A 115,343-nucleotide genomic window follows, 5' to 3' on the forward strand; every position below is an offset into this window, starting at 1 on the left:
GGTGTGTCAGTCGGCATCAATTTGGCTGACACACCATCGCGAGCAGGCTCGCTCCTACAGGGGAAGGCGGTGGTGGCAATAAAAAAGGCGATGCCTGTGAGGGCGTCGCCTTTGTTTTGACTGCCGCTAAAGCTTACTCGGACAGTTTGTACGCGATCACATAGTCACCCATTTTGGTGCCCAGTGAGCCGTGGCCACCGACGACCAGCAGCACGTACTGCTTACCGTCCTTGCCGGTGTAGGTCATCGGCGTAGCCTGACCGCCAGCCGGCAGGCGCGATTTCCAAAGCTCGTTGCCGGTGTTGACGTCATAGGCGCGCAGGTATTGATCCAGCGTGCCGCTGAGGAAGCCGACGCCGCCGGCGGTGACTATCGAGCCGCCCATGCTTGGCACGCCGAGTGGCAGGCCGATAGGCAATGGCGAGCTGTCGCGGCTGGTGCCGTTCTTGCGTTTCCACACGACTTTGTTTGTGGTCAGGTCGATGCCGGCCACGTAGCCCCAGGCCGGAGCCTGGCACGGTACACCGAACGGCGACATGAGCGGGTGCATGATCACCGCGTAAGGTGCGCCCGTGTTCGGTTGCACGCCCGCTGTTTCGCTCTCGCGCTTGCTGCCGGCCGCGACTTCGGCGCGAGGCACCATTTTCGAGACGAAGGCCATGTAGTTCGGGCTGGTGAACAGCATCTGGCGAACCGGGTCGACCGAAACTCCGCCCCAGTTGAAGACGCCGACGTTACCCGGATAGATCAGGCTGCCCTGTTCCGACGGTGGGGTGTACTGACCGTCGTAACGCAGCTCCTTGAACTGGATGCGGCACAGCATCTGGTCAAACGGGCTGGCGCCCCACATGGCTTTTTCGGTCAGTTCCGGGGCCAGCAGGTTCAGGTCCGAACGGGCCTGGGTCGGTGCGGTGTGGTCGCCTTTCACGGCGCCTTGCGGAGCCGGGATTTCCTTGATCGGGATGATCGGCGTGCCGTCGCGACGGTCGAGGACGTACAGGCTGCCTTGCTTGGTCGGCTGGATCACAGCCGGCTTGATGCCGTCGGCGGTTTTCATGTCCAGCAGGGTTGGCTGGCTGCCGACGTCCATGTCCCACAGGTCGTGGTGAGTGAACTGGTAGTTCCAGCGCACCTTGCCGGTGGCCAGGTCCAGCGCGACCAGGCCGGCACTGAACTTCTCGGCGCCCGGGGTGCGGTCTGCGCCCCACTGGTCAGGGGTCTGGTTACCCAGTGGCAGGTAGACCATGCCGAGTTTTTCGTCGACGCTGGCCAGCGACCACATGTTCGCCGAGTTGCGGCTGTAGTGTTCGCCCTCTGGCAGCGGTTCGGTCGCGTCGGGATTGTTGCTGTCCCAGTTCCACACCAGATGACCGTCGTGTACGTCAAAGGCACGAATCACGCCGGATGGCTCGTTGGTCGACTCGTTGTCGGTGACGTGGCCGCCCATGATCACCAGGTCACGAGTGATCGCTGCTGGCGAGGTGGAGTAGTAGCCGCCGGGGGTGAACGGTCCGATGCCTTGAGTCAGGTCAACCGCACCGTTTTTACCGAAACCTTCGCAAACCTTGCCGGTGTCGGCGTTGAGTGCGATCAGGCGTGCATCGGCGGTTGGCAGGTACAGACGACGCGGGCATGCCTGGGCGACGGCCTTGCCGGCTTCAGAGATGACGGCGGACGCAGCATTTTCAGCTTTTGCATTCGCCGCTTCGTCGTAGTACGACACGCCACGGCAGGTCATGTGGGCGAAGCCCTTGAAGCCTGACGGGCTCTTGATCTGCGGGTCGAAACGCCACAGTTCCTTGCCGGTGTCCGGGTCCAGCGCCAGCACCCTGCTATGGGCGGTGCAGGCATAGAGCATGCCGTTGGCCTTGAGCGGGGTGTTTTCGTTGGTCAGTTCCACCGGGTCACCGGCGGTTGGTAGATCGCCGGTCTGGATACGCCAGGCTTCTTGCAGCTTGCCGACGTTGGCCGGGGTGATCTGCTTGAGCGGCGAGTAGCGGTCACCGAATTCGCTGCGGCCATAGGCCTGCCAGTCGCCTTCGGGCATTTGTGGCGCAGTGCTGGTCATGTCAGCCGAGTCACGACCCAACTCGCCGAAGGTCTCGCCCGGATGGGTGAACTGGCTGGCCACGGCAGTGACACCGGCCAGGGCCACGGCCACGCTCAAGGCGCCAGTGCCCATAGGGGCAGGGCCGTTGATCAGCAATGGACGACGGAACCACGGCAGCAACATCACCACACCGAGGGCGAACCACAGCGCCAGGCGCGGCACCAGTTGCCACCAGTCCAGGCCGACTTCCCACAGCGCCCAAACGGTACTGGCGAACAGCACCAGTGCGTACAGGCCTAGCGCCGCGCGGCGGGCGGCGATCAGCAACACGCCGCTCAGCGCGATGCCGATACCGGCCAGCAGGTAATACAGCGAGCCGCCGAGCATGCTCAGCTTGATCCCCCCGGCCAGCATGGCCAGGCCCATCAGTAGAAGCAGAATGCCGAGCAGGGTCGGCAACAGACGGCTTCGACTCAAGGCACCATCAGTGCTCATAGTGTGATTCTCCGTGACGTTTCAAGTAGTCCCGCGCCAGTTCACTGTAGATGACGATCCGGCGCGGGCAGGGTTCAGATAAAACTGGTTCAGCTGATGCAGTCCCTGTAGGAGCGAGCTTGCTCGCGAGAAACCTGAGAACGCCACGGGGTGTCAGGCTCGAAGCGTTATCGTTGGCGTCCATCGCGAGCAAGCTCGCTCCTACGGGTTTTTGTGGTGTTTTTCAGAACGAGGACTGGACCTTGATCCCGCCGATCAGCGCGTCATCGACCTCGTTCACGCCACCGGGATGGCGGATGTATTGCAGGTTCGGGCGCACGGTCAGCCAGTTGGTCACGTGCACGCCGTAATAGAGTTCGGCGCTGTATTCGGTGTCCTGAGGCGGCAGGAAGGTCGGATTGTCGAAATCGAAGACTGCGTTGGCCTGGTTGGTCGCCTCGGCATTCTTGCGAAAGGCCGGGTTGACGTGGACGCGGGCCAGGGCGAAACCGATGTCGTCCCGGGCGCGCGCGTCGAACGGGCCTTTGTAGACGAGGCCGGCCTGGACGTAGTTGTCGATGGCGTTGGTCTTCTTGTCGTGCATGGTGCCGTTGGCGAACAGGCTCAGGCCCCGGGAGTGATCGCTGGCGAGGCTGGTGACCTGCTGCTGAAGGCCCAGCCACATACCGTGTTTGCTCGAGGCGCTGCGGTAGGCTTCGCCAGTCAGGGCAGCAGGCTGGCCATTGCTGTCCTTATAGACGTCGGTGGCGTTGGCGCTGCTGTAGTAGTAACCGGCGCGGTATTCGCCCGGCAGGCCGTTGAGCTTCGGCGTCCACACCAGTTCCACCGGCAGGACCGCGCCCTGGGTACCGCTGCCGCTCAGCTTGAAGCCATTGCCGCGATCCAGGTTCGACGTGTTCTGCTCAAACGCGCCGATCTGCGCGTACAACTGCGGCGTCAGGTGATATTTGACCCGCATCGCCCACTGGCTGACCGGCCAGTTGTACCAGATGTCACCCGCCCAGTTGCCGACCTGGGATCCGCAGAACGCCAGGTTCTGGAAGTCGCAGGGGAAGCTGTTGAAGTCTTCGCCCTCACCGAAACGGCCGACCTTGATGTCGAGTTTTTCATCGAGGAATTTCTGCTGATACCACATCTGCGTCAGGCGCCAGGTCTGGCCGCGGCCCCAGACTTCCTGGGCCGAGGTGAAGCCGCCGACACGCGGGTCGTTGATGCGGTCGTTGCTGATGTTGTTGCCGCTGCGTTCTGTGATGGTCAACTGGAACTCGGCGTCATCCCAGCCGAGGATCTTCTGCAAGTCCAGGTGGGTACCCAGGGCGAACTGGTCGCTGTAGCGCGCGGTGCGGTCGTGGTCGTAGCCGCCGTGCAGATTGCTGCCCATTTCACCGGTGTAATCGACTTTGAAGTCGTAGCCTTTTTCCGCGAGTTCTGTACGAGTGCCGTTCCAGTCACCGAGCATCCACGGCGAATCGCTGTCGAAGGCAGGCGCCGCCTGAACGCAGGAGGCAAGGCCCAGCGCGGTGAGGCCACCAATCAGGGGCAGGATGTTTCGGTGGGCAGCAGTTGCAAAGACAGCGCTGTCTCGAAAAGTTTTAAAGTCAGGCATAGAGACGGAGTTCTTGATCTTTTTCTGGGGGATAAACGGAAAGCAGCAGGCGTGAAGCGAAAGCAGAAGCGTTTCAGCAGGCAGCGGGCGCAAGGATAATGTTCCGTTACAAATAGAGAAAGGGCTTTTACTGACATGCATCCTTTCGGATTCGGTAACAGTGACAAAAGATCGCAGCCTGCGGCAGCTCCTACAGGATACGGATTCCAACGCAGGAGCTGCCGCAGGCCGCGATCTTTTCCGTTTCACCTACATTTAACGTAAGGTGCGCGGCTTCCAATTCCCATTCTGCTCGAAGGCCCGGCATGACCGAACACAACCCTGACCCGCTGCACGGCGTGACGCTGGAACAGATCCTCAACGCGCTGGTTGAACACTACGAGTGGTCGGGGCTGGCCGAACGCATCGATATCCGCTGCTTCAAGAGCGACCCGAGCATCAAGTCGAGCCTGACGTTCCTGCGTAAAACCCCATGGGCGCGAGAAAAGGTCGAACGCCTGTATGTGAAGTTGATGCGCACCAAACGACCGCTGTGAACAGGGTCAATCCGTCCGGGTTTCGCCGCCGTTTTGTGGCTGTGGCTGCCACGCTCGGCTGGGCGGGATTGAGCATCCAGATGTACCTGATTTTCCATTCACGCTGGACGCTGGGCGCCAGCCTTATCGGCGGGCTGATGAGTTTTTTCAGCTATTTCACCGTGCTGAGCAACACCCTGGTGGCGACCGTGCTGTCCTGTGAATGGACAACCCGCGAGTCAGCCGCGCGTCGCTGGTTCCTGCAGCCTTGGGTCAGCAGTGCGATTGCCGTGAGCATCGCCGTGGTGAGCCTGGCCTACAACCTGCTGCTGCGCCACTTGTGGCATCCCGAGGGCTGGCAATGGCTGGCCGATGAGTTGTTGCATGACATCATGCCAGTGCTGTTTCTGGGGTATTGGTGGCGTTATGTGCCCAAGGGCACATTGCGCGTGTGGCACATCGCGCTGTGGGTGATTTATCCGCTGGTTTATTTTGGCTATGCACTGCTGCGCGGGCATCTGCTGGCGGTTTATCCGTATCCGTTCATCGATGTCGAGAAGCTGGGTTATCCACAGGTGTTCATCAATGCCGGCGGGTTGTTGGCGGGGTTTGTAGTGATTGCGTTGCTGGTGATCGGGCTGGATCGGTGGCGGGCTCGAAGGTGAGCGCGGATATGGCGATGTGGAATGCTTTATGTGGTGAGGGGGCTTGCCCCCTCACCACATTGTGACGTTCGTCACTCCTCGTCGCTGTCCCCCAATTTCCAATACCCCACCGCCTTGACGAATTGCTCATCCAGCCCATGCTCATCGAGCAACACCCGACGAATCTGTCGCGACACCTTGCTCTCGGTCGCCACCCACGCGTACAGGCTGCCGGTTGGCACCTGGATCTGGCGCACGGTGGTCAGCAGATTGTCCTTGCCACCTTCACGCAGCACCCAGATCACATTGACCTCGGCCGCGCTGTGCAGCACTTGCTGTTCCTTGCCGTTTTCCACTTCCACGATCACCAACGCACGACGGTTGGCCGCCAGGCCTTCCAGGCGTCGGGCGATGGCGGGCAGGGCGGTTTCGTCGCCGATCAGCAGGTAACTGTCGAAGATGTCCGGCACGATCATCGAACCCCGCGGCCCTGCGATGTGCAGGAATTGGCCGGGTTTGGCCTGCTCGGCCCAGGTCGAGGCAGGGCCGTCGCCGTGCAGCACGAAGTCGATGTCCAGCTCCAGGGTGTTCAGGTCGTAGCGACGCGGCGTGTAGTCGCGCATTTCAGGCTGCGGACCGTTGTCCTTGCCGGCGCCCGGCACCAGGGTTTCCAGGGCCGCAGCTTGCTCGGCGTTTTGCGGGAACAGCAGTTTGACGTGGTCGTCCGTACCCAGGCTGACGAAACCTGCCAGCTCAGGGCCACCCAGGGTAATCCGGCGCATGCGCGGGGTCAGGTCGACCACGCGCAACACTTCCAGACGACGGCGTTTGATGTCGTGCATGACACGGGCAATGGCGGTGATCACTTCAGTCATTCGGCGTTCTCCTGAACCGGTTCAACGGCAGGGCCGTCGACGATGGCTTTGGCGGTGTTGTTGAGCAAGTCGCGTACCCGCAGGATTTCTTCGGGGCTCCAGCGGCCATGATGCATTTGCAGGGCGTGGCGCAGGTTGTGCACCGCTTCGTGAATTTCGGCGGGACGGTCATGGCCGCGCAATGAGCGCTTGCTGACTTCGATGCGCATGCGCACGCCGTCCAGGGCAATCGCTTGTTCACTTAAAGACAGACGTCCGGCGTCGGTGATTGTGTAGCGTTTTTTTCCGCCTTCGGCGTCACCCTGGATCAGTTCGCTTTCTTCAAGGAACGTCAGCGTCGGGTAAATCACACCGGGACTGGGACTGTAGGCGCCATCGAACATCCCTTCGATCTGGCGGATCAGGTCGTAGCCGTGGCACGGCTGTTCGGCAATCAGCGCCAGTAGCAGCAGTTTCAGATCGCCGGGGGCAAATACCCGTGGGCCGCGGCCACCGCGTTCGCGGCCGGGGCGCTTCTCGAAGCCGTCGCGGCCGTCACCGTGTTCGCGATGGGGGGAATGATGGTCTCTCATTTTCTCTTCTCTCGTCGTGTTTAGATACAACTTAAGATATATCTTTAGCGTCGTTCAAGACATTTTCCGTGCGAGGCGACCTCATGCCGACGAGCGGTGACGCAGTAGAATGTGTGGAATCCATCGAAAAAACCTGCCGCCAGCCTCTCTTTCTACAAACAGCCGACTATTCAAGAATATTAAAGTTATTACTCTAAAATTTTTTGAGCTTATATTTTAAAGTCGTAAAAGTCCCCATGTTCATTGGCTAGAACTGCTGTCTGGTTTTTTCAATAAAACTGTATGTAGGTCGCAACTTACAGTCACCGTCTTATATTTTGATTTTTTGCGGTTTTGTCTTTCTGGTCATGAGGTAGTTTAACTACGAGCTCATAGGAAGTTGCCTGCTTACTTTCCAGAGCGATAAGTCGATCATGCCCCGGCGTTGAAAGCTTACAGCCACCGGATTTTACGGCTATGAGCTGTGTGAACTTTCAATGGACCAATCCTTTAAAAGAAAACAGGTACTGAATGATGTTCAAGAAATTTGCAATCGCTGCCCCACTGGCTGTTCTGGCTCTCCAATCCTCCATGGCTTTCGCTGCGGGCGAGGCTGCTCACTCGATCAATCTCATCGCTCACGTGCCAACCAATGGCTTCTACGTAGTGCCAACCGACCCTGATCTGGTCAACAAGGATCAGGACATGAGCTTCCAGCCAGCCACTGGCAAGATGGGAGAAGTCAATGGATTCTTCGACGTGCGCAACAATAACGGCTCGGTTCACGCCAGTCTGGAAAGTGCACCTAAATTGATCTCTGGTGCTCAGTCGATCGATTTGAAAGTCGAGTTCAATAACAAGGAACTGACGCTCACTCCACAACTGGTCGTGGGTGAATCCGAGTCCGACGCGAACTACCGCGCGCCGCTGAAGATCACGGCCAAGGGTACAACCTTCCAGCCGGGCGACTACACCGGTGTGGTCGCAATGACCTTCGACGCCGTTGCTCCGGTCGCCACGCGTTGATCGAACTTCAAGGCAACAAACGCTAACTGCTCAAGTGGCGTTAACCGGCGGACAAGCCAACCAGCCTGTCCGCCGGATTCCAACCCGTTCGTAACCAGAGTAAGAGTTCATGTTCCCGATGACACCCATCGCGGCTGCGCTTGCGCTGTTGTTTTGTGCCAGTGCTGCGGCGGCTCCCGTTTCTTCCGTCGGTACGACACCGCGAAGTCTGTTGGCTCAGGCCAAAGGCCTGCCGGCAGATTTCGAGGAGCATTTCTTTGATGTGCCTCTGGCTGTTCGGGTGGAGCTCGATCAGCAACCGCTGGGGGAGGCCATGGTGGTGTTGTCTCGTGATGATCGCATCACATTGCTTGAGTTTACCGACACCAGCGAAAACCGCTTCGGCCCCGCCGAGCGGGAAAAGTGGGCCAGTTATCTCAAGCCAGGCGTGCCGCTGGGCACATGCACCGGTTCGTGTCCGGATCAGGTGCTGGCCGTGCATTACAACCTGGAGAACTCCCTCGTCTCGATCCTCACCGAAAACGCTGAGCGCGACGTCGAGGCCAAGCGTTATTACGAGCAGCCCGATGGCGGCAGCAGCGGTCTGATGGTACGCAACCAGCTCAATCTCAATGGAGGGCAGCAACAGGATCTGGGCGGACGCTTCGGTCTTGAAGCCAGCGCCAGCCTGGGCAACTGGAGCCAGACATTCAACACACAGCTGGCCCGCCTTGGCGGTCCGGATGACAAGCTTTATCACGCAGTCCATGAGCTTTACACCCAGCGCGAATTGCAAGGCAGCTTCTTTCGTCTGGGCTATTTCACTCCCAATTCCGAAGGACTGACCCGCCAGCCGCGCACGTTCGGCACCAGTCCCGACACGGCTGTCGGCGTCATGTATGGCAGCTCCGACAGCCTCGCCATCAACAGTCCGATGCCCAGCGTCTATCCGATCTATGTCACGGCCAACCGCCAGGGCTCGGTGGAAATCTATCGCGACGGTCTGTTGATCAATACCCAGTCGGTGCCCGCCGGCTTGCAGACCCTCGACACCCGACCGCTGCCGGGAGGCATCTATGAAGTCGAAGTGCGCCTGATCGAGGACGGTCAGATCACCTCGAGCACTCAAGAGTTGGTGTACAAGCCCAACAACTGGCGCAACCTCGACGAGCGCTGGCGCTACAACCTGTTTGCCGGGGAAGAAAGCAAACTGTGGAGCAACTGGAATCAGCAGTCCAGCGGCAGCGCCACGGCCGGGGCCTCGGTCAATTACCTGGCGCACCCACGGGTCATTCTGGGGCTGTCGGCGCGGCAGGTTCGCGAAAAACTGCAATACGGCAGTTCCGTCGACTGGACCCTGGCCAATCACATCAGCCTGTACGCCAACGTCTATCAGACGCAGGACCACGGCACCGGTCTGGACCTGCAAAGCCTCTATAACTATGGCGCCGGCAGCGTGGTGATCAGCCACAACCGCAGCTGGCTGGACACCACCAACCTTTACGAAACCCTGCCGGATGGCACCCGTGTGCGCCAACGCAATGTGTTCGTCGGTGAGACCAGCAACTCCTCACTGGCACTCAATCATCGACTCAGCAGCAAAAGCACGATCAATGCCCGGGTATCCCACAGCGAGGGCAACGTCGAAGGCGTCGGCGTCGATCTGGGCTGGAACCAGCGCACCAATCTGTTTGGCAGCGACGGCAACTGGCGGCTGTCGCTGTTCGATCGCCCGGGCAGTTTCAGCAGTGGCAACGATCGCAATCGCGGCGTCGACCTTAGCGTCAACCTGGCACTCGGCGCACCTGGACAGCAGATCAGCGGCAGCATCGGTTCGCGCACGGCCCGGGACGGCGGTCGCGACAATAACGCCTCCATTGGCTGGCGCAAAGACCTGAAAGATCACGTACTGCAAAACGTCTCGGTGACGGCGCTCACCGATACCTACGGCGTCGGCGTTTCCAGCCTCGCCAACTTTCGTACCGACGCGATCAATGGTGATGGTTTCGTTCAGCGTTCGTCCTTCAACGGCAATTTTACCGGCGGCCTCAACCTGGACAGTACCCTGGTCCTCGGCGGCCAGCAGATGGTGTTGACCAGCCAGCATGAGATGCGCGGTGCCGGGCTGATTGTCGATGTCGAGTCGGACATCGACGACATTGCCCTGCGCGCCGACGATTACAGCGGCGGCAGCGCGGCGCTGAAGCCGGGACGCAACTTCATTCCCATCACCGCGTACCAGAACAGCTCGGTGAGTTTCGATTTCGAAGGCAACCATGTACCGGCGGCCACCATCGAACCGGCACGCACCCGTTATCACCTGAACAAGGGAGGGGTCGAATACCGCAAGGTGCGGGTGATGAAAACCCTGACCGTGCTGGGCCGGCTGGTCGATTCGCAAGGGCAGCCGCTCAAGGGTCATCACGTGATCAACCACGCCAGTCGTGGCGTGACAGAGGTCGATGGTTTCTTCTCGATGGAAATGAACGCCGGTTCGCCAACGCTGGAAGTGCGTCAAGGCAACCAGTTGCTGTGCCAGTTCCGTCTCGAGGCCGACCGCCATCGCAGCGAAAACAACGTGCTGATGATCGGTGACCTGCGGTGTACGCCGGACACCCTGGCCGATATCACCTTTACCGAGCAGAAGGCGGGTTGAGTGATGAAAAGGTCAGTACGTTCGCTGGGGGGCCTGACGGTATTACTGATGTTGAGCCTGGCAGGTGAATCGGCGTCGGGCGCAACCATGGATATCCGTGCGGTGTTTCGCCCCGACCCGGCAAAACCGATGCACAACGAATTTATCAACGTGACCCCCGTCACTGGGCATTGCCAGAGTCAACCTGCGTTCTGCAAGGAGAGAGACCTGTTTTCTCTGCTGATACCAATCGGCTTCCAGTCTGTCAGTGCGATCGAGGCCGGGCATAACGACCCGCGTCGGGCGCCGATGTTTCGGGTCCCAGGCGACTGGCGAAGACTGAGCGTGCGGCATGCCGACACGCAGGAGGAGGCCGAGGTGGAAGTGCGGATCGTCTCGATCGGTGGCCGCTACATTCTTTCCGATACGGCGGAAAACCTGGTGGGCGAAGGTGAGCCCACGACATGGCCCGGCTGGCACACACGCCTGTTGGGCGACTGGACCTGGGCACCGCCATCGCCGTGCAGAAGTACCGGAGGCATGTATGCGTGGCCAGACGCCAGAACGTTCTTCTGGCTGACGTCCGGAACGAACGTGTGCGCCGCTCAGGCCAATTACCGCATCCCGGGTTTTACCTATGAACGGATGCAGATTGGCTACGAACTGCGTACACCCGACCCGCTGAAAATGTCTTCGGGCCAGTACTACGGTGATTTGACCTACACCGTCGGGCCCGGAATGGACTTTGACATGGGGGACATCATGCAGCCGGATGACTCGGTACTGACGCTCAGTTTCAACCTGGATGTAGAACACACCCTGAAAGTCGACCTGCCACCGGGTGGGAACAAGGTGGCGCTGGAGCCCGAAGGCGGCTGGAACCGCTGGATCGAAAGCGGTCGCCAGCCGACGCGGGTTTACCGCGATCAGGCCTTTTTCATCTCAGCGTCTTCGCGCTTCAGCGTGATGATGCAGTGCGAATCGCCGGGCGGTACTCGATGCGATCTGCGCGGCGAGAACGGCAGCAGCACACAGGTGGAGACCCGGCTCAGCCTGCCCGCGGGCATCACCGGCCCCGGCAATGGCCCGATCAATCATGTCTCGCTGACGAATAACGTTTGGGTAGGCCCGTTTCAGCCTGGTCATTATCTGGATCGCAAGCCAGGTTCGCTGCGTTTCGAGATGCCTCGGGACGCGATCGATTTTCTGCTGCGTCCCGGCTTCAGCGGCACGCTCAAGGGCAATATCACCGTCATCTGGGACTCGGAAGTTTGAGCGTCCGGCCCCTCCATTTTTTTAATTTTTGGGATTGAAAACATGACACGTCTGTTTTTGCTGTCGATGCTCAGTGTGTTTTGCATGGCGGCCAACGCCGGGCCGCAAATCAATGTCGGCACTGTTTATGACTATCTGGATGGCGACAAGAGTACTTACCTGAAGCGGGTCTTCAACAGCGGTGACAGCACCGCGTTCGTCAAGGTCAACGTATTGGAGATCGTTTATGAGGCTGACGGCACGTCTCGGGAAATCCCGGTCGAAACCGCGGCTGACAAGGCGTCGCGCAATGGCCTGATGGCAAGCCCCGCGCGACTGATCGTGCCGGCGCAGGGTATGCAGGGCACTCGCCTGCTGTACATGGGCGAACGTGACCACGAACGTTATTTCCGTGTGCGTTTCGTGCCGGTGGTGCCGGAGAAGGAGGACGAATTCGTGGTCAGCGGCGAAGAGCGCGAGGACTACAAAAAGACCCTGAGCGCCGGCGTCAACGTCATGACCGGATTCGGCACGATTTTCTTCGTGCGACCCAAAGACGTCCGTTTCGAGACAGCCATCACTGAAACCGACAGCCGTTACGAGCTGCGCAACAACGGCAACTCGGTGCTCGTCGTCGATGAGTTCAAAAGCTGTTCATTGAGCAAGGAGAGCGATTGTGGAGCCACCCTCAAACACCATGTTCTGGCGGGCAAGTCATTCGGCTTCGACAAGGAAAAGGGCCGTGAATACCGTTTCAAGTTGATCGAAGGCGAACGTAAACAGGACTTGAAGGTAGTGAGCCGTTAACGGCTGCTTCCATGGGGGGTAGGTAATGAATATGAGCAAGCAATGCGCCGTCGTCGTATTGATGGCAATCACTGGACTGATGAGCACCATGAGTTGGGCCGCTCGCGAGGAGCACACCTTCGAAGTATCGCTGACGGTTCCGAGTCGGGCTTTCTACATCATTCCGTCCGAACCGAACTGGATTCACCGGCCACAGCCACTGCTCTGGAGCTACCCCACATCAACCTTGGGCAGCCTGCGCAAGAACTTCGACGTGCGCCACGACACCAGCGCGATTGAAGCGCGCCTGGAAAGTACGCCCTACCTGTCGAACGGCAGGCCGGACGATGACATCGCGCTACGGGTCAGATTCAACGGCGTTGAACTGAGTTCTGTCATGCGCCAGGTCGTGTCTCGGGAAGAAGCCGCGACGGGCAAGCGGGTGGCGCTGGAGATCGACCCGGTAAAACCGGTCGGGGGATACCGCGCGGGTGATTACGCCGGCAACGTCTTGCTGTTGTTCAACGCCAGGGCGCCGGGAGAATGAAATATCGAGCGACGAATCTATCGGGGATGACACTAATGGGCTTTTTGAAAAAACTGACCGGCAAACTGGCGTTGCTGATGACGCTGTGCGTGCCTTCGGCAGAGGCGGCGAATCAAGAGATCCGCGCATTGTTCACGCCCGATCCAGCGCAACCGAACAGGAATGTGTTTATCAACAAGACGCCCAACAGTGGTTATTGCGCGATCTATCCTTCCGAATGTGCGGCCAACCAAACGTTCAGCATTCAGGTGCCGATTCGTTTCAATTCCACTCGCGCCGTCGTGCCCGGCGGTGGTGGTGTGGGGGTGAAAGCGCCCGCCAATTGGCGGCAGCTGACCGTCACCAATCGCGACACCCAGGAAACGGAGACCGTTGAAATACGCATCATTGGCATGGGTTCAAGATATGTGCTGAGCGATACAGCCGCCAACCTGGTGGGGGTAACAGACATGCTCGAAGGCCATCAAAAGCTTTGGACCGACCGTAGTTGGGTTTACGCAGCACCGCCTTGTCTATACAGCGGTGTGGGAGGCTACAACGATTCGGCTTATCGTTTTTTCTGGAAGACGCCCGTGCAAGCGGCGTGTACCAAGTTGCCCGCCTTTACCATCCCGAGCATGTCGTTCGAGAATATGGATTTTGCCTATGAGCTGCGCACCCCCAATCCCTTGGGTATGTCATCCGGGCTTTACACCGGATCGATGGTTTATTCCGTCGGGCCAGCCGCGGATTTCGACATGGGGCCGATGATGGTGCCGGACGATAGTTTGCTGAGCCTCGATTTTGTACTGGATGTTCAGCACACGCTCAAGGTCGACCTGCCACCGGGTGGGAACAAGGTGACGCTGGAGCCGGAGGGCGGCTGGCGACCCTGGATCGAGAGTGGTCGCAAGCCGACCCGCATCTACCGTGACCAATTGTTTTACATCTCGGCGTCGTCGCGCTTCAGAGTCATGATGCAGTGCAGTCAGCCGAGCGGGAACAGTTGCCCTTTGTGGGGAAGGACGAAATTCGCCCTTGTGGACACAAGACTCAGTCTGCCCGACGGAATCGAGGGCAACAACGGGCCGGTCAAGGACCTCTGGCTGAAAAACGGCGTTTGGTATGGACCCTTTCAGCCAGGGTTTTATGTGGATCGAAAAGCGGGGAAATTGCATTTCGAGGTCTATAAGCCCTCCATCGATGTAGTAGTGGGTACCGGATTCAATGACACGTTCAGCGGCAACATCACCGTTATCTGGGACTCGGATGTGTGACGCTCCGGTAAAAATTGCAGCAAGACTCCTGAAGTCAAGGCGACGCCTGGACTCCAGGAGTTGGTTACTCGTTTACAACGCGTGTTTGTCCAGCAGCATCCGGGTCAGGCTTCGTCCCAGTTGCAGTTTTTCATCGGCCAGCGTGTTGAGGCTGTCCGAGTAGGCCTGCTCATTGATTTCGCCAGCCTCCCTGCGTTGCTCGAGAAGTCGTAACTTCTCATCGAACGCCCGATCATTCGAACGGAATCTCAGGTCATGGGTCTCGCGCAGGTACTGGTCCCAGAACGGCTGTGCGAGCATGACGTCAAGCAAGCCGTCCCCTTGCTCCAGCGCTAGAACGGTGACGTACGCCTGCTCGATGGCGTTGTCGCTCACGGCGGCGATCTGCCGGTAAAGCATGCCCTCCGATTGCCAGGGCAACTCAAGGCGCGATGCCAGACGGGTCTGATACGCCAGGTAGATTTCCACTTCTTCGACCCTGCTCGGGCGTGACAGCGCATCGGCCCGGGCGATGTCATTGACCCGTTGCAAGCGCGCGGCACCCTTGCTCAAGCTCACCATCCGGGTTTCCAGTTCGGCGGCATTGGTCGAATAGGCATACGCCTGGGACGCAAGCGCCTGCACGCCCATGTTGTTGAAAACTTCGGAGCTGGCGTCGGCACAGGTGGTGGGTTGCTCGGCGGTCTGAAACAGTTTTTCGCGCAGTGGCGTATCCAGATCCACCGCGTCGATCAGTTCCCAGACGCGACGGGACAGGGCTTTGCGGGTAGCGCCACCGGCTCTGAAATCGGCCGAATGGGTCAGGTTGTCGATGATTCTGAAGAAGCCTTCGCTGTTCGGCTCGTTCATCAGGTTGTCCCAGGCCTCTGCTCGGTAAGTCCCCAGTCCAGGCGAGTTCGCCCCCCAGAGCGATGAGTCATCATCGACCGGCCATTTGGCGCGCGCATTGGCGGCCAGAGGGGCGTAGGTGTTCTGGCGCGGCAAGCCTGATGAATCGCGGTATTGGAACAGGAGCTGGCGTTGGGTATCGTGCAATGAGTCGATGTCCAGCCGCGTGCGTGCTACCACCAATGCTTGCCTTGACCCGTTGACGACAGTGGGTACGGTCTTGATCGGGTTATCCCGCAGGTCAAGGAAGAATCCCTTGGGACGATGCCTGTTCAGCAATCCGTCTTTACTCAGCAATCCATCTGGCCAGGTATCGATCCCGGTGTTTGAAAGGTTGAGCACTTTCAGGCGTGGCATGCGCTCGACATTGGGGGGGCGGCGCAGCGGGTTGTGATCGAGCCGCAGGGTCTGCAGGCGTGTCAGGTGCTTCAATCGCTCGAGCGCCTCTGTATCCAGCGTAAAAAGGTTGTGGCTCAGACGCAGGGTTTCGAGCAGGTGCATGCTTGCCACGTTTTCCGGCAAACGGGTCAGGTGACAGCGACGTGCACTGAGGTGGCGTAGTCGGGCAAAGTCTTTCAAAAGCCCCATGGCGCCCGGCGAGAACTCCAGCCCATCCAGACTCAAAGTGCTGATTTGCTCAAGATACGGTCGGATGTCCGGCAGAATTTTCCACCAGGGCTCCAGGTTGAAACTCAGGAGTTCAGTGGATAAGTCCAGTGCATAACCCTTGTCGAAGTGCGTACTGCGTTCGCCAAACAAAAGGGGTTTGCGCTGGAAGCATTCCATCAGGCGATCAGCGATGAACGTGATTTCCCTGGGCGCAAGGAGCGTATTGTCGGGCTCGAATGGCGTGTTTTTTTTCTTCCAGGTATCAAGGATGTTTTCCAGTTCTGTGAGTTCTTGCTTCAGTTTGTTCAGCAACTGAACAGGATCGCTGCCCGAAGGCATGGAACGAATGAAGTTGTCGACTTCATGTTCACGCAGGTGCGGATACAGATTTTTCACCCGTTGCTCGAGGGTGACTGGCTGTCTGGAGAAAGCAGGGCCGCGTAAAAGCAGGCTCGTGTCCAACTCCGCCACCGGCCGGATGGAAGGCTCCAGCAAGAGCGTGCGGCGTTCGGCCGGTGCCATGGTCTTGACCATTATCCATTGCTTGAGGGCTTGTCCCTGGCCCAATCCATAACCTATTGACCGGCGTGCCTGCTCCGGCAAGGCACGCAGCAGCGCTTCATGAAAGTCGACAGCATCGGAAAGCGGACGATGTTGACCGTCGACAACTTCATAACGATCGTCTCCCACCCGTAAGAGCAGTCGTACTTGAGTGGCATCGTCAGGACCGACGCCGCAACGCAAAGAACCATCGGCGGTGCTGTCACGTATTTCCACGCGCAGATCGCCCAAGGCATCGCTGTTGAGTCGCAGCGCGTTGAGCGCCAGGCGCTCGGTATCGGCGGTCAGTCGTTCGTTCTGGTAGAAGCCTTCACTGGACCGTGTCGCGCGGGTTTCAAAGGCACACTCACGGGCGTGGCTCTTGAGATCCAGTGGGAGGCGCTGCTGTGTGTCGACGATGCGCAGATCGTCTTGCCGGGCATGGGCCACCAGGCGTTCGGCGATGATCGTCGGCAGTTCAGGGTATTGCCGCTGCAAGACTTGAACGCGTCGATCGGTACTGCGTGTGCGAGAGCGATAGATGTAATCCGCGATGTCGATCTTGCGCCCTTCGACCTGCTCGGCCAGGCGATCACGCAGGCGCTGTACCTTCGCTTGCCTGGACAATCCCGGTCCGACCAACGCTTCCAGTTGTTGCTCATCGAGAAACCTGACGACCCGCTCCGGCAACCTGCCGGCCATCACGTCCGTCAGCCCGATCTCTAGCGTCCGTTCCGGCCGGGCACTGGCGTTGCCGTACAGGCGGGAGGCGCCGAGCAGGTCGGAGCGTTCATACACCCTCAAGGCATGGTCGGACGGCCAGCCCGGCAGTTCGGTGATCAGTTGCTCGAACCAGTGCGATGACGGGTCTATCGGGCTTCCCGAACGAATCTGCGTCGTCGTGGCGGCAACATCTTCCATCGCCCTGAAGCGGTTCACCGTGTCTTCCAGCAACAGTGGCGGCTCGGCGTTTTCGACGTGCATGCGCCGCAGTGCGTCTTCTTCGGTGCCGCTGATCAAGCGGATGTTTTCCAGTTGCCGTGAGTTTAAGCCATCGGTCATGTGCCCCAGCCGTTGCATCAGCTTCGGGTGCTCCCAGGTCAAGGGGTTTTCACCTTCATGGCGCCAGGCGCCGCGACCGTTATGGGCCAATTTCGGTGCATAGGCTTCGGGACGGGTGGGGTGTTCAAGTCGATACTGCGCGGTTTGCGGATCCTTTCGAGTCACATAGTGGCGGCCCTCCAAAGGAAGAATGTCCCGGCCTTGATGGCGATGCAGGCCCAGTCGGTCGGGGCTGGAATCTGTTGGCAGCGACAGGTCTGGATGGGCGTAGGGCTCGATGTCCGGGTGCCACAAGCGGGTTTCACCGGTGGGCAAGCTCACCGGTTGCAGGCCCTCGACCCATGTAGAAACCTTGAGCCGGAACGCGTCGGCGATGCTCGCCCCGGCGGCAAACGCGGCCAGTTGAACCACGTCCGTCACGACCCCCACAACGTGATCCGCCGCTTCTGCCCATAGTCCCTCGGCCAGGTCCACGGCGCCTTCAATGACATCATTGGTCAGTTGATACGCCGTGTAGGTCAGCATGAGTTCGCCCAGCCCCGGAGCGAACGGGGTGGCGATCAACAGCGCGACATTAAAAATATCGGAGACTATTTTCTTGAAATTGTCCCACCAGGCCCACCGCGCCTTGCGATCGGAATCGGCGGTCGACACGGCGATGTCCCGAGCGTCATTGAGAATCTTGTTCAGTTTGTTTTGATAAAGATGTACCCAGAGGTCGCCTGTGATCGGCGCAATGTCGAAACTCAATCGCGGGTTATCGATCGGCACATCCCGCCAGCTCGGGCGTGGATCCAAGGCTTCCTTTCGACGCCATTTGACCTCGAACAGGCGTTGTTGCAGCCCTCCGAAGAAATGCCCGCGTTGCGAATGGTCGATGAACCGGCTGAAGAACTGGCGGTACGTTATCCCGGTGGAAGCGATAAGCGCGTCGTCGCGCAACTGCCGCGTCAATTCGTTCATGAACGCGACAGTCGAGGGGTATTGCTTGATCGGGTGCTGCGGATCCTGCGGCACATAGGCGATCACCGGCATCACCTCGTGCGATGGCCCCAGGTCCGCAGTGATCAGCACGATCCCGGTCAAGCGGTTGTCGAGAATGGACAGGTCGGCAAATTGCACAGGCTTGCCTTTCCAGGTGGTGTTGCGCTGGCCTTCCAGCATTTCAATGACCATGTCGCGGGCATCGGCGTCGATCTCGCCGGCCATCGTCGCCTGTTCCGCGGCGGCTCTGAAAGCGGCTTTCTCGCTTTCAACGATACGGCTTTGGAGCCAATATTTTGCGACGCCATCGCGGGGCAGTAACTGTTCTTCCAGGTATCGGGTGTAGCGGGCGCCGATGTCCAGCTCACGGCACAAGGCCTGAAACCTTGCGATGGAGAGCTTGTGTTTGATGGGCAAGACATCGAAATGATCACGATCATCGGGCTGACTGATGAAGTCCGAGTCCGGTTCGCAGGATTCACTTAGCGCGAAGTTGTGCAGTGCGGCGTCGATCAGCGAAACAGTACGGGTGACGACCCCCCTGGACGTATCGATGACATACCAGGGCTGCTCTTTGGGCAGGTAAAGATGCAGATACGTTTTTTTAACGTCGACATCGATATCCAGTTTTTTCAGTGCATCGGTGAGTAGGGGCTCGGCAAATTCATAAACGTTTTGCAACCGGTCGAGAAAACGATCCACCTTGTTGCGGGAAGACCAGAGTTCGAGGCCGGCTTTTTGTAAGCGGGATTGATCAAGTGCGGTGGCTGTCCTGATCCAGGGCGCGGGCGCTTTTTCGGCGCGGCCCAGTTCCCGGACATTTCGCAATGAAGTGCTTTGAAAGACTGGATGAATCCGGTTTTTGATCAGTTCGTAGTGCCGGCCTTTATGATCGGTAGTCGACGTACTTCCTTGTAAGTCAGGCATGTTGTTAATAAACCTTGAGTGTTGATGGGAGTCATCAGCCTAACGCCCAAGGCTCAAAGTAAAAGCCTGAATTATTGTTGCTTGAACAGTGTTCTTGCTCCCAACGCATTGGAATTATCCATGCCGAAAATAATTAATTACCACCGCACAACGTAATGGTTCCGTTAACGCCGCGCGACATCAGTCGGCAAGCAACCTGTTTTGCTGCCGGGTTGCAGGTACGGCATGAGAATCGGTGCCATGCCTTTGAGCACCTGCACCGGCAACGCCGAGGTGAACTTGTAGGCTTCGGCTGTTTGCCCGGGCACGAATGCGGTCAAGGTGCCGAAGTGTGAATCGCCAATGTAGAAGACAAACGTCGCCGTCCGGTTGATGGATTTGGAGCTCAGAATCCTCCCGCCTGAACCAATCGCTTCAATGCGGTTGTCCCCTGTACCCGTTTTGCCGCCCATGGCCAACGGTTTGCCATCCGGGGTTACAAAACTGCCGGACACCCGTTTCGCCGTACCGGCATCCACCACTTGCGACAAGGCTTCGCGCATGGCCGTGGCGACTTCGGACGGCATGACTCGTTTGCCGACGTCCGGATCATTGATCAATTTGGTTTCATACGGTGTGTTGGCCGCGAAGTGCAGGCTGTCGATACGCAGGGTCGGCATGCGCACACCGTCGTTGAGGATGGTGCCGATCAGTTCCGCCAATGCAGCCGGACGGTCGCCGGAACTGCCGATGGCGGTGGCCAGTGAGGGCACCAGGTGATCGAACGGATAGCCGACTTTCTGCCAGCGCTGGTGAATGTCGAGGAATGCCTCGATCTCCAGCATGGTGCGGATGCGACTGTCGCGGGCACCCTTGTGTCTGCTTTTGAACAGCCAGCTGTAGACTTCCTGGCGTTCGAACTGGCTGGCTTTGACAATGTCGCCCCACTTGGCGTCGGGGTGATTGAGCAGGTAGCCCATCAGCCACAGGTCCAGCGGGTGAACCTTGGCGATGAAGCCCTGGTCCGGCAAGTCGTAGGAGCCGGGAGCGTAGGCCTCGTAGAGCCGCACGAGACGCTCGTCAGTGAGCTTTTCAGTGAGCTTGGCACCGGTGAGGTGCGAGCGCACGAAGGCGTTGAAGCTTGCCTGACTGGCCTGTGGCAGCAGGTAGCGGTGCACGGCGGCCAGGCGGATCGGGGTCGGGCGCATGCTGTCGAGGAAGGTCTCGAGCCGGTCCTGGGTGTCTTTGTTCTTGTACTTCTTCCAGAACTTGAGCAGGAAGGAAGTGCCCTCGCGGTCGGCGAATTCGGCCAGGTATTCCTGGCGCCGCGGGTCGCGGTCGTCCTTGAGCATTACGGCACTGCTGTTCGGGCCGGAGTAGGTGGTGTAGCGCACCAGGTCACGCATCAGGCGAATGAACGGCAGGTTGATCGACTCGCGCAGGGCATCGCGCAGGGTCGGTATGCGGTCGTTGTCTTCCTTGCGGAAGTTGTTGAACACGTGCAGGCCGCCACCGGTGAAGAACGCCTCGCCGGGGCTGGCGGAGTATTTGCGGTCCAGGGCTGCGCCGAGCATTTTTTTCAGGTCGCGGTCCTTGTTCTCGATCAGGTAATCGACCGCCCAGCGGCTCAGGCGGTCTTGCTCCGGCACGTCGACTTTCTTCAGTTCCGGGACGGCCATGCCGGCGTATTTGTCGTGCAGCTCGGAGATGATTTGCAGGTAGGTGGTCAGCACGCGCATTTTTGCGGTGGAGCCCAGCTCCAGTTTGCTGCCTTCGTTGATGTCGAATGGCTGGTCGGTGCTGTCGGTCTGCACCCGTACCCGCGAGCCGTCCGGGGTCAGTTCGAACAGGGTGAAGCTGTAACGAACCTGGGTGGTGCTGGTGGGGGTCAGAAGGCGTTCGCCGATCAGGCCGATTTGCGTGGCAAAAGCGGGGTCGGCCAGTTTTTTCAGGTACTCGGTGGCCTCGGCTTGCAACTCGCCTTGCAGGGTGCTGGTGGCGGACAGGTCGAGGCGGTCGAGGTCATACAGCGGGCGATTGAGCATGCCGGCCAGGCGGCTGCGCGCGACACTGATGCCCTTGTTGGCTTCGATCGGTTGAATGGTCGGCTGGGTGGCCCAGTCGCGGTAGGTCAATTTGCTGGCCAGGGCGGCGGCGGCGAACTGAGCGTCGATCACATTGTTTTGCGCCAGCAGGCGAATATGGCTGTCGGTGAGGTCGGCGAGTTCATCGTGACCCTTGGTCAGGTAATGCGACGGGCGGCGCTGGGCAATCATCAGCGACAGCATTTCACGCAGGGCCAGGCCTTTTTCCGCCATGGTTTTTGGGTCCGTTGCTGTGCTGGTCAGGACTTCGTTGGCCTTGTTGAAGTCGGAGCCATACCACACACGCAAGCCCTCAGCCATGCCATGCACTTCGCCGTGGCCCGGTACGGCCGACAGCGGTACGCTGTTGAGGTAGTCGCGAACCACGTTCTGCCTGGCTTCGAGGGTTTGTGGCCCGGCCTGATAGGCGCGTACGGTGGCGGAGATCATCTGGCGAATTTTTTCCGCGCCATTGACCGTCAAGCCATCGGGGGAGTGCCGGTACTTTTCCAGTTGCGTGGCCAGGGTACTGCCGCCGGCGGATTGGCCGGGTACGTGAAACAGCTTGGCCACCTGTGACCACGCCGCCATGCCGAACCGCGGCCAGTCCACCGCCGGGTTGGCCAGCGGTTGCCTGGGGTCCAGCAGAAAGCGGTTCTCGATGAACAGCAGGCTATTGACCACTACCGGCGGGATCGCGGCAAAGGTTGAATAAAGCTGTTGCGGATAGTTGTACTGGTACAGCGGCGCTGCGCGGCAATCGGTGATCGACAGCCCGGCCTGGATTTTCTCGGCATAAGGCACGAACAGGCCTTTGTCGCTGTACTTCAACAGCGCCGGAGAAAAGCGGGTTTGCGCCTCAACGACGAAATTGCGCTTGATCAGGCGCGGCAGGAATTCATCCAGCGAGCTGTAGCCCAGACGCCGATCGAACGGACCGTCGCCCGGATAGCGAATCGCATCGCTAGGGCCGGGCTTGAGCTCAAAGCTCAGGGACGCTGCGTATTTGCTGACTTCCCGGGCCTGGAATTTCGAGGTACGCATTTCCCTCGCAGCCGCCAGCCCCACGACAATCGCGATGATCAGCAGCAATAGCCAGAACGCTCCCCATCCGTGTTTGGAACGGCGGGGTTTTTCAGGTGGCGGCGCTTCATCCTCACGTTCAGTCGGAACCACGGTTTTACTCGAATCGGTTTGCCACAAAGCGCCCATAGTCGACTGATCCATTTACGCAGATTGATCGGACTTGACTCAAGCTTAGACGGTGGTTGGCGAGGGTGAAAAAAAATCTGAAGGGTAAAATGTCGGGCAATGGCCTAATGCCAGTCAGCTAAGGGGGCGACCAGCGCTGATTAGCCTGTGGCGAGGGAGCTTGCTCCCGCTGGGCTGCGTAACGGCCCCAATACCGGTAATTGCGCTTCGTCTGATAAATGGGATCAGCCGGATTGCGCCTGCTACGCAGGCGAGCGGGAGCAAGCACCCTCGCCACAAAAGCAGTCGGCTGGAATGCTTGTTTTAGACATGTCGAAGGGGGAAATACGGCTTTGGCAGGGGCATGACGATGCACCATTGTTGTGCAATACTCCGCGCCGTTTAAATGGCGAAAATTCCTACAATATCCAGGTGATGCCTCTCCAAAAGTCGCGTTATTGCCGGGGTTTATGGCTGAATTTAGTGGTTTATATAGTGAATGTCTCTGTCGTCAGCTTTTTATACTGCCCGACCCGCTGATCTTGCAGGTTTTGTCCTACAGGATGGTTCTGCTTACAAGGCAGGCCCGGTTACTCGAAGCAACTGGCTTATCGGTCGGGGGCTTCAACGCTCGGTGGTCATATCCAACAACAAGATGAGGTGCCCCTTATGCCCGTAGGCAATCACCAGCCTAACGGCGAGACCGCTCAGGGCGGTCCGCTTAAACGTGAACTCGGCGAGCGGCATATTCGCCTGATGGCACTCGGTGCCTGTATCGGCGTCGGTCTGTTCCTCGGTTCAGCCAAGGCCATCCAAATGGCCGGCCCCGCGATCATGCTGTCCTACATCATCGGCGGTCTGGCGATCCTGGTGATCATGCGTGCCCTCGGCGAAATGGCCGTGCACAACCCGGTCGCCGGCTCGTTCAGCCGTTACGCCCAGGACTACCTCGGCCCGCTGGCGGGCTTCCTGACCGGCTGGAACTACTGGTTCCTGTGGCTGGTGACCTGCGTCGCGGAAATCACTGCCGTGGCGGTGTACATGGGCATCTGGTTCCCCGACGTGCCGCGCTGGATCTGGGCGCTTGCGGCGTTGATCAGCATGGGCTCGATCAACCTGATCGCAGTCAAGGCCTTCGGTGAGTTCGAGTTCTGGTTTGCCCTGATCAAGATCGTCACTATCGTTGCGATGGTGTTCGGAGGCATCGGCATCATCGCCTTCGGTTTCGGCAACGATGGCGTGGCCCTGGGCATCTCCAATCTGTGGAGCCACGGCGGTTTCATGCCCAACGGTGTAACTGGCGTGCTGATGTCGCTGCAGATGGTGATGTTCGCCTACCTGGGTGTGGAGATGATCGGCCTGACCGCCGGTGAAGCGAAGAACCCGCAGAAAACCATCCCCAATGCGATCGGCTCGGTGTTCTGGCGGATTCTGCTGTTCTATGTCGGTGCGTTGTTCGTGATCCTGTCGATCTACCCGTGGAACGAAATCGGTACCCAGGGCAGTCCGTTCGTAATGACCTTCGAGCGTCTGGGCATCAAGACCGCAGCCGGCATCATCAATTTCGTGGTGATCACCGCGGCACTGTCGTCCTGCAACGGCGGCATCTTCAGCACCGGGCGCATGCTCTACAGCCTGGCGCAGAACGGCCAGGCCCCGGCGGGTTTCGCCAAGACCTCGAACAACGGCGTACCGCGGCGTGCGCTGCTGCTGTCGATCTTCGCCTTGCTGCTGGGCGTGCTGCTGAACTACCTGGTACCGGAGAAGGTCTTTGTCTGGGTGACGTCCATCGCCACCTTCGGCGCGATCTGGACCTGGGTGATGATCCTGTTGGCCCAGCTCAAATTCCGCAAAGGCCTGAGCGCCAACGAAGCGGCCGGCCTGAAATACCGTATGTGGCTGTACCCCGTCAGCTCTTATCTGGCGCTGGCGTTCCTGGTGCTGGTGGTCAGCCTGATGGCGTACTTCCCGGACACCCGCGTGGCGTTGTATGTGGGACCTGCGTTCCTGGTGCTGCTGACGGTGCTGTTCTATATGTTCAAGCTGCAACCGACGAATGTTTCGCAAGGTGCGGTGCGTTCGGCTTCGTAAGTCGTAACCGTTGTAGGAGCGAGTTCGCTCCGGGCGGCGTTCCGACGATGGTTTTTAACGAAGACGCGTGTTTACTGACAAAGCGCGGCGTTCTTGAGTCCATCGCGAGCAAGCTCGCTCCTACAATATTGCGGTCGATCCTTGGGCTGCCTGAGCAGTACGGTTCAAACGCTTATTGAACTCAAGCCAGGTCGCCAGCAACGCCATCAACCCGGCCCCCACCAGGGCCGTGAAGATCTGCATGGCAACAGCATCGTCGGTCAACGCATTGACCATGTCCGCCAAGGGCGCCAGCAACACGCCCAGGCAGAAAATCTCCAGGGAGAAACGGCCCATTCGGCAACTTTGTTGCGCGAGCCAGTTTTGCGTCCATCCGCTGTCGGGAATCAGCTTCGCCGTGACGTAGGCCAATGCGAGGAAATGCAGCAGGCGCACGGGGGACAGGTCGGTCTTGCTGATGGGATACAGCAGGTTCTTCAGGTTCGCCGGCACCACGGCATCGTGTAGATCTGGCCAGCGCCACAGGACGGTCATCACGCCCGCGGCCACTGCATACAGCGCCGCACTGACAAACAACGGCTGGCGTAGCAATGGGCGAGTGTCGGGCAGGCGCGGGCGCTGGCTGTGAATCGCAGCGGCACCGCCGAGTACGAACAGCAACTGCCAGGCAACCGGGTTGAAATACCACACGCCGTCCTTGATGGCCGCCAGGTTCCAGCCCGCCAGTGGCACCATCAGATACAGCGCCAATGACATCGCGACCACCACCCAGGCCTTGCGCACCAGTACGGGCAGCACCAGGGGCAAACCCGCCAACAGCACGATGTACAGGGGCAACGGGTCCATCAGGTTCGGCTTGAAGCGCAACAGCAGTTCATCGATCAGGGCCTGCTGCGGGTTGCTGATGAAGTGATGCATGCCCATTTCCTCCACCAGGTCCCGTGTTTCCACATGGCTGTTGGCGAAAAACACAATGCCCATCAGCATCGCCAGCAGGAAGATATGCACCACGTAGAGCACCCACACCCGACGCAGGATTTTCACGCAGGTGATCAGAACGCCTTCGCGCGCCAGGACTTTGCCGTATGCCAGCACGGCCGCGAAACCTGCAAGAAACACGAAAACCTCGGCGGCATCGCTGAAACCGAAGTTACGCAGGGTGATTTGCCCCAACGGGTTGTGGGGCACGTGATCCCAGAAGATGAAGATCAGTGCCAGACCACGAAAAAAGTCGATCCGGTGATCGCGCGCTAACGTCATGACAGCAGGCTCGTAACAGCAGGTAAAAATGGGATCGGCCGTGGGCGCAAAAGGCCCCGCGCCCAAGCGGCGGCGCGCAGGGTGGACTGATTCACGAGCAATTGCAAAACCGGGATATTACCGGATGTCTCGGGCATTGCCCCGAGGCTCAACCGCTGGTCTGAAAGGTCCGTTAACCTGCGCTTTCTGACAGTAGACAGGCTCCAATATTAATGAGCGCAACGCTCTTAAAACGGGAGCCTCACATGAGACTGTTGTGGAAGGGGCTGTCCAGTTACACGGTGATCGGGGTCGCCAACACCCTGATTCACTGGCAGGTATTTTTCCTGTTGAGCGTGGCAGCCGGCCTCAGTCAGGCGCTCAGCAACCTGGCAGCCTTCTGCGTGGCTGCCTCGTTTTCCTTCTACATGAACGCGCAATTTACCTTCGCCGCCAGTGCCACGGTCGCAGGTTATCTGCTATTTCTTTTCGGTATGGGGGCGTTGAGTCTGGGTGTCGGCCATCTGGGCGACGTCTGGCGATTGCACGGTTTGCTCACCGTGACCCTGTTTTCGGCGTTGAGCCTGGTGTTCGGCTTCCTGTATTCCAAATACGTGGTGTTTCGTGAGCGTGATCGATGAAAATCTCGCTCATTGTCCCGGTGTTCAATGAAGAGCAGGCGATCAACCTGTTTTATCAGGCGGTGAGACGCGAGTTGCACCTGCGCGATGCCGAGGTCGAAATCGTGTTCATCAACGATGGCAGCTGCGACCGCACGGCCGAACAGGCTACGGCACTGGCCCAGGCGGATGATCAGGTCATGCTGATCAATTTTTCGCGCAACTTCGGTAAGGAACCGGCACTGTTTGCCGGTCTGGAACATGCCGGCGGCGATGCCGTGATTCCCATGGATGTCGACCTGCAGGACCCGATCAGTGTCATCCCGTTGTTGGTCGAACAATGGCAAAAGGGCGCCGATGTGGTACTCGCCAAGCGCCGTAATCGCGACGTCGACGGCTACCTCAGGCGCCACAGCGCGTCGATTTTCTACCATGTGCTCAATCGCATCGCCTACACCCGAATCGAGGAAAATGTCGGGGACTTCCGGCTGATGGATCGCAAGGTGGTCGACGTGATCCGTTCCTTGCCCGAGCACCAGTTGTTCATGAAAGGCGTGTTGTCGTGGGCCGGGTTCAACACGGCGGTGGTGGAGTATGAGCGGGCCGGGCGGGTGGCGGGGAGCAGCAAGTTCAATGGCTGGAAGCTGTGGAACCTGGCGCTGGAAGGCGTGACCTCGTTCAGCACCGTGCCGCTGCGCTTGTGGACTTACGTCGGTGGCGGCATTTCCATTTTCGCGGTGCTTTACGCGGTGTACATGGTGCTGGACAAGATTCTCTTCGGCAACAGCGTCCCCGGTTATCCGTCGCTGATGACGGCGATCCTGTTTCTCGGCGGCGTGCAACTGATCGGCATCGGCATCCTCGGCGAATACATCGGTCGCATCTATATCGAGGCCAAGCACCGGCCGCGCTACGTGATCAAGGACATCGTCGGCGGTAAAGACAGGGGCGGGCGTTAGCATGGGGCGGTTCAACGACTTCCTCGTTCGCGAGCTCAGCCGGCATCAGGTCTGGCGGTTTTTTCTGTTCGCAACCTTCTTATATGTCCTGCCGTTGATCCTCGCGGACTTCCCCTACATCGATGACAACTGGCGCTCGCTGGCGGCGGGCATGGCCTGGGCTGAACAGGGGCGACTGTTCGCCCAGTTGTTCTACAACGCCCTGACTTTCAGCCATGCCGCGCCGAACATCTTTCCCTTGCCCTTGCTGATCGCCACGCTGGCCATGGCGTCGGCGCTGACCAGCCTGACGTTCCATTACTTCCGCCAACCCACCGTCGCTTGTTGCCTGGTGCTGTTGCCGCTCTGGTACAACCCGTTCTTCCTGCAGAACCTGTCTTATCAATACGACGGTCCCACCACGTCCCTGAGCCTGGTGGCGGTGATCTACGCGATCACCTTTCGTCACCCTTTGCGCAGCGTGCAATGGCTGGTGCCGTCGTTCCTGATAGCACTGGCGCTGGGGTTGTACCAGGTCAGCCTGAATGTGTTCCTGGGCCTGTGTTGCCTGGAGTTGCTCAGGGCCGCCAACGATAAAACCGCCCCGGTGCCATGGGGCGAACTGCTGGGCTGGAAAGCCGCCCAGCTCATCCTCGGCGGGTTGATCTACAGCGTCAGTGCTGGTCCGTTCATGGACTCCAATCGCACAGCGTTGCTCGATTGGACGGCGCATCCTCTATTGCAGATCCAGATCAACATTGCCCGGGTCCTGGAAAAAGTCGTGCTGCTGTTCAATGGTGGATGGCTCTGGGTATTCGGTGGGTTGTTGCTGTTGGCGATGGCAGGGGCGGTGCGGCTGGGACTGAACGTAGCGGCGCGTCAGGACGGCGGACCGAAGAAGCTGTTGATCGGCGTGATGTGTTTGCTGACATTGCCGGTGGTGACGCTGCTGGTGTCCGGTGTCGCGTTGTTTTTCCGCGACTTCAACGAGGGCGCCCGCACCTTGATGGGCTTCGCCGTGCTGCTGGTGTTGCTGTGCTATTTGAGCCATCTGGCGCTGGCATCGACCCATGAACGACTGCCACTGTTGTTGATCATTCCGCTGCTGGCGATGTTGTCGCTGTCGTTCGCCTATGGTCGGGTGCTTACCGTGCAGAAAACCTTTGCGTCCACGGCGCTGGCCAGCCTTGATTACGACATCGTCAGCCATCGGGCACTGCGCGAGGCCAAGCGGATCTATATGTCGGTGACTTATTCCGACTACTGGTTGACGGCGGCGGCAGGCTCATTCAAGCAGATGCCGGTGCTGCACTACCTGCTCAATACCGACTTTTACATGCTGGCCGAGAATCTGCCGAAAGCGGGTATCACCAACGTGGTGGCGGAGCGGGAGCGGCGCAACGCGACGCGGGTTGGCTATCAGGGCTATGTGCCGCTGGTGGATAGCCAGTTCTACCGGATTTACCTGATCGGTGATTACGGTTTTATCGTGATGAAGGAGCCGGCCCCGAGCAAAACGCTGCGTTGGTGACGTGCGATTTCGACCGGGGCGGCGAGGTCATGCAGCTTCTATTTCATGAGGCTCGAAACTGTCCGCCCGCGCCATCTGCCACATCCGCGAATAAAACTCGCCATTCACCTCACCGGTCAGCAACTCGCCTGGCTTGAGGAACACATGCAACTGCGAGAACAGCTTGATCTCGGTCGCCGACATGCGTCGCACCAGGTGCTTGGCGGACAACTGCGACGGGTGTTCGAGGCCGGCGGCGGCGAGCATTTCCGCCAGGGCCTTGAGGGTGTTGCGGTGGAAGTTGTAAACCCGCTGGGCCTTGTCCGGCACCACCAGCGCGCGCTGGCGCAAGGTGTCCTGGGTGGCGACGCCGGTCGGGCATTTATTGGTGTGGCAGCTCTGCGACTGGATGCAACCGATGGCGAACATGAAGCCGCGCGCCGAGTTGGCCCAGTCGGCACCGATAGCCAGCACACTGGCGATGTCGAAGGCGCTGACGATCTTGCCGCTGGCGCCGAGTTTGATCTTGTCCCGCAGGTTCAGGCCCACCAGGGTGTTGTGCACAAACAGCAGGCCTTCGCGCATCGGCACGCCGATGTGATCGGTGAACTCCACGGGCGCGGCGCCGGTGCCGCCTTCCTTGCCATCGACCACGATGAAGTCCGGGAGGATGCCAGTCTCCAGCATGGCTTTGGCGATGCCCATGAACTCCCATGGATGGCCGAGGCAGAACTTGAAGCCCACCGGTTTGCCGCCGGACAGTTCACGCAGTTGTGCGATGAAATGCATCATTTCGATGGGGGTGGAAAACGCGCTGTGGCGTGACGGTGACACGCAGTCTTCGCCCATCAGGATGCCGCGGGTTTCGGCGATTTCTCTGGTGACCTTGTGCTTGGGCAGGATGCCGCCATGGCCGGGCTTGGCGCCCTGGCTCATCTTGATTTCGATCATCCGCACCTGCGGCGTCCGGGCTTGCGCCGCGAAGCGTTCCGGGTCGAAACGGCCGTCGCTGGTGCGGCAGCCAAAGTAACCGCTGCCCAGTTCCCAGGTCAGGTCGCCACCGTTTTCCCGGTGATAGGGGCTGATGCTGCCTTCGCCGGTGTCATGGGCGAAGTTGCCGAGCCTGGCGCCCTGGTTCAACGCGCGGATGGCGTTGGCGCTGAGGGAGCCGAAACTCATGGCCGAGATATTGAACACCGACGCCGAATACGGCTGGGTGCACTGCGGGCCGCCGACGGTGACGCGGAAACTGCTCGGGTCGCTCAAGGGCGCGGGGCGCATGGAGTGGCCGATGAATTCGAAACCCGACTGGTACACGTCAATCAGCGTACCGAAGGGTTTGTCGGCGGTTTCGTTCTTGGCCCGGGAGTAGACCAGCGAGCGCTGGGCCCGGGAGAAGGGCAGGGCGTCGCTGTCGGATTCGAGCAGGTACTGGCGGATTTCCGGGCGGATGCCTTCGACCAGGTAGCGGATATTGCCGAGGATCGGGTAATTGCGGCGCACTGCGTGGGGACTTTGCAGCAGATCGAACAGGCCGATCAGGCTGAGGACGGCGGTGACGGCGGTAATCGGCCAGAGCCAGTCGTACTCAAGAAACGGCAGGCTGGCGAGGGTGAAGATCACGCAGACGGCAAAGAAGGCGTAGCGGCTCAGGAGTGACAGGCTCATACGGTTTCCTTGGGTTTGGACTCAATAAATTTGGCTAAACACAAAACACTGTGGGAGCGAGCCTGCTCGCGAAGGCGGCAGTTCAGTCGACATTAATGTTGAATGAAAAATCGCTTTCGCGAGCAGGCTCGCTCCCACATGAAAAGCAAAGCGTTCCACAGTTGGCATTCAGGCAGTTTGTGCCTGCAGAAAAATCGAAAACAGCTCGGACTGGGACTTGATCCCCAGCTTGCTGTACATGTGTTTCTTGTGGACCTTCACGGTTTCGACCGAGATTTCCAGCTTACGGGCGATTTCTTTACTGGAGCAACCGCTGAGCATCAAACGCCCGACATCCAGTTCCCGGGCCGTCAACTGCGCGCCTTTGAGTTGCTGCACCGAGGCCTCCAGCTGTACCCGCCAATCGGCTTGCGGTGGTGCGGGGGCCAGGGCCACGACTTCGTTGATTTCATAGGGTAGACGCTGGCGCAACAGGCCGAGCACCCACGGCTGGATCAACGACAACAAGGCGATCTGCTGGCCGCTGAAGCGCTGCGTGCTACCCAGCGACAGGCACAGCGTGCGCTCGCCCTCGAGCTGACAATTGAACTGGATTTCATCGGCCACCACATTCAGACGAAAGTAGCGCTGGTAATACTCGGTCAGCTCGAAGTGCTCCGGAGCCACTTCGGACAGGCGATACAGCCCGGTGCGCGATTGCTCGCGGCAGGCGATGTAGAACGGGTCGAGCAGGTACAGCCCGCGCAGGTAATCCTGGAACAACTGGTCGGGGCTGCCATCCTCGCCGGGGCACTCGGCGAACACCTGCGGGCGCTGGTCGGCGCTGAAAAGCAGGGCCACCCAGCTGTCGAAGGACACGTACTGGTCCAGCAACCGGACGAGCTGGGTCCAGAAATTGGGCTTGTCCAGAGCGTCGATCAGTTGCCCCACCGAGCGGTGCCAGGCGATGTCGTCCAACGAGAGTGCCATGCATCTACCCCTATCGTGTTACCCCAGCGGCGTAATTCCCCGCCCGGTTGCTTGCTGCGCATACTGGCGCACAGACACCGACCGGGCAATCTTTCTGCCGCCCGGCCCATGACAAGGAATACCCATGAAGGTCGAACTCGCCCAATTGGCAGGCCGTGACAACGACACGGCCTACAACCTCGAACGCACCCTGGCGGCGATGGCTGCGTGCGCTGCCGATACGCAACTGATCCTGTTCCCTGAAGGCCACTTGATGGGCTTCCCTTCGGCGCAGTCCGTAGACGAGGTGGCCGAGGCGCTGGACGGACCGTCCGTCAGTGCGGTGATCGCCGCCGCCCGCCAGCGCAATATCGCCGTGGCCATCGGCATGGCCGAGAACGACAACGGCCGTTTCTACAACACCACGCTGTTGATCACTCCCGAAGGCATCGCGCTGAAATACCGCAAGACGCACTTGTGGGCTTCGGATCGCGGGGTCTACGAGGCGGGCGATCGCTACGCCACCTGCCTGTTCAACGGCGTGCGCGTGGGCCTGCTGATTTGCTACGACATCGAATTCCCCGAAAGCGCCCGCGCCCTGGCGCAACTGGGGGCCGAACTGTTGATCGTCACCAACGGCAACATGGACCCGTACGGCCCGACCCACCGCACCGCGATCATGGCCCGCGCCCAGGAAAACCAGGCGTTTGCGCTGATGGTCAACCGGGTGCAAGAGGGGGACGGTGGTTTGTTGTTTGCCGGTGGCAGCGCATTGGTCGATCCGTTGGGCACATTGTTGTTCGAAGCCGGGCGCGAGGAAGGGCAGTTTGCGGTTGAACTGGATCTGAACCAGTTGACGGCGGCGCGCCAGGATTATCGGTATCTGGATGATCAGCGGCTGAAGTTGCCGGGGGAGAGGGTTGAGCATGCGTCCGGGTTACGGGAGCTGATGATTCCCAAGGGCTGAAGATCAAAAGATCGCAGCCTGCGGCAGCTCCTACATTGATCGCGGTCCCCTGTAGGAGCTGCCGCAGGCTGCGATCTTTTTACGATTTATCTGACTCAACGTCGAAGAACAACAACACAACACCCGTAATTTGCGCCGAACTCGGCTCTGCCATAAATCCAATAAAATTCGGAGTAGTCGCTCATGGCTCGTTTGCAACGCACCCTGTCACTGGGGTCGGTGGTGCTGTTTGGCATCGCCTACATGACGCCGATCATTGTACTCGGCACCTTTGGCATCCTCGCCCAATCCACCGCCGGCATGGTGCCGGCCGCGTACCTCGCGGCGCTGGTGGCGATGTTCTTCACCGCCATGAGCTACGGGCGCATGGCCTCGGCGTTCCCGGTGGCCGGCTCGGCCTACAGCTATGTGCGCAAGGCCATCAGCCCGAAACTCGGGTTCATTGCCGGTTGGGCGGTGCTGCTCGATTACCTGTTCCTGCCCATGGCGATCTGGCTGATCGGCGCGGCCTACCTCAACTCCGCATTCCCGGCCGTGCCGCAGTGGATCTGGGTGCTGGCGTTCATCGGCATCACCAGCGCGATCAATATCGTCGGCCTGAAACTGGCCAACGGCATCAACGCCTTGCTGATGCTGGTGCAGTTCCTGGTGCTGATCGCCTTCGTCGCGTTGTGCGTGCATTACGTCGGCGGTGATGCGAGCACGCCGTTGTGGTCGATCAAACCGTTTTTCAACGGCGACATGCAGATGCCGCTGATCATGAGCGGCGCGGCCATCGCCTGTTACTCGTTCCTCGGTTTCGACGCGGTCAGCACCCTGACCGAAGAAACCCGCGATCCACGCCGTACCATTCCCCGGGCGATCATGCTGATCACCCTGATCGGCGGGCTGACTTTCGTCGGCGTGTCGTACTTCGTGCAGATCGCCCATCCGTCGTTCCAGTTCGACAGCGTCGACTCGGCGGCCTACGAAATTGCCCGCAACATCGGTGGCGACCTGTTCGTCTCGATCTTCCTGATCGGCCTGATCGTCGGCCAGTTCGCCTCGGGGCTGTCGGCCCAGGCCAGCGGTTCACGGCTGCTGTATGCCATGGGGCGCGACGGCGTGTTGCCGAAAGCGTTTTTCGGCACCTTGCACGAACGCTTCGGCACGCCGATCAACAGCATCCTGCTGTGCGCGGTGGTGGCGTTGCTGGCACTGAAATTGGACGTCACCACCTCGACCTCGTTCATCAATTTCGGCGCGTTCCTGGCGTTCAGCCTGGTCAACCTGTCGGTGATCTTCCATTACTGGATCGGTGGCGAGAAAAAAGGCCCGCGCGAATTCGTGCTGTTCCTGCTGTTCCCGTTCATCGGCCTGGCGGCGGACTTGTGGCTGATGGTCAGCCTCGATCACCTGGCGGTTTACCTGGGCCTGAGCTGGCTGGCGATTGGCGTGGTGTACCTGGCGGTGTTGACCGGTGGTTTCCGTCGGCAGCCACCGGAGATGGATTTCCAGGAAGCGCTCTGAGGCGTCGTCAGGCGGCCGGCCGGGATTGGCGTAGCGGCAGTTGTACGCGAAATGTAGTACCGGCCCCCGCTTATGCGTTCTCCGTTACGGTGATCAGCGGTATCTGCAAGGTAAACAGCGCGCCCAGGCCCGGACCGTCGCTGTGGGCGGTGAGGTGGCCGTTCATCTCGATGGCCGCCAGCGCGCAGCTGTGCAGGCCGAAACCATGACCTTCCTTGCGGGTGGTGAAACCGTGGGCAAAAATCCGCGTCATGTTTTCCGCAGCGATACCTTCGCCGTCATCCTTGACGCTGATTTCCAGGAAAGTGTCGTCGATGATTCGCACACCGAGGGTCATTTCCCTGGGCCGGTTGTTGAGGTCGGACATTGCGTATTTGGCATTGCTGATCAGGTTGATCAGGATTAGCAGCAAGCGGTGTTTGTCAACCATCACCTGAGGCACCTCGCTGTATTCCCTGATCACTGTGACGTGGTGCCGGGTCAGCGCGCCGGCATTCATGTGCAGGGCGTCCTCGAGCAGTTCGCTGATGTACAGCGGTTCGGTGATGCTGTGGGCCCCGGTATAGGATTGTTGGGTGGCAACGATGTCCTTGATGTGGTCGACGCTCTTGCTCATCTGCCCCAGTTCGTCGGCCACTTCCTGCTGTTCGTGAGCGATGGCGTCGACCAGTTTATTGAGATAACCGGGCAGCAGCTTGCCCTTGTCGTCCTGAGTCAGGAAATGCCCAAGGTCTTGCGGGTGTTCGTTAATCAGTTGCATTGCCTTGCCCAGGCCCTGGGTCTTGCTGCTGCGAAGCTTTCGCGCAATCAGGTCGGAAGAAATATTCACGCTATTGAGCACGTTGCCGACGTTGTGCAGCACATTGGTCGCGATTTCGGCCATGCCGGCCTGGCGTGCGGCGTCGAGCAGTGCGCTCTGGGCATTCCTGAGCTCGCGGGTACGCTCCTCGACCCGTTGTTCGAGCACGTCATTGGCGGTCTGCAAGGCCGTATTGACCCGATTGATCTCGGCGAAGCTGCGGATCAGGCGGATGGTCAGCCAGATCAATACCAGCACCAGCAAGACGGAAAGCAGCAATAGGTAGAAATGGTACTTCTTGTCGGTCTTCTCGGCTTGTTGCTGATCACGGTCGAGCATGCTGGTGATGTTGTCCAGACGATCGGCCACAGGGACCGCTTCGATCTCTTCGAGCAAGCTGTTGACGATCGGCTGCTCACGCAAAATCAAGGTAACGTGGTTGCTCAGGATCCTGATCGGGGCATGAAACTTCATGGGCAGGCGTTGCATGTTCACCGCCAGTTTGCTCAGCCCCACCTGGATGTCGGCGGCTTTGTCGGCGGAGGTGACCTGGGCGAACTCCAGGGCACTGAGCAACAGGTCATAGGTGTCGGTGGCGATGCTCTGCACTTGCAGCTTGTCGAGGTCAGGCAGGTTGGACAGTTGCGCCTGGATGTCGTCCTCGGCGGTGGGCAGGAAGGCCAGGGAGTTGCGCAACAAGGCATTGTGCGACTTGAACCGCTCCACCAGACGGGTCTTTTCCTGCATCGCCTGCAGAAAACCTTCGTGGGCATCGTCCCATTGCCGTGAGTTGTTGCGGCCATGACCGGACTCCATGGTGTCGAAGCGTTCCCATAGCCGGTTCATCTCGTTCATGGGTGAAACCAGAGGGTCGTAGTTATGCGAAATCGCCACCCTGGATTTGAGGATCTCGGTTTCCCACCGCGAGTCCTGCTGTTTGATCTGGCGTACCAGATCCCGGGACTCGGTGTATGCCACGGTCCGTGCCGAGCTGGATTTGAGGTAGAGAAAGACCAGTGCGGAAGCCAGGGTCACGGCGATGATCCCGAGAAACAGCAGGCTGGCGCGACGAGAAATTTTTCTCATGGCTGCCCCTCCCTTTTTCCGCTCAGGGTCTTGAGGAACTTGATGATCAACGCTTTGTCTTCCACGCTCGGCATGCGCCCCAACTGATACTGGAACATGACGTCCACGGCTTTTTCGAGGGTGGGCGCCGAGCCGTCGTGAAAGTAGGGGGCGGTCAGCGCGACATTGCGCAGGCTCGGGACCTTGAACACCGAGCGGTCCGCTTCGTCACCAGTGATGTTGAACCGTCCCTGGTCGGTCACGGTCGGGTTGCCGCGATCGGCGATGTAATCACCGAACACCCCGAACTTCTGGAACATGTTGCCACCGATGTTCACGCCCTGATGACAGGCAATGCAGCCGTAGTCCTTGAAACGCTGATAGCCGTATTTCTCCTCGAGGGTCAGGATGTCCGTATTGCCCAGCAGGTATTGATCGAAACGGGATCCGGGCGTGAGCAAGGTGCGCTCGTAGGCGGCCAGGGCGCTCTGTATGTTGGCCTTGGTCACTGCATTCGGGTACGCCGCGCTGAAGCCTGCGCGGTAGTCTGCATCCTCATTGATCCGCTGGACGATGGTGTTCCAGTCGCTGCCCATTTCGTGGGGACTGGTAATGACGACGTTGCTCTGCGCCTCGAGTGTTTCGACGCGACCGTCCCAGAACTGGCGAAAGTTGAGGCTGGCGTTGAACACCGTCGGCGTGTTGATCGATACCGGTCGTCCATCGAAGCCGAGGGAAAACGCGCGGGTGTCGGCCCCGCTCTTGTCCAGTTGATGACAACTGGCGCAGGACAGGGTGTTGTTGACCGACAGGCGCGGATCACTGAAGAGCCTGCGACCGAGTTCGACCTGATTGGGGTTCTGTTTCGGTATCTCGGGCAACGGTTTGAGCGGTTCGTCCAGCGGCGCGGCACCGGCGACTGCACAGAACCCGTAAAGCAGGAGCGCAAACGCTCGATGCGCAAGGGGCACTGGCGATTGCCTGGCGAACTCGACGCCGGGCTGCAGTTTCCGGCTGTTCATGAGTCGTCTCGTTGTTCTGCCCACCCGAAGGCCAGCAGCTGCGCAAAAGCGTCTGCCGGCAAGGCCTTGCTAAAGTAGTGACCTTGGCCTTCCTCACATTGATGGGCCTTGAGAAACGCCAGTTGTTCCTCGGTCTCGATGCCTTCGGCGACGACATTCAGTTCCAGGCTCCGGCCCAGGCTGATGATCGCGCCGACCAGGGCGGCGTCGTTGCTGTCATTGCTCAGGCCACGAATGAACGACTGATCGATTTTCAGCACATCGATGGGGAACCGGCGCAGATAGCTCAAGCTGGAATAGCCGGTGCCGAAGTCATCGATGGCCAGCCACACTCCCAGCGTCTTGAGCCGGTGCAACGCGGTCATGGTCGCCTCGACGTTCTGCATCAGTACACCTTCGGTGATCTCCAGTTCCAGCAGGTAGGGGGGCATTCCCGTCTGTTGGAGTATCTGTTCGATGCCTTCGACGAAATCACGTTGACGAAAGTCGATGGCCGATGTGTTGACCGACATGCGGATCTCCGGCAATCCGGCTGCTTGCCAGCGTCGAGTCTGGCGACAGGCTTCGGCCAATACCCACTTGCTCAGTGGCACGATCAGGCCGCTGTCTTCGGCCACGGGGATGAATTCGGAAGGATAGATCCAGCCATTCCCGGGTTTTTGCCAGCGCACCAGCGCCTCGGCACCAACCACCCGTCCGCTGTGCAGTTCGATTTTCGGTTGGTAGTGCAGGACGAATTCGTGCTTTTGCAGGGCCTGACGAATGCCCGATTCGATGCTCTGCTGCTCCCGGGCACGCTGGTTCATGGCTTCGATGAAGAAACCGATGTCGTTCGGGCCGCTTTCCTTGATGTTACGCATGGCGGATTCGGCTTTTTTGATCAGGTCAATGGCCTCTAACCCGTCATCGGGATAAATGCTGATGCCCAGGCTGGCGGTGATGCTGATCTCCTTGCCGGCGATCGACTGTGGGCTGCGCACGGCACTCAGCAGTTTTTCGGCGATGCCACGGGTCTGCTGGGGGTGGTTGATGTCGCTGAGGATCACCACGAATTCGTCGGCGCCATAGCGAAAGACCGAGTCGGTCTCTCGCACGTACTTGAGCAGTTGTTGCCCGACCCGTTTGAGCATTTCGTCCCCGGCCGGGTGGCCCAGAGCGTTGTTGATGCGCTTGAACCGGTCCAGCCCGAGAAACATCACCACCAGATGCTTGTCATGGCGTCGGCAAGTGGCCAGCGACTGGCTCAGTCGATCACCCAGCAATGTGCTGTTGGGCAGCCCTGTGAGGGCGTCGTACTGTAGCAGGTGCGACACCTTGAGCAGTTCGTGGACCCGTGCCTCGATAGTCTGCTCAAGGCTCAACAACTTCAGCGCCGCGTCCTGTGCCAGCTGCCATTTCCAGGTCAGGGCATTGGCCATCTGGCGGATTTCCAGGGTGTCGAAAGGCTTTTTCAGAATCAGTAACTGGTCACCGAACTCCAGTCGTTCGGCCATGGCCTCCCAGCTGTAGTCGGTATAGGCGGTGCACAAGGCAATTTGCAGGTTCGGGTCGGCATTCCACAGGTGTTCAATGGTTTCCAGGCCGTCCCAGCCGGGCGGCATACGCATGTCGATAAATGCCAGGGCATAGGGGCGGCTATCGGCCAGTGCACGTTCGACCAGCTCCAGGGCTTCCTTGCCCTGGTAGGCAGAGTCGAGCTGGAAGGTGAGACGTGGTGATTGCCGAGTCCCGAACAGTGAGTGTTCGAGACTGTCCAGATCCACCTCGTCGCCGGTGCCCGGGGTGAGGATCTTGCGAAAATCGGCATGGATCGCCGGTGCATCGTCAATGATGAGAATACGTCGGTTGGTCTGGGGGAAAAGTGTTTTCATCCCTCATCCTCCCTGGAGGACGGGGGACCTATGCTCCCGTCCTTGAGCAGTCGGGTCGCTTGTTCAGGATTCACGGCCTCGCTGAAGTAGAGGCCTTGCGCGCTTGATAGCGGGGCGGCTGACTCTGGCGTGCGGGGCCGATCCGATGGCTGGACGCCTTCGGTAATGATGCCGATACCCAGGTCCCGGGCGAAGTTGACGATTGCCCGCAGGCCGTTGGCGCCAGCCGCATCCTGGGTCGCGCCGTCGATAAAGGATTGGTTGAGCTTCAGGTGATTGACCCGGTAGGTTTTCAGGTAATCGAATGATGAATATTCGGTGCCGAAATCATCGATGGCGATTTTTACCCCCAGCTCACGCAGGCGTGGCAGTACATCGTTTTGGGTCCACTTGGTTTGTGCCAGAGTCGCTTCGGTCACGTCAAAACGCAGGTCCCAGGGGGCGAGCTCCCATCGTGCAGTGGTGCGCAGCACGTCGTAAATGAGTTCCGGACCACTCTTTAGCTGCGCCAGGGACAGTTTGATCGCCATCACTGGGGGTGCCATTCCCTCGTTACGCCACAGGCTCATCTGCCGGCAGGCCTGATCCAGCACCCAGCGTCCGAGAGGGATGATGGCACCGGTCTTTTCCGCCGCGGGCACGAAAGCCGAGGCCGGCAGCTCGCCGCGCCGGGGATGGCACCAGCGCACTTGCGCTTCCATGCCCAGGATCCTGCCGCTGTGCATATCCACTTCCGGAACGTAATGCAGCGCCAGTTCATCGCTTTCGATGGCCGTCATCAAGTCCTTGGCGATGGCCATGCGTTCGGCCACCTCCTGAGTGATCTCCTGCGAGTGGAAGTGATATTGGTTGCGGCCCATTTCCTTGGAACGGTACAGCGCCATGTCCGCCTGGCTCAGCAGGCTGTCGGCGTCGAGGCAGGCGACGCTGTAGGTACTGATGCCGATGCTGACTGAAAGGTGCAGGGCATTGCCGGCGAGGTTGTACGGCGTCAGCAGCGCATCACGGATATTGGCCGCCATGGCGGCGGACTGGGTTGGATCGCTGACGTCCAGTTGCAGGATCGCGAACTCGTCTCCGCCCAGGCGTGCCACCACATCGTTTTCCCGCACGCCGTATTTGATGCGCCGGGCCACTTCCTGCAACAGCAGATCGCCCACCGGGTGGCCGAAGGTGTCGTTGATCCGTTTGAAGTGATCCAGGTCCAGATAAAAAACCGCGAATGCCTCTGCGCCTCGACGTGCGGCAGCAAAGGCCTGATGCAGGCGTTCGATCAGGGTGGCGCGGTTGGCCAGGCCGGTGAGCCCGTCCGTGCGGGCAAGCAAGGCCATTTTTTCTTCGGCCAACCGGCGTTCGGTAATGTCGAGAATGATCCCCTCGACTTCCAGCAGGCGACCGTCAAGGTCGCGTACGGGAATGTAGCGGTTCTCCACCCAGCGCCATGCACCCTGGCCGGTGCGCAGGCGAAATTCAATCGAGGCGCCCAACGCATGGCGGTCCAGCACCCGGGCCATGGCCGCATCGACACTGGCCTGATCTTCCGGGTGGATCAACTGCTGGGCCCAGTTGGCCGAGCTCACCAGATCGGCGGCGAGGTGACCGTAGCGGGTGATGTTATGGGAAATGTACATCAGCGGAAACGACGGCTCGCCACGTAACCGGTAAAGGATGGTCGGGCTGTTCTGCACGATGATATTGGCATCGGACAGTTCCCGGGTGCGTTCCTGGACCGCTTGTTCCAGCAGGTTCATCTTGAGCGCGGCGTCTTCGGTCATCTGCCATTTGACCGTGAGGGCGCTGGCCATCTGGCGTATTTCAATCGCGTCGAAGGGTTTCTTCAGAATCAGCAGGCGGTCGTTCAGCGCCAGTCGTTGGTCGATGTCCTCCCAGGAGTAGTCGGAGTAGGCGGTGCACAGCGCCACCTGCAGTTTGGGATCGACCTGCCACAACCGTTCGATGGTCTCCAGGCCATCCCAGCCTGGCGGCATTCGCATGTCGATGAAAGCCATGGCGTAGGGGCGATCGTTCGCGAGGGCGGCTTCGAGTTTGTCCAGGGCTTCGCGACCCTGGAACGCCGAGTCCAGCTCAAAGTGTTGAGTCGGCGTGGTGGACTGAGTGCCGAACAGGAGGTTTTCGGTTTGGCCCAGACTGTCATCCTCGACAGTGGTGGGGCTGAGTATTTTGGCGAAATCGGCATGAATCGACGCGGTGTCGTCGACGATGAGTATGCGGCGATTGATTTGCGGTAGCCGGAAAATCATTGATCGGCACCCACCGGGGTGCGCACGTTCAACTTCGGGAGCATCCTTTTCCCCTCCACAGACCTGCTTGCGGGCCGGTTGTATCATCCAGTGTGTGAGCATAGTTGTCAGTTCGTCACTTCGCCTGTCGGGTTCAAGGCGATGATTTGCGCCCGTGGCGGAAGATTCATCCAGCCTGTCATTCAGGCATGGGCAAGAAAGGACGTAGGCCCGCGCCCGCTATCGTGGCTATCCGAAGCAGAGCGAATCGCTACTGATGACCCTGGCCCTGATGAAGGCCCCGATGAAGGATGCGGCGCGGTTGATCCTGCACCACCAGGAACGCTGCGACGGCAGCGGTTTCCCCGACCGGCCCCGCAGCTGCTTCAGGCCAAGGCATGACGGCGGACGGTCGGACATGGGATCCTTGTGATTTCCATCAGGGTCCATGGCTGACACATGACATCTGCATCCGCTGTTTCACCGCGTATTATCCATATCGCCGCCGCCCTGCTGATCGGCCCTGATGGCCGCACACTGTTGGTACGCAAGCGCGGCACCACCGCGTTCATGCAGCCGGGTGGCAAGATCGAGCCCCATGAATTGCCGGTTCACGCCCTGGCTCGTGAGCTGGAAGAAGAGCTGGGTCTGGACATCGACCCGGCGCAGGCCGTTTACCTCGGTCACTTCTCGGCACCGGCCGCCAACGAGCCGGGTTTTGTCGTCCACGCCGAGCTATTTCAGCTGAATATTGATTCAAACGTAACCCCGGAGGCGGAGATCGAAGAAGTGATCTGGATCGACCCGGCCACCGATGGCGGTATCAGTCTGGCGCCATTGACACGGGACCTGATCCTGCCGTTTTATCGGGCATCGCTGACCGCGATCGCCTGATCATTACGCAAAGGACCTCGTCCATGATCCTGCCTTCAGGACCTGCTGATTTTTGCCGCTGCCGCGTTGCATCCTGGTTCGTCAACAACCCGACCTGGCTGGCGATGCAGCGCTATTTCATGGGCTTCGTGTTGTCCGGGCTGGCACTGCGGCTGATGCTTGAGCAAAAACGGATGGCTTGAACATGTGGATCGAACGACTGGATGCCAGCCACGCCCTGGACTATCGGGCATTGATGCTCGAAGCCTACGACCTGCATCCGCAGGCCTTCACTTCGAGCGTGCGCGAACGGGCGGCGATGCCGCTGGACTGGTGGGAGTTGCGCCTGACGGGCAAGCTGGACCTGGTGCTCGGGGCGTTCGAAGAAGGCAAATTGGCGGGCATCGTCGGCCTCGCTCTCGAGGCTCGGGAAAAGGCCCGGCACAAGGTGACGCTGTTTGGCATGTATGTTTCACCGACAGTCCGCCAGCGTGGGCTCGGCTATCAGCTGGTTCAGGCGGCCTTGGCCGAGGCGCAGAGCCATGCGGGTTTGCGCCTGATCCAGTTGACCGTCACAGCTGGCAACGATGCCGCGTTCAACCTCTACCAGCGCTGCGGTTTCATCCAGTTCGGCCTGGAACCGATGGCTGTGCGGGTAGGGGAGGATTATTTCGACAAGATCCACATGTGGCGCGAACTCTGAAGCCACCACAATTCCTTGTAGGAGCGAGCTTGCTCGCGATGGTGTGTCAGTTGATGCAGCAGTGCCTGACACTCCATCGCGAGCAAGCTCGCTCCTACAGGGGATGTGTTTCTACCGAACGGCACTCACACCGTCGAGCGTCGAAAACGACGTGTCCTTGGCCGTCAGCAGGAAGTCGCGCATGTACGGCGCATCCAGCATGTCGGTGCGGATCGCCGCATACAACGTTGCGAACAAACCCTTCTCCCCCAGCCGCTTGGCCTTCACATAACCCCGTGAGCTGTATTCATGCAGAGCCCAATGGGGCATGCCGCATACGCCACGACCGCTGGCCACCAGTTGCATCATCATCACCGTCAGTTCCGAGGTGCGGACCTGGGCCGGTTCGATGTCGGCGGGTTCGAGGAAGCGGGTGAAGATGTCCAGCCGGTCCCGTTCCACCGGGTAGGTGATCAAGGTTTCCGGGAGCAAGTCTTCCGGGACGATGTAGGCCTTGCTGGCCAGGCGGTGCTGGTTGGCCACCGCGAGCATCGCTTCATAAGTGAACAGCGGTACATAGGTGATCCCCGCCAGATCCACCGGGTCGGAGGTCACCACCAGGTCCAGATCGCCACGGGCCAGGGCCGGGAGCGGAGCGAAGGAGAAGCCAGAGGCCAGGTCCAGCTCGACTTCCGGCCAGGCGTCGCGGAACTGGTCGATGGTCGGCATCAGCCACTGGAAGCAACTGTGGCATTCGATGGCCATGTGCAAGCGACCGGCGGTGCCACCGGCCAGGCGACTGATGTCTCGTTCGGCGGCGCGCAGCAGCGGCAGGGTGGCGTCGGCCAATTGCAGCAGGCGCAGACCGGCGCTGGTGAAACGCACCGGTTTGGTCTTGCGCACGAACAGTGGCATGCCCATGCGCTCTTCCAGTTCTTTGAACTGGTGAGACAGGGCCGACTGGGTCAGGTGCAGGCGGTCGGCCGCATCCACCAGGCTGTCGGCTTCGCGCAAGGCGTGCAGGGTCTTGAGGTGACGGATTTCAAGCACCGGGGGGGCTCCATGAGGAAAACTTGTCGATAAATCGAAAAGGTTGAGTTTGTCTCATGTTGGGTTGGCTGTCGACAGGAGTGCCCTCTTTTACACAGGAGCCTGCTCGCGGTGAACGATAACGCGGTCCTGAAGACGACCGCCCGGCACTCTTCATCAAACTGTCATGGAACTGTGGCAGCGCGCTTGAACAAACTTCATCAGACTCGCGCTCTACTGGGGTTCTGCGTTTTGGTGTTTTTCATGGGTGCTTCATTCTTTTCACGAATCGTATTGTTGGCCGCGCTGTTGTTCGGCCTGCCGTCCCTGGCGGCTTCGCGTTGTGACGTCGATGTTGCGACCGAACGGGTGGATCTGGCCCAGGTAAGCCTGGCGTACCAGAGCATCGGCCGTGCGTCGGACCCGGCCTTGCTGCTGGTGATGGGCCTGGGCGGGCAGTTGATTCACTGGCCGGACGAGGTGGTGGTCGCCCTGTGCCAGCAGGGGTTCCGGGTGATCCGTTATGACAATCGCGATGTCGGCCTGTCGACCTGGCGACAAGCACCGGCCGAAGCCAACCTGACCTTCGAAGTGCTGCGCTACAAACTCGGATTGCCGGTGTCGTCGCCGTATTCGCTGACCGACATGGCCGATGATGGCCTGGGGCTGATGGACGCCTTGCACATCGATCAATTCCACGTGTTGGGCGCCAGCATGGGCGGGATGATCGCCCAGCACATGGCGGCCATGGCACCGCAACGGATCGAGAGCCTGACCCTGATCATGACCACCTCCGGCGCCGAAGGCTTGCCAGCACCGAGTGCGGCGCTGGTGCAGTTGTTGTCCCGGCGCGGTGCACCGAGCCGCGAAGTGGCCCTGGAGCAACAGGCCGACTTGCTGGCGGCGCTGGGCAGCCCGATGGTCACTGATGATCGCCAGGTGCTGCTGCATCAGGCGGCGCTGTCCTATGACCGGGCGTTCAATCCCGAGGGCGTGAAACGCCAGATCATGGCCATTCTCGCCGAACCGAGCCGGGTGACCCTGCTCAATCAGTTGCGGGTGCCGGCGCTGGTGGTGCATGGCACGGCCGACCCGTTGTTGCCGGTGATGCACGGGGTGCATCTGGCGGCGCATCTGCGAGGCAGCCAATTGATCCTGATTCCGGGCCTGGCCCATCGCTTCCAGGAGGCGTTCAAGGCGCCGTTGCTGGCGGCGGTGTTGCCGTATTTGCGCGAGCACCGTGAGGACACTTCGCACTGGGCGCAGATTGATCCGGCGCTGGCGCCGAATCTTTTGTAACACCCGGGGCCCCTGTAGGAGCTGGCTTGCCAGCGAAGGCGTCCTTAAGGGCGATACATAATTCAAGGGCCCCTTCGCTGGCAAGCCAGCTCCTACATGAATGCTACCGCCGCCTTCAGGACCCTCAATGGCTTAGCCCGTATTTTTTCACTTTGTCGAACAGCGTGGTCTTGGCCATGCCCAGTTCCTGGCTGGCCTGGGTCAGGTTGCCGCCGCTGCGTTGCAAGGCATCGCTGAGCAGGTTGCGCTCGAACGCTTCCACCGCTTCGGCAAAGGCCAGGCCCTGATTGCCACCGCCGGCACCGGTTTTCTTGAACGCCGGCAGGCCCAGGGCAAAGCGCTCGGCAACGTTGCGCAGTTCACGCACGTTGCCCGGCCAGTCGTGGCTCATCAAGTTCGAAACGGTCTGGTTGTCCAGCTCCGGCACCGCGCGGTCGAAGCGCAGGGACGACAGCTGCAAAAAGTGCTCGAACAGTTGCAGGATGTCCTCACGGCGTTCGCGCAGCGGCGGCAATTCCAGGGTCACCACGTTGAGGCGGTAGTACAGGTCGCTGCGGAATTCGCCAGCCTTGCTCGACTCGACGAGGTCGGATTTGGTCGCCGCGATCACCCGGCAATCCACCGCCACGCTCTGGTTCGAACCGAGGCGTTCGAGGGTGCGTTCCTGCAACACCCGCAGCAGTTTGATCTGCAAGGGCAGAGGCATGCTTTCCACTTCGTCGAGGAACAGCGTGCCGCCGTCAGCGTGTTCGATCTTGCCGATCCGCCGTTTGCCCGCGCCGGTAAAGGCGTTGGCTTCGTGGCCGAAGATTTCGCTTTCGAAGAGGTTCTCCGGCAGGCCGCCGCAGTTCAAGGCGACGAACTGCTTGGTGTGCCGTCGGCTGAAATCATGCAGGCAGCGTGCGACCAACTCCTTGCCGGTGCCGGTCTCGCCTTCGATCAGCACATTGGCCGAGGTATCGGCGACGTTGGCAATCAGTTCCCGCAGGTTCTGCATGGCCGGCGAGCGTCCGATGATCCGCCCTTCGAGGGAGTCGCGCTCGGCCAGTTGCCGGCGCAGCGACGACACTTCCCGTGCCAGGCTGCGTTGCTCCAGGGCGCGGCGGGCCACGTCCACCAGGCGCTCCGGAGAGAACGGCTTTTCCATGAAGTCGTAGGCGCCTTTCTGCATCGCGCCGACGGCCATGGAGATGTCGCCGTGCCCGGTGATCAGCACCACCGGCAGGCTGCGGTCGCGGGCCTTGAGCCGGGTCAGCAATTCCAGGCCATCGATACCCGGCAGGCGAATGTCGCTGACGACGATGCCGGCGAAATCGTCGCCGACCCGCTCCAGGGCTTCTTCGGCGCTGCCCACGCCAATGCAGGGAATGTCTTCCAGGGTCAGCGCCTGTTGGCAGCCGAGCAGCACATGGGGGTCGTCTTCGACGATCAATACACTAAGGTCGTTGTTCATATTGGCTCGGCGGGAGTGGGGCTTACCAACGGTAAACTGAGGACGAATGCGGTACCACCGCTGGACGGGTGCTCGACACCCAGGTGACCGCCGGTGGCGGCGGCCAGGCTGGCGGAAAGGGTCAGGCCAAGGCCCAGGCCCTGTTCGCCGGGTTTTGTGGTGAAGAAGGGTTCGAACAGGTGCTTGCGCGCTTCGGCGTCGATGCCATGGCCGTTGTCGCGCACGCGCAGGCGGTATTTACCATCGAACGCTTCGCCTTCGAGCCACAGCTCGGGTTGCGGCTGCGCTTGCATGGCGTCGAGGGCGTTGCCGATGAGGTTGACCAGAATCTGCTCCAGGCGGGTCTGGTCGATCTGCACCTGCACAGCTTCGAAATGGCGGTGCAATTGCAGAGGGGTGTTTTCCACCCGTGCACCGTGCAATTGCAGGGCCGCGTCCACCGCTTTGCCGAGACAGGCCTGGCCCTTGTCGTCACCGCGCCGGGCGAACGAGCGCAGGCTGGCGGTGATGCGGCCCATGCGGTCGATCAGTTCGTTGATGGTCTTGAGGTTGGTGCTGGCCACATCGAGCTGGCCACGTTCGAGGAAGCGCACGGTATTGCCGGACAAGGTGCGCAGCGCCGCCAGCGGCTGGTTCAGTTCGTGGGCGATGCTGGTGGACATCTGGCCGATGGCCGCGAGTTTTCCGGCCTGCACCAGTTCATCCTGGGCACGGCGCAAGGTCTCTTCGGCGAGCCGGCGCTCGCGGATCTGGCCCTTGAGCCGTTCGTTGCTGGCGCGCAGGTCGGTGGTGCGTTCGGTAATCCGACGCTCCAGCTGATTGTTGGCTTCCTGCAAGGCTTCCCGAGCCGCCAGACGTGTGGCGATCACCTTGCGCCGCTCGTTCCAGGCAATCAACAGAAAGGCACAGAGGGCAAACGCCACGGCCACCAGAATCCCCTGATTGATCGCTTCGCGGCGCAGGTCCTGGAGCGGCGTGAGCAGGGTGAAATTCCACGGCGTATCGCCGAGCGGCCGGGTTTGCGCCAGGTAACTGATGTTTTCATCGTCGGACGCCAGTTCGCTGTTGGCCGGGAACGTGAGTTTTTCCACGCCTTCGGACAGAATTTCCCGGGCCAGCGGTTGCAGTTCGTTGAGCGGGAACCAGTAGTACTGCAGGCTGCGGGCGAGTTTTTCCTTGGTTTCTTCGCTCAGCGGCACCACCGATTTCAAACGCCGAGCCGGATCGCTGGAGAGAATGATGATGCCGTTCTCGTCGCTGACGAAGGCTTCCAGGCGTGCCCGCTGCCAGCGTTCTTCCATGGCTTCCAGGCGTACCTTGACCACCGCGACGCCGATGATCTTGCCGTGTTCTTCCAGGCCATGGGCCAGGTAGTAGCCGGGTTCGCCGTTGGTACTGCCGATGCCGTAGAAGCGCCCGGGCTGACCACGCACGGCGTTCTGGAAATAGGCGCGAAAGGACAGGTCTTCACCCAGGTAACTGTCGACATCGCGCCAGTTGCTGGTAGCCATGACGCGGCCGGTGGTGTCCATCACGTAGATGGCCCGACTGCGGCTGCGCCGGTTCAGGCCTTCGAGGTAATCGTTGACCGTTTGCCGGTGTTCCGGGGTCGGGTCGGCCAGCAACTGCGAAACGCTGGTTTCGAGCTCCAGCAGGCTGGGCAGGTAGGTGTATTTGCTGATTTCGCTTTCGACGGCACGGGCGTGCAGTTCCAGCTGTCGCTGGCCGTTCTCGCCAAGGCTGTGAATACCATAGTGCTCACTGACCCAGAAGCCGATATAGCCCAGGCCGATCATCATGGCGATGATCAGCGGTGGCAGGAACAAATGGCGAATCAGACGGGGTTTCACGGCGAGTGATGGCATTGCTGCGCGATAAAGATTGGAGTCGCATTTCATCACAGATGCCTTGGGTCAACCAGCGATTGCCTGCCTACTCCAACTGTAGGAGCGAGCTTGCTCGCGAAGAACTCAAGGACAACGCGTGCATTCAGGATGAACGCGTCATCGTTAACGACCATCGCGAGCAAGCTCGCTCCTACAGGGTAGGGGCGAGCTACGTTGGTATTAGTGCTGCAGAATCTTGTTCAGGAAGTGCTGCGTACGATCCGCACGGGCGTTGATGTCGCCGAAGAACTCCTCTTTCTTGCAGTCTTCGATGATCTTGCCGGCGTCCATGAAGATCACCCGGTCCGCCACTTTACGGGCGAAGCCCATTTCGTGGGTCACGCACATCATGGTCATGCCTTCGTGGGCCAGTTGCACCATCACGTCGAGCACTTCGTTGACCATTTCCGGGTCCAGCGCCGAGGTCGGTTCGTCGAACAGCATGACGATCGGGTCCATCGCCAGCGCACGGGCAATCGCCACACGCTGCTGCTGACCGCCGGAGAGCTGGCCCGGGTGTTTGTGGGCGTGAGCCGACAGGCCGACGCGCTCGAGCAATTGCAGGCCTTTCTTGGTGGCTTCTTCCTTGCTGCGGCCCAGCACCTTGATCTGCGCGATGGTCAGGTTTTCGGTGATGGTCAGGTGCGGGAACAGCTCGAAGTGCTGGAACACCATGCCCACGCGCGAACGCAGTTTCGGCAGGTTGGTCTTCGGGTCGGCGATGGAGGTGCCGTCGACCACGATGTCGCCTTTCTGGAACGGTTCCAGGGCGTTGACGCACTTGATCAGGGTCGATTTGCCGGAACCGGATGGCCCGCACACCACGATCACTTCGCCTTTTTTGACCTCGGTGCTGCAATCAGTCAGTACCTGGAAGTCCCCATACCACTTGTTGATGCTTTTGATAGAGATCATACGGCGAACCTTTTTTGCAGACGCTTGACCAGCCGCGAGGCGGCAAAGCTGATGATGAAGTACACGAGACCGGCGAAAACCAGGAACTCATTGGAGCGGCCAATGATGTCGCCACTGGCGCGCGAAGCATTGAGGAAGTCCACCAGGCCGACGGCGTAGACCAGCGAGGTGTCCTGAAACAGGATGATGCTCTGTTGTAGCAACAGTGGGGTCATCTTGCGGAATGCCTGCGGCAGGATGATCAGGCGCATCATCTGGCCATAAGTCATGCCCAACGCCTGGGCAGCGCCCATCTGGCCCTTGGGAATCGACTGCACACCGGCGCGGACGATTTCGCAGAAGTATGCCGCTTCGAACATCATGAAGGCCACGATGCAGGAGGCGAACGCGCCGATCGGCGTGTCTTCGCCGGTGATCCAGCGCAGCACGAACGGCACCGCCAGGTAGAACCAGGTGATGACCAGCAGCAACGGGATCGAACGGAAATAGTTGACGTAGGCGCCCGCGATGTTCGACAGCACTTTGCTGTGGGACAGACGCATCAATGCCAGGATGGTGCCGAGGATGATCCCGCCGACCACGCCCATGGCCATCAGCTTGAGGGTCATGATCATGCCGTTCCACAGGCCCGGCAGGGACGGGATGATGCCCGAGAAGTCGAATTCCATCATTTACCCCCTACGGAAATCAGGCCCGGCACGGCGACTTTCTTCTCGACCATGCGCATCAGCAGCATCAGGCTCATGTTCAGGGTGAAGTAGATCAGCGTTGCCAGGGTAAAGGCTTCGAACAGGTTGGCAGAGAACTCGGCGGTCTGTTTGGTCTGCGCGAGCAATTCCATCAAGCCGATCAGCGAGGCCACGGAAGTGTTCTTGAAGACGTTCAAGAATTCCGAGGTGAGCGGCGGAATGATGATCCGGTAGGCCTGGGGCAGCAGCACGTTCCAGTAGATCTGCGGCAGCTTGAAACCCATGGCGCGGGCCGCGGATTCCTGGCCTTTTGGCAGGGCCTGGATACCGGTGCGCACCTGTTCGCAAACGCGAGCCGTGGTGAACAGGCCCAGGCACACGACGACGCTGAGGAACGCCGAGGTGGTCGGGTTCAGATCCTGCTTGTACCACTCTTGCAGGTCCGGCGGCAGCAGGTCGGGTACCAGGAAGTACCAGATGAACAGCTGCACCAGCAGCGGCACGTTACGGAAGAGTTCGACGTAGCAGGTGGCGATGCCCGATACGATGCGGTTCGGCACGGTACGCATGACGCCCAGGATCGAGCCCAGTGTCAGGGCAATGATCCAGGCCGCGATGGCGATGCCGATGGTCCAGCCCAAACCGGTCACGTACCAGTCGAAATAGGTCTCGCTGCCCACGCCGGTGGACTTGAAGAACACGCCCCAGTCCCAGTTGTAATTCATTAGGGTCTCCCCTCAGTTCGATCGATGTGCAAGTGCCCGCTTGGGGGAAGCTCCGTTCCCGCCTGTCCTTGAGGGACAGGCACACGCGTCCGGCTCGACAGCCACCGGTTCGAGTGTTTCCAGAAAATGCCAGCAGGAAGTGACCACCTCCTGAAAGGGCATGCGCCCTGTCAGGAGATAAGGTTAGTCAGAAATCAGGATTTCTTGTCGTCAGCCGCTTTATCGGTCGGATTGGCGATCAGGGCCTTGAGCTCGTTGCTCATCGGGAAATTCAGGTTCAGGCCTTTTGGCGGGATTGGCTGCATGAACCATTTTTCGTAGATCTTGTTGATCTCGCCCGATGCGTAGGTGGCCTTGATGGCGTCATCCACAGCCTTTTTGAACGGCTCGTCGCCTTTGCGCACCATGCAACCGTAGATTTCGTAGGACTGCGGAGTACCGGTCACTGCCCAGTCTTTCGCATTCTTGGCCTTGGCTGCTTCACCTGCCAGCAGGGCGTCGTCCATCATGAAAGCCACGGCACGGCCGGTTTCCAGCATCTGGAAGGACTCGCCATGGTCTTTGGCGGAGATGACGTTCATGCCCATCTGCTTGTCGGCGTTCATCGACTTGAGGATGCGCTCGGACGTGGTGCCGGCGGTGGTCACGACGTTTTTGCCGGCCAGGTCAGGGAAATCCTTGTACTTGGAGTCTGCCTTGGACAGCAGGCGAGTACCGATTTCGAAGATGCCAACGGAGAAGTCAACTTGCTGCTGACGCTCGACGTTGTTGGTGGTGGAGCCGCACTCCAGGTCCACGGTGCCGTTCTGCACCAGCGGGATACGGGTTTGCGAAGTCACCAGGTTGTACTTGACCTGGAGGTTGGGCATGTCGAGGTCTTTTTTCAGCGCTTCGACGACTTTCAGCTGGATGTCGTGGGAGTAGCCGACCGGTTTGCCGGAAGCATCCGCGATGTAGGAGAACGGAATGGAAGCGTCACGATGCCCGAGGGTGATGACACCGGACTCTTTGATCTTCTTCAGGGTGCCGGTGAGTTCGGCGGCGAAAACTGGCGTGCTGATCAGAGCGGCAGCAATGGCTGCGCCCAGGATGTGGGGAACGATGCGCATCAAATTTTCCTCGACATTGTTTTTTTTATGGAGCCAGTTCATCGGCCCTTTTGTGCTGCAAATCACCTGAGCGCTACTGAGAGAGGGCGCAAAGGACATTCGTCGAAGAAGTGTAGAGCATGACTCGTGCCAGACCAGTGCCAATAGGTCATGTTATTGATTTATAAGGAAATTAAATATTTATGGCGCGAATATTGAGGCTGGATGATCCGGTTAACCGAACTGACCCGCAGGTCGCGTTCGGAAAACCGAATGGCGGTCGGGTGCTACTTGGTCGTCACGGATATTTGCGCTTGTCCGGGGCTGGCGGGAAGTACTGATACAACCAGGTTTCGCTCAGCGTGCGGTCGTTGGTGCGGATGAACAGGCGCAGCTCGACAGGTTCCACGCTGTCATTGGTCGGGTACCAGTCAAACAGGATGCGGTAGCCCTTGATGTCATCGAGCTTGAGCACGCTGAAATCCTTGACCTCGCCGTTCGAGCAAGTCACCACCGGCTCGATGCCCGCACCTTCAGGCAAGCGGTCCAGGCCGCCGCCGGTGAAGTCCACGGCAAAACGACGGGCCCAGACTGGCGGGTAATGCTCGCCCGGCGCCCAGCCTTCGGTGAATCCGCCCATGCCTGAACGGGTCGCATTGACTCGCGCCAGCGGAGTGCCGACCGGTGGCAGTGCGCTCCAGTAGAGTTTGTAGCCGTAGTTCAACGAGTCCCCCGCAGCCACTGGTTTCTTCGGGGTCCAGAAGGCGACGATGTTGTCCATGGTTTCGCCGGTGGTCGGGATTTCCAGCAGATCGATCGAGCCTTCGCCCCATGGGGTGGTCGGCTCGACCCACAGGCTCGGGCGGCGGCTGTACCAGTCTACGGTGTCCTGATAGCTGGCGAACTCGTGGTCGGTCTGTACCAGGCCGAAACCTTTCGGGTCCTTGTCGGCGAAGGCATTGAATTGCAAGGTCGCCGGGTTATTCAGCGGGCGGCAGATCCACTCGCCGTTGCCGCGCCACATGGCCAGGCGATCGGAGTCGTGGATTTGCGGGTGAATGGTGTCGCACATCCGGCGTTCGTGGGTGCCGCAACTGAACATGCTGGTCATCGGCGCGATGCCCAGTTGGTCGATGGCGGTGCGTGCGTTGACGTAGGCATCGATCTCCATCACCACGCGCTCGGCCTGGCAGTCGATATCGAAGCGGTAGGCACCGGTGGCACTCGGCGAGTCGAGCAGGGCGTAGACCACGAAGCGGGTGCTGTCCTTGTCCGGCGTCTCGAACCAGAACTTGGTGAAGTCGGGGAATTCTTCGCGCTTTTTGGCGTAGGTGTCGATGGCCAGCCCGCGGGCCGACAAACCGTACTGGCCGGTGGCGTCCACCGCACGGAAGTAACTGGCGCCGAGGAAAGACACGACGTCGTGTTTGTCCAGTTCCGGGGCCTTGAACAACTTGAAGCCGGAGAAACCCAAATCGGCCTTGAGCTGTGCGGTGTCGACCGTGGTGTTTTCATAGTTGAACAGCGACGGGCGGAAATGCACCTCACGCGCCTGACGGGTCTTGGGGTCGACGCTGTACATGCGCACCGGCTGCTTGAACCCCATGCCGACGTGGAAAAACTGCACATCCAGCTGACCGTTCAGGTCATTCCACAAAGAGTGCCTGGCGTCGTAGCGGATCGCATTGAAGTTCTGCGGCGTCATGCTCGCCAGGGTCGGCGGCAATTGTTGCTTGGTGTCCTGGTAGCGACGGCTGGCGAGCTGTTTGGCCTGGAGTTTCAGCGCTTCGAAATCGAACGCGGTGGCCTCGCCATCAGCGGTGCCGCCGCTGGCGGCCCAGGCCTGGGCCGCCATCAGGCCCGTGGCGGACAAACCAGTGTAGGCCGCGATGGCCATGGAGGCTTTGAGCAAGTTCCTGCGGTGCATAAATACAACCTGTCGTGAACAATCCCGCGCCGTTCCTGGCACGTGCTGGATCAGAAATATCGGTTCGGACATGCCTTCGGCCAAACGCAACGGACTTTTACACAGATGCCCGATAGCTTAAAGCGTTCGATTGAAGAGCAAAATTGATTGATGGCACTGCGCTGGCCCAGCAATGAAACAAGACATGTCGGGAAACAATTCCGACAGTGGTTTCTGATTTAAAGGGCATTTCTGCTTTTTTCGACTAGTTACTCTAAAAATTGCTTTTCAGCGCCCGGAATATTTCTATTCTGTGCACATGACCGGTTTATGCCCTTCGGACCGGTGCGGTTCAGTGGGCACCCAGCGGCTGCTGAAAAAGGGATAGGGCGATGCGGTTTTTTGCAGTTTCTTTGACGTCTAGAGAAGGACATCGTCCATGTCGAAAGTACAGAACATCACTGAATTGTTGGGAATCTTTCCTTGCCTGGCCACCGGGCGGCGAAGACGCCGGCTCAACAGCGAGGAAATGAAACTGGTGGAACGCTATCGGGAGCTGTCGGAGAGCGACAGGATCGCGATGAGGTATCTGGTGGATGCGATGAGGAGTGTTTCGAGGTTTTGAGCAGGGCTGGTTACCGTGAGAGCCATTTGGCCTTCACGGTGGCCAGGCTGGTTAACCTGCCTGCATCAGCGTCGGCTATGCCAGCGTCTATTGCTTGCTGTCGGACAGATTGCTGGTCGTGCTTATGGAGATACGCCTCTGCAAACGAGCTATCACATGGAATCATTTCGATGAGGGTTCGTTTGACGCTGTGAGTCTTGTTCATGTGGAAATAACTCATTCAGCAGGACAATTAATTGAGAGGACTCAAACCAAAGGGACGGACCGTGAAGTCTGTCCCTTTTTTCAGCTCGATTTATCCCTTCAACGGCAAGTGCCAGCGATTGGGAAGGGTCGCTGCACCTGCATCAACTCAGGCATGTCTCGCCACTTGATCCAGGCGTGATGTTGGTAATGCAGCAAGGGCACGGAGATTCCAGCCCAATTCAAGGAACTCAGGCTTGGCAGGTTTTCCACAGGCTCTGATTTCGCATCACGCAGCGAGGGTATGACTTCGTTGCTCAACCATTGGCGCAGGTTGCGGTTTTCCGGGACGAAATGATGAACCAGCAAGGCGTACATGCCTGATTCGCTGACCATCAGGGTTTCGACTGTTTTGCCGTCCTTGAGCAGCCAGACAGTGCGACGTTGGTCGGGGTCGAGTTTCAGGGTCAGGCGTTCGTTGAGTGGTTTGCCCATCAGACGACCCAGATCCTGTGCGCAGAACCAGGCTTGGTTGTCTTGCATGAAGGCATGGAGGAAGCGGTTGTGGCGGGTGAAGACTTTAGGGATGAAGCAGGAAGGAATTTCAGTCGGATGGGTTGTGTGCTTATGCATTTTTCGACTCCATGTTGAAGAAAGGAGCCGCCAATAATCCTTCGACAGATTTGGGTGGCGGACCGTGGGGCGTTCGAAGTCGGAACATTCTCGATCAACATGGAAGCCGAGAGGCCCGCGCCACACGGCCCGCCATAACGCGAAACTGAAAGGCAAAAAAATGCCCCAGCTCATATGGGGGCGCGGATGCGCCATGTTGATATGTTCCGGCTTCGACTCCGGGCCGCTGATTTGGCAGCGACGGAACAAAGCCTATCGGTCAGGCGCTCGCGGCGCCAAGTCTACTCTGGCGACGCGTGTTGTAGGAATCGAGGGTTTTTCAGGAAGGCTGTATCTGTAGGAATTTTCTGTTTTTGCATCTACCGAGGTGACATAGCGTGCGCCCCTGATTTTTCCTATAACTTTTCCGGGTTCAAGATTGGACTGCAGATTTTTCTGCATTGATCGAGTTTCCAGCTAGTGCTTCTTCTATAAATCGCTTGTGGGAGGCGCGAGTTTTTTCAGAAGAGTCCAGCGAAAAAAACGTTCTTTCTACAAGTCAGGGAAGCAAATGCAGACGATCGTTGTCCGTTATCTCGAAACGGTGATCAATAAAACTACCGGCGGATCCAGCCAAGTCGTTCTGGGAACGGAAATTTACGAAGATATCCGTGAAACACTGATTCCAGGGATGCCGCGCTCCAAGCCGGGGACAGCCCCACACCCGGTTTTCCTGACCAAATGCTTCATCAATGACAGCAATCACCTTTGGCGACTCGAATCGATAAAGTCGACCGCCGCCACGGCTACGCGGCCCGCTGTTTTTTCGGTGCTGATTCAAAGACAGGATGTTTCTAAAGAGATTTTTCTGAATCAGACGCTGAAAAAAGACAAAAGCTTGAAGCTACAGAAACTTCTGGGGCGCCAAGGGAAACTGGTCGAAGTGGACTATGGGTTCGTGCAGCGAAGCGCACGCACAGATGCGTCGAGCAAGTCCAACAAGCGGTACATGGACACGCTGCTTGAGGCCGAGATGCATAAGCGCAGGCTTGCTGTCGTTGTGAAGGTGATATCAAAAAATCTTGTTCAGGTTGCCCCTGTGACATCAAGAGCTATTGCCGTCGAAGACAGGTCAGCCTTCAAGCTGGAACAGGCTACCTTGGACAAAATGCCTCGCTACCAAAACAGCGGAAAAGAAAGCTATGTGCTTTGCAGCATGCTTGAGTGCGTTTCGACCCAACGAATTTTGCCTCCAATCAGCTATTTCGGCGACGGGAGGGATACAGGGAGGAGCGTTAAGTACCCTGTTGCGCTGAGTGTCACCGAGAGCAAGTTGCTGAGGTCAGCGCTGATTCACGCCGTGGGAGCCTCCGGTTATGTTCCGTACAACGATTTACTTCAGGCTCAGCTTAAAGCTCAAAAGCTGCAGGAGGTCGTCGACCAACTCAATACAGAGTTGGACATTCGCAATACCGCATTGAGGCAGCTTGTTGCTGTCCAGAAGCTAGCCAAAAGGTGGGCGGCGGAAATGGGGCTTGAGTATGAGGATGAGCTCGAATTTCAACGAAATCTGGATGCTGAAAATGAAGTCGCGGCCACTGTTTTTTAACAAGCAAAACGAATTGACACCGCCTTCATCGGTTAATACCATTGGCTCACATGGTCTGGCAAAGAGAGCAGAACTCTACCCAGGCGACAGGGTTAATACCCTCTTCTGTGAAAGTAAAACCGCCTTTAGGGGCGGTTTTTTTATGTCTGTTCAAATGCTCAATATGTTTTAGCAACCTCAATCCTGCCCGCATCGCTGCGGGCAGCGCGTCCGATCAAAGAACTATTACCGACCAACCTTCCACGCATCCCCCGCAGGCGCCTTCCCGTGGTCATACGGCTTGGCGATCCACATGTAGAGCAGGCCCAGACCAATCACGATGGCGGTACTCAGCACCATCGCGTAATTGATGTACCAGGCGGCGTCCGGCGTACGTGGCCAGGCCATGTTGATGATGGCGCCGACGCCGTAGACCAGCGCGCCGATGTTCACCGCCCAGCCCCAGGCGCCGAGGGTGAATTTGCCGCTCGGTTTCCAGCCCTTCATGCGGGCGTACAGGGCCGCGAGCACGATCATCTGAAACGCCAGGTAGATGCCAATGGCCGCGAAGCTGACGATGGTGGCCACCGCGTCTTGCAGGAAGAAGCCGAGGATGATGATCAGTGCCGGCAGGACGCCGGACACGAACAGTGCGGCAACGGGTACCTGAGTCGTAGGGGAAATCTTTTTCAGCAGTCGGCTGCCGATGACCATTTCATCACGGGCGTAGGAATACAGCAGACGACTGGCTGCCGCTTGCAGGCTGATCACGCAGGAGATGAAGGAAATCATCACCACGCCCATCACCACTTTCGAACCCACCGGGCCGAATGCGTTGTTGAGGATGGTGGTGACCGGGTCCTTGTCGGTACCGTTGATCACGGCCTGCATGTCCGGCACGGCCAGGATCAGCGCCAGGCAGGCGAACATCGCCGCGATGCCGCCGATGTAGATGGTCATGCGCATGGCCACCGGGATCTGCTTGCTCGGGTTCGGGGTTTCTTCGGCCACGTCGCCGCAGGCCTCGAAGCCGTAGTACAGGAACATCCCCGCCAGCGAAGCGGTGAGGAACGCCGGCAGGTACGAGCCGTCGACACTGATATCAAAGGTGTTGAACAGCACGCTGATCGGTTGATGACGTTCGAAAATCAGCAGGTAAACGCCAACGATGACTGCGCCGACCAGCTCGCAGAGGAAGCCGAACATGGCGATCCGTGCCAGCACTTTGGTGCCGCTGAGGTTGACCAGGGTGGCGAACAGCGTCAGGAACAGGGCGATGATGATGTTGGTGTTGTTGCTCGGTTCAAAGCCCATCATGGCGGCGAGGTACGGACCGGCACCCACCGCCACGGCAGCGATGGTCACGCACAGGGCGATGGAGTAGATCCAGCCGACCATCCACGCCCAGCGCTTGCCCACCAGACGACGGGCCCATGGGTACACGCCGCCGGAAATCGGGAACTGCGAAACCACTTCGCCGAAGATCAGGCACACCAGCAACTGGCCGCAACCGACCAGCAAGTAAGCCCAGAACATCGGTGGCCCGCCCGCGGCCAGGCACAGGCCGAACAGGGTATAGACCCCGACGACCGGGGACAGGTAGGTGAAGCCCAGGGCGAAGTTTTCCCACAGGCTCATGCTGCGATTGAAGTTGGAGGTGTAACCCAGTTTGCGTAGTTGCTCGGCATCGCTGTCGGCAAGGGCTGCAGAGAGTTCGGGTAATGCACTCATGTGTGTTTGCTCCGGAAAATCGGCAGATTTCGGATGTCCGAAACCGTGACGGGGCCTTGAGGGCACCGCCCGGTTCGGTGGTTATTGTTTTGTCTTCTTTGGGGTGGAGCCTGGTGGTGTTGGTGCCGGTTTCTTCCTTGAGTGTTGTGGTGACGCCATCGCGAGCAGGCTCGCTCCTACAGGGGAATGCGATCAACTGTAGGAGCGAGCCTGCTCGCGATGCTTTTCTTAATGCTTGAACATCACATGCCGTACGACGGTGTAGTCCTCCAGCCCGTACATGGACATGTCCTTGCCATAGCCGGACAGTTTCTGACCGCCGTGGGGCATTTCGCTGACCAGCATGAAGTGCGTGTTGACCCAGGTGCAGCCGTACTGCAAGCGGGCCGACAGGCGATGGGCGCGGCCGACGTCGGCGGTCCACACGGAAGAGGCGAGGCCGTAGTCCGAATCGTTGGCCCAGCCCAGCACCTGTGCTTCATCGCTGAATCTGGTCACCGACACCACTGGCCCGAACACTTCGCGACGCACGATTTCGTCGTCCTGTTGTGCATCGGCCAGCACGGTCGGTTCGAAGAAGTAACCGTCGCCTTCGACAGCTTTACCACCAGTGATCAAACGAATGTGTGGCTGGGCGATGGCGCGCTCGACGAAACCGGTCACGCGGTCGCGGTGTTGCGCGGTGATCAGCGGGCCGAGTTCGGTCGACGGATCGTCCTGCAAGCCATACTTGATGCTGCTGACTGCCGCGCCGAGTTTCTCCACGAACTTGTCGTAGATGCCTGCCTGGGCATAGATGCGGCAGGCGGCGGTGCAGTCTTGCCCTGCGTTGTAGAAACCGAAGGTACGGATGCCTTCGACGGCGGCGTCGATATCGGCATCGTCGAAGATGATCACCGGGGCCTTGCCGCCCAGTTCCATGTGCATGCGTTTGACGCTGTCGGCGGTGCTGGAAATGATGTTCGAGCCGGTGGCGATCGAACCGGTCAGCGACACCATGCGCACTTTCGGGTGGGTCACCAGCGGGCTGCCAACGGTAGGACCACGGCCAAATACCAGGTTGAGCACGCCGGCCGGGAAGATATCCGACGCCAGTTCGGCCAGGCGCAGGGCCGTCAGTGGAGTCTGTTCCGACGGCTTGAGCACCACGGTATTGCCGGCGGCCAGGGCCGGGGCGATTTTCCAGGCGACCATCATCAGCGGGTAGTTCCACGGCGCGATGGAGGCGATCACGCCCACCGGGTCGCGGCGGATCATCGAGGTGTGACCCGGCAGGTACTCGCCACCGGCCGATCCGCTCATGCAGCGGCTGGCACCGGCGAAGAAACGGAACACGTCGGCAATTGCCGGGATCTCGTCGTTCAGCGCGGCGCTGTAGGGCTTGCCGCAGTTGTCCGATTCCAGTTTGGCCAGCTCTTCGCCATGGGCCTCGATGGCATCGGCGAGTTTGAGCAGCAGCAGCGAACGCGCTTTCGGCGGGGTTTGCGACCAGCTGTCGAACGCGGCGTCGGCAGCGCGTACGGCGGCATCGACCTGGGCTTCGCTGGCTTCGTTGATTTCCACCAGCACGCGCCCCAGCGCCGGGTTGAACACCGGTTGGGCGGGGCCTTCGCCGTCGAGCAGTTGGCCGTTGATCAGTAATTTGGTTTGCATGTTCATGTCCTCTTTGGCGCTTTTATTGTTCTGTAGAAACCGGATCACTGTAGGAGCGAGCTTGCTCGCGAAGAACGTCAGAGCGCCGCGCTTATCCAGGCTGCCCTCGTCATCGTTAACGTTTTTCTCGAGCAGGCTCGCTCCTACAGGAGATGTTGGTTGTCAGTTACTTACCGCCACTGCCCGCAACGCTCTCACCACCCCGCGTCAGGTAATAGGCACCAAGAATCGGCAGCATGGTCACGATCATCACCAGCATCGCCACGACGTTGGTTACCGGCACGTCCCGTGGGCGGCTGAGCTGGTTGAGCAGCCACAACGGCAGGGTGCGTTCATGGCCGGCGGTGAAGGTGGTGACGATGATTTCGTCGAACGACAGGGCAAATGCCAGCATGCCGCCGGCCAGTAACGCCGAGCCGAGGTTCGGCAGGATGATGTAGCGGAAGGTCTGCCAGCCGTCGGCGCCAAGGTCCATCGAGGCTTCGATCAAGCTGTGGGAGGTACGACGCAAGCGGGCGATGACGTTGTTGTAGACGATCACCACACAGAAGGTCGCGTGGCCGACGATGATGGTGAACATCCCCGGTTCGATTCCCAGCGTCTTGAAGGTCGCCAGCAGCGCGATCCCGGTGATGATCCCCGGCAGGGCAATCGGCAGTATCAGCATCAGCGAGATGCCTTGCTTGCCGAAGAAATCCCGGCGGTACAGCGCGGCCGAGGCCAATGTGCCGAGGACCATGGCGATCAGAGTGGCAATCGAGGCGATCTGCAACGACAGCTTGATCGCTTCCAGCACGTCCGGCCGCGAGAACGCCACGCCGATCCACTTCCAGGTGAAACCCTTGGGCGGAAAGCTGAACGCCGCGTCTTCGGTGTTGAAGGCGTACAGGAAGATGATCAGGATCGGGAAGTGCAGGAACAGCAACCCGCCCCATGCGGCAATGCGCAGGCCGAGAGAGGCTTTGTCCCCCTGCTTTTCTGAATTAGAGTGCATCGAAGGCCCCCAGTCGTTTGACGATGGACAGGTAGATGGCGATCAGCACGATCGGCACCAGGGTGAAGGCGGCGGCCATCGGCATGTTGCCGATCGCGCCTTGCTGGGCATACACCATGCTGCCGACGAAGTAGCCGGGCGGGCCCACCAGTTGCGGCACGATGAAGTCGCCCAGGGTCAGCGAGAAGGTGAAGATGGAACCTGCGGCAATGCCCGGGATCGACAGCGGCAGGATCACTTGCATGAAGGTCTGGCTTGGCCTGGCGCCCAGGTCGGCGGAGGCTTGCAGCAGCGACGGCGGCAGGCGCTCCAGCGAGGCCTGGATCGGCAGGATCATGAACGGCAGCCAGATGTAGACGAACACCATGAAGCGCCCCAGGTGCGAGGTCGACAAGGTACTGCCGCCAACCCCCGGAATACCCAGCACGAACTGCAGGACCGGTTCCAGCCCCAGGTGCTGCACGAACCACTGCGCCACGCCACCCTTGGCCAGCAGCAGCGTCCAGGCGTAGGCCTTGACGATGTAACTGGCCCACATCGGCATCATCACCGCGATGTAGAAAAACGCCTTGGTCTTGCCCGTGGTGTAGCGCGCCATGTAGTAGGCAATCGGGAACGCGACGATGGCGCTGGCCATCGACACGACGACGGCCATGCCCAGAGTGCGCAGGATGATGTCGAAGTTCGATGGCTGGAACAGCGCGGTGAAGTTGGCCAGGGTCAGGTCGGGGGTAACCGCCATGGTGAAGTCATCGAAGGTGTAGAAACCCTGCCACAGCAGCACCAGCAATGAGCCCAGGTAGATCGCGCCGAACCACAGCAGCGGTGGCACCAGCAGCATCGACAGGTACAGGTTTGGCCGGCGATACAGCAGGCTTGAGAACCGGCGCAACGGCGAGCTGCCCGACCGGGTTTGGGAGATAGCCAGGGTGTTCATCTCACACCCCGCCCGCAACGGTGTCGTGCAATGTGATCATGGCTTCACGCGCCCAACGAGCACTGATGCGCTGGCCGGTCTGGTGTTGTGCGCTGGTGTCCAGCCATTGGTTGTTGGCCTTGCTGATGTTCAGGGTCTGGCCGTTTTCCAGTTTCAGTTCGTAGCGGGTGGCACTGCCCTGGTACTGGATATCGTGGAGCAAGCCAGTGACTTCGATTTCGTGGCTGGCCAGCGGGCCTTCGGCGAAACGCACATGCTCCGGGCGAATCGAAAACGGCTGCGGGTTGCCACTCAACTGCCTGGCCAGGTCGCCGCGAATCACGTTGGAGGTGCCAACGAATTCCGCCACGAAGGTGGTGACCGGTTTCATGTACAGGTTGCGCGGGCTGTCGACTTGTTCGATGCGGCCTTTGTTGAACACGGCCACGCGGTCGGACATCGACAGTGCTTCGGTCTGGTCGTGGGTGACGAAAATGAACGTGATGCCGAGCTGGCGTTGCAGCTTCTTCAGCTCGCCCTGCATTTGCTCGCGCAGTTTCAGGTCGAGGGCACCGAGGGGTTCGTCGAGCAGCAGCACCCGTGGACGGTTGACCAGGGCGCGGGCCAGGGCCACACGCTGGCGCTGGCCACCGGAGAGCTGCACCGGCTTGCGGTCGCCGTAGCCGCCGAGGGCGACCATCTCCAGGGATTCTTCGGCGCGCCTGAGGCGCTCGGCCTTGCCGATGCCTTTGACTTTCAAGCCGTAGGCGACGTTGTCGCGCACGTTCATGTGCGGGAACAGCGCGTAATCCTGGAACACGGTGTTCACGTCGCGCTGGTACGGCGGCAGGCCGGCGGCCTCTTCGCCATGAATGCGGATGGAACCTGCGCTCGGTTGTTCAAAACCGGCGATCAGGCGCAAACAGGTGGTCTTGCCCGAGCCGGAAGGCCCCAGCATGGAGAAGAACTCGCCGTCCTGGATGTCGATGGAAACCCGGTCTACGGCTTTCACTTCGCCGAACTGACGGGAGACGTTGGTGAACTGGACTGCAAGCGTCATGGTGCGGTGCTCCAAAAAGGCGACGGCCGTCGCAGCGGCCCTGCCTGGACTTCTGAAAAACGGGGATTCTGTTGTAGGAGCGAGCTTGCTCGCGAAAAACGCCTGGTCGACACGTTCATTCAGGATGCCCGCGTGATCGTTAACGACCTTCGCGAGCAAGCTCGCTCCTACAGGGAGGTCTGCTTTAACGACCGCCCATGATCGCGATGTAATCCTGGGTCCAGCGGCTGTACGGCACGAACTTGCCGCCTTCAGCCTGCGGGGTTTTCCAGAAGGCGATCTTGTCGAACTGATCGAAACCGTTGGTCTTGCAGCCTTCGGCGCCGAGCAGTTCACTGCCCTGGCACGCCGCCGGAACCGCTGGCAGCGAGCCGAACCACGCCGCTACGTCGCCCTGGACTTTCGGTTGCAGCGACCAGTCCATCCACTTGTAGGCGCAGTTCGGGTGCTTGGCCTCGGCATGCATCATGGTGGTGTCGGCCCAACCGGTGGCGCCTTCTTTCGGGATGGTCGAGGCGATCGGCTGCTTCTCGTTCATCAGACCGTTGACCTGATACGGCCACGCGCCGGAGGCGACCACGCCTTCGTTCTTGAAGTCGCTCATCTGTACCGTGGTGTCGTGCCAGTAGCGGTGTATCAACGGCTGCTGGGCGCGCAGCAGGTCGAGCACGGCTTTGTACTGGGCCTCGGTCAGTTCGTAGGGGTTCTGGATACCCAGTTCCGGCTTGGCGGTCTTCAGGTACAGCGCCGCGTCGGCGATGTAGATCGGGCCGTCATAGGCCTGCACGCGGCCCTTGTTCGGCTTGCCGTCCGGCAGGTCTTGCGCATTGAACAGCACGCCCCAGCTGGTGGGCGCGGTCTTGAATACGTTGGTGTTGTACATCAACACGTTCGGGCCCCACTGATACGGGGCGCCGTAGGTCTGCTTGTTGACCACGTACCAGGGGCCATCCTTGAGGCGCGGGTCGAGGTTTTTCCAGTTCGGGATCAACGCGGTGTTGATCGGCTGCACACGCTTGCCGACGATCAGGCGCAGGGAGGCATCTCCGGACGCCGTCACCAGGTCGTAACCGCCCTTGGCCATCAGGCTGACCATTTCATCGGAGGTGGCGGCGGTCTTGACGTTGACCTTGCAGCCGGTTTCCTTCTCGAAACCGGTGACCCAGTCGTAGGCCTTGTCGCTCTCGCCACGTTCGATGTAGCCAGGCCAGGCCACAATATCCAGTTGGCCTTCGCCCGCCCCGACAGCTTTGAGCGGCTCGGCGGCCTGGACGCTGGCGCTGGCGAGCAGTGCGGTGGTGATTGCACTGAACAGTGCGGTCTTGTGCACGAACATGGGAATTCCCTCTTCTTTAATTATGGTCGGGGCAGTTTTTGAACGTGGTTTCAACGTTGTAAACACAGTCCTGTAGGAGCCGTGCGGTGCCTTCACTGGCGCCTTCGCTGGCAAGCCAGCTCCTACAAGGGGCACGGTGTTGTGACGTTTCAACATCAATGCCTTTACGGCTAATTGTTAGCGTAGTGCTCTTTTATAAATGCTCGCCATGGCGGGCCATGATGTGCCGCACCACGCTGTAGTCCTGAAGCGAATCGCTGGACAGGTCCTTGCCATAGCCCGAACGCTTCAGGCCGCCATGGGGCATTTCGCTGACCAGCATGAAATGGCTGTTGATCCAGGTGCAGCCGTACTGCAAGCGCGCCGCGACCTGCATGGCCTTGTCGAGGTTCTGGGTCCAGACCGACGAAGCCAGGCCGTATTCCGAATCGTTGGCCCAGTCCACCGCTTGTTCCAGTTCATCGAAGCGAGTCACGGTAACTACCGGCCCGAACACCTCGCGCTGGACGATTTCATCGCCTTGTTTGCAGCCGGCCAACAGGGTCGGCTGGTAATAGAATCCGGCGCCGGAATGCACGGCTGCGCCGGTCACCCGCTCGATGTGCTGCTGGCCGAGTGCGCGCTCGACAAAACTGGCCACGCGGTCGCGCTGGCGGGTGCTGATCAGCGGGCCGATCTCGTTGTCGGCGTCGCGTTTGCCGGCGAAGCGCAGGCTGCTGACGGCCGCGCCGAGCTCGGCCACCAAACGGTCATGAATCCCGGCCTGGGCGTAAATCCGGCAAGCGGCGGTGCAATCCTGGCCAGCGTTGTAATAGCCGTAAGTGCGCACGCCTTCGACCACGGCCTGAATGTCGGCATCGTTGCAGACGATCACCGGGGCCTTGCCGCCGAGTTCGAGATGGGTGCGTTTGAGGGTTTTGGCGGCGGCTTGAAGAATTTTCTGGCCAGTGACGATATCGCCGGTCAGCGACACCATGCGCACTTTAGGGTGGCTCACCAGGTGGCTGCCGACGCCTTCACCACCACCACAAACGATGTTGATCACACCCCGTGGCAGGATCTCGGCCAGCGCTGGCGCCAGGGCCAGGATCGACAGCGGCGTGTGCTCCGACGGCTTGAACACCAGGGTGTTGCCGGCGGCGAGGGCCGGGGCGATTTTCCACGCGGCCATCATGATCGGGTAGTTCCACGGCGCAATCGACGCCACGACCCCGATAGGATCGCGACGGACCATGCTGGTGTAGCCCGGCAGGTATTCGCCGCTGAGCTGGCCGGTCTGGCAACGCACGGCACCGGCGAAGAAGCGGAAAACGTCGACCGTGGCATTCAGGTCATCCTGACGGGCCAGGTGCAACGGTTTGCCGCAGTTCATGGATTCGAGGCGGGCCAGCAGGTCGGCGTTTTTTTCGATGGCGTTGGCGATTTCCAGCAGCAGGTTCGAGCGTTGCTGTGGCGTGGTGCGCGACCACCCGGCAAAGGCTCGGTGGGCAGCGAGGATGGCGGCTTCGACTTGCTCGGTGCTGGCTTCGGCGATCCGGGTCAGGACTTCCCCGGTGGCAGGGTTGAGAATCGGCTCGACGCAGCCTTGACCGGCGACTAATTCACCATCGATCAATAATGCGGTGAACAACGGGGTCTGCGCGCCAGCCATTTTTCGTGTTCTCGTTCTTTGTGTGGCTTGTTGTGTAGACATGGCAGCGCTCCCTGTGACTGGGGCCCGGCCGTCTTTATTGGATGCAACAAGACTAGAGCGCGGACCCGAGGTCGACAAATTCTAAATACTGAAGGTGGCGTTCGATTAAATAGATGGCTTGCGCCCGCCGTGGGGTTGTTCGCGGGCGACTGTGAGGAACGGGTCGACCAGCGCTGGCCGCGCGGTGCCGCGACGCCAGGCCAGGCCGACATCCAGGGTCTGGCTGAGGTCGGCAATCGGGCGGGCTTCAATGATGTCGCCCTCCAGTGACCACGGGCGATACGTCATGTCGGGCTGGATCGAAACGCCCAGCCCGGCGGCCACCAGGCTGCGCACCGCTTCGGTCGAGGCCGTGCGCAGGGTGATGCGTGGCTGCAGTGAGGCGGCGGACCACATGCGCTGGGCGTTGTGGTCCATTTCATCGACGTTCAGCTGAATCAATGGCTCGCGGGCCACGTCGGCGAGGTTGATGCTGTCGTGCTCCAGCAACGGGTGCTGGGCCGGCAGCCATAGACGGTGCGGCGAGTGGGTCAGCACTTCGGTCTGCAGGGCATGGCGGTCTTCGAGGTTGGACAGGACCAGCACGCCGACATCGATCTCGCCGCTGACCAGCAAATGCTCGATATACGGGCGTTCGTCCTCCATCACGCGGATTTCCACGTTGGGGTAGGCACGCTGGAAACGGGTGAGCAAATCCGCCAGGTAATAACCGGCGACCAGACTGGTCACTCCGACGATCAACTGCCCGGCGACCTGGTCGGTGCTCTGTTGCAGGCTGCGCTTGGCGTTATCCACGGTGGCCAGGATCAAGTGCGCCTGACGCAGGAATTGATGCCCCTGGTGGGTCAGGGTCATGCCCTTGGCGTGCCGACTGAACAGGCTGACGCCGATTTCCTCTTCCAGTTGCTGGATCGCCAGGGTCAGGGTCGACTGGGAAATGAACGCGGTTTGCGCGGCGGCCGAGATCGAACCGGTCTCGGCCACGGCGATGAAATGACGGATCTGACGCAAGGTCATCATGGGAAAGCACCCGGTGGGCTGTTTTTATCGATTGGCCAGAGTGTATATCTTTTTTTCTGATGGGCCGGGCCAGGCGGCAATGCGCGGATCGAGGCAATGCAACATCTGGAAGCACTCTCGCCCCCGGGGCGTGGGCACTTTCATTTTAGGCTGGTGGCCTTGGTTTCAGGTTAAACGTCTTGTGGAGGTGGCAAATGAACACCCGTGGATTGCTCGATCAACTACTCAAGTCCGGCCAGGACCTGTTGCAGAACAAGGCCGGTAGCTCACCGCAAAAGGGCGCGAGCGGTGGCACCGGTGCCCTCGGCGGTTTGCTCAGCGGCGCGAGTGGCGGGGCATTGGCGGCAGGCGCCATGGGTTTGCTGCTCGGCAGCAAAAAGGCCCGTAAAGTCGGGGGCAAGGTCGCGGTCTACGGCGGTCTCGCCGCGTTGGGCGTGCTGGCCTATAAAGCCTACGGCAACTGGCAGGCGCAGCAGGGCGTTGCGGCCGGTACGGAGCCGCAAACCCTGAACCGCGTACCGGCCGCGCAAGTGGAGTCGCACAGTCAGGCGATTCTCAAGGCGCTGGTGGCTGCGGCCAAGGCTGACGGTCATGTCGATGAGCGTGAGCGAGCCTTGATCGAAGGCGAGTTCAGCCGGCTCGACAGCGACCAGGAACTGCAACGCTGGCTGCACGCCGAGCTCAACAAGCCGCTGGACCCGAGCGATGTCGCCCGCGCCGCCCACTCCCCGGAAATCGCCGCCGAAATGTACATCGCCAGCGTGATGATGGTGGACGAGGAAAACTTCATGGAGAAGGCCTACCTCGATGAGCTGGCGCGGCAGCTCGAGCTGGAGCCGGGGTTGAAAGCCGAGCTTGAGAAGCAGGTTCGCCAGGCTTCCCGGTAAGCACATAAATATCGTAGGAGCTGGCTTGCCAGCGAAAGCGGTCATTCAGTCAGTAATCGGTTGCCTGACACGACGCTTTCGCTGGCAAGCCAGCTCCTACAGGTTTACTCGACTCGCCAATCTCGGGATTTGTGTACGACGCTGGTCATTGCAGCCACCCGACACCTCGCACGGCCAATCCACGGTCGGCTTCTGCACTTATGTCACTGGCTACTTCTACCCGATCTGATAGAGAGTCCCTGACCCGATCCGGGCAGGGGTGCGTAACCGTCTTATTAATGAAACACCGCCCTCAGCTATACTCCCCCGCATTTCGTATCAGCCCCGAGGAATGACTGTGAAGAACTGGACGTTGCGCCAACGCATTTTGGCGAGCTTTGCGGTAATTATCACCATCATGTTGCTGATGGTGGTCGTCTCGTATTCCCGGCTGTTGACGATCGAAAACAGCGAGGCCAGCGTGCGTGAGGACGCTCTGCCAGGGGTGTATTACAGTTCGATGATTCGTGGCGCGTGGTCCGACAGTTATGTACGCATTCAGGCCATGCTCGGCCTGGAGGAAGGGCAGGGCTTCACTGCCGAGGATGCCGCGAACTTCAAGGGCTTCGCCGAGCGGTTGAAGGAGCAGATGGACCTCTACCGTGCAACGATGGCCGACGAAGAAGACAGGGTCGATTACGCAGCGTTCGAAAAACTTCATGAGGACTACCACCGGATTCTGGCCGCGGTGATCGAGTTGCATAAACGTAACCAGAACGCTGAGGCCGTCAACATGTTCCACAGTGAGCTGACCCCGACCTGGATAGCGGGTCGAATGAAGGTCAATGACATCCTGCAGCATAACAAGACCGTGGCGGACACAGAGATCGCGGCCATTGATGATGCGGTGGTCACCGCCAAAGCCATCATGGGCATTTCCCTGGTGATCGCGGTATTGGCCGCCGCCCTCTGCGGCCTGTTGTTGATGCGCGCCATCATGGCGCCGATGAACCGCATCGTGAAAATCCTCGAAATCATGCGCACTGGCGACCTCAGCAGCCGCCTGAATCTGGAGCGCAAGGACGAGTTCGGCGCGGTAGAGACCGGCTTCAACGACATGATGACCGAGCTCACATCTTTGGTGTCCCAGGCCCAGCGTTCGTCGGTGCAGGTGACCACGTCGGTCACTGAAATTGCCGCCACCTCCAAGCAGCAGCAAGCGACCGCCACTGAAACCGCCGCCACCACCACGGAAATCGGTGCGACCTCCCGTGAGATCGCCGCCACTTCCCGGGATCTGGTGCGCACCATGACCGAGGTCTCCACCGCCGCCGATCAGGCTTCCGTGGCCGCCGGCTCCGGGCAACAGGGCCTGGCGCGCATGGAGGAAACCATGCACTCGGTGATGGGCGCGGCCGATCTGGTCAACGCCAAACTGGCGATCCTCAACGAGAAGGCCGGCAACATCAATCAGGTGGTGGTGACCATCGTCAAGGTCGCCGACCAGACCAACCTGTTGTCGCTCAACGCCGCCATCGAGGCCGAGAAGGCCGGGGAGTACGGGCGCGGGTTTGCCGTGGTCGCCACCGAAGTGCGGCGCCTGGCGGACCAGACGGCGGTGGCCACTTACGACATCGAACAAATGGTGCGCGAGATCCAGTCGGCGGTATCGGCCGGGGTCATGGGCATGGACAAGTTCTCCGAGGAAGTGCGTCGCGGCATGTCCGAGGTGCAGCAGGTCGGCGAGCAGTTGTCGCAGATCATCCATCAGGTTCAGGCGCTGGCGCCGCGGGTGCTGATGGTCAACGAAGGCATGCAGGCCCAGGCTACCGGCGCCGAGCAGATCAACCATGCGCTGGTGCAGTTGGGCGATGCCAGCAGCCAGACCGTCGAGTCTCTGCGTCAGGCCAGTTTCGCCATCGATGAGCTGAGCCAGGTGGCCGTCGGGCTGCGCAGCGGCGTTTCGCGATTCAAAGTCTGATGAGCGAAATCACGGCCAAACGCTCTGCCGTGAAACGGGCGCTGCATGCATTGTTTCTGGTGTTCCGCATCGGCAGCGAGCGCTATGCGTTGCAAGCCGTCGAGGTGGCGGAAGTGCTGCCGCGCCTGCCCTTGAAGCCCATTCCCCATGTCCCTGCCTGGGTCGCCGGGGTGTTCGCCTATCGGGGCGCCGTGGTGCCGGTGATCGACTTGAGCGCACTGACGTTCGGTACGCCTGCACAGGCCCGTACCAGCACGCGACTGGTGCTGGTCAACTATCGCCCGGATGAAACTACCGAAGCACAGTTGCTCGGATTGATTCTGGAACAGGCGACCGACACCTTGCGCTGCGATCCTGCGGATTTTCAGCCCTACGGCCTGGAAAATCGGCACGCGCCTTACCTGGGGCCGGTGCGCAAGGACGAGCAGGGCTTGCTGCAATGGGTACGGGTCAGCGATCTACTGGACGAACAGGTCCGCGCCTTGCTGTTTCCCTCGCCGCCACTGGATCCGGCACTGCTGGAGGAGCGGTCATGAGCAGCGATCAGCGCTTTTTCGACTTCCTCAAAGAGCGTATCGGACTCGACGTGACCTCGGTGGGTCCGGCAATCATCGAACGAGCGGTACGCCAGCGCAGCATTGCGGCGCAAGCACCCTCGGCCGATGAATACTGGCGCATCTTGCAGGACTCGCGGGACGAACAGCAGGCGTTGATCGAAGCGGTGATCGTTCCGGAAACCTGGTTCTTCCGTTATCCGGAATCCTTCGCCACCCTGGCGAAGCTGGCGAGCAAACGTCTGGCCGAGATCAATAACTTGCGCGCACTGCGGATTCTCAGTCTGCCGTGCTCTACCGGTGAAGAACCCTATTCCATCGCCATGGCGTTGCTCGATGCCGGGCTCAAGCCACACCAGTTCAAGGTCGACGGCATGGACGTCAGCCCATTGTCAGTGGAAAAAGCCCGGCGGGCTTTGTATGGCAAGAACTCCTTTCGGGGTGATGACATTGCGTTTCGTGACCGTCATTTCATCGATGAAGGCGAGAGCTATCGCCTCGATCAGAGGGTGCTTGAGCAAGTGCGTTTGCAGGTCGGCAATCTGCTGGATCCGGCCTTGCTGGCCGGTGAGCCGCCATTCGATTTCGTGTTTTGTCGCAACCTGCTGATCTATTTCGACCAGCCGACCCAGAAGCAAGTCTTCGAAGTGCTCAAGCGCCTGACCCACGTTGACGGCGTGCTGTTTATCGGTCCGGCCGAAGGCGGTCTGCTGGGGCGTTTGGGAATGCGCTCGATCGGTATCGCGCAGTCCTTCGCGTTCAGTCGACAGGGGACGCCGGACCCTGATCCCTTGCCGGCATTCGTTCCAGCGCCATTGCCAGTGCTGCAACCGTTGCGCAATCCATCGCCTGTGCCAATGCCAGTGCGCAGCCGTCCATTCGCCAGTGTTGTGCCGCTGGCTTCTGCGCCGAAAACGTCTGGCACCGATACGGCCGTGCTGCTGGCGAACATCGCCGCGCAGGCCAATGCAGGCAAAAGTGCCGAGGCGAGGGCTGCTTGTGAAAGCTATTTGCGCAGTCATGAGCCGGTAGCCCAGGTGTTCTATTGGCTGGGACTGCTCAGCGATGTAGCCGGAAACGTCCTCGAAGCCCAGGGCTTTTATCGCAAGGCGTTGTACCTCGAACCGCAACATCCCGAAGCGTTGATGCACCTGGCTGCATTGCTGCAGGCCCAGGGCGACGTGGCGGGAGCCAGGCGATTGCAGGTACGTGCCGCCCGTAGCGCACGCACCACCGACAGTGAGCGTAAACGATGATCGCCTCCGACACCTTTAGCGTCACACGGGATGCCCAGGCCATCGACGACTGCTGGAACCGCATCGGTATCCACGGTGACAAGTCCTGCCCATTGCTGGTCGAGCATATTCATTGCCGCAATTGTGCGGTGTATTCGGCGGCCGCCACACGCTTGCTCGATCGCTATGCGTTGCAGCAGGAGGATCGCGGGCCAGTGTCCGTCACGGTCGAGAGCGAGGTGAAAACCCGCTCGTTGTTGATGTTCCGTCTGGGTGAAGAATGGCTGGGCCTGGTCACGCGCAGTCTGGTCGAGGTGGCGCCGCTGCAGGCGATTCACTCCTTGCCGCACCAGCGCTCCCGAGCCTTGCTCGGCGTGGCGAATGTGCGCGGCGCGCTGGTCGCCTGCCTGTCACTGGTGGAACTGCTCGGCCTCGACGGCACCAGCAACGTCGCACCCGGCACGCGGGTCATGCCGCGCATGCTGATCATCGCGGCCCACGGCGGACCAGTGGTGGTGCCGGTGGACGAAGTCGACGGGATTCACGCCATCGACGAGCACGTCCTCGATACCGCATCGCGTTCGGGTGCGCAAGCCAGCGCCAAATACACCCGTGGCGTCTTGCAATTCAAAGGTCGCAGCCTGCGTTGGCTGGATGAAGAACAGCTGCTGTCCGCCGTGACCCGGAGCCTCTCATGACCCCCGAGCAAATGCGCGACGCCTCTTTGCTGGAGCTGTTCAGCCTGGAGGCCGAAGCCCAGACCCTGGTCTTGAGTGTCGGCCTGCTGGCGCTTGAGCGCGACCCGACCCTGGCCGATCAACTTGAATCGTGCATGCGCGCGGCGCACTCGCTCAAGGGAGCGGCGCGGATCGTTGGCGTCGATGCCGGGGTCAGCGTTGCCCATGTGATGGAAGATTGCCTGGTCAGTGCCCAGGAAGGGCGCCTGGTGCTGCGTCCGGGGCACATCGATGCGTTGTTGCAAGGCACCGATTTGCTGATGCGCATTGCCACGCCAGGCAGCACGCCGGGGGACGCGGACATCGACGCCTATGTGGCATTGATGGCGCGGTTACTGGACCCGACGGCGCCGTTGATCGCGCCAGCAGAACCGCTGATGGCCGAACTTCAACTCGAAGCACCCGCGCCCAAGGTCGAGTCGCCGGCGTCTGCCGACGAGCCGCCATCGGCGCCAGCCCCGCGCAAGACCACACGCACCACCGAAAACGGCGAACGTGTGCTGCGTGTCACCGCCGAGCGCCTGAACAGCCTGCTCGATCTGTCGAGCAAATCCCTGGTGGAAACCCTGCGGCTCAAACCGCACCTTGCGACCATGCAGCGCCTCAAGCGCATTCAGAGCAACAGCCTGCGTGCACTGGAAAGTCTCAACGTTCATCTCAAGGATCACGCCTTGAGCCTGGAGGCCCGGGAAGCCCTTGAGGATGCGCGCCGCTTGCTCGCGCAATCCCAGCAATTGCTCATGGAAAAGAACACCGAACTCGATGAGTTCGCTTGGCATGCCAGCCAGCGGGCACAGGTGTTATACGACACGGCGCTGGCCTGTCGCATGCGGCCGTTTGCCGATGTGCTGACCGGTCAGGTGCGTATGGTCCGTGATCTGGGGCGCGATCTGGGCAAGCAGGTGCGACTGGAGATTGAGGGTGAGAAGACTCAGGTTGATCGCGACGTGCTGGAAAAACTTGAAGCGCCGCTGACTCACTTGTTGCGCAATGCGGTCGACCACGGCATCGAAACCCCGGAACAACGCCTGCTGGCGGGCAAGCCGGCTGAAGGTTTGATTCGCCTGCGTGCGTCCCATCAGGCCGGTTTGCTGGTGCTTGAATTGAGCGATGACGGCAATGGCGTGGACCTGGAAAAGGTCCGTCGCAGCATCGTTGAACGAAGTTTGTCGCCCGCGCAAACCGCTGCTCAGTTGAGCGAAGAGGAGTTGCTGACATTCCTGTTCCTGCCCGGTTTCAGTCTGCGCGACACGGTCACCGAGGTGTCCGGTCGCGGCGTTGGCCTGGATGCGGTGCAGCACATGGTCCGGCAGTTGCGCGGCGCGGTGGTGCTGGAGCAGACGGCGGGCGAGGGCAGTCGTTTCCACCTCGAGGTGCCGCTGACCCTGTCGGTGGTGCGCAGCCTCGTGGTGGAAGTCGGCGACGAAGCCTATGCCTTTCCGCTGGCGCATATCGAGCGCATGTGCGACCTGGAGCCGGCGGATATCGTGCAGGTCGAAGGTCGCCAGCATTTCTGGCACGAAGGCCGGCATGTCGGCCTGGTGGCGGCCAGCCAATTGTTGCAACGCCCGGCCAGCCAGAACAACGGGCAAACCCTGAGCGTCGTGGTGATTCGCGAGCGCGATGCGATCTACGGCGTGGCAGTGGAGCGGTTTATCGGTGAGCGGACATTGGTGGTGTTGCCGCTGGATGAGCGTCTGGGCAAGGTGCAGGACATTTCCGCCGGGGCCTTGCTCGACGACGGTTCGGTGGTGCTGATCATCGATGTCGAAGACATGCTGCGTTCAGTGGATAAATTGCTCAACACCGGGCGTCTGGAGCGCATTGCCCGTCGCAGCGATCAGGTGGTCGAGGCGGCCCGCAAACGAATTCTGGTGGTGGATGATTCCCTGACCGTGCGAGAGTTGCAGCGCAAGCTGTTGCTCAATCGCGGCTACGACGTGACGGTTGCGGTGGACGGCATGGACGGCTGGAACGCGCTGCGTTCGGAGGATTTCGATCTGCTGATCACCGACATCGATATGCCGCGCATGGACGGCATCGAACTGGTCACGCTGCTGCGTCGGGACAATCGCCTGCAATCGGTGCCGGTGATGGTGGTGTCCTACAAGGATCGTGAAGAGGACCGGCGCCGTGGACTGGATGCCGGGGCCGACTATTATCTAGCCAAGGCCAGTTTTCATGACGACGCCTTGCTCGATGCAGTGGTCGAGCTCATCGGAGGAGCACGAGCATGAGGATCGCAATCGTCAATGACATGCCCATGGCGGTGGAGGCCCTGCGTCGCGCCCTGGCATTCGAGCCGGCCCACGAGGTGGTCTGGGTCGCCGGCAATGGTGCCGAGGCGGTGCGCCAGTGTGCGCAGGACACGCCGGACCTGATTCTCATGGACCTGATCATGCCGGTGATGGATGGCGTCGAGGCCACGCGGCGGATCATGGCCGAGACCCCGTGTGCCATCGTCATCGTCACCGTGGATCGCCAGCAGAACGTGCACCGTGTGTTCGAGGCCATGGGCCACGGTGCGCTGGACGTGGTCGACACCCCGGCCATCGGCACCGGCAATGCCCAGGAAGCGGCCGCGCCGTTGTTGCGCAAGATCCTCAACATCAGCTGGCTGATCGGCGACAAGGGCAACCTTCCGCGACCGACGCCGGCACCGTTGCGCAGTTCGGGCTCACGCCAGCGCCTGATCGCCATTGGCTCATCCGCCGGTGGGCCGGCAGCGCTGGAAGTCTTGCTCAAAGGGCTGCCGCGTGATTTCTCTCCGGCCATCGTGCTGGTGCAGCACGTTGACCAGGTGTTTGCCGCCGGTATGGCTGAATGGCTCAGCAGCGCCAGCGGCCTCAATGTGCGCCTGGCCGAGAACGGCGAGCCGCCGCAAAGCGGCACGGTAATGCTGGCCGGCACCAATCACCATATTCGCTTGCTGAAAAACGGCACGCTGGCCTACACCGCCGAGCCGGTCAACGAGATCTACCGGCCCTCCATCGATGTGTTCTTCGAGAGCGTGGCCAGTTACTGGAACGGTGACGCCATAGGGGTTTTGCTCACCGGCATGGGGCGTGATGGCGCCCAGGGGCTTAAACTCATGCGCCAACAGGGCTTCCTGACCATCGCACAAGACCAAGGCAGCAGTGCGGTGTACGGCATGCCGAAGGCGGCCGCGGCCATCGACGCTGCCGTGGAGATTCGCCCGCTGGACAAGATAGCGCCACGATTGCTGGAGATTTTCGCCAAATGAGCACTTTTGCCCTCATTCCTGGCTCAGGTAGTACTCAGGTGACCGCACATGACTGAATTACAGCTCGACGACTTCAAGACCGACGAAAACGCCGCCATGGTGTTGCTGGTGGACGATCAGGCCATGATCGGCGAAGCCGTGCGCCGCGGTTTGGCGAACGAAGAGAATATCGATTTCCACTTCTGCGCCGACCCGCACCAGGCCATCGCCCACGCGGTGCGCATCAAGCCGACGGTGATTCTTCAAGACCTGGTGATGCCGGGGCTGGACGGTCTGAGCCTGGTACGTGAATACCGCAATCACCCGGCGACCAAGGACATTCCGATCATCGTCCTGTCGACCAAGGAAGACCCGTTGATCAAGAGCGCGGCTTTCGCGGCCGGGGCCAACGATTACCTGGTCAAGCTGCCGGACAACATCGAGCTGGTTGCGCGCATCCGCTATCACTCGCGCTCCTACATGACCCTGCTGCAACGGGACGCGGCGTACCGCGCGTTGCGGGTCAGCCAGCAGCAACTGCTCGACACCAACCTGGTGCTGCAACGCCTGATGAACTCCGATGGCCTGACCGGGTTGTCGAACCGTCGGCATTTCGATGAATACATGGAACTGGAATGGCGCCGTTCGCTGCGTGAGCAGAGCCAGTTGTCGTTGCTGATGATCGATGTGGATTACTTCAAGGCTTATAACGACAGCTTCGGCCACCTGGAAGGCGATGAAGCCCTGCGCAAGGTCGCCGCGGCGATCAAGGACGCCAGTGCCCGGCCTTCGGACCTGCCGGCCCGCTACGGCGGCGAAGAGTTCGCCCTGGTGCTGCCCAACACCTCCCAGGGCGGTGCACGGCTGGTGGCGGAAAAGCTGCGCATGACCGTGGCTGCCCTGAAGATCCCGCATAACTCACCCACCGAAGGTTCGAGCCTGACCATCAGCATCGGCCTGTCGACCATCACGCCGAAAGCGGGCAGCAATTGCCGCGACCTGATCCTGGCGGCGGACAAGGGGCTGTATTCGGCGAAGAACAATGGGCGTAATCAGGTGGGGGTCGAATAAACCGTATCCCCCTGTAGGAGCGAGCCTGCTCGCGAAAAAACCAAAGGCGCCGCCGGGCATCTGGTTTTACGCGTCATCGTTAACGACCATCGCGAGCAGGGCTCGCTCCTACAGGACGTGCCTTTTCAGCCAAGCGGACTGCCGTTGCCGACCGTTTCCCGGTATACTCGCCGGCTTTCAAAAGTTCGCCAACGAGTGCTGCCCGTCATGGAAATCAACCCGATCCTGAACACCATCAAGGACCTGTCCGAGCGCTCCGAAACTATTCGGGGGTATCTTTGACTACGATCAAAAGCATGAGCGTCTGACCGAAGTCAATCGCGAGCTTGAAGATCCGGCTGTCTGGAACAAACCTGAATACGCCCAGGAACTGGGCCGCGAGCGCGCTGCGCTGGCGCAGATCGTCGATACCCTGGACGAATTGAACACCGGTCTGGCCGATTGCCGTGACCTGCTGGACATGGCCGTTGAAGAGAACGACGAAGGCGCAGTGGGCGATGTCGTCGCCGAGCTGGCCCGTCTCGAGGAAAACCTCGCCAAGCTTGAATTCCGCCGCATGTTCAGCCATGAAATGGATCCGAACAACGCCTACCTGGACATCCAGGCCGGTTCCGGCGGCACCGAAGCCCAGGACTGGGCCAACATCCTGCTGCGCATGTACCTGCGCTGGGCCGACAAGCGCGGTTTCGACGCGACCATCATGGAGCTGTCGGCCGGTGAAGTCGCCGGGATCAAGGGCGCGGCCGTGCACATCAAGGGCGAATACGCGTTTGGCTGGTTGCGGACCGAGATCGGCGTGCACCGTCTGGTGCGCAAGAGCCCGTTCGACTCCGGCAACCGTCGCCACACATCTTTCTCTGCGGTGTTCGTTTCCCCAGAGATCGATGACAAGGTGGAAATCGAAATCAACCCGGCAGACCTGCGGATCGACACCTATCGCTCCTCCGGTGCCGGTGGTCAGCACGTAAACACCACCGATTCGGCTGTACGTATCACCCACGTACCGACCAATACCGTGGTCAGCTGCCAGAACGAACGTTCCCAGCACGCCAACAAAGACACCGCGATGAAAATGTTGCGGGCGCGCTTGTACGAGCAGGAAATACAGAAACGCAACGCGGCGTCCCAGGCGCTGGAAGACACCAAGTCCGATATCGGCTGGGGTCACCAGATCCGTTCGTACGTGCTCGATGCCTCGCGGATCAAGGATCTGCGCACCAACATCGAACGCAGCGACTGTGACAAGGTGCTCGATGGCGACATCGACGAATACCTGGAAGCCAGCCTGAAATCAGGGCTGTAAAAGACGCAATACAGGATCGGCTGATTCAACTCGATCCCTGTAGGAGCCAGCCCTGCTGGCGATTCCCGGGCCGAAGGGCCCGGGGGCAACGAACCTGTGATGGAATTTTTAAAGACATGAGCGACCTAGAACTCGACCCGCAAGCCCTGCAACAGGAAGAAAACTCCCTGATCGCCCTGCGCAAGGAAAAGCTTGCTGCCGAGCGCGCCAAGGGCAATGCCTTCCCCAACGACTTCCGCCGCGAAAACTACTGCGAGCAACTGCAGAAACAGTACGCGGACAAGACCAAGGAAGAGCTGGCAGAAGCGGCGATCCCGGTCAAGGTTGCCGGTCGTATCATGCTCAACCGTGGCTCGTTCATGGTGATCCAGGACATGACCGGGCGAATCCAGGTCTACGTCAACCGCAAGACCCTGTCCGAAGAAACCCTGGCCGCGGTGAAAACCTGGGACATGGGCGACATCATCGCAGCCGAAGGCACCCTGGCCCGTTCCGGCAAGGGCGACCTGTACGTTGAAATGACCAGCGTGCGCCTGCTGACCAAATCCCTGCGTCCGCTGCCGGACAAGCACCACGGCCTGACCGACACCGAACAGCGCTATCGCCAGCGCTACGTAGACCTGATCGTCAACGAAGACGTGCGCCAGACGTTCCGCGTGCGTTCGCAAGTCATCGCCCACATCCGCAGCTTCCTGATGAAGCGTGACTTCCTGGAAGTGGAAACGCCGATGCTGCAGACCATTCCTGGCGGCGCGGCAGCCAAGCCGTTCGAAACCCACCACAATGCGCTGGACATGGGCATGTTCCTGCGTATCGCGCCGGAGCTGTACCTCAAGCGCCTGGTTGTTGGCGGGTTCGAGAAAGTGTTCGAGATCAACCGCAACTTCCGTAACGAAGGCGTTTCGACTCGTCACAACCCTGAATTCACCATGTTGGAGTTCTACCAGGCCTACGCCGACTACGAAGACAACATGGACCTGACCGAAGAACTGTTCCGCGAACTGGCTCAGCTGGTTCTGGGCAGCACCGACGTGCCGTACGGCGACAAGGTGTTCCACTTCGGCGAGCCGTTCGTGCGTCTGTCGGTGTTCGACTCGATCCTCAAGTACAACCCTGAGCTGACCGCTGACGACCTGAACGACATCGACAAGGCTCGCGCCATCGCCAAGAAAGCCGGGGCCAAGGTGCTGGGCTTCGAAGGTCTGGGCAAGCTGCAAGTGATGATTTTCGAAGAACTGGTCGAGCACAAGCTGGAGCAGCCGCACTTCATTACCCAGTACCCGTTCGAAGTGTCGCCGCTGGCCCGTCGTAACGACGAGAACCCGAACGTCACCGACCGTTTCGAGCTGTTCATCGGTGGTCGTGAAATCGCCAACGCCTACTCCGAGTTGAACGACGCGGAAGACCAGGCCGAGCGCTTCATGGCACAGGTGGCCGACAAGGACGCCGGCGACGACGAAGCCATGCACTACGACGCCGACTTCGTTCGTGCGCTGGAGTACGGCATGCCGCCAACGGCGGGTGAAGGTATCGGTATCGACCGTCTGGTGATGTTGCTGACCAACTCCCCATCGATCCGCGACGTGATCCTGTTCCCGCACATGCGGCCGCAAGCGTAAGTGTTTCAATTAAAAAACCGCCTTTTCAGGCGGTTTTTTATTGCCTGTCTGGTACAAACGTATCAACTTGTTACTTTCATCTGAGAGGAAATACCTGTCGTGATTCGTGCAATAGCTCAAGAAGGTGCAGCGGGTGTCGCCACTGCGGTCGCTGAAAGTGTTCAGTACCAGGGCCGCAAGGCCAGCCGACAGGGCAGCGAGCAGCGACGACAGGAAATCCTGGATGCTGCCATGCGCATTGTCGTGCGCGATGGCGTGCGCGCCGTACGACACCGCGCGGTGGCCGCCGAGGCGCAAGTGCCGTTGTCGGCGACCACTTACTATTTCAAGGATATCGATGACTTGCTCACCGATACCTTCGCCCAATACGTGGAACGCAGTGCGGCGTACATGGGCAAGCTGTGGGTGAACAACGAAGGCCTGCTGCGCGACATGATCGCCAGTGGCGATGGTAGCCCGCAGGCGCGTTCGAAACTGGCGGACGATATTGCCCGGCTGATGACCGATTACGTTCATCGGCAACTGGTCAATCGCCGTGAACATTTGATGGCCGAGCAGGCGTTTCGCCAGGAAGCATTGCTCAACCCGCGTCTGGCCGAGCTGGTGCGCTCGCATCAGCAAATCCTGTTGCAGGGCTCTTGCCAGCTGTTCCAGGTGCTGGGCTCGCGCGAGCCGCATCAGGATGCCAAGGTGTTGACGGCGATTATCGGCCGGATGGAATATCAAGGGCTGCTCAATGTAGACGAGCCTGCCGCCGAACAGGAAATGCTCGGTATTCTGACGCGCTACATGCACCTGGTGCTGGCGTCGGTGTGACGCGATCCCCTGTAGGTCAGCGGTGTGTTCATAGGGAGTTTTGAATGAAAGCCTGGCGTGTCGTTGTGATCGCCTTGTCGTTCCTGCTGCTCGGTGGCTGTCTGGTGACCTTCAAGGAACCGCTGCCCACAAGCGAACCCGCGCCCAAAGGATTACTCGGCAAATGGACCAGCACCAATGCCTGGGGCGAGCCGCTCAACCTCGAACTGACCCGCATCGGCGACAACCGTTATCAGGCCGTCAGCTACTACCGGGCCAGGCCCAGGGAACGTGAAGCCTACCCGTTCACCCTGTCGCGCCATGGCAACCGCTGGTATCTGTCGGCGAAGGTGCCGGCGCAATTCGGCGGGCATTTCACCATTGGCGGGTTTGAACTGACCGACAAGCATGAGCTGGTGGTGTACAACCTCGACCTCGACCAGATCAACCAGGCCATGAAGCAAAAAGCCCTGAACGGCGAACGCTTGCAGACCGACGACGGCGATGGCGTATTGATCGACAGCAACATGGATCAAGTCGCCGCCTACCTCGACGACCCGGCCAATACCGATGTGTTCGTCGAAGCGGTGCGCTATCAGCGTCAGGCCAAAGCCAAATAACCGGCACCAACGGGTTTCTACAGGAGTTTCGCGTGGACGATTACCAACAGTCGATACGCATTTTGTCCGATCGCATCGTGTTGGCGCAGACGCCGATCCGCGTCCTCGATGCGGTCAAATGGGACGACAACATTCGCAAGGGCTTCCTCAAGGCCGATGGCAAGGAAATGCCGGCGGTGGACCGCGACTACTACCTCAACCGGCCGCTGGCGTTCGATTCCAGCAAAGTGAAGCTGGAGTTCCAGAACATCGAGCGCGACATCACCCGCCAGCTCGGCCAGTTCAACCCGGTCGGCCAGATCATGCGGCGCATGTGCAAGGAATACCGCATGGTGGTGCGCATGCTCGAAGCGCGTGGCACCGAGGATTTCGGCCTGATTTCCCAGGAGTTGTACGGCGCCGCGTCCGACGCGTTCCACGCCGGCGACCCGACGCTGTCCGACCTGGGCATGATGCTGTCCGAATACCTGAATAACATCGATGGCCGCGGCGATCTGAAGGATGAACCGAAGACGCTGACTGCCAAGGATGCGGTCGACCTGTTGCAGCATCGCTTGAACAAGGTGTTTGGCGAGGCCGAGGAAACCATCCGGGTGTTCGAGTCCGACGGCATCGTCGCCGATGCGGCGGCGGGCGCCGACTACATCAAGATCCGCGCCGACGCGATGTTCAACGACCGCGATGTGCGTGCACTGGAAGTCCACGAAGGGCTGGTGCACGTCGGCACTACGCTCAACGGCCTGAACCAGCCGATCTGCACCTTCCTCTCCAAGGGACCGCCCTCGTCGACGGTGACCCAGGAAGGCCTGGCGATCCTGATGGAAATCATCACTTTCGCCTCGTACCCGAGTCGCCTGCGCAAACTCACCAACCGCACCCGTGCGATTCACATGGTGGAGGAGGGCGCGGACTTCCTGCAGGTGTTCGAGTTCTTCCGCGAGCAAGGTTTCGAAATGCCCGAGAGCTACAGCAACGCCAGTCGCGTGTTCCGCGGCTCGGTGCCGACAGGTCTGCCATTTACCAAAGACTTGTCCTACCTCAAGGGCTTCATCATGATTTACAACTACATTCAACTGGCCGTGCGCAAAGGCAAGCTGGAGCAGATACCGCTGTTGTTCTGCGGCAAGACCACGCTGGAAGACATGCGCACCTTGCGCCAGTTGGTGGACGAAGGCCTGGTAGTGCCGCCCAAGTACCTGCCGGAACAGTTCCGCGACATGAACGCACTATCGGCGTGGATGTGCTTCTCCAACTTCCTCAACCACCTGAGCCTGGACCGGATCGAGGCGGATTACTCCAACATCCTGTAACGATGACGCGGACCATTGTAGGAGCGAGCCTGCTCGCGATAGCGAACTAACATTCAACAATTATGTTGTCTGATACGCCGCCATCGCGAGCAGGCTCGCTCCTACATGAGCTCCGTGTTTCAACTCCATACTGCGAGGTTTCACCGGATGAGAACCCTCGGCATCCTCTGCCTTCTCCTGGTCTTGAACGGCTGCAGTTCACTGCTGTTCTACCCCGAACCCGGCCAGTTGTTCACTCCGGAAAAGGCCGGGCTTGAATACCGCACCGTCACCCTGATCACCGCCGATGGCCTCAAGCTGAACGCCTGGTGGCTGCCGGCGAAGAAGGGTGTCGAGGTCAAAGGCACGGTGCTGCACCTGCACGGCAACGGCGGAAACCTGCCCATGCACCTCGGCGGGAGCTTTTGGTTGCCGAAAAATGGTTACCAGGTGTTGCTTGTGGACTATCGCGGATATGGCTTGTCCGAAGGTGAGCCAAGCCTGCCGGCGATGTATCAGGACATCGACGCCGCATTCGCCTGGCTGGACAAGGCGCCGGAGGTCAAGGGCAAGCCGTTGATCCTGCTCGGCCAGAGCCTTGGTGGCTCGATGGCCGTGCATTACCTGGTGCAGCACCCGCAACGGCAGAAACAACTCAAGGCCATCGTCCTCGATGGTGCCCCCGCCAGTTACCGCAGCGTGGGCCGGTTTGCCCTGAGCAACTCGTGGTTGACCTGGCCATTCCAGGTGCCGTTGTCCTGGCTGGTACCGGATGGTGACAGCGCGATCAACTCCATGGCGCAACTCAAGGATGTGCCGAAACTGCTCTACCACAGCATCGACGATCCGATCGTGCCACTTTCCAATGGCATCCGGTTGTATCAAGCTGCGCCGCCGCCGCGGGTGCTGCAACTGACCCGTGGCGGTCATGTGCAGACGTTCGCCAACCCGGTCTGGCGTAAAGTCATGCTGCGTTTTCTCGATGACCCGCAGCATTTCAACGGCCTGCGCCGCCTGGGTGAAATCCCCAATTACCCGGCACCCCCGAATTCCGAAGATGAACCACCAGAGAGTCCGCAATGAGTGAAGAACGTAACGCCATCCCGCTGATCATCACCGGTATCTGCAGCATCCTCGGCACCGTCGGTGCCCTGTGGTGGTACGGCTACCTGCACTTCGCCAAGCCCGAGGATGCGTTGCTGCTCAACGAATTCACCATGCTCAAGACCATTCCGGGCGAAGACTACAAAGTCTCTCTGGAACCGGCCGCGCAAGTCGCGCAGTGCATCGATGGCGTGCTGGTGCTGTTCGACATGGAACAGAAAGGCCTGACCGGCGTGCTGGTCGACAGCAAGAAAAAAGCCGTGCGCTGCATGGGGCAGGAAACCCCGCAGAAGCTGGAGCCGTAACTCAATTTTCGCAGGCAACACAGAACCAATGTGGGAGCCAGCCTGCTGGCGATAGCGATTGTGCATTCAACATTGATGTTGACTGACACACCGCTATCGCTAGCAGGCTGGCTCCCACAGGTTTTTGTGTGATGTCGACTTATTGCGTGTTGGCACTGATGGCCGAACGCGGCATCACCGGCTGATTGTCATTGGAAATGGTCACCTCCACCCGGCGGTTCATCGCCCGGCCCGAGGTGCTGCTGTTATCTGCCACCGGATACTCCTTGCCGTAACCCTGGGTGACGATACGCGCCGGATCAACGCCCATCTTCACCAGTGCAGCACGTACGGAACCCGCGCGACGCTCCGACAGCGACTGATTGTGCGACGCCGTACCGGTGCTGTCGGTATAGCCCTCGACGATCACTTTGCGCTCGGGGTTTTCCTGGAGGTACTGCGCCAGTTTATTGATGTTCGCCAGGCCGTTGGCTTTCAGCTCGGCCTTGTCGGTGGCGAACAGCACATCCCCGAAGGTCACCAGCGTCCCGCGATCGGTCTGCCTGGCGTTGAGGCTGTCCTTCAACTGTTTTATCTGCTGATCACGGGCGTCGAGGCGGGCCTGAGCCCGTTGCGCCGAGGCATCTTTCAGACTGGCCTCGGCGGTGCGCAGGGCGATGGTCTGCTTGGCCACTTCGACGCGTTGATTGGTCAAATAGGCAAGCTGGTCGACCTTGGCCGCGTCCTCCTTGTCCATGTAGGCCTTATCGGCCATGTCCAGGTAATCGCTGGCCTCCTTGGTTTCCAGGGCCGCAACCTTGGCCGCTTGCGGATCGGTTTGCAGGCCGGTGTAGTTGCTGCGGGCCTGTTCGAGGTTGGCGTTGGGTGGTGTGGAGCAGGCTGTCAGGGCGACGGTGACAGCCAGCAGGGCAGGGATCATCAATTGATCAGGTTTCATGATTTCGTCCTTTTAGTCGAGTGGGAATGCGGGGGTGCCGCGCCGCTTACTGAACGCTGCGCTGGCTTTCCTGACGCAATTCCTGGACGCCTTTCTGCGCGTCCTTCACTGATTGTTCGGCCTTCATCGCCTGGGCCTTGCGCTCGGCCACGCGAGCGTCCCACTCGGCCTGTTCAGCGAGCATCCGCGCCTGGTCGTATTTCTTGTCGTGCATGGCGATTTCGGCTTGCTTGAGCTTGTCCTGGGCCGACTTCATTTCCACGGCGGCGAACTCGGTGCCGCCGGCGCTCACGGCATCGTTGACGGCCGATTGGGTGACTGCGTACTGCTCGGTCGGCGGGTTACCGGCGCAGCCGGCCAGGACCAGGCAGCTGCCCAGGGCCAACGCCGCCAGTCTGAGGTTTTGCGAACAGGTAAATGAGGACGTGCTGGTTCGGGTTTTCATGGTCTTCAACTCCATTGGGCCAATTCCTGAAAAACGTCGAAGTCCACCCTGGGCATGCGCTGAAACCATCAATTGAGGGGCGTTTCGAAACACTCGTCCCAGGCGTGGTTACTTGGGTTGACCCGAGGCTTTTTTTGAAAGTTCAGAGAATTTAGTCAGCTATTGAAAATAGCCATGATCGAATCGACCGGGCTCTGGGACGGGGATTTGCGCCATGCACAGCCGTGTTTTCAGGCCTTTGGTCGGTCCGATGAGGCGTGGTTTTTGAAGGGAAATACAGGTCAATGTGGGAGCGAGCCTGCTCGCAAAAGCGTCGTGTCAGTCAACATTCATTCCAACTGACAAAACGCCTTCGCGAGCAGGCCCGCTCCCACAGGTTCTACGGAAAATCAGTGTTTCTGTTTGTCGTCAGGCATCGACAAATCGTGCAAATGCCGACGGGACAGCGCCAGAAAGCGCGGGGTCGGCCCGATGTCTTCGTACAGCGGATCGCCTTCTTCATCGGTGGCGACCACGGTCGAACCTTTGACATACGGGAAGCTTCTTTCCAGCTCTTCCAGCGCGGCACCGATCAGGTCGCCGAGCAGTTCTTCGGGATGCCGCTTGGGGTACATCTCGACGAGCGCGGCCAGCCGTGCGGCAGACTCCAGGTCCAGATGAATCGAGTAGCCGGTGTCGGTCAGGCGACCCTTGGCGTTTTCTTCCCAGTGGTGGGCAAGCTCGCGGATTTTCATATTGACCTCATTGCGCTCCCGCTCGTGGCAGGCAGGGTGAGTGTCCGGCATTGGCCGGCGACAGCCATTGTGCGGCTTATCTTCAGACTAGCTTCAACAGGCAAGGTTTAAAGGCCCTTCGTCGTCTTGCTTGTAAGAACCCGTCTGGGGCGGCACTCTCTAGGTTCCTAGCCGCCCGGATTTTTTGCTGGAGACCTGCTGATGACCGATATTGATGCACGCTTGCGCGAGGACGTTCACCTGCTGGGTGAGCTGTTGGGCAACACCATTCGTGAGCAATATGGCGATGGTTTTCTCGACAAGATCGAGCAGATCCGCAAGGGCGCCAAGGCTGACCGGCGCGGCTCCATGGACGCCGAACTCAGTGCCAGCCTCAACCAGTTGACCGAAGACGAGTTGCTGCCGGTGGCGCGGGCGTTCAACCAGTTTCTCAACCTGGCCAATATCGCCGAGCAATATCAGTTGATTCACCGCCGCGAGGAATCCCAGGAGGCGCCGTTCGAAGCCCGGGTGCTGCCGGAGTTGCTTGCGCGCCTGCGCGCCGAGGGGCATGGCGCCGACGCGCTGGCCCGGCAACTGGGCCGGCTGGAGATCGAGCTGGTACTCACCGCGCATCCCACCGAAGTAGCACGCCGCACGCTGATCCAGAAGTACGACGCCATCGCCGCGCAACTGGCGGCTCAGGATCACCGTGACCTGACCAGTGCCGAGCGCGAGCAGATCAAGACCACCTTGCAGCGTCTGATCGCCGAAGCCTGGCACACCGAAGAAATTCGCCGCACGCGTCCGACGCCGGTGGATGAAGCCAAGTGGGGCTTCGCGGTGATCGAGCATTCACTGTGGCAGGCCATTCCCAATTATCTGCGCAAGGCCGATCAGGCCCTGCACACCGCCACCGGCTTGCACTTGCCACTGGAGGCGGCACCGATTCGTTTCGCCTCGTGGATGGGCGGCGACCGCGACGGCAACCCCAACGTGACCGCTGCGGTCACCCGTGAGGTTTTACTGTTGGCGCGCTGGATGGCGGCCGATTTGTACCTTCGGGATGTCGATCGCCTCGCCGCTGAACTATCGATGCAGCAGGCCAACGATGAATTGAGGGCCAAGGCCGGTGACAGCGCCGAACCTTACCGGGCCGTGCTCAAACAGCTACGCGAACGTCTGCGGGCGACGCGCAACTGGGCACACGCCGCCTTGTCGACGCCAACGCCGGCACCGGCCGAAGTGCTGCAAAACAACCGCGAACTGCTCGATCCGCTGGAACTTTGCTACCACTCTTTGCACGAGTGCGGCATGGGCGTGATCGCCGACGGGCCGTTGCTCGATTGCCTGCGTCGGGCCGTGACGTTCGGACTGTTCCTTGTTCGTCTGGATGTGCGCCAGGACTCGTCACGGCACACCGCGGCGATGACCGAAATCACCGACTACCTTGGCCTGGGAAGCTACGAGGACTGGAGCGAGGAAGAGCGCATCGCCTTTCTGATGCGCGAATTGAGCAATCGTCGTCCCTTGTTGTCGGCGTACTTCAAGCCTTCGGCAGACACCGCCGAGGTGCTGGCGACCTGCCGGGAAATCGCCGCTGCGCCTGAGGCATCCCTCGGTTCCTATGTGATTTCCATGGCCGGTGCGGCTTCCGATGTACTCGCCGTGCAGTTGTTGCTCAAAGAGTCCGGCGTGTTGCGGCCGATGCGCGTGGTGCCGCTGTTTGAAACTCTCGCCGACCTCGACAATGCCGGCCCGGTGATCGAAAAGCTGCTGCTGTTGCCGGGCTATCGCGCGCGCCTGCAAGGGCCGCAGGAAGTGATGATCGGCTACTCCGACTCGGCCAAGGACGCCGGCACCACGGCGGCGGCCTGGGCGCAGTACCGGGCACAGGAGCGTTTGGTGGACATCTGTCGTGCGCAGCAAGTGGAACTGCTGTTGTTCCACGGTCGTGGCGGCACCGTGGGGCGAGGCGGCGGCCCGGCCCACGCGGCGATCCTGTCGCAGCCACCGGGTTCGGTGGCGGGTCGTTTCCGCACCACTGAACAGGGCGAAATGATTCGATTCAAATTCGGCCTGCCGGACATCGCCGAACAGAACCTCAACCTGTACCTGGCCGCCGTGCTCGAGGCGACCTTGCTGCCTCCGCCGCCACCTACGCCCGAGTGGCGCCATCTGATGGACGAACTGGCCGCAGACGGTGTCAGCGCTTACCGCGCCGTGGTGCGGGAAAATCCGCAGTTCGTGGAGTATTTCCGCCAGTCCACGCCGGAACAGGAGCTCGGTCGTTTGCCACTGGGCAGTCGTCCGGCCAAGCGTCGCGCCGGGGGGATCGAAAGCCTGCGGGCGATTCCGTGGATTTTCGGCTGGACCCAAACGCGCCTGATGCTGCCGGCCTGGCTGGGTTGGGAAGCGGCCCTGAGCAAGGCCCTGGAGCGCGGCGAAGGCGAACTGCTGGGGCAGATGCGTGAGCAGTGGCCGTTCTTCCGCACCCGCATCGACATGCTGGAAATGGTCCTGGCCAAGGCAGATGCCGACATTGCCCAGTCCTACGATGAGCGTCTGGTGGAGCCGAATCTGTTGCCATTGGGTGCGCATTTACGCGACCTATTGTCGCAGGCGTGCACCATCGTTCTCGGCCTGACCGGGCAGTCGCAGCTGCTGGCACATAGCCCGGCGACCCTTGAGTTCATCCGCTTGCGCAACACTTACCTCGACCCGCTTCATCTATTGCAGGCCGAGTTGCTGGCCCGTTCAAGAGTGCAGGACGTGGCGCAGGGCAGCCCGGTAGAACAGGCTTTGCTGGTGTCTGTGGCGGGGATTGCCGCCGGTTTGCGTAACACCGGCTAAGATTTTTGCCGTGGGGTCAGGCATTCGGCAGGTGAGCCGGATGCCGCCGTATGACGGGTTGAAAAGTGCTGTCAGGCGACAGTTAATGATGGGGTTGCGACTTGGCAAACCGCGCGCAATGGTCGCAAGAGGCAGCGGTTTCTCCGACTTTTGGCGTCTTGTGTGGGCGCACCCTGCTGTGTATCTTGAGCAGCCTTTGGCCGTTTGGGCGGTCACGACCCTATTTTTGAGATTGGCCCAATGAGGCGAATCTGACGTTATCCATATAAAAAATTGAGGAGCACATCGATGCGCGTCATTCTGCTGGGAGCTCCCGGGGCCGGTAAAGGTACTCAGGCTAAGTTCATCACCGAAAAATTCGGCATTCCACAAATCTCCACCGGCGACATGCTGCGTGCAGCGGTCAAGGCCGGCACCGAGTTGGGCATCAAGGCTAAAAGCATCATGGATGCCGGTGGCCTGGTGTCCGATGACCTGATCATCGCACTGGTCAAGGACCGCATCGCCCAGTCCGACTGCGCCAACGGTTTCCTGTTCGACGGCTTCCCGCGCACCATTCCCCAGGCTGAAGCCCTGGTGACGGCCGGCGTCGAGCTGGATGCAGTGGTTGAAATCGCCGTCGAAGACGAAGAAATCGTCCAGCGTATCGCCGGTCGCCGTGTTCACGAGGCCAGCGGCCGCGTGTACCACATCGTCTACAACCCGCCGAAAGTGGCTGGCAAAGACGACGTCACCGGTGAAGAGCTGGTACAGCGCAAGGACGACACCGAAGAAACCGTGCGTCATCGCCTGTCGGTCTACCACTCCCAGACCAAGCCGCTGGTGGATTTCTACCAGAAGCTGGCGGCTGCCAATGGCAAGCCGCAGTACAGCCATATCGAAGGCGTCGGTTCGGTTGAAGCGATCACCGCCAAGGTGCTTGCAGCCCTGAGCTGAAAAACCTGATCCGCTGCATCATCCACGGCCCGCTTGCGGGCCGTAGTTGTTTATACTGACGCACTTTTTTCTGACCTCTTTTACGGAAACATCGATGAGCACCTTGCTGGCCCTGGACACCGCGACTGAAGCTTGCTCCGTTGCCTTGCTGCATGACGGCAAGGTCACGAGCCATTACGAGGTGATCCCGCGCCTGCACGCGCAGAAGCTGTTGCCGATGATCCAGCAGTTACTGGCCGATGCCGGGACCACACTGCAAGCGGTCGATGCCATCGCGTTTGGCCGTGGCCCGGGCGCCTTCACGGGCGTACGCATCGCCATCGGCGTGGTGCAAGGCCTGGCGTTTGCCCTGGATCGCCCGGTGTTGCCGGTGTCGAACCTGGCCGTGCTGGCGCAACGTGCGTTGCGCGAACACGGCGCCAGCCAGGTGGCTGCTGCCATCGATGCACGCATGGATGAAGTGTATTGGGGTTGCTACCGCGAAACGGCCGGGGAGATGCGCCTGGTGGGTGCTGAAGCGGTACTGTCGCCGGAGTCTGCTGCATTGCCGGCCGATGCCAGCGGCGAATGGTTCGGCGCGGGCACTGGTTGGGGATATGCCGAGCGTATCGCTGTCAGCCTGAGCGGGCAGGACGCGGGCATGTTGCCCCACGCCGAAGACCTGCTGACCCTGGCGCGATTTTCCTGGGAGCGCGGCGAGGCGATCGTGGCTGATGAGGCGCAGCCGGTTTATCTGCGCGATAAAGTGGCGACGCCCAAGGCGCGTTAAGCCTTAACAGATCGCAGCCTGCGGCAGCTCCTACAGACGCTCGCATTTCCCTGTAGGCGCTGCCGCAGGCTGCGATTTTTTCCAGGCACCACCAATCGTCATTTTTAGCCTCGGCTTTTAAACCTTTTGCCTTTTATGTGTTCTAGTTATCACTCGGCGGTTTGCGATGTGGGAAATGCGCCACTAAACTGCCATCACTGATTCCGAGTATGCACGCATGCGTATAGACGGCGCCTCCTCTCAGTCCTACCCCATCAAGCGCAAACCTCGCCAAGGCCGCGTGCTGGAAGATGACGCCATTGATATCGAAGGCGAGCTGGAGTTCCCGACTGAAGAGCAATTGGCTGCCCGCGCTGCCAAAGCCTCTGCGCAAAAACTGAGCAATCTCCCCGCCCGTCAGCAAGACCTGATTTACCACCGTGCCATGAGCAAAAGCGTGGCGATGGCCCTGGCCAGCTACCTGAGCACCGCCGGTTTCGTCGATTGGGAAGCGGATGTGCTGGGTCTCGACCTGTACATCTGATGTTGCTGCCGTATTACCTTGGTTGTCCGTCCTGGAGCGAGAACGCCTGGCGCGATTACCTGTATCCGCCGGACGCCAAACCCGCCAATTTTCTTGATCTCTATTCCCAGGTATTCAATGCCGTAGAAGGCAACACGACTTTCTACGCGAGCCCGGCTGCCAGCACCGTGCAGCGTTGGGCCGACAACATGCCCGAGCACTTTCGCTTCACCGCCAAGTTTCCCGGCGAGATCAGCCACGGTGGAGACCTGCGCGAGCAGCTGACCGACGCCGAAACCTTCGTGCAATTGCTCAGCCCTCTCGGTGAGCGGGTGTCGCCACTGTGGTTGCAGCTGCCGAAAAGCTTCACGCCCCAACGATTGCCCGAACTGGCCGGATTTATCGATGCCCTGCAGCGGCCGCTGGCCGTGGAAGTGCGGCATGACGAGTTTTTTGCCAAGGGTGACAGCGAGCGAATGCTCAACCGTCTGCTGCTGGATCGTGGAGTCGAACGCATCTGTCTCGATCCCCGTGCGCTGTTCAGTTGCACCTCGACCGAACCTTCGGTGCTCCACGCTCAATCGAAGAAACCCCGTGTGCCACCGCGTCCGGCGGCATTCACGCAATGCCCGCAGGTGCGTTTTATTGGCCATCCGACGCTTGAGGCCAACGATACGTTCCTGGAACCGTGGGTCGAAAAGATCGCGGTGTGGATCGAAGAAGGTCGCACGCCGTACATCTTCCTGCACACCGCCGACAACGTACTGGCGGCGAAGCTGGCGCAGCGCTTTCACGCCAGGCTGATGCTGCGTTTGCCTGGCTTGCCGGCGCTACCTGAGCTATACAGAGAGCCCGCCATCGAGCAACTTGGCCTGCTCTGAGGCGGATTCTTTCCCCCTTCAGGAGCCTGACCAATGGACGCGCAAACCCTTCGAGCCCAAGCGTTCAAAGCCCTTCATGAACGCCCCGGGGCTTTTGTGATTCCCAATCCGTGGGATGCCGGCTCGGCGAAAATGCTCGCCAGCCTCGGCTTCGAGGCGCTGGCGACCACCAGTGCCGGTTATGCCTTTTCCCAGGGCCGTGCCGATGGCGGATTGACCCTCGACGATACCCTGCTGAACGTTAAGGCGATTGTCGCCGCCACCGACCTGCCGGTTGCCGTGGACCTGGAAAACGGCTTTGCCGACAACCCGGCCGACTGCGCGAAAAGTATCTTGCGCGCAGCAGGGGCCGGAGCCGTCGGTGGTTCAATCGAAGATGCCACCGGCCGCGAAGAAGGCCCGATCTACTGTTTCGAACATGCCGTGGCGCGAATCGAGGCCGCTGTGGCTGCCGCTCGCAGTCTGCCGTTCCACTTTACGTTGACTGCCCGGGCGGAAAACTTCCTGCACGGCAATCCCGATCTGGCCGACACCATCCGCCGCTTGCAGGCATTCGCCGAGGCCGGTGCCGATGTGCTCTACGCACCGGGTCTGCGCAGCGCCGAGGATGTGCTGGCGGTGGTGCGCGCCGTGGCGCCGAAACCGGTGAATGTGTTGATGTCGGGGGGCTTGAAGCTGACGGTCGCGCAGTTGGGTGAGATGGGCGTCAAACGCATCAGCGTCGGTTCGGCGCTCGCACTGGCGGCCTATGGCGAATTCTTTCGCGCCGCCGAAGAGATCCAGACGTCAGGTACGTTCGGTTTCACGTCCCGGTCGATGCCGTACCAGAAGGCCAATCAGTTTTTTAAAGGCTGAGGATCAGGCGGCGATACGCAGGTTCTGCAAGATGATCGGGCGGGCCCAGCCATTATCGAAATCGAGCTGTTTCTGCTGCTCCACCCGTTCTTGCGGTGAGAACGGCGGGAACGGCTTGTCGAGAAGGTCGAGTTCGAATTCGGCAATAGGCAAGTGCAGCGGGCGCGGTTGCGGGGCAGGGCCTGCTTCGTATATCGGTTGACCGGCTTTCAGCACGATCGGGCGAACCCAGCCGCTTTCGAAGTCCTGCTGTTTTTGCTGGGCGACGATTTCATCCGCCGGGAACGGTGGGCGTGGTTTGTCGGCCAGGTCCATTTCGAATTCGGCAATCGGCAGGAACAGTGGCTCGGGCGGGCGGATTACCTTGTCTTTCACCTCGCATTCGCGCTGGGCCACGATGTGCTCCAGCAGCTCGCTGCCGACGGTCGGCTCGACGGGACTTTGGAGATCGACCGGTGGAAAGTTCAGCGATTGCGGCAGCACTTCACCCGACTGTTCGGCCAGCGCCCGGGCAAAGAAATCCTGCCAGATGTGGCTGACGCCGCTCAGTGCCTGGGTGTTTCGCAGGTTGTAGTCGCCGTAGGGCGAGATAAAACCTGTGATTGTGGGTTGAATGTCTGACATTTCTCTCGGTCGACGCTCAGCTCTGGCAAAATGCTCGATAGTTTTGTTATCGGCCGTTTTTGCCGATCATTAATTTTTTGAGCGTGTTTTCCGATGATTGATCAACCTGCGGCCTGCCGCATCCATGTCCAGGCCCTGGACGCGGCTTTCGAGCCACAAGCCGAGCAATGGGCCGAGCGCCTGGGCTTGCCAATGCAAGTGGCGGATGGCGAGTTTGCCTTGCAGGTGGGCGACCAGGGCTTGCAGCTGCAACAGCTGGGGCCGGATGCACCGGGGCCGGTGCGGGTGGACTTCGTCGAGGGCGGTGCGGCCCATCGCCGGCTGTACGGCGGCGGCAGCGGGCAGATGATCGCCAAGGCCGTTGGCGTCGCCCAAGGCGTGCGTCCGCGGGTGCTGGATGCCACGGCGGGGCTGGGTAAAGACGCGTTCGTGCTGGCCAGTCTCGGTTGCGAGATGAGCCTGATCGAGCGTCAGCCGCTGATCGGCGCCTTGCTGGAAGACGGCCTGGCCCGTGGCGCGGAAGATTTCGATGTGGCGCCGATCGTGGCGCGTATGCGCTTGCTCAAGGGCAACTCGATCGAAGTGATGCGCAACTGGGAAGGCGAGCCGCCGCAGGTGATCTATCTCGACCCGATGTTCCCGCATCGTGAGAAAACTGCGCTGGTGAAGAAGGAAATGCGCCTGTTCCGGCCATTGGTGGGCGATGACCCGGATGCGCCGGCATTGCTCGAAGCCGCCTTGGCCCTGGCCAGCCACCGGGTGGTGGTCAAGCGCCCGCGCAAGGCACCGTGCATCGACGGGCCGAAGCCGAGCCATGCGCTGGATGGCAAGTCCAGTCGGTATGACATTTATCCGAAGAAGGCGCTCAAACCCTGAGACCGAGTCGCCTCCATCGCGAGCAGGCTCGCTCCTACAGGGATCTACGGTGTTGCATAGAGCCAGTGTAGGAGCGAGCCTGCTCGCGATAGCTTTACCCCTGACACCGCAAATCCATCAGGCCTGCTCAGGCCGATAAGCCCGCATAAACAACCCCACCACCTCCCGCACATGGCTCTCCGCCGCCTCGCCAACCAGCGGCTCGCCGCAGCCATACAGCAAGCGGAAATTCCCGGCGCCCTTGAGCAGGCAGAAGAAGTGCTCGGCGGCGTTGTGCGGCTTGTCGATGCGCAGCACACCGCTTTCATCGATCTTGCTCAGCAGGCGCTCCATGCCATGCAGCATGCGCTCCGGCCCGGCTTCGAAGAATATCTGTGACAGCTTTGGGTCCTGGCTGCCCAGGGTCATCATCAAGCGATGCAGGTTCACTGATTCATCACTGTTGATCAGTTGATGAAAACCGCGCGCGATGTTCAGCAACACGGTTTCCACCGCCACGCCTTCCGGCAATTCGAAAAACAGCGGTGGCAACTGCTCCTCGCACTTGGCCATCACGGCGGCGGAGAACAGCGTCTCCTTGTCGTTGAAGTGGCTGTAGACCGTCAGCTTCGACACACCGGCCTCGGCTGCGACGGCATCCATGCTGGTATTGGCATAACCCTTACTCAGAAACAGCGCTTTGGCTGCATCGAGAATCGCCTGGCGCTTGACCATGTCCTTGGGTCTGCCTGGGCCATTGGGTGCTGAAAGATTGTTTGGCATATTCGTTTTTATTACTGGACTCGTGAGTTTGCTATTAATAACATACTGCTCAGTATAATTATTCAAAGTACCATTAGCGAAAGGTCCTTTACCATGTTCCGCTATGCCTTGCCCCTCGCGTTGCCAGTCACCCTGGCTTTTTTATTGTCTGCGTGTGGTCACGAAGAGGCACCGACAGTCAGCGTGCGCCCGGCCATGGTGGTCCAGCCAGAGCCTTCGGCGCAGTCCATGGAAAGCTATCCCGGTGAAGTTCGCGCGCGTTATGAGCCGGACCTGGCGTTCCGAATCGGCGGCAAGGTAAGCCGACGACTGGTAGAAGAGGGGCAGCGGGTCAAGGCCGATCAGCCCTTGGCGGAGCTCGACCCTCAGGACGTGCGCCTGCAACTGGAGGCCACTCGCGCCCAGGTTGCCGCCGCCGAGGCCAACCTGAACCTGGTGCGTTCCGAGCGTGATCGCTACAAGACCCTGATGGAGCGCCAACTGGTCAGCCGCTCGCAGTACGACAACGCCGAAAACCTCTACCGTTCCGGCGAAGCGCGCCTCAAGCAAATCAAAGCCGAATTCAACGTCTCCAATAACCAGGCCAGTTACGCCGTGTTGCGTGCGCCGCAGGACGGTGTCGTGGCCAAGCGTCTGGTGGAAGTCGGGCAAGTCGTGGCCGCCGGGCAAACGGTGTTCACACTGGCCACCGATGGCGAGCGTGAAGTCTTGATCAGCCTGCCGGAGCAGAACTTCGGTCGCTTCAAGGTCGGTGAGCCGGTGTCGGTGGAACTCTGGACCCAGCCCGATCAGCGATTCGAAGGGCGTATCCGTGAACTGTCGCCGTCGGCTGATCCAAAATCGCGCACCTTCGCGGCCCGCATTGCCTTCAGTTCCGGCAAGGTTCCTGTCGAACTGGGCCAGAGCGCCCGAGTGTTTGTGCAGGCCGCAGACGTGGTTCCTCTGTCCGTTCCGCTGTCTGCGCTGACGGCGGAAAACGGCGTGACCTATGTCTGGGTCGTCAGCGCCAACAATACTTTGAAAAAAGCCCCGGTGCGGGTCGGTGCCTTCGGCGAGAAAACCGTACCGGTGTTTGAGGGACTCAACGCCAGCGACTGGGTCGTGGCCGCCGGTGTTCATGTGCTTCTCGAAGGGCAGCAGGTACGCCCGGTGGATCGCTCCAATCGTGTGGTCAATCTGGCGGACAAGGAGTAAGCCCCGATGCGCTTCAACGTTTCCGAATGGGCGCTGCGTAATCGCCAGATCGTCCTGTTCCTGATGCTGTTGCTGGCCATCGTCGGCGCACTTTCCTACACCAAGCTCGGCCAGAGTGAAGACCCGCCGTTCACCTTCAAGGCCATGGTGATTCGCACCAACTGGCCGGGAGCGACCGCTGAGGAAGTCTCGCGCCAGGTCACCGAACGCATCGAAAAGAAACTGATGGAAACCGGCGAGTACGAGCGCATTGTGTCGTTCTCCCGTCCGGGCGAATCCCAGGTCACCTTCATCGCTCGCGACTCCATGCATTCGGTGGAGATCCCGGAGCTCTGGTATCAGGTGCGCAAGAAGATCAGTGACATCCGTCATACCCTGCCGCCGGGGATTCAGGGGCCGTTTTTCAACGATGAATTCGGCACCACGTTCGGCAATATCTACGCCCTGACCGGCGAGGGCTTCGACTACGCCGTGCTCAAGGATTACGCCGACCGCATCCAGATCCAGCTGCAACGGGTCAAGGATGTGGGCAAGGTCGAACTGCTGGGCTTGCAGGACGAGAAAATCTGGATCGAACTCTCCAACGTCAAGCTCGCCACCCTCGGCTTGCCGCTGGCAGCTGTCCAGCAAGCCCTTGAAGAACAGAACGCGGTGTCCACGGCAGGTTTCTTCGAGACCAGCAGCGAGCGATTGCAACTACGGGTAACGGGGAATTTTCAGACGGTCGACGAGATCAAGAACTTCCCGATCCGCGTCGGTGATCGCACCTTCCACATCTCCGATGTGGCCAATGTGCGGCGTGGTTTCAATGATCCACCGGCACCGCGCATGCGCTTTATGGCACAAGACGCCATCGGCCTTGCGGTGGCAATGAAGGACGGCGGTGACATTCTGGTGTTGGGCAAGGCGCTGGAAATCGAGTTCGCCCGTATCCAGAAAAACCTCCCGGCCGGTATGGAGCTGCGCAAAGTCTCCGACCAACCGGCCGCGGTGAAAACCGGTGTCGGCGAGTTCGTGCAAGTACTGGTCGAGGCGCTGGCCATTGTGTTGCTGGTGAGCTTCTTCTCCCTGGGTGTGCGCACCGGCATGGTGGTGGCCCTGGCGATTCCGCTGGTGCTGGCGATGACGTTCGCGTGCATGTATTACCTCGGCATCGGCCTGCACAAGATTTCCCTCGGCGCGCTGGTACTGGCCCTGGGTTTGCTGGTGGACGATGCGATCATCGCCGTGGAAATGATGGCGATCAAAATGGAGCAGGGTTTCGACCGGGTCAAAGCGGCGAGTTATGCCTGGACCAGTACCGCATTCCCGATGCTCACCGGTACGCTGATCACCGCGGCCGGCTTCCTGCCGATCGCCACGGCTCAATCGGGCACGGGCGAATACACCCGTTCGATCTTCGAGGTGGTCACGATCGCGCTGTTGGCGTCGTGGGTGGCTGCGGTGGTCTTCGTGCCGTATCTGGGGGAAAAACTCCTGCCGGACCTGGCGAAGATTCACGCCGCCAAGCACGGTGCCGGCCAGCCGGATCCGTATGCCACGCCGTTTTATCAGCGCGTCCGGCGTCTGGTGGAGTGGTGCGTGCGCTGGCGTAAAACCGTGATCACAGCGACCGTGATGCTGTTCATCGTCTCCATCGTGCTGTTCAAGTTTGTGCCGCAGCAGTTCTTCCCGGCATCGGGTCGCCTGGAGTTGATGGTCGACCTGAAACTGGCCGAAGGCGCTTCGCTGAGCAACACCGCCGACGAGGTCAAGCGCCTCGAGGCGCTGCTCAAGGACAAGGCGGGGATCGACAATTACGTGGCCTACGTCGGCACCGGTTCGCCGCGTTTTTACCTGCCGCTGGATCAGCAACTGCCGGCGGCGAGCTTCGCCCAGTTTGTCGTCCTGGCGAAAACCATCGAGGAACGAGAAACCCTGCGTACCTGGTTGATCGCAACACTCAATGAGCAATTCCCGGCCTTGCGCTCACGGGTTACGCGCCTGGAAAACGGTCCGCCGGTTGGTTACCCGGTGCAGTTCCGTGTGACCGGGGAGCACATCGAGGAGGTGCGGGCGCTGGCGCGCAAAGTCGCGGCCAAGGTTCGCGAGAACCCGCATGTGGTCAACGTCCACCTGGACTGGGAAGAACCGAGCAAGGTGGTGTACCTGAACATCGATCAGGACCGCGCACGGGCGCTGGGCGTGAGCACGGCGAACCTGTCCGGGTTCCTGCAAAGCTCCCTGACCGGTTCCAGCGTCAGCCAGTACCGCGAAGACAACGAGTTGATCGAGATCCTGCTGCGCGGCACCTTGCGTGAGCGCACCGAACTGTCGTTGCTGCCGAGCCTGGCGGTACCGACCGATAACAGTCGCAGCGTCGCGCTGTCGCAGATCGCGACCCTGGAGTACGGCTTCGAAGAGGGCGTCATCTGGCACCGCAACCGCTTGCCCAACGTGACCGTTCGTGCCGACATCTATGACAAGCAGCAACCGGCGACGCTGGTGCAGCAGATCATGCCGACCCTCGATCCGATCCGCGCCGAACTGCCCGATGGGTACTTGCTGGATGTCGGCGGTACGGTGGAAGACTCCGCGCGCGGACAGAATTCGGTGAAGGCCGGCGTGCCGTTGTTCATCGTGGTGGTGTTGACCTTGCTGATGCTGCAACTGCGCAGTTTCTCGCGCACGGCGATGGTGTTTCTGACGGCGCCGCTGGGGTTGATCGGGGTGACGCTGTTTCTGTTGGTGTTCCGCCAGCCGTTCGGGTTTGTCGCGATGCTGGGGACTATCGCGTTGTCGGGGATGATCATGCGTAACTCGGTGATTCTGGTGGATCAGATCGAGCAGGATATCGCTGCCGGGTTGAAGCCTTGGCAGGCGATTATCGAGGCTACGGTTCGGCGGTTTCGGCCGATTGTGTTGACGGCGCTGGCGGCGGTGCTTGCCATGATTCCGTTGTCGCGCAGTGTGTTTTTCGGGCCGATGGCGGTGGCGATCATGGGGGGGTTGATCGTTGCGACGGCGTTGACGCTTTTGTTTTTGCCGGCGTTGTATGCGGCCTGGTTCCGGGTCAGGAAGGAGACCGTTTGACCGGGTACATATCCGTTGCTGCGGTAACGGCGGCTGGCGGTTTCGCCCTTACGGCGAGTCCCTTTTGGCAAACGCCCCAAAAGGAACCAAAAGGTCTCGCCCCGAACGTACGGCCCCTCGCTTAGGCTCGGGGTTCCTTCGTTCCGGCATTCATCCGGGGGCATTGCCCTCCGGTCGGCTTCGCTTCGACCTACATGCAATGAGTTCGACTGCGTCGAACGGCGCTGCGCGCCCATCCCCGGATGAACACCTCCACTCAGCCTGCCGAGGGGGCGGGTGGATCAAGATCAAAAGCTGCAGGCGAGCTAACGCTCGGCCTGTTGAGTGGTGAAAAGCGGCGGGTGTACGCCGATCTGCCTTTGCTTTTCTGTAGGAGCTGGCTTGCCAGCGAAGGCGGCCTGCCAGCCGACCAATTTCTTTCGAATGTACCCAGCCCAACTGTAGGAGCTGCCGAAGGCTGCGATCTTTTGATCTTGTTTGTAAGGAATAAAGCCAGAAGATCGCAGCCTCGTTGCACTCGACAGCTCCTACAGGGAAATGCGTACGCATGAATAACCAGGCCTGCCAGCCGACCAATTTCTTGCAGATGTCCCCAATCCCTGTAGGAGCTGGCTTGCCAGCGAAGGCGGCCCGCCAGCCGACCAATCTCTCACAGATGTACTCAGCACCTGTAGGAGTGAGCCTGCTCGCGATGGCTGCCCGACAGTCAACAATGTTTATCGCCCAAGCCAACAATTCAGACCATTCCCACAAGACTTTCAGGTTGCCTGTCGGAAGCACGATCTCTAGCCTCTGACGGTCGCTGCCAATTCAGCGACCGGGACTGCAAGCCCGCCAATAGTTTGTTAGGCGCCCACTGGCGCACCTATAATCGTGGCGCTTTTTTAGCGACCACCGATTTATGGTGGCTGTGTGCGGGAGATCTTCGGGTCTGCCGAGGTTGCCTAACGACTCGGTCTTGCAGACCTGCACACAGCTGCCACCCATCATCTGCAAGTGATGCTGGCTGCTCCGACTTTCGTTAGGAGCTTTACGATGATCAAACCTAGCCCAAACCCCCCGGCTTCAGAGTCTGAAGAGCATATCGGCACTTCAAGTCGTCCCTGCCCAATTTTCACCATCCGTCCAGACGTCAATTCCGAAACCCTCCTTGTCCATGCCTACGAAACCCTTGCCTCAGCGAATGTGATGGCAACCGAATTGTCGTCCGTCCTGACCGGCCCTACGTGCAATCTGGCACTGGGCATTCAGCAGATGATTGTCCTGGCGCAGCTATCAGTGAATCGCGTCCTCGATCAGCTGGATCCGCAGCAATAGCAAAAGGAAAAAGCCCGCTGAACCTGTACCGGCCAGCGGGCATTCATTGTTCCTACATCTATCTCGGACCCGTCTGATATTGAGGCTAAAAAGCCCAGGTGTTGTACTCAGAGCCCGGTTTCACGCATGTTTGAGACAGTGCCATGAAAAAGCCACCCACCTTGAGGGGCCGGTCCGATCCGGTGTTCGATCGGCTGTTGCGATCGCCCCACAAGGAACGCCTTTCGCAATATCTCGCTTTGCTCAAGCCCCTGGACGATCAGGGGCGTTACCTGCCATTCGATTCATTGCGCTACCGCTGGGCGCCTGGGCTGGATTCGAACCTGTGCTGGGCCTTGGTCAAGAAAGCGCGGACTGCACAGTATTCGAGCCTTTTGCCATTGGGTGAACCGGCGTGCTGGCTGAAATTCATGCTGACGCCGCAGGCGCAAAAAGCCATTTCCGTAGTGGATCGTCAGGCGACAACCGCAGTGCTGGAATACATGACCGGCCAGATTGGCGAGCGCGCTCATTTCAGCTATTTGCTCAATGATCTGATCGAAGACGAGGCCATCAGCAGTAGCCAGCTCGAAGGTGCGGCCACCACGACGCGGGTGGCCAAGGACATGCTTAAGCGCCATCGTTCGCCGCGCACGCCGGATGAGCGAATGGTCATCGGTAACTTCAAGATGATGAACTTCGCCTGGGAGCAGCGTTACGAGCCGCTGAGCGTTGAGCTGATTGCAGCCATGCATCGAGTTGGCGTCGAGGGTATCGACGATTCGCGGTATTCGCCTGGCGCATTCAGGACCAACGATGATGTCGTAGTCCAGGATGGCGAGGGCAACACCGTGCATTCGCCACCGCCTGCAGCAGGGCTCGTGTCACGTTTGCAGGTGCTGGCCAAGTGGATCAACCAACCCTATAACAACCCTCATCAAGCGGACTACCTTCATCCATTGATCAAAGCCATCGCGCTGCATTTCGTCCTGGGTTACGAGCATCCTTTTCGCGACGGCAACGGTCGGGTAGCGCGCGCGTTGTTTTACTGGTTCATGTTCAAAAATGACTACTCGGCGTTTCGCTACATCGCTATCAGTGTCTTGTTGCGCAATGCGCCGTTGAAGTACGGGCGGTCGTATTTGAATACCGAGGCGGATGACCTGGATCTGACGTATTTCGTCGATTTCCAGTGTTCGGTGGTGTTGCGGGCTGTGGGCAGTTTTACCGAGGCGTATCGGAAAAGTCTGGAGGATGCGCAGCAATTCGATTGCTGGTTGCGTGAAAGTGGTTTTCTCGACCAGCTCACCGAGAAACAGCGGGCATTGTTTCAAGTGGCCAGGAGTGGAATGGCCAAGGAGTTCACGGCGGTCAACGTGAAGGAGAATCTGGGTTGTTCCTACAACACAGCGTCAGCCACGCTAAATGGGCTGGTCGCGTTGAAGTTGTTCGAGAAACGCAAGATGGGGCGCGAGTGGGTGTTCTTTCTACGACCGGTCTCGGCAACCTGATTCCTTGCAGGAGCGAGCTTGCTCGCGATTGCGCAATATCAGCCAGCATCGATGCCGACTGAGACGACCTCATCGCGAGCAAGTTCGCTCCTACAAGGGTTGCGCGTGGCCTAGAGCGTACCAAACACCTTCTTCGCCAAACTGGTGGCCGCCGCCGCGGGGTTCTGGCGGATGGTCTCTTCCTGTTTGCCGATCATTTCGAACAAGCCATTCAAGGCCTGCTCGGTGACGTAGTTTTCGACGTTGGCATTCTTCGCATCCACTACGCCCATGGTCGCCGCTTGCCCGGCGAACGAGTTGTACTGTTGGGCCAGGCCAACCTTGTCGGTGGCTTGCTTGACGATCGGCAGGAACTTGGCGCGGATCTGTTCGCGGCTGGTCTTGTTCAGGTATTGGGTGGCCGACTCGTTGCCGCCGCTGAGGATGCCCTTGGCGTCTTCAACGGTCATTTTCTTCACGGCATCGACAAGGATTGGCTGGGCCTGGGTCACGGCGCTTTCCGCCGCCTTGTTCATGCTGGCTTCCAGCTCATCGACCTGATCGCCCATGCCGAACTGTTTCATTTTGCTGGCGACTTTGCCCAGTTTGCCCGGCAGTTCGATTTTCACGTCGGGGTTGTTGCTGAAGCCGCCCGGGGTGCCGAGTTGCTTTACGGCCAGTTGCGCACCTTGGGTCAGTGCGTCCTTGAGCCCGCCGGTGGCGTCTTTTTGCGACAGGTCGCTGAGGGACAGCGCCAGGGCGCTGGCGGAGATCATCAAGCCTGCGCACAGGCCGGCAAAACGGAGGGTAGGGTGGAGCATGGCAGCTTCCTTGTTCAAAAATGAGAATTAGCGAACGGCGTCGACGCGGATTTTCAGCGGTTGCGGGTCTTTGCCATCAAGCTGCACGGCATGGTTTTCGGTGGTGATGAACATCAGCTTGCCGTCGACTTCGATGCGCGCGCTGACCGAGTAGCGATGGCCTGGTTTGACCTGCGCCGGATCGTAACTCAGATGAAACGGCAGTGGCACCTGGCCTTTGACTTGACCTTTCTGTTCGTCGAGGACAATGGCCGGTGCGTCGGCCAGGGACACGTCCTGCAAGCTTACGCTCAGGGTGGCGGTGGGCGGCAGGGCGCTGCGTTGCAGGTAAAAGACTTCGCCGTCGAGGCTGGCTTTCGGGGCAGATTGCATGGATTGGCAGGCGCCGAGCAAAACCGTAAGCCCGAGGAGAGAGAGTTTTTTCATGAAGCGTATCCTTGTCGTTGGCGCCTGAAGAAAACCGGCGCCAACGACAATTTAGCGGATTTTGCCGGGGATATCGCCCAACTTGCCTCGGGGCGTTCTCAGACGCGGCTGACCAGCACTTCCTGCCCCTTCACATAATCGACACCCAATTCCACCCGGTGTTGTTGAGTGGTGGTGAAGACCAGACGGTCTTCGTGGGTGATGCTCGCGCTGATTGCATAGGTATGGTCGGGCAGGACATCGGCAAGCTTGTACGTCAGGTCGAAGTTCAGCCCGACTTTTTCTGCATTGGGAGTGATCTGTACGGCCAGTTCCTTCGCGGCGACATCTTGCAGGCTGACATCCAGCAGGCGGACATGAAGCGTTGAGTTGGGCAGCAGTCCAATCTTTTCGAGATAATGTACTTTGCCACCAATGGTCTTTACGGATTCGTTGCTCATATTGATTTCCTTATCGATTGATCGTCGGTATTGACGAGCGCCCAGCATAGGGTCGAGGCAGCGATTTCTATGTAGGGGAATTCCTGCAAACAGGGGCGAAGAGGGCGTGGCATGAGTCAGAAGCGTCCTTGCTTCAGCCATAAACCTGCGTGCAGTGATCCGATGAAATCAGAGCGGTGTTACCAACTCCGCCGCATCTTCACTACGATGCAACGCCACCTGCCGAATCGACAAGCGAATCTCCGCCGGCAACACCCGTTTGGCCGCGCCTTCAGCCAGTTCACCGAGCAGTTCGTGATAGCTCAACTTGCCCGCTTCATCGCGCTTGAGCACGTCGAGGTCAAGCATGGTCTGGATGAAGTGGCGGAACAGGCTCTTGTCGAAGAATTCCGGGGCGTTCAGGCCATGCAGGATCGACAGGCGCTGGGCCATGACCGTGCACAGGTCTTCCAGTTCTTCGGCGCTGATGCTGTTCTGGCCGCTGTTGAGCAGCAGGGACACGGTCATGTAGAAGCGTTGCAGGGTCTGGGCGATGCTTTTCGACAGCAGCGTGAGCAGTACGAAATGCCGCGAGCTTGGCGCCGGGCGCAGGTACACGTCGTTTTCGAAACGCAGCAGGCCTTGTTCGACGAAGGCTTCCAGCCATTGATCGATTACTGCGTCCAGTTCGTCCAGCGACCAGCGAATGAACAGCTCCGCCTGCAGGTAGGGATACAACGCGCGGGTGTAGCGCAGGATCTGTTCGCGGTTCATGCGCGATGCACTCTGGAAGAAGCTCGCCAGCAGCGCCGGCAAGGCGAAGATGTGCAGCACGTTGTTGCGGTAGTAGGTCATCAGGACGGCGTTCTGCTCGTCCAGATAGAGAATCTTGCCCAGGGCATCACTCTGCTCGGACAGCAGGTCCATGTCCTTCACGTGCTCGATCAGGGCGCGACCATCGCCGTCCGGCAGGGTGGTGTGTGGCGAGTACGGGACCTTGCGCAACAGTGCCAGATACAGGTCGAGCACCCGTGCCATGGCGCGGTCGTCCAGGGCCAGGCGGCTGGTGGACAGCAACGCCAGTGCCACCAGGTTGACCGGGTTGATCGCCGCCGCTTCGTTCAAATGCCGGGCGACTTTCTCACCGAGGCGGTTGGTGGTTTCGTTGAGCCAGGCGGGTCTGAACTGCGGGCCGAGGTCCTGTTGGCGCCAGTCCGGCTGTTCGCTGTCGAGGAATTCCGCCAGTTTGATCGGCTCGCCGAAGTTCACCGCCACTTGGCCGAAGCGCTGCTTGAGTGCGCCAATGACTTTGAAAATATCGAAGATCGATTCTTTTTTCTTGGCCGCACCGCGCAACTCGCCGAGGTAGGTCCGGCCTTCCAGCACGCGCTCGTAGCCGATGTACACCGGCACGAAGACGATGGGCATGCGCGACGAACGCAGGAAACTGCGCAGGGTGATCGCCAGCATCCCGGTCTTCGGTTGCAGCATGCGCCCGGTGCGTGAACGGCCGCCCTCGACGAAGTACTCCACCGGGAAGCCCTTGGTGAACAGGGTGTGCAGATATTCGTTGAACACCGAGGTGTACAGCGGATTGCCCTTGAAGGTGCGGCGCATGAAAAACGCACCGCCGCGACGCAGCAGGCCGCCGATCACCGGCATGTTCAGGTTGATGCCGGCGGCGATGTGCGGTGGGGTCAGGCCGTTGCGGAACAGCAGGTATGACAGCAGCAGATAGTCGATGTGGCTGCGGTGGCACGGCACGTAGATCACTTCGTGACCCTGGGCGACCTTCTGCACGCCTTCGATGTGGTTGACCTTGATGCCGTCGTAGATCTTGTTCCAGAACCAGCTCAGCACCACTTCCATGAAACGGATCGCAGTGTAGGTGTAGTCCGAGGCTATTTCGTTGCCATAGCGCAGCGCTTGAGCTTTGGCTTTCTCCGGTGAAATGTTCTCGCGTTCGGCTTCGTCGAGGATCGCTTGTTTGACCTGTGGCTGGTTGAGCAGGCCTTTGACCAGGTTGCGCCGGTGGGAAATGTCCGGGCCGATCACTGCGGCCTTCAGGTTGCGGAAATGCACCCGCAGGATGCGCTGGGCCATGCGCACGGTGCGCTCGTGGCCCTTGTCGTGCTCGATCAGTTCGCGCAGGTGGATCGGCGCGGAGAACTGCACGCGGGTCTTGCGTCCCAGCACGATGATGCTCAGCAAGCGACGCAGGCGCCCGGTAACGGCCCAGCTGTCGGCGAACAGGAGTTTCCACGGGCTGTTTTCGCTGTCCGGCGACTGGCCCCAGAACACGCTGACCGGGATGATCTGCGCATCTTCGGCGGCGTTCTGGCTCAGGGCGCTGACCAGGCGAGTCAACGTCGGCGGTGCACCGCGCTTGTCCTGTCGGCCGAGCCAGTCCGGGTCCGGCGTCAGGTAGAAGAACGCAGCGGGTTCCAGCAGGTTGCCCACCGATACCGGCAGCACCGGGCGTGGCAGGCCGGCCTTGCTGCACTCGGTGTCGACCACGGCGAGGTCGGTCAGCGAAGGGTTTTGCAGGACGTAGAACACCGGACGACTGCGGTCGAGGTTGAGGGTGAGCGACGACTGGTTGATCGTCTCCGAGCGAACCCAGAGGTACAACAGGCGGCGCAGGGTGCCAAACACAAGACGGCGAAACGGGGAGCGGGTCATACGGCTTCTGCGTGAGTGAATAAAACCGAGCGTTTGCTTGGGAGGGCGATAGTGTGCCGGATTCATCGAAAATCGGCAAAAAAGCGCGAAAGTAAACTCCTGTTGAGAGTTTTAACGTCTGTCATATACTCGGCGCTCTGTCGCCGTTGCCCTCATGGGACCGGTATGCGCAGGCTGACGTTCCCGAGGCTTTCCTGCGAAAAGCCCGATCAATAATAAAAAGGGAGTATGAACAAATGGCAACACGCGAAACCGGCAACGTGAAGTGGTTCAACGACGCCAAGGGCTACGGCTTCATTCAGCGCGAGGACGGGGTGGACGTGTTCGTGCACTACCGCGCGATTCGCGGCGAAGGCCACCGTTCCCTGACCGAGGGCCAGCAGGTTGAATATGCGGTGGTGGAAGGGCAGAAGGGGTTGCAGGCTGAGGATGTTGTAGGTCTGTAAACCACACGCAAAAACCACTGTAGGAGCGAGCTTGCTCGCGAGGAACTCAAGGACTCCGCGCTTTTGCTGAATTGACGCGTTATCGTTGACGACCATCGCGAGCAAGCTCGCTCCTACAGGGGCGGTGTTCAGGCTTTATGCAGTTTTCCAGGTGATCTCTTCTTCACCATCGGCGCTGATGCGAAGCCAGCGATCCGCCGTCTCCTCACCTTCCTCCTCGACCCAGCTACCCGGTGCGCAACGCACTTCGACGTTCAGCGCGGCAAACGCGGCGCGGGCGCAGGCGATGTCGTCGTCCCATGGGGTCTGGTCGCTTTCCAGGTACAGGCTGTTCCATTTGCCGACGGCTTTTGGCAACCAGGTCACTGGCACGTTGCCGGCCTTGCACTTGTAGGTCTGGCCCTTCTGGACCCAATCCGTGCACGGGCCCAATGCCGCACCGAGCCAGGCGGAAATGGCCTTGTGGTCGACGTCGGCGTCTTTCAGGTAAATCTCGATATCGGGTTGGCGCATGGATGTCCTCACTGCGGGTCTGAAAAATCCATTCGCGGATTTAGCCGGTCTTGAGCTGTTGCTCAAGACCAAAAATGTTTGAAGTTATTGAAGTACGAAATAATCGTAGCGCATCGATACGGTGAGCTCGAACGGTTCCGCCTGTTCGATGACCGCTGCCCGGCGCTCGGCACTGGCGCGCCAACCGTGGGGGGTCATGGCCAGCAGGTTGGCGCGGTCCTGCGGCTTGTTCAGCGTCAGCTTGAACGTCAGCGTCTCGCTGTGCGCCAGCGCCATGCCTTCCGGCATCAGGTCCAGGTGTTTGTCGTCAATGTATTCACGGACTTCGTCGTACAGCCGCTCGCGCAGTTCCATCAGGTGGCCGCTGGTCGGCCCGACTTTCATCAGACCGCCGCCGACGCTGAGCAGGCGTTTGGCTTCCTCCCAATCCAGCGGGCTGAAGACGCTCGCCAGGAACTGGCAACTGCCGGCAGCCAATGGCACGCGCGCCATGCTGGCGATCAACCAGGTGAGCTTGGGGTTGCGTTTGCAGGCGCGTTTGACGGCTTCGCGGGAGATGTCCAGCGCGTAGCCATCAGCGTCCGGCAAGGCCTCGGCGATCTGCGCGGTGTAGTAACCCTCGCCGCAACCGATATCGACCCAGCGGGCCGGCGCGTAACCGGCCGCCAGCTGCGCCAGACGCCTGGCCACCGGGGCGTAGTGCCCGGCATTCAGGAAGTCGCGGCGGGCTTCGACCATGGCCTGGTTATCCCCAGGGTCGCGGCTGTTCTTGTGCTGCACCGGCAACAGGTTCAAGTAACCCTGGCGCGCACGGTCGAAACGATGCCCGGCGGGGCAGGCCACGCCGTTTTCCACCGCGTTCAGCGGTTCACTGCAGATCGGGCACGTGAGCATCAGGCGAGCAACTTGATCAGGGTCTGGTAGTAGATTTCGGTCAGCACGTCGAGATCCGCTGCCAGCACACGCTCGTTGACCTGGTGGATGGTCGCGTTGACCGGGCCCAGCTCAACCACTTGGGTGCCCATGGTTGCGATGAAGCGCCCGTCTGAGGTGCCACCGCTGGTGGAGGCTTTTGTTTCGCGACCGGTGATGTCCTTGATGCTCGACGATACCGCGTCCAGCAGCGCGCCCGGCTCGGTGAGGAACGGCAGGCCGGACAGGGCCCAATCGACGTGCCAGTCCAGGCCATGCTTGTCGAGGATGTCGGCCACGCGTTTTTGCAGGCCTTCGACGGTGGACTCGGTGGAGAAGCGGAAGTTGAACACCGCCACCAGGTCACCCGGGATCACGTTGGTCGCACCGGTGCCGGAGTTGACGTTGGAGATCTGGAAACTGGTCGGCGGGAAGAAGTCGTTGCCGTGGTCCCAATGCTCGGCGGCAAGTTCCGCCAAGGCCGGGGCGGCGAGGTGGATCGGGTTCTTCGCCAGGTGCGGATAGGCCACGTGGCCCTGCACACCGCGCACGGTCAGCTTGGCGCCGAGGGAGCCGCGACGGCCGTTCTTGACCACGTCACCCACCAGGGTGGTGCTCGACGGTTCGCCGACGATGCACCAGTCCAGACGTTCCTTGCGCGCGGCCAGGCGTTCGATCACGGCCTTGGTGCCGTGGTGCGCCGGGCCTTCTTCGTCGCTGGTGATCAGGAACGCGACTTTGCCCTTGTGATTCGGGTAGTCGGCGACAAAACGCTCGGACGCGACGGTCATGGCGGCGAGGCTGCCTTTCATGTCGGCGGCGCCACGGCCGCAGAGCATGCCGTGTTCGTCGATCAGCGCGTTGAACGGTTCGATCTGCCAGGCCGCCACCGGGCCGGTCGGGACCACGTCGGTGTGGCCGGCGAAGCACAGCACCGGACCGTCGTCCTGGCCGTGGGTGGCCCAGAAGTTATCCACATCTTCGATGCGCATCGGTTCCAGGGTGAAACCGGCATCGCCCAGGCGCTGCATCATCTGCTTCTGGCAATCGGCGTCGATCGGCGTCACGGACGGACGGCGGATCAGGTCGATGGCGAGTTGGAGGGTCGGCGAAAGGTCGGCGTGGGCCGTCATGGAAAACTCCAGATGCTGTAAATGTGTAGGAGCGAGCTTGCTTGCGATGGACGTTAACGATAACGCGTGCGATCTGAACAACCGCGTTGCCCTTGCGTTTCTCGCGAGCAAGCTCGCTCCTACAGGTATTGGGTCAGGCCATTGGGCTCAAGCCCCGCAAAATGGCGGTTATCTTAAAGCAAAACGGCGACCATTGGCCGCCGTTTAGTGCATCTGCAAAGATTTAGACGACAGGTGCCGTTTCAGGCTCGGCGGTCGGTTTGGGCAGCGACGACAGGAACGCCATGATCAGCGCCGCGACGTACGGCAGCGACTGCACCAGCAGCATGGTCACCCAGAAGCGCATGTCATTGCTCGGCAGGCCTTGCACCAGGAAGATTCCCAAGGCCGCAGCCCACAACAGCAGCATGATGAACATCTCTTCCCGGGCTTCCGAAATCGCCACCCAGAAGCCATGGTTGTCGGCATTTTTCGGCGTACGGAAGAACGGAATGCTGCTGGTGAAGAAACCGTACAGCACCGCTTTGGCGATAGTGTGGGACAACGCCAGACCGGCCAGCGCCGCGCAGAAGGCATCCTTCAAGTTGACCCCGACCGCTCGGCGGTAGAGGAAGATGATCTTGGCGACCTTGAACACGAACAGCGCCAATGGCGGGATCGCGAAAATCAGCAGCGGCGGATCGACCCGGTGCGGCACGATGATCATCGCCGCCGACCACAACAGCGCACCGACGGTGAAGAAGATGTTCATGCCGTCCGCCACCCACGGCAACCAGCCCGCGAGGAAGTGGTAGCGCTGGCCACGGGTCAGTTCGGTGTCTTTGCCGCGCAGCAGGCTGGCGGTGTGACGCTTGATGATCTGAATCGCTCCGTAGGCCCAGCGGAAACGCTGCTTCTTGAAGTCGATGAAGGTATCGGGCATCAGGCCTTTGCCGTAGCTGGTGTGGTAATACGCCGCCGACAGGCCTTTCTCGAATACCCGCAGGCCAAGCTCGGCGTCTTCACAGATGCACCAGTCGGCCCAGCCCAGCTCTTCGAGCACCGAGCGACGGGTCATGGTCATGGTGCCGTGCTGGATGATCGCGTCACGGTCGTTGCGGGTGACCATGCCGATGTGGAAGAAACCTTTGTATTCCGCGTAGCAGAGCTTCTTGAAAGTGCTTTCGTTCTGGTCGCGGTAATCTTGCGGCGACTGCACCACGGCGATTTTCGGGTCGGCGAAGTGCGGCACCATGTGCTTGAGCCAGTTGCGGTCGACGCAGTAGTCCGAGTCGATCACGGCAATGACTTCGGCATCCTTGGCAGTGTGCGGAATCAGGTAGTTCAGCGCGCCGCCCTTGAAGCCGGCCAGCGGTGCCACGTGGAAGAACTTGAAGCGCGGGCCGAGGGTTTCGCAATAATCGCGCACCGGTTCCCAGACCGCCGGGTCCTTGGTGTTGTTGTCGATGATCAGGACTTCGAAGTCCGGATAGTCGAGGTTGGCCAAGGCGTTGAGGGTCTGTTTGACCATCTCCGGCGGCTCGTTGTAGCAGGGCACGTGAATCGACACTTTCGGGCGGTAGCTGGAGTCGCCTTCCACCGGCAGGAACTCGCGCCGGCGCTTGTGCACCCACACCGCTTCGGCCAGTTCATGGGCTTCGGTCAGCAGTACGATAAACACCCCTAGCGCACCGAGGGCGAGCAAAAAGCCCACTGTCAGGCTGAACCAGGTGCTGTATTGCTGGCTGTAGTCGTAACCGATCCACACCAGCACCGAACCACAGAGGAAGGCAACGAAGGTCAGGAAGGTACGGCCACGCTGGCGCAGGGCCGAGCCGTCGATCATCAGCAGGGTCAGCGACAACAGCGCCAATACCACCGAACCAATGGCCAACACACGCCATTGCGGAATCGCCACCACCGGGCCTTCGAAGTTGAACTTCTGCTGGCGCGCGGCGTTGAACACGCCCCAATAGGCGCCGACGGAACCTTCGTCGCTGGCTTTCCACGGCTGGTCAAACGCTTCGATCACGAAGTAGTTGAAGCCCTGACGGTTGAGTTTGTTGACCAGGGTTCGCAGGTAGATCGCCTGGTCCGCCGGGGAGGCATCGGCGCCACCGCGCATGCGGCCGTTGCTCGGCCAGCCCACTTCGGACAGCAGCAGCGGCTTTTTCGGGAACATCTTCTTCAGGTCGCGGGCGCGGTCGAGGACGAACTGCCCGGCCTTGTCCATCGGGATGAATTCCCAGTAAGGCAGGATGTGCGCGGCGATCAGGTCGACGTGTTTGGCCAGTTCCGGGTGTTCTTCCCACACGTGCCACTGCTCGGACGTGGTTACCGGCACCTTCACGGCGGCACGCACGCGATCGAGCATGACGCTGAGTTCCTTGGCAGTGATTTCCTTGCGGAAAATCGCTTCGTTGCCGACCACCACACGAACCACGCTGCGCGAGGCGTTGGCGATTTCAATGGCGCGGGTGATTTCCCGTTCGTTGCGTTCCTGATCCGGACTGATCCAGATCCCCAGGGTCACCCGCAAGCCGAACTCTTCCGCCAGTTTCGGGATGTTTTGCAGGGTGCCATCGACCGAGTAGATGCGGATGTTGTCCGTCAGCTTGCTCATGATCTCCAGGTCGCGACGCATTTGATCGTCGGTCGGGTACTGGTCTTTCTGCGGGAACTGGCCCTGCTGGAAAGGCGAGTACGAGAAACCGGAGATCTGTTCAGGCCAGTTGGGGGCGGTGACCGGGCGGTTGATCAGCGCCCAGAAGCCGGTAAACAAGGCAGCGATGGCGAGCACCACGACCAGGTTGAGTCCAAATTTACGCGATGACATAGTTATTTCGGGTTCCAAAGACTGTGGAACGAAGGAACGGTTGGCGGTCGCCAAGGGGCGCGCATCCTACACCGGGCATTCTCTGGTCGTACAGCGGACAGGGAATTGCCAGACATTGGGCAATCTGGCTTCGCTAAAGTTCTTTCGCTTTTTCCTATAACTGATTTTGTCTTCAACTCGCCATATAATGCCCGCCGGTTTTTGGGGTAATGGTTATGAGTACAGAAGATCCGCGGTTTGCAGGCATTGCCCGTTTGTATGGCATCGAAGGCCTTGAGCGCCTGCGCGCGGCCCATGTGGCGATCGTCGGTGTCGGTGGAGTAGGTTCCTGGGCGGCGGAAGCCATGGCCCGTTGTGGTGTCGGCGAGATTTCGCTGTTCGACCTGGACGACGTCTGCGTCAGCAATGCCAACCGCCAGCTGCATGCGCTGGACAGCACGGTGGGCAAGCCCAAGGTCGAGGTGATGGCCGAGCGTCTGCGCGGGATCAACCCGGACTGCACAGTGCACGCGGTGCCTGACTTCGTTACCCGCGACACCATGGCCGAGTACATCACGCCGAACATCGACTGTGTGATCGACTGCATCGACAGCGTCAACGCCAAGGCCGCGCTGATCGCCTGGTGCAAGCGCCGCAAGATCCAGATCATCACCACCGGCGGCGCGGGTGGGCAGATTGACCCGACATTGATCCAGGTCTGCGACCTGAATCGCACGTTCAATGATCCGCTGGCCTCGAAAGTGCGCTCGACACTGCGCCGCGACTACGGCTTCTCACGCACCGTGACCCGCCATTACAGCGTGCCGTGCGTGTTTTCCACCGAACAACTGCGTTATCCGAAACCGGATGGCAGCATTTGCCTGCAGAAAAGCTTTGTCGGTGATGGCGTGAAGCTCGACTGCGCCGGCGGGTTTGGCGCAGTGATGATGGTGACGGCGACCTTCGGCATGGTCGCGGCGACCAAGGCCGTGGACAAGATCGTGGCGGGTGTGCGGCGGCCGGCGGATCGGGTCAAGCCTGAGGCCTGATCGGTATGGCTGATGGCCTCTTCGCGAGCAGGCTCGCTCCCACATTGGAATGCGTTCCCCCTGTGGGAGCGAGCCTGCTCGCGATGGGCTGCGAAGCAGCCCCTTATTGAGCTAACTCCCGCATTCGCTGAAGCACCGCATTCAAGCCATTACTGCGCGACTCGGACAACTGCCGCCCCAACCCCAACTGATTGAACCAGTCCGGCAAATCCACCTGCTGCAACTCGGCCGTCGATAATCCATTGACCCGCGCCAGCAGCAACGCCACCAACCCGCGAATCAAGCGCGCGTCGCTGTTGGCGCTGAACAGCCAATGATCATCGCGCAATTCGCCCACCAGCCACACCTGGCTTTCACAGCCGTGCACCCGGTTGGCATCGCACATCTGCGCATCACTCAAGGCCGGCAGACGCTCGCCCCATTGCATCAGCAGGCGTGCGCGCTGTTCCCAGCCGGCCGCTTTCTGGAAGGTCTCGAGTGCTGTCACGGCATCGGCAGGCAAGTTCATCGCAATAGCTCCAGCGCCCGATCCAGGGCTTCAAAGAACCGCTCCAGGTCTTCGGAATCGTTGTACAGCGCCAACGACACCCGAATTGCCCCGGCCAGTTCAAAACTTTTGAGCAGCGGCATGGCGCAGTGATGGCCGGCACGGACCGCGATCCCTTGTTCGGTCAGCAAATGCGCGAGATCGGAGTTATGCACACCCTCGACGGTAAAACTGGCCAGTGCCACTTGCGGTTTGCCCAGCAGGCGGATGCCGTGACGTGCCTCCAGGCCCTTGAGCAGACAGGCATGCAACGCCGCTTCATGGGCGGACACGGCCTCCTGATCGAGCCCTGCGAGATAATCCAGGGTCGCTCCCAGGCCGATCACACTGGCAATCGGCGGCGTCCCGGCCTCGAAACCCAGAGGTGCCGGGCGAAAGCGTGCGTCGTGATAATTGGCATCGAGCACCATTTCACCGCCGAACTGCCAGGGACGCAGCTGTTGCAGAGCTGCATTGCGCCCGAACAGCACGCCCAGGCCATCAGGGCCGTAGAGCTTGTGACTGGAAAACACATAGAAGTCGCAGCCCAGTGCTTGCACGTCGTGGCGGCCATGGACCACGCCCTGGGCGCCATCGATCACGGTCAGGGCGTTGTGCGCCTTGGCCAGTGCCAGCAATTGAGGTAGCGGTTGCCACGCGCCAATCACGTTGGACAGTTGACTGACGGCCAACAGACGTGTGCGCGAACCGATCAAACCGGTGGCGGCTTCGAGGTCGATCACGCCGTCGGCATCCAGCGGCAGGATCACCAGTTTCAGGTCGCGACGGTGCGCCAGTTGCTGCCACGGCAACAAGTTGGCGTGATGTTCCAGGGCGCTGATGACAATCTCGTCGCCCGGATTGAAAAGATGTTCCAGGCCATAGGCCAGGAGATTCAGCGCGGACGTCGCGCCGTGGGTAAAGATGATCTGCCCGCAGTCGCCGGCATTGAGCCATTGCGCGACTTTGCGGCGGCTGTCCTCGAACGCCTGGGTGGCGTGGGCGCCAGGCAAATGCTGCGCCCGATGCACGTTGGCCGCGCCGTTGGCGTAGTAATGCGCCAGGGCATCCAGCAGGGTTTGGGGTTTTTGCGTGGTCGCGGCGTTGTCCAGATAGGTCTGGCCTTGCCGTTGCAGGGCGGCGATGGCCGGAAAATCGGCGCGCCAGGGAGAGAGAATCATCATGTTGTTCAGCCCTGGTTAATATGGCCGGGCGTACGCCAGACCCCTGTAGGAGCGAGCCTGCTCGCGATGGACGTGAACGATAACGCGTATTATCTGGATAACCGCGTTGCCCTTACGTTTTTCGCGAGCAGGCTCGCTCCTACAGGTGAACTCGTGTGACGCTTAGTTATGAGCGTGCAGCGCTTCGTTCAGTTCGATGGCCGATTTGTGGGTTTTGCACTCCACGGCACCGGTTTGCGAATTGCGACGGAACAGCAGGTCGGTCTGGCCGGCCAGTTCACGGGCCTTCACGACTTTGACCAGCTGATTGTTCTCGTCCAGCAGCGCGACTTTGGTGCCGGCGGTCACGTACAGGCCCGACTCGACGGTGTTGCGGTCGCCCAGCGGGATACCGATACCGGCGTTGGCGCCGATCAGGCAGCCTTCGCCGACCTTGATCACGATGTTGCCGCCGCCCGACAGGGTGCCCATGGTCGAGCAGCCCCCGCCCAGGTCCGAACCCTTGCCGACGAATACGCCAGCGGAAACGCGGCCTTCGATCATGCCCGGGCCTTCGGTGCCGGCATTGAAGTTGATGAAACCTTCGTGCATCACGGTGGTGCCTT

General features: G+C 60.2%; 93 protein-coding genes and 2 pseudogenes (1 of these 95 running past the window's edge). 49 read left to right on the plus strand and 46 right to left on the minus strand.

Annotated features, from left to right (window positions below; genetic code table 11):
• Positions 1–133: 133 nt before the first annotated feature.
• Positions 134–2,545: a glucose/quinate/shikimate family membrane-bound PQQ-dependent dehydrogenase gene (locus KGA83_RS25465; protein ID WP_223531163.1), complete on the minus strand. Its 2,412-nt coding sequence runs from the start codon at positions 2,543–2,545 to the stop codon at positions 134–136.
• Positions 2,546–2,768: 223 nt separating this feature from the next.
• On the minus strand, positions 2,769–4,151 hold the full coding sequence (locus tag KGA83_RS25470; RefSeq protein WP_223531164.1) for a carbohydrate porin: 1,383 nt from the start codon (positions 4,149–4,151) through the stop codon (positions 2,769–2,771).
• Between the two features lie 305 nt (positions 4,152–4,456).
• Between KGA83_RS25470 and KGA83_RS25475 the strand changes: the two genes are divergently transcribed.
• Positions 4,457–4,687 (plus strand): VF530 family DNA-binding protein, encoded by a 231-nt coding sequence (locus KGA83_RS25475; protein ID WP_108216564.1) that lies wholly within the window; start codon positions 4,457–4,459, stop codon positions 4,685–4,687.
• Positions 4,688–4,767: 80 nt separating this feature from the next.
• Positions 4,768–5,331, plus strand: a complete 564-nt coding sequence (locus KGA83_RS25480) for a Pr6Pr family membrane protein (RefSeq protein ID WP_223531165.1) — start codon at positions 4,768–4,770, stop codon at positions 5,329–5,331.
• 71 nt (positions 5,332–5,402) lie between these two features.
• On the opposite strand, the gene KGA83_RS25485 is transcribed toward KGA83_RS25480, so the two are convergent.
• A complete protein-coding gene (locus KGA83_RS25485; RefSeq protein WP_223531166.1) occupies positions 5,403–6,185 on the minus strand; it encodes a siderophore-interacting protein in 783 nt (260 codons plus the stop codon).
• Complete coding sequence (locus tag KGA83_RS25490; RefSeq protein WP_108216571.1) at positions 6,182–6,757, minus strand: PadR family transcriptional regulator; 576 nt, start codon at positions 6,755–6,757, stop codon at positions 6,182–6,184. The genes KGA83_RS25485 and KGA83_RS25490 overlap by 4 nt, the downstream gene beginning before the upstream one ends.
• Positions 6,758–7,267: 510 nt before the next feature.
• Here KGA83_RS25490 and KGA83_RS25495 point away from each other — a divergent pair.
• The 6 genes from KGA83_RS25495 (at position 7,268) to KGA83_RS25520 (ending at position 14,219) form a co-directional block, all read left to right on the plus strand.
• A complete protein-coding gene (locus tag KGA83_RS25495) occupies positions 7,268–7,762 on the plus strand; it encodes a CS1 type fimbrial major subunit (RefSeq protein ID WP_223531167.1) in 495 nt (164 codons plus the stop codon).
• Positions 7,763–7,871: 109 nt separating this feature from the next.
• Positions 7,872–10,397: a CS1-pili formation C-terminal domain-containing protein gene (locus KGA83_RS25500; protein WP_223531168.1), complete on the plus strand. Its 2,526-nt coding sequence runs from the start codon at positions 7,872–7,874 to the stop codon at positions 10,395–10,397.
• Positions 10,398–10,400: 3 nt separating this feature from the next.
• On the plus strand, positions 10,401–11,651 hold the full coding sequence (locus KGA83_RS25505; RefSeq protein ID WP_108216573.1) for a hypothetical protein: 1,251 nt from the start codon (positions 10,401–10,403) through the stop codon (positions 11,649–11,651).
• Positions 11,652–11,693: 42 nt separating this feature from the next.
• On the plus strand, positions 11,694–12,437 hold the full coding sequence (locus tag KGA83_RS25510; RefSeq protein WP_223531169.1) for a molecular chaperone: 744 nt from the start codon (positions 11,694–11,696) through the stop codon (positions 12,435–12,437).
• A 31-nt stretch (positions 12,438–12,468) separates the two neighbouring features.
• A complete protein-coding gene (locus KGA83_RS25515) occupies positions 12,469–12,963 on the plus strand; it encodes a CS1 type fimbrial major subunit (protein ID WP_223531170.1) in 495 nt (164 codons plus the stop codon).
• A gap of 35 nt (positions 12,964–12,998) precedes the next feature.
• Positions 12,999–14,219, plus strand: coding sequence for a hypothetical protein (locus KGA83_RS25520; protein WP_223531171.1), 1,221 nt, complete (start codon positions 12,999–13,001; stop codon positions 14,217–14,219).
• Between the two features lie 72 nt (positions 14,220–14,291).
• Here KGA83_RS25520 and KGA83_RS25525 read toward each other — a convergent pair whose 3' ends face one another.
• On the minus strand, positions 14,292–19,229 hold the full coding sequence (locus KGA83_RS25525) for an NEL-type E3 ubiquitin ligase domain-containing protein (protein ID WP_223531172.1): 4,938 nt from the start codon (positions 19,227–19,229) through the stop codon (positions 14,292–14,294).
• A 164-nt stretch (positions 19,230–19,393) separates the two neighbouring features.
• Entirely contained in the window at positions 19,394–22,504 is a 3,111-nt protein-coding gene (locus KGA83_RS25530) for a transglycosylase domain-containing protein (RefSeq protein WP_108216577.1), read from the minus strand.
• Positions 22,505–23,152: 648 nt separating this feature from the next.
• Between KGA83_RS25530 and KGA83_RS25535 the strand changes: the two genes are divergently transcribed.
• Positions 23,153–24,574, plus strand: coding sequence for an amino acid permease (locus tag KGA83_RS25535; RefSeq protein ID WP_223531173.1), 1,422 nt, complete (start codon positions 23,153–23,155; stop codon positions 24,572–24,574).
• A 120-nt stretch (positions 24,575–24,694) separates the two neighbouring features.
• Here the strand turns inward: KGA83_RS25535 and KGA83_RS25540 are convergent, their stop codons facing one another.
• Entirely contained in the window at positions 24,695–25,834 is a 1,140-nt protein-coding gene (locus KGA83_RS25540) for an OpgC family protein (protein ID WP_223531174.1), read from the minus strand.
• A gap of 245 nt (positions 25,835–26,079) precedes the next feature.
• On the opposite strand from KGA83_RS25540, the gene KGA83_RS25545 reads away from it, so the two are divergent.
• From KGA83_RS25545 to KGA83_RS25555, 3 genes are read left to right on the plus strand one after another with little or no spacing between them, the layout of a single operon-like run.
• Positions 26,080–26,454 (plus strand): GtrA family protein, encoded by a 375-nt coding sequence (locus KGA83_RS25545; protein WP_223531175.1) that lies wholly within the window; start codon positions 26,080–26,082, stop codon positions 26,452–26,454.
• Positions 26,451–27,392 (plus strand): glycosyltransferase family 2 protein, encoded by a 942-nt coding sequence (locus tag KGA83_RS25550; protein WP_108216580.1) that lies wholly within the window; start codon positions 26,451–26,453, stop codon positions 27,390–27,392. The genes KGA83_RS25545 and KGA83_RS25550 overlap by 4 nt, the downstream gene beginning before the upstream one ends.
• A gap of 1 nt (position 27,393) precedes the next feature.
• Positions 27,394–28,902, plus strand: coding sequence for a glucosyltransferase domain-containing protein (locus tag KGA83_RS25555; protein WP_223531176.1), 1,509 nt, complete (start codon positions 27,394–27,396; stop codon positions 28,900–28,902).
• 27 nt (positions 28,903–28,929) lie between these two features.
• On the opposite strand, the gene KGA83_RS25560 is transcribed toward KGA83_RS25555, so the two are convergent.
• Both KGA83_RS25560 and KGA83_RS25565 read right to left on the minus strand, forming a co-directional pair.
• Positions 28,930–30,549 carry an FMN-binding glutamate synthase family protein gene (locus KGA83_RS25560; protein WP_223531177.1) on the minus strand — a complete coding sequence of 540 codons (1,620 nt, stop codon included), beginning with the start codon at positions 30,547–30,549 and terminating at the stop codon, positions 28,930–28,932.
• Positions 30,550–30,717: 168 nt separating this feature from the next.
• Positions 30,718–31,518, minus strand: coding sequence for a helix-turn-helix transcriptional regulator (locus KGA83_RS25565; RefSeq protein ID WP_115947785.1), 801 nt, complete (start codon positions 31,516–31,518; stop codon positions 30,718–30,720).
• Positions 31,519–31,642: 124 nt separating this feature from the next.
• On the opposite strand from KGA83_RS25565, the gene KGA83_RS25570 reads away from it, so the two are divergent.
• Together KGA83_RS25570 and KGA83_RS25575 are read left to right on the plus strand one after the other, a co-directional pair.
• Complete coding sequence (locus KGA83_RS25570) at positions 31,643–32,464, plus strand: carbon-nitrogen hydrolase family protein (RefSeq protein ID WP_115947784.1); 822 nt, start codon at positions 31,643–31,645, stop codon at positions 32,462–32,464.
• Positions 32,465–32,647: 183 nt separating this feature from the next.
• Positions 32,648–33,973, plus strand: coding sequence for an APC family permease (locus tag KGA83_RS25575; protein WP_115947783.1), 1,326 nt, complete (start codon positions 32,648–32,650; stop codon positions 33,971–33,973).
• A gap of 70 nt (positions 33,974–34,043) precedes the next feature.
• Here KGA83_RS25575 and KGA83_RS25580 read toward each other — a convergent pair whose 3' ends face one another.
• The 4 genes from KGA83_RS25580 to KGA83_RS25595 are packed head-to-tail and all read right to left on the minus strand — an operon-like array spanning position 34,044 to position 40,991.
• A complete protein-coding gene (locus tag KGA83_RS25580) occupies positions 34,044–35,858 on the minus strand; it encodes a DAHL domain-containing protein (RefSeq protein WP_115947782.1) in 1,815 nt (604 codons plus the stop codon).
• Complete coding sequence (locus tag KGA83_RS25585) at positions 35,855–36,859, minus strand: cytochrome-c peroxidase (protein WP_223531178.1); 1,005 nt, start codon at positions 36,857–36,859, stop codon at positions 35,855–35,857. The genes KGA83_RS25580 and KGA83_RS25585 overlap by 4 nt, the downstream gene beginning before the upstream one ends.
• Positions 36,856–38,730, minus strand: a complete 1,875-nt coding sequence (locus KGA83_RS25590; protein WP_108216587.1) for a putative bifunctional diguanylate cyclase/phosphodiesterase — start codon at positions 38,728–38,730, stop codon at positions 36,856–36,858. Before KGA83_RS25590 ends, KGA83_RS25585 begins: the two co-directional genes overlap by 4 nt.
• Positions 38,727–40,991 (minus strand): EAL domain-containing protein, encoded by a 2,265-nt coding sequence (locus tag KGA83_RS25595; protein WP_108216588.1) that lies wholly within the window; start codon positions 40,989–40,991, stop codon positions 38,727–38,729. The genes KGA83_RS25590 and KGA83_RS25595 overlap by 4 nt, the downstream gene beginning before the upstream one ends.
• A gap of 211 nt (positions 40,992–41,202) precedes the next feature.
• On the opposite strand from KGA83_RS25595, the pseudogene KGA83_RS25600 reads away from it, so the two are divergent.
• From KGA83_RS25600 to KGA83_RS25615, 4 genes and pseudogenes are all read left to right on the plus strand, one after another.
• Positions 41,203–41,343: pseudogene (locus KGA83_RS25600) on the plus strand (HD domain-containing phosphohydrolase); the annotation flags it as partial.
• Between the two features lie 86 nt (positions 41,344–41,429).
• Positions 41,430–41,864 carry an NUDIX hydrolase gene (locus tag KGA83_RS25605; protein WP_108216589.1) on the plus strand — a complete coding sequence of 145 codons (435 nt, stop codon included), beginning with the start codon at positions 41,430–41,432 and terminating at the stop codon, positions 41,862–41,864.
• Positions 41,865–41,929: 65 nt separating this feature from the next.
• A pseudogene (locus KGA83_RS25610) lies at positions 41,930–42,046 on the plus strand (LysE family translocator); the annotation flags it as partial.
• A 2-nt stretch (positions 42,047–42,048) separates the two neighbouring features.
• Positions 42,049–42,546, plus strand: coding sequence for a GNAT family N-acetyltransferase (locus KGA83_RS25615; RefSeq protein ID WP_115947780.1), 498 nt, complete (start codon positions 42,049–42,051; stop codon positions 42,544–42,546).
• A gap of 111 nt (positions 42,547–42,657) precedes the next feature.
• Here the strand turns inward: KGA83_RS25615 and metR are convergent, their stop codons facing one another.
• The gene (metR, locus tag KGA83_RS25620; protein ID WP_108216591.1) at positions 42,658–43,575 is read right to left on the minus strand and encodes a transcriptional regulator MetR; all 918 of its coding nucleotides are present in this window, start codon (positions 43,573–43,575) and stop codon (positions 42,658–42,660) included.
• A gap of 243 nt (positions 43,576–43,818) precedes the next feature.
• On the opposite strand from metR, the gene KGA83_RS25625 reads away from it, so the two are divergent.
• A complete protein-coding gene (locus KGA83_RS25625; RefSeq protein ID WP_108216592.1) occupies positions 43,819–44,853 on the plus strand; it encodes an alpha/beta fold hydrolase in 1,035 nt (344 codons plus the stop codon).
• 124 nt (positions 44,854–44,977) lie between these two features.
• On the opposite strand, the gene KGA83_RS25630 is transcribed toward KGA83_RS25625, so the two are convergent.
• The 7 genes from KGA83_RS25630 to KGA83_RS25660 form a co-directional block, all read right to left on the minus strand.
• Positions 44,978–46,306, minus strand: a complete 1,329-nt coding sequence (locus KGA83_RS25630) for a sigma-54-dependent transcriptional regulator (protein ID WP_108216593.1) — start codon at positions 46,304–46,306, stop codon at positions 44,978–44,980.
• Positions 46,303–48,204 (minus strand): sensor histidine kinase, encoded by a 1,902-nt coding sequence (locus KGA83_RS25635; RefSeq protein ID WP_108216594.1) that lies wholly within the window; start codon positions 48,202–48,204, stop codon positions 46,303–46,305. Before KGA83_RS25635 ends, KGA83_RS25630 begins: the two co-directional genes overlap by 4 nt.
• Positions 48,205–48,372: 168 nt before the next feature.
• Complete coding sequence (locus KGA83_RS25640) at positions 48,373–49,107, minus strand: amino acid ABC transporter ATP-binding protein (protein ID WP_007985725.1); 735 nt, start codon at positions 49,105–49,107, stop codon at positions 48,373–48,375.
• On the minus strand, positions 49,104–49,775 hold the full coding sequence (locus tag KGA83_RS25645) for an amino acid ABC transporter permease (protein WP_108216595.1): 672 nt from the start codon (positions 49,773–49,775) through the stop codon (positions 49,104–49,106). The genes KGA83_RS25640 and KGA83_RS25645 overlap by 4 nt, the downstream gene beginning before the upstream one ends.
• A complete protein-coding gene (locus KGA83_RS25650; RefSeq protein WP_223458269.1) occupies positions 49,775–50,521 on the minus strand; it encodes an amino acid ABC transporter permease in 747 nt (248 codons plus the stop codon). The genes KGA83_RS25645 and KGA83_RS25650 overlap by 1 nt, the downstream gene beginning before the upstream one ends.
• A gap of 194 nt (positions 50,522–50,715) precedes the next feature.
• Entirely contained in the window at positions 50,716–51,630 is a 915-nt protein-coding gene (locus KGA83_RS25655) for a glutamate/aspartate ABC transporter substrate-binding protein (RefSeq protein ID WP_008021031.1), read from the minus strand.
• A gap of 277 nt (positions 51,631–51,907) precedes the next feature.
• Positions 51,908–53,536 (minus strand): glucan biosynthesis protein D, encoded by a 1,629-nt coding sequence (locus tag KGA83_RS25660; RefSeq protein ID WP_108216597.1) that lies wholly within the window; start codon positions 53,534–53,536, stop codon positions 51,908–51,910.
• Between the two features lie 418 nt (positions 53,537–53,954).
• Here KGA83_RS25660 and KGA83_RS25665 point away from each other — a divergent pair, with 418 nt between their 5' ends.
• Positions 53,955–54,140 carry a hypothetical protein gene (locus KGA83_RS25665; protein WP_108216598.1) on the plus strand — a complete coding sequence of 62 codons (186 nt, stop codon included), beginning with the start codon at positions 53,955–53,957 and terminating at the stop codon, positions 54,138–54,140.
• 303 nt (positions 54,141–54,443) lie between these two features.
• Here KGA83_RS25665 and KGA83_RS25670 read toward each other — a convergent pair whose 3' ends face one another.
• Positions 54,444–54,956 carry a Bro-N domain-containing protein gene (locus KGA83_RS25670; protein WP_108216600.1) on the minus strand — a complete coding sequence of 171 codons (513 nt, stop codon included), beginning with the start codon at positions 54,954–54,956 and terminating at the stop codon, positions 54,444–54,446.
• A gap of 550 nt (positions 54,957–55,506) precedes the next feature.
• Between KGA83_RS25670 and KGA83_RS25675 the strand changes: the two genes are divergently transcribed.
• A complete protein-coding gene (locus KGA83_RS25675) occupies positions 55,507–56,544 on the plus strand; it encodes a type II toxin-antitoxin system PemK/MazF family toxin (RefSeq protein WP_108216601.1) in 1,038 nt (345 codons plus the stop codon).
• 225 nt (positions 56,545–56,769) lie between these two features.
• On the opposite strand, the gene KGA83_RS25680 is transcribed toward KGA83_RS25675, so the two are convergent.
• From KGA83_RS25680 to KGA83_RS25715, 8 genes are all read right to left on the minus strand, one after another.
• The gene (locus tag KGA83_RS25680) at positions 56,770–58,254 is read right to left on the minus strand and encodes an APC family permease (RefSeq protein ID WP_108216602.1); all 1,485 of its coding nucleotides are present in this window, start codon (positions 58,252–58,254) and stop codon (positions 56,770–56,772) included.
• A 228-nt stretch (positions 58,255–58,482) separates the two neighbouring features.
• Positions 58,483–59,907 (minus strand): gamma-aminobutyraldehyde dehydrogenase, encoded by a 1,425-nt coding sequence (locus KGA83_RS25685; RefSeq protein WP_108216603.1) that lies wholly within the window; start codon positions 59,905–59,907, stop codon positions 58,483–58,485.
• 166 nt (positions 59,908–60,073) lie between these two features.
• A complete protein-coding gene (locus KGA83_RS25690) occupies positions 60,074–60,901 on the minus strand; it encodes an ABC transporter permease (RefSeq protein WP_108216604.1) in 828 nt (275 codons plus the stop codon).
• Positions 60,891–61,838, minus strand: a complete 948-nt coding sequence (locus tag KGA83_RS25695; protein WP_108216605.1) for an ABC transporter permease — start codon at positions 61,836–61,838, stop codon at positions 60,891–60,893. Before KGA83_RS25695 ends, KGA83_RS25690 begins: the two co-directional genes overlap by 11 nt.
• Before the next feature lies 1 nt (position 61,839).
• On the minus strand, positions 61,840–62,877 hold the full coding sequence (locus KGA83_RS25700; RefSeq protein WP_108216606.1) for an ABC transporter ATP-binding protein: 1,038 nt from the start codon (positions 62,875–62,877) through the stop codon (positions 61,840–61,842).
• 184 nt (positions 62,878–63,061) lie between these two features.
• Positions 63,062–64,213: a putative ABC transporter substrate-binding protein YdcS gene (gene ydcS / locus KGA83_RS25705; RefSeq protein WP_108216607.1), complete on the minus strand. Its 1,152-nt coding sequence runs from the start codon at positions 64,211–64,213 to the stop codon at positions 63,062–63,064.
• A gap of 193 nt (positions 64,214–64,406) precedes the next feature.
• Entirely contained in the window at positions 64,407–65,864 is a 1,458-nt protein-coding gene (locus tag KGA83_RS25710; RefSeq protein ID WP_223531179.1) for a gamma-aminobutyraldehyde dehydrogenase, read from the minus strand.
• 147 nt (positions 65,865–66,011) lie between these two features.
• Positions 66,012–66,926 carry a LysR family transcriptional regulator gene (locus tag KGA83_RS25715; protein ID WP_223531180.1) on the minus strand — a complete coding sequence of 305 codons (915 nt, stop codon included), beginning with the start codon at positions 66,924–66,926 and terminating at the stop codon, positions 66,012–66,014.
• 194 nt (positions 66,927–67,120) lie between these two features.
• Here KGA83_RS25715 and KGA83_RS25720 point away from each other — a divergent pair, with 194 nt between their 5' ends.
• From KGA83_RS25720 to KGA83_RS25790, 15 genes are all read left to right on the plus strand, one after another.
• Positions 67,121–67,813, plus strand: a complete 693-nt coding sequence (locus KGA83_RS25720) for a tellurite resistance TerB family protein (RefSeq protein ID WP_108216610.1) — start codon at positions 67,121–67,123, stop codon at positions 67,811–67,813.
• Between the two features lie 337 nt (positions 67,814–68,150).
• Complete coding sequence (locus KGA83_RS25725) at positions 68,151–69,773, plus strand: methyl-accepting chemotaxis protein (protein ID WP_223531181.1); 1,623 nt, start codon at positions 68,151–68,153, stop codon at positions 69,771–69,773.
• The gene (locus KGA83_RS25730) at positions 69,773–70,309 is read left to right on the plus strand and encodes a chemotaxis protein CheW (RefSeq protein ID WP_108216612.1); all 537 of its coding nucleotides are present in this window, start codon (positions 69,773–69,775) and stop codon (positions 70,307–70,309) included. The genes KGA83_RS25725 and KGA83_RS25730 overlap by 1 nt, the downstream gene beginning before the upstream one ends.
• Complete coding sequence (locus KGA83_RS25735; protein ID WP_108216613.1) at positions 70,306–71,583, plus strand: CheR family methyltransferase; 1,278 nt, start codon at positions 70,306–70,308, stop codon at positions 71,581–71,583. The genes KGA83_RS25730 and KGA83_RS25735 overlap by 4 nt, the downstream gene beginning before the upstream one ends.
• Positions 71,580–72,260 carry a chemotaxis protein CheW gene (locus KGA83_RS25740; protein ID WP_108216614.1) on the plus strand — a complete coding sequence of 227 codons (681 nt, stop codon included), beginning with the start codon at positions 71,580–71,582 and terminating at the stop codon, positions 72,258–72,260. Before KGA83_RS25735 ends, KGA83_RS25740 begins: the two co-directional genes overlap by 4 nt.
• Positions 72,257–74,536 carry a hybrid sensor histidine kinase/response regulator gene (locus KGA83_RS25745; RefSeq protein WP_223531182.1) on the plus strand — a complete coding sequence of 760 codons (2,280 nt, stop codon included), beginning with the start codon at positions 72,257–72,259 and terminating at the stop codon, positions 74,534–74,536. Before KGA83_RS25740 ends, KGA83_RS25745 begins: the two co-directional genes overlap by 4 nt.
• A complete protein-coding gene (locus KGA83_RS25750; RefSeq protein WP_108216616.1) occupies positions 74,533–75,543 on the plus strand; it encodes a chemotaxis response regulator protein-glutamate methylesterase in 1,011 nt (336 codons plus the stop codon). The genes KGA83_RS25745 and KGA83_RS25750 overlap by 4 nt, the downstream gene beginning before the upstream one ends.
• 48 nt (positions 75,544–75,591) lie before the next feature.
• Positions 75,592–76,593: a PleD family two-component system response regulator gene (locus KGA83_RS25755; protein ID WP_223531183.1), complete on the plus strand. Its 1,002-nt coding sequence runs from the start codon at positions 75,592–75,594 to the stop codon at positions 76,591–76,593.
• A gap of 207 nt (positions 76,594–76,800) precedes the next feature.
• A protein-coding gene (gene prfB / locus KGA83_RS25760; RefSeq protein WP_223531184.1) for a peptide chain release factor 2 occupies positions 76,801–77,896 on the plus strand; the annotation gives its coding sequence in 2 pieces (ribosomal slippage) (positions 76,801–76,872 and positions 76,874–77,896; 1,095 coding nt in all).
• 116 nt (positions 77,897–78,012) lie between these two features.
• Positions 78,013–79,515, plus strand: coding sequence for a lysine--tRNA ligase (gene lysS, locus KGA83_RS25765; protein ID WP_008019605.1), 1,503 nt, complete (start codon positions 78,013–78,015; stop codon positions 79,513–79,515).
• Positions 79,516–79,614: 99 nt separating this feature from the next.
• Positions 79,615–80,331, plus strand: a complete 717-nt coding sequence (locus tag KGA83_RS25770; protein ID WP_108216620.1) for a TetR/AcrR family transcriptional regulator — start codon at positions 79,615–79,617, stop codon at positions 80,329–80,331.
• Positions 80,332–80,375: 44 nt separating this feature from the next.
• Positions 80,376–80,930: a hypothetical protein gene (locus KGA83_RS25775; RefSeq protein ID WP_108216621.1), complete on the plus strand. Its 555-nt coding sequence runs from the start codon at positions 80,376–80,378 to the stop codon at positions 80,928–80,930.
• Between the two features lie 32 nt (positions 80,931–80,962).
• Complete coding sequence (locus tag KGA83_RS25780; RefSeq protein ID WP_108216622.1) at positions 80,963–82,240, plus strand: flavohemoglobin expression-modulating QEGLA motif protein; 1,278 nt, start codon at positions 80,963–80,965, stop codon at positions 82,238–82,240.
• 147 nt (positions 82,241–82,387) lie between these two features.
• A complete protein-coding gene (locus tag KGA83_RS25785) occupies positions 82,388–83,302 on the plus strand; it encodes an alpha/beta hydrolase (protein WP_108216623.1) in 915 nt (304 codons plus the stop codon).
• Positions 83,299–83,628: a hypothetical protein gene (locus tag KGA83_RS25790; protein WP_007975029.1), complete on the plus strand. Its 330-nt coding sequence runs from the start codon at positions 83,299–83,301 to the stop codon at positions 83,626–83,628. Before KGA83_RS25785 ends, KGA83_RS25790 begins: the two co-directional genes overlap by 4 nt.
• Before the next feature lie 139 nt (positions 83,629–83,767).
• Here the strand turns inward: KGA83_RS25790 and KGA83_RS25795 are convergent, their stop codons facing one another.
• The 3 genes from KGA83_RS25795 to KGA83_RS25805 form a co-directional block, all read right to left on the minus strand.
• On the minus strand, positions 83,768–84,565 hold the full coding sequence (locus KGA83_RS25795; protein WP_223531185.1) for an OmpA family protein: 798 nt from the start codon (positions 84,563–84,565) through the stop codon (positions 83,768–83,770).
• Positions 84,566–84,611: 46 nt separating this feature from the next.
• Positions 84,612–85,025, minus strand: coding sequence for a DUF4398 domain-containing protein (locus KGA83_RS25800; RefSeq protein ID WP_108216625.1), 414 nt, complete (start codon positions 85,023–85,025; stop codon positions 84,612–84,614).
• A 374-nt stretch (positions 85,026–85,399) separates the two neighbouring features.
• Positions 85,400–85,744: a pilin assembly protein gene (locus KGA83_RS25805; RefSeq protein WP_223531186.1), complete on the minus strand. Its 345-nt coding sequence runs from the start codon at positions 85,742–85,744 to the stop codon at positions 85,400–85,402.
• Between the two features lie 201 nt (positions 85,745–85,945).
• Between KGA83_RS25805 and ppc the strand changes: the two genes are divergently transcribed.
• The 6 genes from ppc to KGA83_RS25835 all read left to right on the plus strand — a co-directional run bounded on the left by ppc (position 85,946) and on the right by KGA83_RS25835 (position 92,519).
• Entirely contained in the window at positions 85,946–88,576 is a 2,631-nt protein-coding gene (gene ppc, locus KGA83_RS25810; RefSeq protein WP_223531187.1) for a phosphoenolpyruvate carboxylase, read from the plus strand.
• Positions 88,577–88,864: 288 nt separating this feature from the next.
• The gene (adk, locus tag KGA83_RS25815) at positions 88,865–89,512 is read left to right on the plus strand and encodes an adenylate kinase (protein ID WP_108216627.1); all 648 of its coding nucleotides are present in this window, start codon (positions 88,865–88,867) and stop codon (positions 89,510–89,512) included.
• 94 nt (positions 89,513–89,606) lie between these two features.
• Positions 89,607–90,281 (plus strand): tRNA (adenosine(37)-N6)-threonylcarbamoyltransferase complex dimerization subunit type 1 TsaB, encoded by a 675-nt coding sequence (gene tsaB / locus KGA83_RS25820; RefSeq protein ID WP_223531188.1) that lies wholly within the window; start codon positions 89,607–89,609, stop codon positions 90,279–90,281.
• Positions 90,282–90,498: 217 nt separating this feature from the next.
• Positions 90,499–90,804: a hypothetical protein gene (locus KGA83_RS25825; RefSeq protein ID WP_108216629.1), complete on the plus strand. Its 306-nt coding sequence runs from the start codon at positions 90,499–90,501 to the stop codon at positions 90,802–90,804.
• Entirely contained in the window at positions 90,804–91,664 is an 861-nt protein-coding gene (locus tag KGA83_RS25830) for a DUF72 domain-containing protein (protein WP_108216630.1), read from the plus strand. The genes KGA83_RS25825 and KGA83_RS25830 overlap by 1 nt, the downstream gene beginning before the upstream one ends.
• A gap of 33 nt (positions 91,665–91,697) precedes the next feature.
• Complete coding sequence (locus tag KGA83_RS25835) at positions 91,698–92,519, plus strand: isocitrate lyase/phosphoenolpyruvate mutase family protein (RefSeq protein WP_108216631.1); 822 nt, start codon at positions 91,698–91,700, stop codon at positions 92,517–92,519.
• Positions 92,520–92,522: 3 nt separating this feature from the next.
• Here the strand turns inward: KGA83_RS25835 and KGA83_RS25840 are convergent, their stop codons facing one another.
• A complete protein-coding gene (locus KGA83_RS25840) occupies positions 92,523–93,143 on the minus strand; it encodes an energy transducer TonB (protein ID WP_108216632.1) in 621 nt (206 codons plus the stop codon).
• A 93-nt stretch (positions 93,144–93,236) separates the two neighbouring features.
• On the opposite strand from KGA83_RS25840, the gene KGA83_RS25845 reads away from it, so the two are divergent.
• A complete protein-coding gene (locus tag KGA83_RS25845; RefSeq protein ID WP_007995774.1) occupies positions 93,237–94,019 on the plus strand; it encodes a class I SAM-dependent methyltransferase in 783 nt (260 codons plus the stop codon).
• Positions 94,020–94,136: 117 nt separating this feature from the next.
• On the opposite strand, the gene KGA83_RS25850 is transcribed toward KGA83_RS25845, so the two are convergent.
• Complete coding sequence (locus KGA83_RS25850) at positions 94,137–94,781, minus strand: TetR/AcrR family transcriptional regulator (RefSeq protein WP_108216633.1); 645 nt, start codon at positions 94,779–94,781, stop codon at positions 94,137–94,139.
• 93 nt (positions 94,782–94,874) lie between these two features.
• On the opposite strand from KGA83_RS25850, the gene KGA83_RS25855 reads away from it, so the two are divergent.
• From KGA83_RS25855 to KGA83_RS25870, 4 genes are all read left to right on the plus strand, one after another.
• On the plus strand, positions 94,875–95,975 hold the full coding sequence (locus tag KGA83_RS25855; protein WP_108216634.1) for an efflux RND transporter periplasmic adaptor subunit: 1,101 nt from the start codon (positions 94,875–94,877) through the stop codon (positions 95,973–95,975).
• Positions 95,976–95,981: 6 nt separating this feature from the next.
• On the plus strand, positions 95,982–99,047 hold the full coding sequence (locus KGA83_RS25860; RefSeq protein WP_223531189.1) for an efflux RND transporter permease subunit: 3,066 nt from the start codon (positions 95,982–95,984) through the stop codon (positions 99,045–99,047).
• Positions 99,048–100,082: 1,035 nt separating this feature from the next.
• Positions 100,083–100,364, plus strand: a complete 282-nt coding sequence (locus KGA83_RS25865; RefSeq protein ID WP_223531190.1) for a DUF6124 family protein — start codon at positions 100,083–100,085, stop codon at positions 100,362–100,364.
• A 143-nt stretch (positions 100,365–100,507) separates the two neighbouring features.
• On the plus strand, positions 100,508–101,854 hold the full coding sequence (locus KGA83_RS25870) for a Fic family protein (protein ID WP_223531191.1): 1,347 nt from the start codon (positions 100,508–100,510) through the stop codon (positions 101,852–101,854).
• 110 nt (positions 101,855–101,964) lie between these two features.
• On the opposite strand, the gene KGA83_RS25875 is transcribed toward KGA83_RS25870, so the two are convergent.
• From KGA83_RS25875 to plsB, 4 genes are all read right to left on the minus strand, one after another.
• Positions 101,965–102,654: a DUF4197 domain-containing protein gene (locus KGA83_RS25875; RefSeq protein WP_223531192.1), complete on the minus strand. Its 690-nt coding sequence runs from the start codon at positions 102,652–102,654 to the stop codon at positions 101,965–101,967.
• Positions 102,655–102,681: 27 nt separating this feature from the next.
• Positions 102,682–103,080: a YbaY family lipoprotein gene (locus KGA83_RS25880; protein WP_115947766.1), complete on the minus strand. Its 399-nt coding sequence runs from the start codon at positions 103,078–103,080 to the stop codon at positions 102,682–102,684.
• Between the two features lie 98 nt (positions 103,081–103,178).
• Positions 103,179–103,520, minus strand: a complete 342-nt coding sequence (locus tag KGA83_RS25885; protein ID WP_223531193.1) for a YbaY family lipoprotein — start codon at positions 103,518–103,520, stop codon at positions 103,179–103,181.
• Between the two features lie 168 nt (positions 103,521–103,688).
• Complete coding sequence (gene plsB / locus KGA83_RS25890; protein WP_108216642.1) at positions 103,689–106,181, minus strand: glycerol-3-phosphate 1-O-acyltransferase PlsB; 2,493 nt, start codon at positions 106,179–106,181, stop codon at positions 103,689–103,691.
• Positions 106,182–106,417: 236 nt separating this feature from the next.
• Between plsB and KGA83_RS25895 the strand changes: the two genes are divergently transcribed.
• Entirely contained in the window at positions 106,418–106,627 is a 210-nt protein-coding gene (locus KGA83_RS25895) for a cold shock domain-containing protein (protein WP_007954750.1), read from the plus strand.
• Positions 106,628–106,762: 135 nt separating this feature from the next.
• Here the strand turns inward: KGA83_RS25895 and KGA83_RS25900 are convergent, their stop codons facing one another.
• The 4 genes from KGA83_RS25900 to KGA83_RS25915 all read right to left on the minus strand — a co-directional run bounded on the left by KGA83_RS25900 (position 106,763) and on the right by KGA83_RS25915 (position 112,000).
• Positions 106,763–107,140, minus strand: a complete 378-nt coding sequence (locus KGA83_RS25900) for a hypothetical protein (RefSeq protein ID WP_108216643.1) — start codon at positions 107,138–107,140, stop codon at positions 106,763–106,765.
• An 84-nt stretch (positions 107,141–107,224) separates the two neighbouring features.
• Positions 107,225–108,034 carry a putative RNA methyltransferase gene (locus KGA83_RS25905; RefSeq protein WP_108216644.1) on the minus strand — a complete coding sequence of 270 codons (810 nt, stop codon included), beginning with the start codon at positions 108,032–108,034 and terminating at the stop codon, positions 107,225–107,227.
• Positions 108,034–109,185 carry a succinyl-diaminopimelate desuccinylase gene (gene dapE / locus KGA83_RS25910; protein WP_108216645.1) on the minus strand — a complete coding sequence of 384 codons (1,152 nt, stop codon included), beginning with the start codon at positions 109,183–109,185 and terminating at the stop codon, positions 108,034–108,036. The genes KGA83_RS25905 and dapE overlap by 1 nt, the downstream gene beginning before the upstream one ends.
• 223 nt (positions 109,186–109,408) lie before the next feature.
• Complete coding sequence (locus KGA83_RS25915; protein ID WP_108216647.1) at positions 109,409–112,000, minus strand: glycosyltransferase; 2,592 nt, start codon at positions 111,998–112,000, stop codon at positions 109,409–109,411.
• 209 nt (positions 112,001–112,209) lie between these two features.
• Between KGA83_RS25915 and tcdA the strand changes: the two genes are divergently transcribed.
• Complete coding sequence (gene tcdA, locus KGA83_RS25920) at positions 112,210–113,028, plus strand: tRNA cyclic N6-threonylcarbamoyladenosine(37) synthase TcdA (RefSeq protein ID WP_008019563.1); 819 nt, start codon at positions 112,210–112,212, stop codon at positions 113,026–113,028.
• Between the two features lie 103 nt (positions 113,029–113,131).
• On the opposite strand, the gene KGA83_RS25925 is transcribed toward tcdA, so the two are convergent.
• From KGA83_RS25925 to dapD, 3 genes are all read right to left on the minus strand, one after another.
• Positions 113,132–113,536: a SufE family protein gene (locus tag KGA83_RS25925; protein ID WP_108216648.1), complete on the minus strand. Its 405-nt coding sequence runs from the start codon at positions 113,534–113,536 to the stop codon at positions 113,132–113,134.
• Positions 113,533–114,738 (minus strand): aminotransferase class V-fold PLP-dependent enzyme, encoded by a 1,206-nt coding sequence (locus tag KGA83_RS25930; RefSeq protein WP_108216649.1) that lies wholly within the window; start codon positions 114,736–114,738, stop codon positions 113,533–113,535. The genes KGA83_RS25925 and KGA83_RS25930 overlap by 4 nt, the downstream gene beginning before the upstream one ends.
• Positions 114,739–114,900: 162 nt before the next feature.
• Positions 114,901–115,343: the end of a 2,3,4,5-tetrahydropyridine-2,6-dicarboxylate N-succinyltransferase gene (dapD, locus tag KGA83_RS25935; protein WP_108216650.1), read on the minus strand. 592 nt of this gene lie beyond the right edge of the window; the window shows 443 of its 1,035 coding nt (coding positions 593–1,035); its start codon lies off the right edge, out of view — the gene reads right to left on this strand; it ends in the stop codon at positions 114,901–114,903.

Origin of the sequence: Pseudomonas sp. GL-R-19 (genome assembly GCF_019956375.1) — a bacterium.
GTDB lineage: Bacteria > Pseudomonadota > Gammaproteobacteria > Pseudomonadales > Pseudomonadaceae > Aquipseudomonas.

Bases quoted from the DNA above. Each gene is read 5' to 3' on its own strand.
- KGA83_RS25465 (WP_223531163.1), bottom strand. From the start codon at position 2,545: ATGAGCACTGATGGTGCCTTGAGTCGAAGCCGTCTGTTGCCGACCCTG.
- KGA83_RS25470 (WP_223531164.1), bottom strand. From the start codon at position 4,151: ATGCCTGACTTTAAAACTTTTCGAGACAGCGCTGTCTTTGCAACTGCT.
- KGA83_RS25475 (WP_108216564.1), top strand. From the start codon at position 4,457: ATGACCGAACACAACCCTGACCCGCTGCACGGCGTGACGCTGGAACAG.
- KGA83_RS25480 (WP_223531165.1), top strand. From the start codon at position 4,768: ATGTACCTGATTTTCCATTCACGCTGGACGCTGGGCGCCAGCCTTATC.
- KGA83_RS25485 (WP_223531166.1), bottom strand. From the start codon at position 6,185: ATGACTGAAGTGATCACCGCCATTGCCCGTGTCATGCACGACATCAAA.
- KGA83_RS25490 (WP_108216571.1), bottom strand. From the start codon at position 6,757: ATGAGAGACCATCATTCCCCCCATCGCGAACACGGTGACGGCCGCGAC.
- KGA83_RS25495 (WP_223531167.1), top strand. From the start codon at position 7,268: ATGATGTTCAAGAAATTTGCAATCGCTGCCCCACTGGCTGTTCTGGCT.
- KGA83_RS25500 (WP_223531168.1), top strand. From the start codon at position 7,872: ATGTTCCCGATGACACCCATCGCGGCTGCGCTTGCGCTGTTGTTTTGT.
- KGA83_RS25505 (WP_108216573.1), top strand. From the start codon at position 10,401: ATGAAAAGGTCAGTACGTTCGCTGGGGGGCCTGACGGTATTACTGATG.
- KGA83_RS25510 (WP_223531169.1), top strand. From the start codon at position 11,694: ATGACACGTCTGTTTTTGCTGTCGATGCTCAGTGTGTTTTGCATGGCG.
- KGA83_RS25515 (WP_223531170.1), top strand. From the start codon at position 12,469: ATGAGCAAGCAATGCGCCGTCGTCGTATTGATGGCAATCACTGGACTG.
- KGA83_RS25520 (WP_223531171.1), top strand. From the start codon at position 12,999: ATGGGCTTTTTGAAAAAACTGACCGGCAAACTGGCGTTGCTGATGACG.
- KGA83_RS25525 (WP_223531172.1), bottom strand. From the start codon at position 19,229: ATGCCTGACTTACAAGGAAGTACGTCGACTACCGATCATAAAGGCCGG.
- KGA83_RS25530 (WP_108216577.1), bottom strand. From the start codon at position 22,504: ATGGGCGCTTTGTGGCAAACCGATTCGAGTAAAACCGTGGTTCCGACT.
- KGA83_RS25535 (WP_223531173.1), top strand. From the start codon at position 23,153: ATGCCCGTAGGCAATCACCAGCCTAACGGCGAGACCGCTCAGGGCGGT.
- KGA83_RS25540 (WP_223531174.1), bottom strand. From the start codon at position 25,834: ATGACGTTAGCGCGCGATCACCGGATCGACTTTTTTCGTGGTCTGGCA.
- KGA83_RS25545 (WP_223531175.1), top strand. From the start codon at position 26,080: ATGAGACTGTTGTGGAAGGGGCTGTCCAGTTACACGGTGATCGGGGTC.
- KGA83_RS25550 (WP_108216580.1), top strand. From the start codon at position 26,451: ATGAAAATCTCGCTCATTGTCCCGGTGTTCAATGAAGAGCAGGCGATC.
- KGA83_RS25555 (WP_223531176.1), top strand. From the start codon at position 27,394: ATGGGGCGGTTCAACGACTTCCTCGTTCGCGAGCTCAGCCGGCATCAG.
- KGA83_RS25560 (WP_223531177.1), bottom strand. From the start codon at position 30,549: ATGAGCCTGTCACTCCTGAGCCGCTACGCCTTCTTTGCCGTCTGCGTG.
- KGA83_RS25565 (WP_115947785.1), bottom strand. From the start codon at position 31,518: ATGGCACTCTCGTTGGACGACATCGCCTGGCACCGCTCGGTGGGGCAA.
- KGA83_RS25570 (WP_115947784.1), top strand. From the start codon at position 31,643: ATGAAGGTCGAACTCGCCCAATTGGCAGGCCGTGACAACGACACGGCC.
- KGA83_RS25575 (WP_115947783.1), top strand. From the start codon at position 32,648: ATGGCTCGTTTGCAACGCACCCTGTCACTGGGGTCGGTGGTGCTGTTT.
- KGA83_RS25580 (WP_115947782.1), bottom strand. From the start codon at position 35,858: ATGAGAAAAATTTCTCGTCGCGCCAGCCTGCTGTTTCTCGGGATCATC.
- KGA83_RS25585 (WP_223531178.1), bottom strand. From the start codon at position 36,859: ATGAACAGCCGGAAACTGCAGCCCGGCGTCGAGTTCGCCAGGCAATCG.
- KGA83_RS25590 (WP_108216587.1), bottom strand. From the start codon at position 38,730: ATGAAAACACTTTTCCCCCAGACCAACCGACGTATTCTCATCATTGAC.
- KGA83_RS25595 (WP_108216588.1), bottom strand. From the start codon at position 40,991: ATGATTTTCCGGCTACCGCAAATCAATCGCCGCATACTCATCGTCGAC.
- KGA83_RS25605 (WP_108216589.1), top strand. From the start codon at position 41,430: ATGACATCTGCATCCGCTGTTTCACCGCGTATTATCCATATCGCCGCC.
- KGA83_RS25615 (WP_115947780.1), top strand. From the start codon at position 42,049: ATGTGGATCGAACGACTGGATGCCAGCCACGCCCTGGACTATCGGGCA.
- KGA83_RS25625 (WP_108216592.1), top strand. From the start codon at position 43,819: ATGGGTGCTTCATTCTTTTCACGAATCGTATTGTTGGCCGCGCTGTTG.
- KGA83_RS25630 (WP_108216593.1), bottom strand. From the start codon at position 46,306: ATGAACAACGACCTTAGTGTATTGATCGTCGAAGACGACCCCCATGTG.
- KGA83_RS25635 (WP_108216594.1), bottom strand. From the start codon at position 48,204: ATGAAATGCGACTCCAATCTTTATCGCGCAGCAATGCCATCACTCGCC.
- KGA83_RS25640 (WP_007985725.1), bottom strand. From the start codon at position 49,107: ATGATCTCTATCAAAAGCATCAACAAGTGGTATGGGGACTTCCAGGTA.
- KGA83_RS25645 (WP_108216595.1), bottom strand. From the start codon at position 49,775: ATGGAATTCGACTTCTCGGGCATCATCCCGTCCCTGCCGGGCCTGTGG.
- KGA83_RS25650 (WP_223458269.1), bottom strand. From the start codon at position 50,521: ATGAATTACAACTGGGACTGGGGCGTGTTCTTCAAGTCCACCGGCGTG.
- KGA83_RS25655 (WP_008021031.1), bottom strand. From the start codon at position 51,630: ATGCGCATCGTTCCCCACATCCTGGGCGCAGCCATTGCTGCCGCTCTG.
- KGA83_RS25660 (WP_108216597.1), bottom strand. From the start codon at position 53,536: ATGCACCGCAGGAACTTGCTCAAAGCCTCCATGGCCATCGCGGCCTAC.
- KGA83_RS25665 (WP_108216598.1), top strand. From the start codon at position 53,955: ATGTCGAAAGTACAGAACATCACTGAATTGTTGGGAATCTTTCCTTGC.
- KGA83_RS25670 (WP_108216600.1), bottom strand. From the start codon at position 54,956: ATGCATAAGCACACAACCCATCCGACTGAAATTCCTTCCTGCTTCATC.
- KGA83_RS25675 (WP_108216601.1), top strand. From the start codon at position 55,507: ATGCAGACGATCGTTGTCCGTTATCTCGAAACGGTGATCAATAAAACT.
- KGA83_RS25680 (WP_108216602.1), bottom strand. From the start codon at position 58,254: ATGAGTGCATTACCCGAACTCTCTGCAGCCCTTGCCGACAGCGATGCC.
- KGA83_RS25685 (WP_108216603.1), bottom strand. From the start codon at position 59,907: ATGCAAACCAAATTACTGATCAACGGCCAACTGCTCGACGGCGAAGGC.
- KGA83_RS25690 (WP_108216604.1), bottom strand. From the start codon at position 60,901: ATGCACTCTAATTCAGAAAAGCAGGGGGACAAAGCCTCTCTCGGCCTG.
- KGA83_RS25695 (WP_108216605.1), bottom strand. From the start codon at position 61,838: ATGAACACCCTGGCTATCTCCCAAACCCGGTCGGGCAGCTCGCCGTTG.
- KGA83_RS25700 (WP_108216606.1), bottom strand. From the start codon at position 62,877: ATGACGCTTGCAGTCCAGTTCACCAACGTCTCCCGTCAGTTCGGCGAA.
- ydcS (WP_108216607.1), bottom strand. From the start codon at position 64,213: ATGTTCGTGCACAAGACCGCACTGTTCAGTGCAATCACCACCGCACTG.
- KGA83_RS25710 (WP_223531179.1), bottom strand. From the start codon at position 65,864: ATGGCTGGCGCGCAGACCCCGTTGTTCACCGCATTATTGATCGATGGT.
- KGA83_RS25715 (WP_223531180.1), bottom strand. From the start codon at position 66,926: ATGATGACCTTGCGTCAGATCCGTCATTTCATCGCCGTGGCCGAGACC.
- KGA83_RS25720 (WP_108216610.1), top strand. From the start codon at position 67,121: ATGAACACCCGTGGATTGCTCGATCAACTACTCAAGTCCGGCCAGGAC.
- KGA83_RS25730 (WP_108216612.1), top strand. From the start codon at position 69,773: ATGAGCGAAATCACGGCCAAACGCTCTGCCGTGAAACGGGCGCTGCAT.
- KGA83_RS25735 (WP_108216613.1), top strand. From the start codon at position 70,306: ATGAGCAGCGATCAGCGCTTTTTCGACTTCCTCAAAGAGCGTATCGGA.
- KGA83_RS25740 (WP_108216614.1), top strand. From the start codon at position 71,580: ATGATCGCCTCCGACACCTTTAGCGTCACACGGGATGCCCAGGCCATC.
- KGA83_RS25745 (WP_223531182.1), top strand. From the start codon at position 72,257: ATGACCCCCGAGCAAATGCGCGACGCCTCTTTGCTGGAGCTGTTCAGC.
- KGA83_RS25750 (WP_108216616.1), top strand. From the start codon at position 74,533: ATGAGGATCGCAATCGTCAATGACATGCCCATGGCGGTGGAGGCCCTG.
- KGA83_RS25755 (WP_223531183.1), top strand. From the start codon at position 75,592: ATGACTGAATTACAGCTCGACGACTTCAAGACCGACGAAAACGCCGCC.
- lysS (WP_008019605.1), top strand. From the start codon at position 78,013: ATGAGCGACCTAGAACTCGACCCGCAAGCCCTGCAACAGGAAGAAAAC.
- KGA83_RS25775 (WP_108216621.1), top strand. From the start codon at position 80,376: ATGAAAGCCTGGCGTGTCGTTGTGATCGCCTTGTCGTTCCTGCTGCTC.
- KGA83_RS25785 (WP_108216623.1), top strand. From the start codon at position 82,388: ATGAGAACCCTCGGCATCCTCTGCCTTCTCCTGGTCTTGAACGGCTGC.
- KGA83_RS25790 (WP_007975029.1), top strand. From the start codon at position 83,299: ATGAGTGAAGAACGTAACGCCATCCCGCTGATCATCACCGGTATCTGC.
- KGA83_RS25795 (WP_223531185.1), bottom strand. From the start codon at position 84,565: ATGAAACCTGATCAATTGATGATCCCTGCCCTGCTGGCTGTCACCGTC.
- KGA83_RS25800 (WP_108216625.1), bottom strand. From the start codon at position 85,025: ATGGAGTTGAAGACCATGAAAACCCGAACCAGCACGTCCTCATTTACC.
- KGA83_RS25805 (WP_223531186.1), bottom strand. From the start codon at position 85,744: ATGAAAATCCGCGAGCTTGCCCACCACTGGGAAGAAAACGCCAAGGGT.
- ppc (WP_223531187.1), top strand. From the start codon at position 85,946: ATGACCGATATTGATGCACGCTTGCGCGAGGACGTTCACCTGCTGGGT.
- adk (WP_108216627.1), top strand. From the start codon at position 88,865: ATGCGCGTCATTCTGCTGGGAGCTCCCGGGGCCGGTAAAGGTACTCAG.
- tsaB (WP_223531188.1), top strand. From the start codon at position 89,607: ATGAGCACCTTGCTGGCCCTGGACACCGCGACTGAAGCTTGCTCCGTT.
- KGA83_RS25825 (WP_108216629.1), top strand. From the start codon at position 90,499: ATGCGTATAGACGGCGCCTCCTCTCAGTCCTACCCCATCAAGCGCAAA.
- KGA83_RS25830 (WP_108216630.1), top strand. From the start codon at position 90,804: ATGTTGCTGCCGTATTACCTTGGTTGTCCGTCCTGGAGCGAGAACGCC.
- KGA83_RS25835 (WP_108216631.1), top strand. From the start codon at position 91,698: ATGGACGCGCAAACCCTTCGAGCCCAAGCGTTCAAAGCCCTTCATGAA.
- KGA83_RS25840 (WP_108216632.1), bottom strand. From the start codon at position 93,143: ATGTCAGACATTCAACCCACAATCACAGGTTTTATCTCGCCCTACGGC.
- KGA83_RS25845 (WP_007995774.1), top strand. From the start codon at position 93,237: ATGATTGATCAACCTGCGGCCTGCCGCATCCATGTCCAGGCCCTGGAC.
- KGA83_RS25850 (WP_108216633.1), bottom strand. From the start codon at position 94,781: ATGCCAAACAATCTTTCAGCACCCAATGGCCCAGGCAGACCCAAGGAC.
- KGA83_RS25855 (WP_108216634.1), top strand. From the start codon at position 94,875: ATGTTCCGCTATGCCTTGCCCCTCGCGTTGCCAGTCACCCTGGCTTTT.
- KGA83_RS25860 (WP_223531189.1), top strand. From the start codon at position 95,982: ATGCGCTTCAACGTTTCCGAATGGGCGCTGCGTAATCGCCAGATCGTC.
- KGA83_RS25865 (WP_223531190.1), top strand. From the start codon at position 100,083: ATGATCAAACCTAGCCCAAACCCCCCGGCTTCAGAGTCTGAAGAGCAT.
- KGA83_RS25870 (WP_223531191.1), top strand. From the start codon at position 100,508: ATGAAAAAGCCACCCACCTTGAGGGGCCGGTCCGATCCGGTGTTCGAT.
- KGA83_RS25875 (WP_223531192.1), bottom strand. From the start codon at position 102,654: ATGCTCCACCCTACCCTCCGTTTTGCCGGCCTGTGCGCAGGCTTGATG.
- KGA83_RS25880 (WP_115947766.1), bottom strand. From the start codon at position 103,080: ATGAAAAAACTCTCTCTCCTCGGGCTTACGGTTTTGCTCGGCGCCTGC.
- KGA83_RS25885 (WP_223531193.1), bottom strand. From the start codon at position 103,520: ATGAGCAACGAATCCGTAAAGACCATTGGTGGCAAAGTACATTATCTC.
- plsB (WP_108216642.1), bottom strand. From the start codon at position 106,181: ATGACCCGCTCCCCGTTTCGCCGTCTTGTGTTTGGCACCCTGCGCCGC.
- KGA83_RS25895 (WP_007954750.1), top strand. From the start codon at position 106,418: ATGGCAACACGCGAAACCGGCAACGTGAAGTGGTTCAACGACGCCAAG.
- KGA83_RS25900 (WP_108216643.1), bottom strand. From the start codon at position 107,140: ATGCGCCAACCCGATATCGAGATTTACCTGAAAGACGCCGACGTCGAC.
- KGA83_RS25905 (WP_108216644.1), bottom strand. From the start codon at position 108,034: ATGCTCACGTGCCCGATCTGCAGTGAACCGCTGAACGCGGTGGAAAAC.
- dapE (WP_108216645.1), bottom strand. From the start codon at position 109,185: ATGACGGCCCACGCCGACCTTTCGCCGACCCTCCAACTCGCCATCGAC.
- KGA83_RS25915 (WP_108216647.1), bottom strand. From the start codon at position 112,000: ATGTCATCGCGTAAATTTGGACTCAACCTGGTCGTGGTGCTCGCCATC.
- tcdA (WP_008019563.1), top strand. From the start codon at position 112,210: ATGGTTATGAGTACAGAAGATCCGCGGTTTGCAGGCATTGCCCGTTTG.
- KGA83_RS25925 (WP_108216648.1), bottom strand. From the start codon at position 113,536: ATGAACTTGCCTGCCGATGCCGTGACAGCACTCGAGACCTTCCAGAAA.
- KGA83_RS25930 (WP_108216649.1), bottom strand. From the start codon at position 114,738: ATGATGATTCTCTCTCCCTGGCGCGCCGATTTTCCGGCCATCGCCGCC.